We start from the raw sequence: 115343 nt of genomic DNA, 5'->3' as shown, positions 1-115343 counted from the left end.
ACTGATAAAGCTCAATTTCCCAACCCCATAGAAAAAGATCATTTTCGAGCGGTGAATATAAGAGGCTGAGAATCTGCAGTAAGATCATCCTCTTTAAAGTTTCCATAAAACCGAATATCCTTATATCCACATTCTTGAAGGAGTTCCACGATGGTTCCTTTTCGCAAAGGTAAAAGCCTTACTAAATTCTGAATCCTCTGCCCCCTTTTTTTCACAGTAAGAACAGTTCTGAAATCAATAAATCCTTCTGTCTCATCGAGGTCGTAAAACCGTTCAAACTTTATCTCCTCATTATCGATGGTTGGTAAAGCATTAATCTTCTGATTCAGAATGCGGTCATAATGAATAATCTGAACCATCAGTGAACCTCCGGGTTTCAAAACATTTTTTACCTGCTGCAAAAATTGCATAACCTGGTCCGCATCTTTTAAGTGAACGAGTGTATTCCCGAAAGAAACCACTGCATCAAATGAGTTGGGTTCAAATTTTTCAGAGATCCTTAATATATCCAACTGATTAAACCGTACATTCTCTGACAAACCGGCCTTCCCCCGGGCAGCAGAGATCATTTCAGGGTCCAGATCAACTCCCTCAACCACCGCACCTTGACCCGCCAGTTGCAATGCCAGATTTCCTGTCCCGCATCCTGCCTCCAGCATTCGTTTTCCGGAAATATCCCCTGCTTTGCTTTTAACAAAAGCAACATGCATGGGGGTTGGAGGAAAGATATAATCGTAATATGGTGCAATAGATTGATAAAAAGACATAAGCGGGTTTATTTCTAAGATAAGATTAGAACACCGGAAAAGATTTAATTTTAAAATTTCTCAGACACTGAATATTCATTTCTGTCCGGCCGGTTCCGGGAGACCAGTTCTGCCAGGAAGCCTGTAACAAAAAGCTGCGTACCCAAAATCATACAAACCAGTCCTATATAAAAAAACGGATTACTGGTAACCAAAGGAGCTACCACCCCATGAGCAACACAATACAACTTATGGGCTCCGAGCCAGATTGCAAGACCAAATCCAATAAAAAACATGAGTGTCCCTAACGCCCCAAAGAGATGCATTGGGCGGTTGCCAAATTTTGATATAAACATCACAGATAAGAGATCCAGAAATCCTTTCATAAATCTTTCAATTCCAAATTTAGTAACACCATACTTGCGCTCACGATGGTTCACAACCTTCTCTGTAATCTTATAAAAACCGGCACGTTTGGCCAAAATTGGAATGTAACGATGCATTTCGCCATACACCTCAATATTCTTCACAACTTCATTTCGATAAGCCTTAAGGCCGCAATTAAAATCATGAAGTTTAATTCCGGAGATTATTCGTGCCGTCCTGTTAAATAACTTACTTGGAAGCGTCTTATTCAAAGGATCATGGCGTTTCTTTTTCCATCCACTCACAAGATCATAACCATCCTTGCTAATCAGGGCATAAAGTTCGGGAATCTCATCAGGGCTGTCCTGCAAGTCCGCATCCATGGTAATCACCACATCTCCCTGTGCTGCCTCAAACCCCTTGTTTAATGCTGCAGACTTACCATAGTTTCTGCGAAAACGAAGTCCGATCAGAAAGTCAAACTCTCTCTTTAACTCTTTAACCACCTCCCAGGAATGATCTGTACTTCCATCATCAACAACAACAACTTCGAAATTCACCTCCATTTTTGAACATACACGCTCAATCCACCGGATAAGCTCCGGCAGTGATTCTTCTTCATTCAGAAAAGGGACAACAACTGATAACTCCATTACTCAATGTTTTTCATCGCATTAGAAAACGGGTCCTGCGGTCTTCGGCGCTGGAATATGGCAATGATCAGAGAGAAAAGCAAAGCCGTGAAACCGGCACCAAAAACACCTGATGTAATCATTAAAGCCGGATTGGCAACCAGAGAAAAGAGATCTTCCATTTGAGCAACCTCATTCTCTGACATTCCCATAGAAAGATAAGATTCCTGCATCTGGACAATCAGCTCATCGGTATAGCCAGGATTAATCACTTTCATATACAGAAACATCCAGGCGCCTAAAATGATACCTGCTAACATTCCCATTCGGGTCCCCAGCCAAACTCCCTGTCCGTATCCCAACAAACCGCCCAAATAATTCTGACGATAGCGAACCATGGAGATATGAATAAAGCCTATATAAACCAACCAGGTCAATACATTATTCAAAAAAGAGGTTTCAAGTCCGGTCACCTGTGTAAACCAGAAAACACCAGCAAGTGCAAGGCCCATAAAAGCCCCCTGATTCAAGATAAACCGGGCTTTATTCTTTTGTAACTCCCTGTCTGTCTTTTCTGTTGACAAATTATCCATCATTTATGTAACTTATTTCAAATTAATAGACGGCTAAAATACATAAATTGTCCCTGTTTACCGAGAAAAAAATGAGAATGCCTCATTGCTTTCTCCATTACATTCAAATTGCTTCGTGCTATGTCAGAAGTCAACCATTTAAAAGAAAAATTGAAAAAATTTTGTTTAAAAACAAATTGAAATCAAACACATTAGCTATAAACTACCCAAAAACCACAAATTTTTTTCACCCGGAAATTTGCCGGCAATGGTAAAATTTCTACTTTTGCACCCCGGGTAAGTCCTATACGACCAGCTCCTGCTGAACTCCCCCAGGGCCTGACGGCAGCAAGGGTAGGCGGTTGTAGCGGTGCGATATAGGTAGCTTACCCGCCCTGCCAATATAGCTCAGTTGGCCAGAGCAGCTGATTTGTAATCAGCCGGTCGGGGGTTCGAATCCCTCTATTGGCTCACCATTTTTGATCTTTGAAATTGCGGGTCTTGTGAAATTTATTACCGGGGAGATACCGAAGCGGTCAAACGGGGCAGACTGTAAATCTGTTGGCTCAGCCTTCGTAGGTTCGAATCCTGCTCTCCCCACAGCCTCCTCCTTAGCCTTGGCAAAGGAGGACAAAGCGCACCTTCACTTAAGCTACGGTGCACAATGCCAATATAGCTCAGTTGGCCAGAGCAGCTGATTTGTAATCAGCCGGTCGGGGGTTCGAATCCCTCTATTGGCTCTCACAAAAAATTATATCAACATTTCGTTTGCAGATAAGATAATTTATTTATCTTTGTCGTCCCAAACGCAAGGCATTACAAGGCCTGTAAACGTTCTTTTAAATTACCGGGGAGATACCGAAGCGGTCAAACGGGGCAGACTGTAAATCTGTTGGCTCAGCCTTCGTAGGTTCGAATCCTGCTCTCCCCACTTTTTGCGGGAATAGCTCAGTTGATAGAGCATCAGCCTTCCAAGCTGAGGGTCGCGGGTTTGAGTCCCGTTTCCCGCTCAATAAAAAAGCCTGATTGTAATGCGATCAGGTTTTTTTAGGTCTTATTTTTATGGTTCAGGTTTATTAAGACCTCTGTTATTTGAAAACACAAAACCTGTTCTGCCCCACTTTTGCGGGAATAGCTCAGTTGATAGAGCATCAGCCTTCCAAGCTGAGGGTCGCGGGTTTGAGTCCCGTTTCCCGCTCAAAATAACGCCTGCTTCTTTTTGAGTCAGGCGTTTTTTTATTTATAACCTGTCATTCATAATAATCTATGCTTATATTTGTTTGTTGCTGAACCAATAATCAAAGATGCTATGCTCGTAAAAATCTATCCGGAAAATCCCAATCCCCGTGAAATACAAAAGGTGGTTGAAGTATTGCGTAATGGTGGCATTGTTATCTACCCCACCGACACAGTCTATGGTCTGGGGTGCGACATAAATAATACAAAAGCACTGGAGAAAATTGCACGCATCAAAGGCATCAACCCCAAAAAAGATCACCTTTCATTCATTTGCAGTGATCTGAGCCATCTCTCGGACTATACAAAGCCCCTGGGAAGTGCCACATTTAAGCTTGTAAAAAAGAATCTGCCGGGGCCTTTTACCTTCATTTTACAGGCAAGCAATAGCGTTCCGAAATTTTTCAAAAGCAACAAAAAAACCATCGGCCTCAGAATCCCTGACAACCCCATTGCTATTGAGATTGTCAAAGAACTGGGCAATCCGATTCTCAGTACTTCCATCAAGGATGAGGATGAAATCCTGGAATATACAACAGATCCGGAACTGATTCATGAAAAATATCAGAACCTGGTGGATATTGTAATTGATGGGGGTTATGGCGGAAACGAAGCGTCTACTATTGTGGACTGTACCACAGAGGGTGAGTTTGAAATTGTAAGGCAGGGAAAAGGAGAGCTGGAGCTGTAAAAAGGTAAAATCCGGTTACCCCCTAGACTTCTGAATAACTTTTTTTCATCTTAACATACCCCTCAATAGCATTCAGGTTTTTAAAATTATCCTCCATCAGATCCACATCATCAGTCTGTACTCCAAAGTTTTCTTCCAAAAAAGAGATCAGACTCAACAAACCCATTGAGTCAAAAATTCCCTCCTCAAAAAGCATTGTATCATCTTTTATTTTTGCAGGATCGGTAAAAGATGTTTCTGCAATAAAGTTTTTAACTGATTCCTTCATTTGTTTCAATTTTATCTATTAGTTTAACTTATTTCACATTCCGGGGTGCATGTTCGATCACTTCAACAATTCTGCGCGCAAAAAGCGGATAAATCCGTTTTGCAAACGAATAGGATGGATGAGAATCCCTTTCGCCAGCAGCATTTTCAGGAGCCAGATAAATTCCCCCCTCTGTTTCCAGAGTTCTGAAGTCCCAGATAAAAATGTTGTCATCCGGCTGATCCCACTCTTCAATCACCCACAATGAGAACTCTGTTGCTGCCCTGGCTGACTCCGGAGTGGTTGCAGCTTCGACAAGAGCTGGAGGCGTCCAAAGCAGAAATTTTGTATCAGGATATTTATACATCTCCTTTTTTAAAGCTTCATATTGTAATTTGTAATTCTCCACTGACTTAACATCCGAATTCACATCAGGCTGAATATCAAATACAATATCACTTGCAGGAAAACAATGCTTGAAGATGACAACATCATAATCGGCGGTAAGTGTTTTTAATGTGGGCTCCTCCATAAAATAATCCTGATGCCCGTTTTTCACCCATATATTATAATAGTCATATGGATAATTATTCCAGCCATATGGATCGCGTTTTGGAAAATTCATTTCACGAATCTGATAATTGGTTCCATTTTGTTTATTATACTTATCAAACCACCGCGGGATTCCTGTCTCAAAACCTATTTTCCGTTTAACTCTCGCCCAAAGGCTGTTTTCCACCCGCCAAATAACTCCACCTGTGCTGTGATGCAAAAAAACAACTTTGGCATTTTTTGCTTTATCAGAGTTATCCACTTTAGATCTACCACAACCGGAAAACCCAACTCCTGCCACTAATAATAAAGAAAAGACAAACAATAATATTCTCATAACAACAAAATTAACTTTGAAAACAATTAATGTTTTTGAAATATAAGTAGAAAGCCAACCGTTGTCGATTGTATTTTGACAGAAGCGCTATACTTTTATTTGAGTGGCATAAATTTATGTTTTTTCAGCCTGAATTTTAAGTCATACTTTTTAACGTCGCAAGACTAAAACTGATTCTCAAAAATTCTCCCAATCTTCCAAAATACCCAAACCCTGCATTTTATTTGACCAGCGCAAATATTTCCTTGATTATTTTCTTGCATTATACCGTAACTTTGGTTGAAATTGAGGTCATAAAAAAATTACTATCTGATAAAATTCCAGAAAATGATAAACGGATTGATAAGAACATTGATTGTAAGCCTGGTTGTAGTACTTTTTTCTTCATGCTATTCCCTGAAAAAATCCATCTACCTGGACGGAGACCTGCCACGGAAATTAAATGATATTGATGGAACTTTTTTGCAGAATCCGCCCGAATACAAAGTTGAAGTTAATGATCTGCTTTACATACGTGTAACCAGTCTTGATGAACAAACATCGGCTTTCCTGAATAATGAATCAGGCTATACCAACATGCCGGAATCAGCATCAGCAACAAGTCTTTTAGGATACCGGGTGGACATGGACGGATCAATTGAATACCCGTTTATTGGGAAAATATTTGTTGCAGGCCTCACGTTGGAAGAAATACGAGACAAACTCACCCTTGCTGTCAGCCGATATCTGGAGCAAAGCAATGTCATCGTGAAACAATTGAACGACAACATTACTGTTATTGGAGAAGTTAATATGCCCGGAAGATTCCCACTCAACAGTGAAAAAATTAACATCATAGAAGCACTCAGTCTGGCAGGAGACCTTACAGACTTTGGAAACAGGAAAAAAGTACGCCTTATTCGTCATCGGAATGAAATTCCTCAAATGTTTATCATAGACATCACAGACGAGCGAACCATCTACTCCCAATATTTCTGGTTGCAACCAGGCGACATCATTTATGTGGAACCCAGACCTTACAAGGCACTTAGTCTGAACACCACTTTTGTTACAGCAGGAGTTTCCATGATTACAGCCACCTTTGCCATACTTACTTATCTGAACTCGCGGGAAGAAAACTAAAGATTTGAAGAATGACCAATTACAACGAAGATACCGAAAGAGAAAACAATCTGAATATTCTAAAGTTATTGAAGCAAATGCTGAAGTATTGGTACTTCTTTCCAATATTTCTGACGCTTACAGTAGCAGGAGTAATTTTATACAATAAAACCACCACCCCACAATACCAAATAAGTACAAGATTATTGGTATCCGAAGGTAGTGAAACTCAATCATCCATGACAGGCGGTGGAGAAAATGCACTTCCGGGAATTAACCTGGGCAGTCAAAGCAACATTGAGAATCAGCTCATCATCCTTACCTCCCGACGACAAATTGAGAAAGTGCTAAAACAACTTGATTTTACCATCTCCTATTTTAAAGATGATTTGTTTCGAACCAATGAAATTTATCAGGAAAGTCCGTTTACCGTCATTCCGGATACTTCCGAAGTTAAGTTGTCAAACCTCGATTTTTCGGTAGAATTTCATTCTAAAGACCAGTTCACACTTACTTTAATCCACGATAATCAATATTACTCTGATACCCATAAGTTTTTCGAAAAAATCAGCACTCCCAACTTTGTATTTACAATTGTTCCCAATGAGGAAATCATTTCACGAGGAGAGAGATATATAGGACGGAAATTCCTATTTAAAACCAGAACCATTAAAACACTGGCGGCGCATTATCAATCGAAAATCAGACTTGACAGAGTAACCCGTGAAAGTTCAATTATTGAGATTTCTATTACTGAGAACAATATCAAAAAAGGGAAAAACTTCCTTAACAAACTGGCTCAGAACTCAGTGAATTACACCCTTGACAAAAAGAATCAAATTGCCTCCAATACCATTGAATTCATTGAAAGGCAACTTGTAGGAGTCATGGACTCACTCGCTGCCGCAGAGTCTGTCCTCGAAGGATTCAGAAGTCGCAATGAGGTTATGGATGTGTCCTTTCAGGGACAAATGATTATTACCCAGTCCAACGAACTGGAAAATGAAAAGGCTTCGCTGGAAGCACGCCTGGATTACCTCACCTATCTTTTGAACAACATAGAAAACAACCTGGACATCAATGACATTGTTGCCCCTTCAGCAATGGGGGTTAACGATCCGGTATTAAATCAGCTTATTGGAGAATTGGCCTCTCTCAATGCGGAAAAGTCAAGTCTGCAATTTAACACCAATATAGAAAACCCGAATATTATCCGCATCAATCATCGTATTCAGACCCTAAGAAATTCATTGCTGCAAACCACACGTAGCATTATTGAAACAACGCAACTTTCTCTGAACGATCTGAACAGGAGGCTTTATCAGTTGAGTCAGGAAATAAGAAAACTGCCAAAAACCGAACAGACGCTCCTCAATATTGAGCGGAAGTTTCGGATGAATGATGAGATGTACACCTACCTGCTCGAGCGCAGGGCGGAAGCTCAGCTGGCAAAGTCAGCCAACCTTCCCGACCACGAAATTGTAGAGGAGGCCATAGCCCGGGGACAGGTTACCCCCGATAAAACGCGAAGTATCCTGATGATTGTTGTTTTCGGCCTTATGTTTCCGGCAGTTATTGTTTTCTTAAAAGTGTACAACAATGATAAGATTCAGGATGAGTCCGAAATATCCGAATTAACTAACTATCCCCTTATCGGAACTGTTCCTCTACATACAGACTCCCACAAAAGACCTGTGTTAGAGGCCAACTCACATTCCCCATTGGCCGAAGCCTTCCGAAACATCAGAACCTCCATTGGATTTTACGCTCTGGAACAACCCGAAAAAACAATCCTGGTAACCTCATCTGTTCCTTCAGAGGGAAAAACCGTATTTGCAGCCAACCTGGCAAATTCATTTGCTCAGTTAGGCAAAACAACCTTATTGATGGGGTTTGACCTGAGGATGCCAGCCATTAACGAAGAGATGTTCCCGGATTTAAAAACACCGGGACTGGTACATTATCTGCTTGGAGAAAAAGAGTGGGAAACACTAGTTCAACCATCCAGCACAGGAAACCTGAACATCATAACCTCCGGAGACATACCCCCAAACCCGACAGAGTTAATTGCCAATAAGAAAACCGATCAGCTATTTGCCAGCCTCAAAAAACATTTTGAGATTATAATCATTGACACTCCTCCGGTCGGTCTGGTCAGTGACGCCTATCTTTTAACCAAATATAGTGATCTGACATTACTTATTACCCGTCAGAATGTGACCCCGAAATCGGTCCTCAAAAGATGTTTGAATGATGAAAAGATGAAAAAACTGGAGCATGTGGGAGTTGTTTTGAACGGTGCCCAGTTTGAGAAGAAAGACTATTCGTATTATTACAATACGGAGAAAGAGATTAAGAAGAGGAAAAAGAGGAGAAAGAAAGTGACGCATAAAAAACCATAAAACCAAACTGCTCAATACCGGATACCTACGGACTCAAGTTCTTGTAGCCCTATTATCGTGGGGTATAAACCACCATTTACAAAGAATGCAAGAAATGATTAAGTGCCTTGAAATGTGCCTTTTCACTAAAATATTTCTGACCTGTTTCAAAGCCCCTTTGACCAATTAAATCAAGATCTATCTCGTTTCTTGCAATTTCTTTTAAGATTTCGGAATAACTTGAAACCAAATAACCATCAGCCAAAACAGCATTTTCCCTGTTTTTAAAATAATTAGAAATTTCCCCCCAAGAATTTGAAATTAATGGTCTGCCACTAGCGAGATACTCAGTGATTTTCTGGGGAAACCTTGCTTTATCTTGCAAAGTTTGCCTCATTGGAATTATTAGGCCAAGTGCATTGTTATACAAGGTTAACAATTGCTCATAAGGCAGATAAGAATAGACCCTTACATAAGGAAATTCAGCAAACCTATTTTTAATTTGCTCAATTTCTTTTGCTCCTCCTGACACTACAAAATAAAGTAAAAATGAATCAAATACCTTAGCCTCATTATATGCATCCAAAACGAAATAAATCACGTCCTTGTAGCCAACAGACCCACAGTACAGAATATATTTCTCAAAGTTTTTACTCTTCCTCCCGGAGCAATACTCAAAATCACACACCGGGGGCAACTTATATATTTTATTACTCTTTATCTGTTTAGAGACTTCTTCTTTCAAAAAATCACTAATCACTATTACTCCATCAAAAACTATAAAACCTATTTGCTCAAACAACTTATCATTAATAGTTTTACTCAAATAACCTTTTCGGTATTGCATTTGAGAACGTTTTTCAACATAATCAAGACAAAGTTTGGCTCTAAAAACGAATGAATATAACTTGTAAAAAATAATATCCGTGAAAGAATAAGAATAAACAATAATGGCATCAATTTTTCTTAGACCATAAACTTGAATTAATTTAAAGAAATCAAAAACAACAATAATCTTCCTCAAATATTTTCTTAGAGTATAACTATCAATATCGCAACCAATACTATTAACCACCTTTGCCTTTCCATAATTTTTAGAAATCCGCTTTCCTACATCCCTGTTAACAACAGTGACAGAATCTTCATAAGTTGTTATCATCTCAACAATTGACTTATATCTGTTTGTCTTTGCAGAAATAGAGTCCGGAAACCCTGATAATCCCAGAACACAAATATTTTTTTTATTCTTCATATAAAACATCCTCCCCCAACGCTTTCATAGAACCAGTTAGCCTGCTTTATCCATAAACCTCAAATTTACCCAAATATCAGGTTAACATAATATTATATCAGGTCTTTTCTATAAAAATTTGAAGAGTTTGCTTGCGATATTTACATTTATTCGGGGATAAGTTAGCAAAATCTTATGACCCCGATTAATTATGTTTAACATACAGGGTTGTGGGTGTTCGGTTTCCTGCCACAAGCCTTGGCTTTCTGAGATATTGACGATTAAGTATTTTAATTTAGTGGATTGCAATCGGCTATATTACTAGCATGCCCAACATTTGAAAGCTCTTAGTTTGAAGCTCTTTCGTCGGGCAAAATTTCGGGAATTCAATTTTTATCTTGGTTTTCATTTCCTTTACCCAGGTAGCTGTTTTTGTAATCTTGTTCTGTAAGGTTTTGAAATTGGCATTTGCCAATTCAGTGCCTTTAAAAAGTTCCTTTTGCATAGTATGCATTAAAACATAGGCGATAGAATGCAAGAACAACCGGAACTGACTGGCTTTAAAACTAGTACATGAGGCTCTGTCACACTTCAGGTACAGTTTATGTTCTTTAATCCTTAGTTCCGCAGCACCCCTGGCGCAATAACCTTTCTCTTATAATCCTTTGGCCTTGAACTGAGTCAGGTTTGTGACGATATAACGGATGTTGGTGCCAAGGGCAGATGCCTCCACTTTAACCACCATTTTTTTAGCCGATGCCCAGCTTTTAGCCTTGTACATAAATGAATGATAGCGTTTAACAGGCTTTCCGTATTGCTTAAATTCCCGCTCTGCGCTCTTTATGGTAACCTCGGCCAAAGACTTTAATTTTGAGTTTCCAGCAAGACCTGTTATGTAGCCCACTTTTTGGACAGCAGTATCGCTCCAATCCATAAGATCTTTTGATGCAAAATGACTGTCAACCCTAACAATTATTTGGGTTTTAGGCCATTGTTCCCTTATATGTAGTATCAACTTCTTAATAACAGAAGCAACATCGCTTTGTTTGGAGCGTCTGCCGGCTTTTAATATGGTGGAAATTAACTTACCAGAAAGCCCTTCGTAAATATGCAAGGGCATATAACAATGATCGTGATAGTAAGTGTTAAAGAGAGTCAGTTGCTGGTCTCCGTAAGTATTAGTGTTGGTATCATCGCAATCAAGTATGATAACTTCTGGTGCAGAGCTGTAGGTTCCTATAAAATGGGAGACTAAGGCTTCTCCGATCTTATACAAATCACGCCAATTAACACTATTCTCCAGTCGGCTCATAGTAGGTTGTGAACCTAAATCCATACCTGTTTGAGGAAGCCATCCAACACAGGTTTTTTAAATCTTATCTTGTCTCAGTTCATTGCTGTCGTTACAATCCTCATAACCGGCAGCGATTTGATAAGCTCGTTGACTAACCAATTCTTCTATGGAGTGGTCAATATAGCGCTGATCTCGATTGTCTGTAATACAGTTGCTTATACGTTCAGTCAAACCGATTTGCCTATTGACCTCATGTAATAAAAGAAGCCCACAGTCACTACTGATACGGTCACCGGTAAAACTTAGTTCCACGTTCTTATGTTCAACTGGAAAAAGTCTGAGAGTTTGTTCTTTGTTTTCGGAAAATTTCTGTATCATTGTATAAAGAGGTGTTGTTAGACACCCTGAAAATACTGATAATTCAGGACATTTTCAGGAACAACCCTCCTTTTTTTTTATAAATTATTCAGGTTAGGTTCATAATAACATAAAATTTTATTTTTATAGCCTATTTGAACTCGTAATTCTCTTGTACCCATTCAATGGCTAATGGTTTTATTAGAATAATTAAACACCAAAAATTACGAGAAATACATACACATTGATTGATACTAAACAGAAAATTTCATTAAGGCATTCCTGCTTAAGAAAACAAAATAATATTCAGGCGAGACACCCCTTAGCTTATACTATTTCTAAAATAAAATTTCCGCACTAGTATTATCAAGTAAAAATGGCACAAAGGATTTCGTATCTTGCCTATGCCATTTCCCAGCTGCACCAAGCCACACATTTACAAACAATTAACATCACTATTTTCGCAAAAGAAATCCTGCTCTATACGATGATTTCTTTTGAGAATCAATATTGTAAGGAAAAACTATTTTATCCTTTTAAAATTTTGTTTTTACTGATCAATACTAGCCGGCTCTGTTTCTAAAAGCTCTTCAAGACGGGCACAGAAAAACTCCGGCACCATACCTTTAAGACGAGCAAACAGGATCTCGTCTGACTCGATGTCCAAATTACTCAACATCTCCAGAATTTCTTTATTCACCTGATTATACTCCACAGGACGTATCTTTCCGATCATTATCTTTTTATGATAAGTAGGAAGTGTATTTTCGGAAGATGCCAGCAACTCTTCATAAAGTTTTTCTCCAGGTCGTAAACCGGTATATTTGATTTGAATATCCTCACCAAGCTTCAATCCGGCAAGTCTTATCATATTCTTGGCCAAATCATCAATCTTTACAGGTTTCCCCATGTCAAAAACATAGATCTCTCCTCCATTCCCCATAAAAGCAGCCTCGAGCAACAACTGGCAAGCTTCGGGAATGGTCATAAAGAACCGGGTGATATCCTTATGCGTAACAGTCAGCGGCCCTCCCTGGGCAATTTGTTTTTTAAACAGAGGAATTACCGAACCATTGGATCCTAAGACATTCCCAAAACGGGTGGTAATAAACTGTGTTTTCACCCCTTTCTGAACAGACAATGCCTGCACATACATTTCACAAACCCTCTTGGAGGCCCCCATCACATTTGTGGGATTTACTGCTTTATCGGTGGAAACCATCACAAATTTCTCTACTCCAAACTCCACAGCCATATCAGCAAGATTCTTTGTCCCTCCTATATTAACATAAATAGCCTCATAAGGTGCAGATTCCATCAAAGGAACATGCTTGTAAGCCGCAGCATTAAAGACAATATCTATATCCCAATTCTCAAAAACCTTCCTGATTCGGTTTTTATTGGTCACACTGCAAAGAATCAACTCAAAAGGGGCATCGCTGTAACTCAACAGCATTTCCTGTTGTAAGTCATATAAAGCAGATTCGGCCTGATCGAGAAGCAACAGTTGTTTAACGGGAAATTTCATCAACTGACGCACTATTTCTGACCCTATCGATCCTGCAGCTCCTGTTACCAGAATGGTTTTTCCCGTTAACCCCTCCATTATATTTCGCTGGCTGAGACGAATTTCCTCTCGTCCCAGAAGGTCTTCAATCTTGACATCCCTAATCTGCTCAGTGTTGGAAATGCCATTCAACCAATTGGATACGGTTGGCATTATCTTCAGCTTCCATTTATTCTGAAGACAGGCATCGGCAATTTGCTGTTTCTTTTCAACGCTGATTTCATTAACTGCAAGAATGATTACCTCAACCTTTGACAGCCTCCCTTTTCGACTGATGACATCACTCCATTTTACCACCGGCAATGATGACAAAGTGACATGATGTCTGCCGGAGTCTTCATCTACAAATCCTATAACATTGTACTCATTATTCTTATTGCTTTTGATGGCTTCCATGGTAATAAGCCCCAAATCGCCTGTACCATAGATGATGGTATTAATGTTCCCTTTTTGACTGGTGAAATAATTATAAGCTTCTTTAACCAGCATCCTAAATCCAAAAGAGAGAAATATAACCAACAGATAATGAATAATCAATACCAGCCGGGGAGTACCACCAAATAAAACCTCTTGCGGTCCCCAAAAGGTAACTGCAACCAACAAAACCGCCAATGAGGTTGTGGAGGCCAGAAACATATTCTTCAATTCATCAAGGTTAGTATGGCGAATTACTCCACGATGAGTTTTAAAAACCAGAAAGAAAATGGCGTAAGTAAGGGAAGTCCAAACAACAGTTCTTAGAAAATCCCACATGGAATACAATTCCAGGTTAATATTTACCCTTAAAACATAAGCCATTGCCAGCGAGCTGTTCACCAACAACATATCTATAACAAAAATCCACCATGGAGAAATAATTTTTCCTTCGAATATTCTTGTCACCAACCTTCTCATTGGAATAATTTTTGGGAATTGAAAGTCATACTTCTGCATAAACAACAACACATTAAACTTAGACTTTAAAAACTAAAAGCAAACATTATCAACTCTTCAGGAATCACAAGTTAAAACAGGGGGAGCAAGCATCGCAAGGGTGTTTTTATTATACCGTACATTTTATTGACGAATGGTTTATTTTAGGGACTTAATTCACAATTTATTGGAATTAATGAATCGCTATCATTTTTGCATCTTCCAAATAAAGTCTTGAAGAATTTTGGCCACCGAGTCAGCCCCGGCCCGATTAATATGAACATAGTCACCAAAAAACTGCTGAGAATCGAAGTAATTTGTGAGATTAATAAACGAGACATGAGACTCTCTGGAACGTACTTCTATCTGCTCCAGGTAATAAATCCTGTTGGTGGATGGAATCATTTCAAACAAACTCTTCTCCATTGGCATCCCAACAAGAATAAGATCAACATCCTTTCTGGCAGTTAATGCAACAATAGAATCCAGATAATTGAAATTCATTTTACTGATATTTTCCGGATAGGAAGCATGGAAAAACATCCTATCTAAAATATCTTGCCTGTTGTCTTCTCTTTCAGCAACTGTTCTTCGGTTAAATTCTATTTCATTATAGCCTCCAATATGAGGATAGACCCCCCCCTCTTTTTTGAAAGAATTAATAAGATAGGGGATGACTGGAAACACCCTGCTTCTAAGATATACCTCACTATATGCAAAATAATTAATCGGAATGTCTTCAAATAAATCCAGACTATTCTCTTCACGCAATAAAGCAATTCGAGAAAACATTTCCACGCAAGTCGATTTCTGCTCTGAAAAGGATTGATCCCAATAGGAAGAGGTTTCTATTAAAGAAAAAGATAAGACAATTCTCTTAACATTATTAGGATGGGACAATAAATCCCTTATTTTCACAAATGATACCAACGCCGGCTCACCAGCAAGGCCTACATTGCAGGAATTCTCAATAAAAGCCGGATTTATGCCGTTTGCAGCCAAAGAACTACCTGTCACCAAAGTCTCCACATAAGAAGGAATCTGAAATCCGTATTTATCGAAGAGAATCCGGTTCCCCTTATATGACAAGAAGGCCAGAACTCCCAGGATAAAAACAAACAACCCCAAACGTTTAACAAACCGTTTCATAAATCCCAATTTAAAAAAACGCACTTAATAGTATTTCCCCAAAAAACAATCAGCAAACAGCCCCACTACAACCCTCACCTACAAAACATTAATAAAGTGATGCAATTTTAATTAAACACCTCAAAACTCAGCATAAACAAAAACCAGTTGGTTCTTAGAAAAATAAACTACAATGAATACCCATAGAATATACCCCCCCCATCGATAGCCCCATTGCAAGCCATTGAACCAGGCCTTCAGCCTGATTCCTTTATCCTCAATCATCCATTCAAGGATAAGAACCAAAAGTGCCATTAATAAAGCAAATCCGGCCTCCCACCGTACCACATTAAATCCGTAATGTGTATTACCAATATCCTGTATCTTTGGCAAAAAACTCATAAAATGAAACGCATCACCTATGTTTTGGGCAAAGAAAAAAATCAGGGAGATGGAAAAAAAAAGATAAACCAGTCCGCGACTACCCCATTTATAGATAAAAGTAGGCACCGTCCTGCTCCATCTCATCCTCCTCCTTTTTGAAAAGAATTCATAAGTAAGGGCTACCCCCTGAAGAACGCCAAGCATTACGAATGTCCAATTAGCTCCATGCCATATACCTATAACCAGAAAACTACTGAAAACAGCATAAATTGCAGCTTTTTTGCCCCACTGTCTATGCTTAATAAGCAACCTGTTGTAAATAAAATCATTGCACCAGGAGGATAATGTTATATGCCACCGCCTCCAAAACTCACCAACAGTCTGAGCGAAAAATGGACGCCGAAAATTATCTGTAAGTTGTATGCCAAAAATTTTTGAAAATCCAAGTGCCATATCGGTATAACCAGAAAAATCGAAATAAATTTGCAATGGCTGAATAATAAATGTGATAATCAGAGGTATCCCCTGAAACACCTCAACATCCCCATAAACTTTATTAACAACAATCCCTAAAGTGTCTCCTACAACCAACTTTTTAAACATTCCCCACATGACTAACTGTCCTCCCTCCACGACTCTCTGATGATCGAATCTGAACCCGGAAAAATTTATTTGTGGCAGGAATTTCCTGTGCCGCTCAATTGGGCCGGCAATTATTTTAGGAAAATAAAGCATATAAAGAGCCAGATTCAAGAAGCACCTTTCAGGCTGATCTTTGGCTTTATAGACGAGATATAGATAACTAATCCCCTGGAATGTGTAATACGAAATGCCAAGCGGAAGGACAATTTTGCCCAACAATCCATAGTCACTCGTTTCAACCCCAACTATAAATAGAATATTCTCAACTATAAATGTTAAGTATTTGAATAAGATTAATCCTCCAATGTTAAAAACCTGACCAGCCAAAAAAGCATTCCTTCTTCTTTTTAGGTTCGTTTCTTTACTTATCCATAAAGCAACCCGATAATTAACAAACGAGAAAAGAATGGCATAAACCAAAAATGCCGGAGAAAAAAAGGCAATAAACAACAAGCTTGCAACGAGCAGTACAGTACTTCTAATTCTCAAAGGAGAAAAAAAGAAAATAAAAAATAATGCAGTAAAAAACAGCAAGAATTCCAGTGAAGCAAAAAACATAAAGACCCCTTTTATCTTAAAACCTGAAAAAAATAAATTATACTATGGGTAAAGAATTTTTCGTACTTCGTCAATTACATAATTCTGTTCCTCTTTACTCATGGAAGGGAAAATGGGCAAACTTACAGTTCCCTTCCAGATCTTCTCAGCTACAGGGAAATTCAACGGATCCAATTGGTAATTATCCCGGTAATAACTCAACCGATGCATGGGTTTATAATGAACCGAAGTTCCAATTCCGCGGTCGGCCATTCTTTGAATGAAATCGTTTCGGCTGATTAAGCTTTTTTCATTTAGCACCACAGGAAATAAGTGCCAGGCATGATCTCCCGGAGGAACTTTAGATACCGGAAGATCAACCATCTCCAAATCGGAAAGTTTCTCCAAATATCTCTCGGCCACAACCTGACGTTCATCCCTGAAACGATCGGCCTCTTCCAGTTGTGCCAGCCCGATAGCAGCATTCACATCCGGCATATTGTATTTAAATCCGGGTGCCACCACATCGTATTCCCAGGAAGGTTTATCAGAGGTAAAACGATCCCACACATCGCGATTAATTCCATGCAGCCGCATTATCTTGACACGATTATAAATCATCTCATCATTGGTTGTGAGCATCCCTCCCTCGCCGGTTGTGATGGTTTTATTGGCATAGAAACTAAAACAAGTTACATCCCCCCAACTTCCAACCATTCGTCCTCCAAGCTCTGCTGGAAAAGCATGGGCAGCATCTTCAAGGACTTTTATTCCCTCCTTACGGCAAATATCCATAATTCCTGTGCCGGATGTATTCAACATTTCTGCAGACTGCCCTCCATAATGAACCACAACAAGGTATTTCACATCCGGATGTTCCGAGATTGCTTTCTTAAGTATTTCGGGTGTTATCAAGGAGGTTCCATATTCCACATCCAGAAACACAGGGTCTGCTCCCATGTAGCGAACAATTTCAGCACTGGCAGTAAAAGTCATATCGGGCACAAATACCTTATCTCCCGACTGAACTCCCAAAGCCTCAATGCCAAGGTGCAGGGCCGCTGTGCAGCTATTTACGGCACACGCATATCGGGCATTCACTTTTTCGGCAAATTTATTTTCGAAACTGAGTGTTTTGCCGGCTGTAGTAAGCCACCCGCTTTCAAGCACTTCGGTAACGTACTTTAACTCATTGCCGGTACAGGTAACTTTTGAAAATGGAACTTTTCGCATAGAAACATAAATTACAATAAATTAAGGAATAAAACAGCCTACGTTTTTGAAGAAATAAGCAATAATCCTGCTGTTTTAAATAAAATTCGAACATCGGACCAAAATTTCTTATCCACAACATAATTCTCGTACAGATCAAGCTTTTGTGGAAGAATTATCTCCTCATATAATTTCTCAGGATTATCAGAGCCGGCCAATAACTCTTCCTCATTTCTGAACGTCAATGAGGCATTATCGGTAATCCCCGGTTTTACCTGAAGAACTTTAGCCCATCGACCGGGATACTTTTCCGTCCATTTTTTTACTTCAGGGCGAGGTCCTACAAAAGACATTTCTCCTTTCAATACATTTATAATTTGAGGTAATTCGTCAAATTTGAATTTCCTAAGAAATTTGCCCGTTTTAGTAACCCTCGAGGTATCTCCTGCATCAAACGTCCCTTTTTCAACTCCTGGAATAACTTCCATTGTCCGAAATTTAATAATTCTGAAAGGCTTCCCATATTGCCCAACTCTCTCTTGAAAGAAAAAAAATGGATATCCGGAATCTATCCAAACCGATAAAGCAAAAAACAAAAAAGGAATGAACAAGATTATCAGCAAAAAGATTGAAAACAATATATCAAACAACCTCTTCATATAATAATTAGATTAAAAACTATCTCGAAGTTTGACGGACCTTAAAAAAAACTTTTTTCCCGACCAAAATTCCGTAAAATCCTTTTAAGTATCCCAACCCATATGATAAATGCATCAAGAATAAAGAAACAAGAACGAAAAAAAAAGTATTCACATTATACCGAAACACACCTTGAATAGCCACTGAAATCAATAACAAAAAATAAATCCCTGTAAAAAACAAAAACAGATTGCAAACCAGGGTAGAAAGGATAGAAGAAACACTTCCCACAATTAAAAACAATACAAAGCCGGGAGGAATTAATTGCCTCCACGTTGGCAGAGATTTTAACTTTTTCACAACCAGGGGTTTAAATAAACCATACTGAAAAAACATCCGAAACAGCTTTCTCCAGGATTCCCTTGCAAAATACTTTATTTTCAGATCAGGCAGAAGTACTATTTTCATACCTGCTGCCCGCATTCTGCCATTAAACTCATCATCTTGATTTCTAACAAGTTCCTCGTCAAACAACCCAACTTTATCAAATACTCCTCTGGAAAAACAACCAAATGGGACAGTGTCAACTTCCCGGGGACTGGAAGCTCCAATGCGGAAGTAGGAATTTCCAACACCGGCAGGATGTCCCATGGCAAATGCAATTGCTTTCGATTTGGCCTTGCAGTTTGGAGGACAAGTTTCCACAACTCCCCCAGTATTATCTGCATCAAACTTATTTAGCCCTTCAATCAAACGAGTCAAATAATTTTTAGGATATTCAGCATGTGCATCCATTCGAACAATTACATCTCCCTTGGCATGCCCTAAAGCAATGTTCAGTCCAACCGGAGCAATTTTCTGAAAGTTTGGAAGTGTAATAATTCGATGAGTAGGATTGCGTTTTTTAAAATTATTGATGATACCCAAAGTAGCATCCTCACTCTGACCATCAATAATAATCACTTCAATTTTCTCAGAAGGATAATCCTGAGAAAAAATATTATTTAAAACCACTCCAATATAAACCTCTTCATTTCGAACAGGCATAATTATCGAAACAACAGGTGTGAGATCATTCATCCTTAAAATTTACAATATCTCATTAAGTATAAAAGTTATAAGTCTTGAAACTAAATATATTTTCAGCAGAAATCAGACAATTAAAATTCAATCCTATTCTAAAGTTTTTCAAAATTTTTAAACTTACCTGCTCCCGTACGATCTATTTGTGGAATCCGAGTAACAGTCACTGTCAATCCCGGTTCCAGATACTTTTCTACAGCTAGATTCAACGCTCTCTTCAAATCACGGGTTAATTCTTCTTCAGATACTATTTGAATATCAAAATCGTGATTGTTTTTCACCACAACTTTGTATTCTTTTATTCCGGGGTTATCATTTATTACTTTCTGGACTACATAATAAAAAGTAAGTCCCGGCACTTTTTTCCCAGATGGGAGCACCACAGAATCACTTAATCGCCCCCTCAGCTCTTTAATGTAGGTTCTTCCTCCCTCATGTAAAATGGAAGCCTCGTCGCCCACTTCATATCGGATAATGGGAGTACCCTCATTATGAAGAAGTGTGCATAACAACCGACCTGAATGTCGGTCAGGAAGAAGCTTCCCCTGCTCATCAACCACCTCAAGATAGACCAACTCATCTGAAACAAGCCACTTCCCACTTTCTCCAAATCCAATAACACAAACCTCTGATGCACCATATTCATTGAATACCGGAACACCAAAGCCGGTTTCAAGTAGGACTTTATCCCTCTCTGTACAAACTTCTGCTGTTACAATGCAACTTTTCAATGTGGGGCAAACCTCCCTTAAAATAATATCTTTCTGAATCAAGTACCTGGCAAAAGCCAAAAGCGAATTGGTATAACCATATAAATACCGAAATGAATGCCTTTTAAATTGATTCAGCCATTTTTGCAATGCATCATCATCCAAATTAAAAACATTAAACCTCTTTCGATGGGAAATTAAATCCTTAATCTTTTCTTTCCAAAATCTGGACCCATTGAGTGGAATTCCATAAAATCTTGCCTGAAAATCATTCAAAGATACCCCTGATCTTAAATAATGTTTAGCAACATTCAACCAAATAAGTGTATGCGTTAATCGGTCTTTTGCAAAAACAAATGGTTGTCCGGAAGAACCGGAAGTCTGAGAAATGAAAAGTTTACTCTTGCAAACAGAAGGAATTTTCTGACGATGGTTTCCCTGGAGGTCTTGTTTAGTAATTATAGGAAGATGTTCCCAATTGCCATCCCATCCCTTAGTGAGCTCTCTGTAAAAAGGATTATTCTTCATGTGAAAATCAACCAATTGCAGCCTTTTCTTTTCCTGCCAGGCAAAAAGATTATCCTTATTCAATACTGAATGATATTCCTGTCGAGCTTCATCAACTGGAAACCCCAGTAGTTTAAGAGTTTGAAAAAAATCCATCATATTTAATCTTCCCCTAACAAATCAATGGGTCTGACAAATTCTATATCCTGGTTTGAATTATGCAAATACTCAAGGGTATAAAGCAAATTTTTTTTGTTTTCCTTTTTATTTTCAAAACTGAACATCAAAGGGTGTGCACTCAGAGTATAAGTTGGAAAGTTTGTCTCAAGAATATGCCTGGTAACTTTTTCTCCAAATCCAGTATGATGGTTTTCCAAAAGCAAAATCCCTTTGTAATCGAAAATGCGCCCTGTTACATTGGATTTTGCAAAACCCAGTTTTTGAAAAGTATTATGATAGGAAACTCTAACCCATTTATATCCCTGAATTTTCAATAATTCAATTAAGTATTCATTGTCACCGGTTCTTGAAAAAGGAAACATACGTCTATCACCTAAACTAAAAGCACCTCTGCGTAGCCAGGTCATGGGACGATTGTGAGGGGGAACAAAACCAACAATCTCCTGTCTGTTCTCAATAGCTTTCTCCAATGCTATTTTACTTCTCTCCAGGCTCTTTGCAACCTGCTTTTTCTCAAAAAGTGGAATCCACTCGTGCCTCCATGAATGAGAAGCAACTTCATGCCCCCTTGCATGAATTTCTTTTACCAGTTCCGGGAAGGAATAGGGGAAAAGCCCTTCTTCAGCTGAAAAACCTGTTATAGCAAAACAACATTTCACATCAAACTGATCCAATATCTTTAGTATGTTCCTGAGATTTGCTATTTCATTCTCAAAATTCAAATAATTGAAGTTATAAGGTAAACTGGAATTTATTAAGCCAACAGGACCATCAAAATCCCAAATAAGTACCACTTTTTTTCTAAATATTTTCATCCGAGTCCCTAAGTGTATAATAAAAATAGCGTTGCTCCATTTCCTCTTTAATTCTAATATTTTCAGTGTGATATATAATGACAGTATCAGTACGATATTTTATTGCTACCGGCTTTAAAAAAGGAAAATGTAAGACGCGTTCATTATTTAAAAATTTAATACCATGCCAGCTCATTCCCTTGCCCATTTCAAGAATAAAAGAAATTATTTTTGTAATATGACGTGCTTCTGCCAATTTTAGATCTGTAATAAAGTATGTCCCGCCCATAAAGTAACCGGAAAAATAAGTCTCAGCCTCTTTCATCTTATAAAGTTTTATCCCGGGATAATAATCTTTAAAACCGAGATACCTCCATTGAAGAAAGTCTTTATCAACAAATACAGATGATGCTTCTGATAAATTATCATAACCAAAAACATTATTCATTTGCTCCACTGTAACATCCAGCTCTGCAAAAAAGGAAGCAGCATCTTTTTTTTGGAAAAGACTTAGAAATGGATTCCTGGTCCTATTAAGCAGATTAACATTAATCCCTTTCATTCTCAATGGCGTACCAAGATGATAAGGAATAAAGTATTTTTGAGGTCCAGGGATTCTGTTATAGCGATTTCTCAACATTGATTTTTCCGCTGAAGGACTTGGATTGCTTCCAATTGTAAGAATTTTTTGGGCATGAGCATTTTCATAAAGCCCGGCTGCAATGCCCTTTCCCCTGTAGTTTTTCCGAACCATCAAATCACACGCCCATTGTGCATCTATAATTTCATGACCTAACCGTACTTTACAGGGAATCACTCCCAACTGCCCAACCACTTCACCGTCCGACACCGCAAGTTTCAGCGATGGCATTTCAACACCTTCAACTCCTCGAAATTTCCAATAAATGTAATCGGAATTCCGCCTTTTTCTCCTTGGACCAAACATTAAAGAGGCGAATTTAAAATGTGCCTCCTCATACTTAGGAGAATAATTGACTATCTGAATCATACTTACAATAAATTCTATTTCAAACTCCCATTCACCAGTAACTCTGTCCACTGATGTCTTACCACATCCCAATCAAAAGATGATACTTTTTCCCGTGCATTGAGCGCAATTTCTTTTCCTATTTCTGGGTAGTCAATTAGCCGAATAATACTCCGGACCATAGCATCACCATCCCCGTTTTGAACCAGCAAGCAATCCACTTCATCTTGAAGAAGGTAAGGAATTCCCCCAACATTGGTGCTAACCACCGGCAATCCCAAGGCCATGGCTTCAATCACACTAACTGGGGTATTATCAACAGTTGTGGTATTCAAAAAAATATCGTAGTCAGCTGCAAGGGTATGCCATTTTTTTTTAGAAAGATATCCGGTAAAGGTAACATGATCCAGAATTCCTAATTCATTCGCGCGATCACGACAAAATCTCTGCGAGCCATCTTTATCCGGCCCCACCATACATAACCTGGCCCCTGGATAGTTATCCAACAAAACCTTCAGAATATCAATGGCAAGTACAGGATTATAAATATTATCAAAACTTCTCACCCATAACAACAAAGGAGAAAAAGAAGATCTCTCTTTAAAATCATAATCTCTCAAATTAATATTATTGGGAATATATTCTACATTAAAACCTGCATCTGAAAAGATATTGAATAAATAAAAAGACGGGGCAATATTAGCTTTACTATGCCCAAAGACCGCTCCAGCCATTCTTTTACTCTGTCTTATTTTTTCCGGTAAATTCCCTCCTCTCAAGACTGGATAATAATTTATCTTCAACAATCTACAAAGCAACGAACAGAAGTAAGAATAATAAAAAGCTTTTTTGCTATAGGTATCCATTATCACGAGGTCAATAACTGATCTGTACTTTAAAATGGAAAACAACATATCAACCAAGCGAAAAGCAATATTCCTTTTATCAGATGAATACCAAACCTGAAAGCCTTCCTCTTCCAGTTGCTTACCCAAGGTTTCAATTCCGGTAACAGAAAATCCATGTTTAGACAATTTGTTTCCCAGGTATAGAATATTTCTCATCCTTTCAACCCATTTTTACGATCCAGACCACTATACATAAAAGAAAAACCATATAATATTCCTGGAATGGCCAGTCTCATTGCTGCATGAAACATGGTTAACATACTGACCAAAAGGAAAGCTGCAAAAAATGCCCGTGATACAGCCCCAGTTAATTTATGGAAAAACAGGGCAGGCAGACCCAAAAAAGCTATTACAATAAAAATCAATCCTAAAATTCCATGTTCTGACAACAATCTTGAATATTCGGTATGTGCTGCAGCAGACCTACCATAATAAACAGCATGCCATTTTGCCGCCATTCCATATCCCACCCCAAAAATTGGATACTTCTGAAAAGCAAGAAAATCACCTTTCATAATATCACCTCTTCCGGTAAGATAATTTTTGTCATCGGCAGGTATTCCTGTTTGAAGCTCATTGGTACTAACCCCCATATAACGATAAAGCAGAAAATTATTGGTCAATTTATTGGTGTACCAAACAACTCCCAACATAAAGAATAATCCAACAATAACATAAGGCATCATTCGCCGGGTTTTAATCCTAAAAGATCTTTCATACATCAAAAGCACCATAATAGCAACAAATAAAGAAATAAAGGCCGCCATCATTCCTCCCCTTGACAAAGTAACAAGACCACGAATGAGCAGAAAGGTTATCATAATCCAATCAAGCCAAACATATAAACTAATCCTGATCCCTCTAATTCGGAATAAAAGAATTAGCAATAAGAACCAACCAAGGGCAGTGGAAACCTGGTTTGCCCCAAACCCACCTGCTGCATCAGGATTAGACTCAACACTGGTAAACTGAAGTCCACCCAAACCTGACTTTAAAGAAATCACTACAATCAAAGCAAAAGCAGGAAGAAAAGCAAAGCGTAAACCATTTATATAAGTACTTTTTTGAACACTTGCTTTATAGAAATACATTCCTGACAAAACCAAACTTAAGGGTCCAGTGAAATTAAAAACAATCATATCCCGAACTTCTTTTGGATCAGTATGTTTAGTCAAAAACAGAGCAGGAAGCAAAAGTAATAGTAAGAATAGAAATGTCCACGGAATTTTTTTTCGCTGATTGATTACCAGTCCAACTCCTATTATCATTAAACTAAAATACTTTCCGGCTTCCCACGCAATATTAGCCCCGGAAATCCGATATACAATTTCAAAACCAATCACATAAAGAGCATAAAACCCTGCTTTACAACCCGCATCTTTACTAATTACGATATCCAAAATAAAAACAAATGTAACTCCCAGATAAAAATACCCGGGAACAGAAGGGGCATAATTACCTGCTACACCTACGAGCACGTGAATAACTATAAAAAATGTATGAATTGATTTTCTATTAAGGTCCACCATAAGAATATTAAAATCTTTTCAGACAATACTCAACAAAAGAATTCCAATAACTATAATTCACTTCCTTTGAACAGATTGATTAAAGGTTTCCCGATTCTTTTCAATATCAGAAATCGGAGCAATAATGTCGCAATCAATTCTTTTGATATAATAATCATAAGAAAACTTTGGTGAAAGCTTATATGCTTGTCTGGAAATTTTCTTCAGATCATTTAATGACAATATTTCCATAATTTTATCGGCCAGTTCATTCGCGATTTTCTCATTATACCTAACCAGAAATCCATTTTCTCCATCCATAATGTATTGACTCAAACTTGAAACGTCTGACACCAAAGGGACACATCCATAATTAGCTGCTTCTGCAACAACCTTGGGAAAACCTTCTGAGGCTGATGGAAGTAAAAACAAATGACATTTTTTTAGCATTTCCCCAACTTCCTGCCTGGTCACAAAACCATGAAAAATCACAGAAACATCGAGATCTTTACTTTTTTCAATGAAAAGATCCTTTTCTGGACCATCACCTATTAGATGAATTTCTCCGATACGTGGATGAGGGCCGATTTTCTTAAATGCCTCAAGAATATGTCCGACTCCTTTAGCGCTCTGCAATCGTCCCACAAAACAAAAATTTATAAAACCATTGTAATCTTTTTGCTCAACAATTTCTCGTCCCAATTCAATTTCCGATTGCGTAAGACAAGGATTCTCAAACGTTACACAATGCTCTTGTTGCCCCGGCCAACTACCGTTAATAGTCACCCTTTGTCTGTTAAATCTTTTTAGCATCCAACGTTGTACACGATATCCAATAGGAGCATTTTTCTGAACCCAATTACCCGCATATTTAAACCAACCTGGCTTTCCTGAGAACCACTTTAACCAAGGTATCAAATAAACACCGATACCGGTTGGAGCCCTGAACTGATATACATCTGCCTCTTTTAGCGCTTTCCGTACAATTGCAAGATTCCCCGGAGCTTTTTTTAAAACTCCCAATTTGTCTAAAAAACTTACTCCTCCAGAAGGGGCTAGCGGAATAAAATGAACTTTTTCTTTCATTTCATAAGCTATAGAACTGGAAGGAGCATCTCCTTCATGCAATGGTGCACAATGGTAAACAATATCAAACAATGTGGTTAGATGATCTATCTCACGTAAGGTAGGTCCCCATCCTACCAATTCTCCTTCTGAAGACATATAATGTGCAGTATGGGAAATAATAAGTAGTTTCATAAAATCAATTGATCAAATATCTCAAGATATTTACTAACAATCCGGCTCCAATCATGAGCCAAAGCCCAATCTTTTGCATTCTTTGAAAACTCTTCCTTTCGGTCAAGGATCTCTTTCAAACTGTTAGCTATTTGCCCGGGGTTGTTTCCATCAACCAAAAATCCGTTAAATCCGTGCTTTATAGCATCATCAATCCCACAACCCGAAGCCCCAATTACAGGCAATCCAAAATAATTTGCCTCCAAAATTACAATCCCAAATCCTTCCACATCTCCATCCTGTTGATTCTCACTCAATATTAAGAAACAATCCGCTTTATCATAAGTATTTGCAACATCTTTACGAAGCGGCAACCGACCATGGAAAATTACTTTTGAACTTACACCCATTGATTCTGCCAATTCCTGAAATTCAGATTTTAGGGAAGGAAGTCCTGCCACATGATACTGAGTCCCTGGAAAATGCTTTAAAATCTCCGGCAGCGCTTTAATAACGCGATGCTGCCCTTTTCGATAAGTAACATTCCCAACCGTAAGCAATACCGGGTCTCCTTTCAAATCAGGCTCCTCATTTGTCAATTGTCCTTTAAGATCAGAAAACTCATGAATATCAATTCCGTTCTCGATAATTTTAAAAGGTTTCTTTCTCAATTTATCTGGAAGTAGCGAATGAGTAAAAGCAGATACCGGGACCAGAAAAGAGGCTTTAGATATACCATGCCATGTGAGAATGTTAAATAATTGATTCTTTAACCTTATTTCCGAACCATGTAAAACACATAATGAAGGAGTTTTTATAAAAAACAACTTCATCAAGCCACAAAGCCAAAGAGAAAATCGACCGCTAAATATAATCCCCTCATTTTCGCGGAAAAGAATATAATAAAAGAACATCCATATCCGGATAACCGGGGTTAAAACCCAAGATCTCTTAATCCTGGATACTTTCATAAGGTCAGGAAGTTGTCTGTCGAAAGTCTTAATTTCATCCATTTTTGCATAGTTCGAATCAGTCAAAACATGCACTTTGACCCCCCTTTTCGCAAGGTGAAGAGCCAAGGACCAGGCATGATTGCCTATTCCCCCAGGCCCAGGAGGAAATTCAGAAACAACCAAAAAAACCGACTTTATCATAAATGCTCAATTAATGCACCTTTTCTCAACATCCCAGATGCAATATTCCAACTTTTAATTATTTGAATCAGGAAAACAGGAAAAAGCAACAAAAACACCACAAGACTAAAAACACCAGAACCTGTTTTTCCTTTCAAATGATAAGGAAGTACAGAAAAAGGCATCGTTAGAGACAGAAATAAACGAGCTCTGGCATTTCCAAAATACTTTCGCACCAGATATAAAACGCTTGGTATAGGTCTGGGAGATAAAATATTTTTAGGCCGAAAAGCATCCCAACTTCCCATCTGACGCAATCCTCCTGAAGACACTTTCAAATGAATTCTCTGAGCCAACGGATTACTGATATTTACGATACCTGAGAGAAAGCAACGTAAACCAAACTCTCCATCGCCCATTCTTTGTTTTTCAAATTGACGATCAAATAATCCGACTTTCCGGAAAACATCACGATGAATCAGAACATTTCCTGTATCCAACTGGTCGCCCCGCCTGAAAAAAGAATAATTGCCAGGAACTTTCGCTCCAACAGTTGACATTGATACTCCAGAACTAATTTCTGCCTTGAAATAATGAACACATCTGAGGTGAGACTCAATCCAGTCAGGTTCTACTCTGCTGTCATCATCAAACAGTAGTAAGTAATCACTATCGCTCTCCTTAATACATCTGTTCCTCGCTTTCCAGAGTGCTTTTTCTTCCTGAATTATTAGTTTAAGATCGATAGAATCATTCTTTTGGTAAAAATCTCTGTCAACAGGCTCTGATTGATCACAAATCAACACATCAAAATTTTGATAAGTCTGTTGTGACAGATCAGTTAGAACATCCTTTAAATATTTGTAACGGTTTAGTGTTGGAATAATAACAGATACCTTTGGGCTTTCTTCCAGAATACCTCCTGAATTCTCCATAAAATTGTCATAAATCACCGGCCTGCTAAAAACATCAACTTTTCGAATATGCCTTGTTGCAAAAAATGCTTTAAATTCCTCAAAAGGATTACACAAGGAAAACAACCTGATTATCAACACAATAGTAGCCCAACTCTTATTAAAGAACTTCCTCAAGAATCGATAATTATCCTGAACAGAAGGGGATTCAGTCAACACCAATGCATAATCCTTACTTGAACAAATCACCCCTTTTTGCAATGCCACATAAGCTGCATCTCTGAGCGAAACAGAACGCGAACTATAATTCTCATCTAAACTTATCAACATTTGAGAGGAGTTATCCAATAGATCATAATTAACCCATACAGGATAATCACTCTCAACCTTCATGTTAAAATACCAGGCTGGGCGGATATATTTTATAAAAGGAAAGATATGCAAGGTCTTATTTTTCATAAAAATGTTCAAATTTTCTGATTTGTTCATCAATGGAAAAATTATTCTGAACCCGTTTCTGGGCAGCTAAAACCATTTTAGCTCTTGACTCTGAAGAGAGTCTGATAACGTCCAGAATTACTTCGGCCATAGCATTTACATCTCTGCGCTCAAAAACCCGCCCTGTAACTCCGTCCAACACATTCTCACTTAAACCTTCTGCATCGGAGACAATGCAAAAGCATCCGGCAGCCTGAGCCTCCAGCACAGCATTGCAGAAACCCTCCTGAATGCTTGGCTGCAAATAAATATCAGCTTCTCTCATTTCTTTGGCAACTTCTTCATGGTTAAGCTTTCCCTTAAAAATAACTTCTTCCTCAAGGCCTAGTTGATAAACTGCAAACTTTAAACGTTCCAACTCACTACCTGTGCCTGCAATTGAAAAAACAAAAGGAATATTAGAAGCTTTTAACTGACACATTGCCTGCAATGCATATTCATAGCCTTTCTTCCAATGAAGACGCCCAACTGATAAAATCCGAACTTTTCTTTCCTCACCATTATGAAAGCACTCTCTTTTTTGAAAAAAATTTTCAAAGGCAATTGCCGGAGTTATCTTCTGAATCATTTTCCAATCAGGAAATCTTGTCTCTCTTAACTTCCGCTCCAGATCATCAGAGATTACATGTACTTTATCCACATTTTCCCAAAGAAGATTAAAACAACCTGGATGTTTCAATGGGTATATAGAAATATCGAACCCACGAATACTCACCGCCATCTTTGCGTTCAAAGCTTTAGCAACATTTTCCCGCCCAATTCCCATCGTGGCAAAACCAAAATGTATCCAATCAAGATCAAATGGCAAAATGTGACCATTGATATAAATTGTTTTCAAAGCGTCCCAAGTTGAACCCCCAGATCTTTTTTGAAAAATAAATAAAGACACAAAGCGTCTGGGACAAGATAGTAGTAGCCAACCCAGAATAACAAAGACCAACAAAATTTGCAAAAATGGATTGGATAGCACCGGAAAAGCTTTAACAACTTTAGCCCTTTCAAAAGCTCTCCTTTCTCCGGATCCTGCAAATACCAATACTTTGTATCCTTTGGCAGTCAAGCCTCTGATTTTGGACCTAAAAAATGTTTCACTGTAACCCGGTACTTTGGAAAGAACAAGCCCTACAATCATTATTTCTAATTAATTCTTTTTCCCAGAAAAAACATCAAAATACATCTGGCGGTATGCTTCAATCTGATCCTCTAAAAGATGATTCTCTAAAATTGTCTTTTTCGCTGCTTCTACAATTAAATTAAGGTTGAAATCTTCTCTAACAAGCATGGTAAGTACATTAGCTATTGCAAGCGAATCTCTTACTGGAACCAGAAAGCCGTTCTCCCTGCTTTTAATCACTTCAGGCATACCTCCACAAGCCGTTGAAACTACAGGAACTCCCCGAGCCATAGCCTCCAATACTACATTGGCTATTCCTTCATTCAGACTGGGTAATAGAAAAACATCTGTTGTATCAAAATACTCAGGAATATTCTGGTATGAAACCTCTCCTGCAAAAACAACCTCCTCTGCAATTCCTAAATCATGAACCTGGAATAAATGTTCTTCATTACCATTTGTTCCTACAATAGTGTACTTAAATTTAATCCCCCGTTGTTTTAATACCGCACAAGCATCCAATGCAAAGTGATATCCCTTGATCCAATGAGCACGCCCTACTGATAGAATTTTTAATATCTTTTCAGGTTTTAAACTTCTTGGTTCTATATCTGTCTTTATCATTTTTGAGGGAACTGCACCTGGAATTCGATATATTTTATCTCCCAGATCTCCATATTTTGCCGCTTCCCTGACCAAATGAGTTGAAACCGAATGAAAGGCATCATAATAAGGAAATGTCTGACGATAGCGCTTGGCCAAAGATTGATTAGCCACAGGAGAGTAATGAATATGCGCACCCCTGAAACTACCTATAACTTTGACTCCAAACTTTTTCAAAAACAACCATTCATGTCCCTCTTTTATCCATTGAACATGGAAAATATCGGGTCGGTTGCTTAATACAATGAATCTCTTCGCGAGAGTTTCTATTGTTTTGCGAAAATGTTTTTCTGATTCTAATGTCAGCTTGGCCACAGTAAAAAAAGCAGAAGGGGACTGAAATACCAAAATCAGACCATACACTAATAGAAATAAACATGCCTCAAAAAGTGAACCCGGGAAGTAACGTATTTTCACATTATCTTTATAATTAACACTCCCCCTTTTTTTTCCGAAAAGTATAATGTCGGAATCAGTTTTTTCTGAAAGTCCGGTTATCAAATTTTCAATAAATGCTGAAGAGGGGATCTCCCCGGAAAAAATAGCAACCTTCATAAATACTTCTCAAAAATTAATCTGTTCAACCGAAACAAAATAAGTTAAACCAGAGTTTAAAGATGTCTTTTAGAGAACAAACTCAAAGTAAGCAACATACTGACAGGATGAGAGAAATAGAGGCTTTCCCCATTTTTAAAACGATCAAGAAAATCATTGGTGACAGAGACAGGAATAAAATCCGAATAAGTTTTATTCTTTAGCAACCATCTGTCAAGACTTTTTTTATTTTCCTTTCCAAGAAACTGATTCTCCCAGTTTCTTTGAACCAAATGCTTTCCTCTCAACTTTTCATTTAAGATTCTTTTCCCCTTTCTTATTATTCTCTTTGGCAAATATTTTATGTGGTGAAATTCCTGGTAAGTGAATAAATTTGCAGGATCATAAGTTTGCCAAGGAATTGCAGCCAATTCAGGGGAGGCTCTTTTAATGTACTCAATTTGAATTTGCCTCCCTGCCAGATATTTTTCCGGAACACGGCAAATAAAATCACACATTCGTTTATCATAATAAGGTAATGCAACAGGCCTTCTACTTGAAAACACACCCAAATTCACTGATGTCCAGCGGGGAGCCCAAAACAATGACTTAAATGCTCTGATTTTTGCATTAGCATTCTTTATATCAATTGTCCGCAGCAAATCTAGCAATCTGGCATCCAAATATTCTTCAAAATCACCATCTAAACCCCACACACGCCACAGGGAATCAGCTAGTTCCCGACCTCCTTTTTTTACTATCTTCTTCTTTAAGTGAATCAATTGCTCTGTTTCGGTTGCTGAATCACGGAGTTTCATATCATCAAACAAGACATCGCCCCAATGTCCAAGAAAAAACAGGTCTCCTAATTCTCCAATCTCATCAATCACTCCCATCTGGCGAGGGTGGGTAAATTCGGAGAAACAATCATTAATCTCAGCCAATTCTTCTATTCGGGACCATAAGTAACCTATCGGGATCTTTAGGTCTTTGAAAGAAAAACCACATTGGTTCGCAATCTTTCTTCCATACCCAGTTTCATCAAAACTATTTGAAAATTTATAACTATAGGAAGCAACATTCGGGTGTCTCAAGGAGGCTAATGCTGCTGCCTGAGAGCGACTATCAAGCCCCCCGGACAAAGGCAAAATAATACGCTTACCACTTGTTTGTTCATTTGTAATCTTTTCAAAAAGAAAAGTAAATTCTTCTATCGTCTCATTAAAAGAAATGTCTCTGGGGGCATAAAACCACTTAAAATAAGCTTCTCCGGGAACTACCTGCTGGTCACTATTAATACTATAGGAGGTAGCCGGAGGTAAGACCTTTATGTCTTTCCAATAAGTATCCCTTCCCAAAAAGAATCCGATAGCCGCAAAAGCGGTAATTGCTTCAAGATCCAATTCATGAGTACCTGGAACCTTATAATAGACTGGCTCAACCGGAATAACTGGATTATTTATCACTCATTAATAATTTTAAAACAATTAATTGAAGTTTTAATAAAGATTTTTAATTAATTCAATATTCGTATATACGCATAATTGATTTTCCCACATCTAAACCTGGTGTTTCAGACTTTCAAAATTTCTTTATATACTGCTTCATGTTCCTTTGCGACAACAGGTAAATGAAAAAAGTTTAACATTCGTTGATGCAAAGCAGTACCAATTTCCTGCAATTCAAACTTTTGCTTATTTGCCATTAAATCCATCAATTTAAACAAAGATTCCTCGGAAAATGGATTGAACAACAATTTTTCATCTCCCAAAACAAACCTTAATCCTGGCACATCAGAACCTATTGCAGGAATTCCAAATGCACAAGCTTCCATACAAGCAACACCTGAAGCTTCTGATAAACTTGGCTGAATATATAAATCGGCAATTCCAAGATATCTTTCCACTTCCATTGTTTTCCCTGTCAATGAAACATGATTCTCAAGTCCTAGTGTTATTATTAAAGACCTTATTGAATTGGCATATTGACTCGAATCATCTCCAACAACAAACAAGTGATACTTTTCCTTTCTATTTATTCTATAAAAAGCATTAATCAACAGTTCAATATTCTTAACCGGCACGAGATTCGCAATCGTCATAAAAACAAACTTGCCTGAAACTCCATAATGCTTCTTCAAGTCATTTTTATTTAGAAGTTCTTTCTTCTTTTCTATTTCGCTCACATTAGGACCAAGACCGACACATTTTGTATGTTTCATGGAAAGAGGGAAGTTAGAAAGCATCTCAGGATTTAATATAAAAGTAAACGAAGCCAATTGATTTCTGACGGTCCAATGCTTATTCCAGGTCATACTTTTTTTGGTATAAAGCCACGGAATCCTAGCAAATCTAGCTGAAAGTGCCTCAAACCAATCACTTTTCCAATCAAAAGAATGAATCAAATCAAATTCATTCTGAGAAAAAAACCTGATATTCTGAAACATTATTTTTAGCCCTTCCAAATAGTTTTCTCTTCTTGGAGCCGTTCTTCTAATAAAAACAGGATAGCCCAACTGTTTAATGACCTCAAAGAAACTACCTCTGGTATGCTCACAACATATTGCCGGAGAAAAAACATTATGATCCAATTCTTTAATCAGGTCAATCATGTGTTTTCCACTACCTGCAGTGTCAAAATTAGGTATTGTAAACAATATTTTAATTTTAGAATCTCTATTGTTCATCTGATGCAAAAATTTTGCCTTTGCAAACTACCTCAGATAGTTATTTCTAAAAATCCGAAAAGCACTTCTCAAATCATTAAAATTATTATTGAAAGACTTTTTCCAATTGCCCCTGAAATATCTAATTCGGGTTCCTACCCTACCATCCATAGCAAAAACTAGTAGAGATCCATCCCGACACATATCTAAGTGATGGACACCATGACTAAAAAAATGCTCATCCTTAAAAGGTTTAAGAAGAGCTTTTCCTTTCTTATATTTTATTCTTGAGGGCGATAGAAATTTAATAATTAAAGAATATACCTCAGAACCATACCCTTTTTTCTGACTTTGAACAGGAAACAAAATCGAATCATTGTATATTAAAGGCCTACCAGCAGGCCGCATCTTATCTCCAATTCCAAGTGGAGAACACGGATGCTCAGTAAACTCTCCTTGGGTTAACTCGGCAGAAAAAAAGCAGCGTAACCGATAAGAACGGTCAATGGCAAAAAGATAAACATTGCCATTCCACTCAAGCAAAGTCGCATCAAAGTATCGACCTTCAAGTAACTGCCTCTTTTTTTTCCATGCTAAAGGAAAATCTTCTGCTTCATATAACGTCACCGCATGAGACTTCTCAGCCTCCGGAATCATGTAAAGTCTATCTTTGTGACGAAAAACAAAAGGATAGGATAAGTGAAAACCTTTTTCCAATGCAATTCCTTCAAAATTCCAGGCTTGTAAGTCCGGAGAAGAAAAAACATCTATACGACCAAAGTTTTTAATTGCAGCTTCAACAAACAAAAAATAAACACCATTATTTTTCATTAAAAAAGGATCCGCAATGTAATCAACACCGCTCATTTTCTGAGCATCTTCATAGCTAATAGCAACCTGAGGATGAAGAGAAGTGAAGTCACCTTCGATCTTACCGACGGCAACCGACCACATCTGAGGGCCTACATGAAAAAAAAACATGGGATACCGAATATGAAATATCACAATTACCAATATCACCGTAAATAAAAGTACCACAGTCAAAAACACAATTAATTGATTAAGAATAAAAATCAGATATCCTGAAACATTTATTATCGCCCCTAAAATCTAACGCTTTCGAAAATTCCCCTTCCGATGAAGTTTTTTAAGAATAGGTCTAACTTCAGCTTTCAGTTCAAGAACTCCTTCAATTTTTAAAAGATAGCTTAAGAAAATAAAAACAAGCAGAAAAACCAAAGTATTAAAAACAACTTCAAGATAAATATTTGAGATACTAACAAATTTTACAACCATCAGTGGAATAAGAAATAACAGGCCGGGTTTAAATATAGGCAAAACAGTTTTCAACCACCCAAACTGAAACAATCGATGAACAATAACGACTCTTAACACAAAAACCAAAAATTTTAAACTCACCAAGGCATACAGATACTCCAATAACCCATATCTGATCCCAAAGAAAAGGGCAAGCAGAATACTAAAACGATCAAGAACGGTAATCAATGTCAACAATCGGATTTTTCCCACACCTTTTAAAAGAGAAGTTATAAGTGTGCTAAACGGAAGTATCGGTAGGAGTAACAACATAACTTTTAGAAATGGAACACTTTCTATCCATTTATCGGAATATAGGATAACAATAATATTTTCGGCAGACAAATACATAATCCCAAAAACCAAAAACATCGAAAAATTAAGAAGATAAAACATTTGAAAAAAAGACTCTTTAATTTTTCCTGGCTCATCCTGAATCTGAGCAAAAACGGGAAACATGGGACGGGTAACCGGTAGCAAGAAAGTATCCTGTGGCAACTCCCAAAAAGTCTTTGCTCTATTAAAAAGGCCCAACATATTGGCATTAAAAACCTTTCCTATAAAAAGATTATCAATCCGGCTCACCACATTATTAATAATACCCAAATTCATAAATCCCAATCCCTTGCGCCAAATCTCTTTAATCGACTTAAAATCAAATGCCCAAATAGGACGCCAAGGTGTGGCAAACCACAGAATGAACATATTAACCAGAGACGAAATGAGACTGTAGAAAACCAGACTCCAGACTCCATATCCTAAGAAAGCAAGCACCACTCCGGTAGTTCCTCCTAATACCGATGAAATAAACATGGATTTTGCAAAAACCTTATAATTCAATGTTTTTGTCAACAAAGCGGTACTAACTATTGTAGTTGACCCAAAAATAAACGTTAAAGTGGATACCCGAATTATTTGAATAAGTATTGGATTCTCATAAAAAGAAGCAATAAAGGGTGCCACAAACCACATTAATAAATAAACAACTATTCCCAGAACAACATTCAAAAAAAACACGGTACTAAATTGAACATCGCTCACTTCTTTTTTTTGAATTAATGCCTGCCCCAATCCAAAATCATAAAAAACAGCAGCAAAAGCAGTAAATACAGAAATCATAGCCAATAGACCAAAATCGGAGGGCTCCAGCAACCGTGCCAAGAAAATGGATATAATGAAAGTCACTCCTCTTTTTAAAAATTTTTCAACCAGGTTCCACTTGATTGCAATTCTTCCCTTTTCTCTTAGTCCCACAAAACAATAGCTTTAAGTTTTTAAGTCTCGAAAGATTTAATAATGATGAAAAAATAATTTAAGAAAATTGTAACCGATCTGAAAAGAGGAATAAGTATTTATCGATCCTGTGGTAAATAATTACCGTCTCAATTAATTGTAATAGAACACCTTATAGCCAAGTTATCACTATGGCTCAACTACAACTTTACAACTATCTGAAGATTGACCGTTATGAAGATTTATAATGTAGGCCCCCTCATTAAATCCAAAGAAGTTCAGTAAAAATTTCTTTTTCCCGACAAAACTAACTTCCTCTTCTTTTGTAAATACCTTAATTCCTTCGGCATCAAAAACAGTTGCCACAACTGCCCCTTCCTTTTCAACCTGATATTCAATAATAAAAAAATCTCTTGTAGGATTAGGGTATGCACTTAAGATTGTCAATCCCTTTCCTACTTCATTTCTTTGAACCTTATACTTCTTATTATCAGAAACAACAAAAAAACATCCAAACTCTATCCCTGTATGTGGTGTAGAATAGGATATATTACCTGATGGTTGAATCACTGTGGATATGTCCATCGGTATTGAAAATGGTTCACCGGTAAATGTTCCTTTCAGAATTGGCTCTGTCAAATTCTCGACATCATATAGCTTAAACTCTTCATTGAGTTGCAATAGTCCGCTTAAGTCAATATTTACAGACTTCTGTTGCTTCCAGTTAAAAACAACAATATGTGCCTTCCCCCTTTCATAAACATTGGGAATAACCGCAGTATGATTATTCAGTTCCGAAAAGTCAGAATATCTACTATTCATATCATAAGGAAACCGGCGTGTCCAATCCGAAAAGCTCAGGATCTGGTTGCTGTTTTCATCATAAAATACCTGTTCATTACCAAAATAATGGTTAAAATCCCATTCGTATCGTTCAACTGCTGAATCGTCCGGAAACAGCAAGGATACCAAAGCTTGTCTGTGCTTCGAAACAATCGTATTATTTTTAATTACAACATTAGAAAAACGTTGAATACTAAAAACTCTTTTCCCTCCAGCGATATAATTATCATTCACCACACAGGATTCACTATCCACATTATAGCCAAGAACCATTCCATTTCCAACACTATTGGGTGGTTGATAGGAATAATTTTTTATCATTTTAAGGCCTTTGGTTGGAACATTACCTCCCATCATATAGTTTCGCATTTCTCCGACTCCGCTCTCACTTGCCAGAATTCCTGCGTTAAAAATGATATTGTTTTCAAAAAGACAAGGATTCAATTGTTGTGCTCCTTCCGTATAGAATTGAATTCCGTGTCCATAGGTATTAAAAACAATATTATTTACAACTTCTTTTTCTCCGGTATTATTGGATAAATACATTCCATGACCAATACCCCTTTCAGGAGACTTATATCCAATATTAAAAATAATACAACCATTAATTTCTGCGTTAACTGCATTTGATGAGCCACCAACTCCTACACCATAAATATCATGGATGATGCAGTTAACCAATTTAACACCTTCAGCCCCAAGAGAAACTCCTGCTTCGGCATTAACCTCACCTCTGCCTGTATCCCGATTCCTTTCAGATTGGGTAATAATTAAATCCCGAAATATTGCATAACGTCCATTAATCGAAAGTGTACTATTTTCCGCTCCTGTTCCGATAATTCTTACCACATCATTTTCGAAAGGCATAACTACCACAGGGTTATCTTTTTCACCGTGAATCCAACTGGAAAAAGACCCATAATAATCTCCCTGATGAATTAATACTGTATCTCCCGGACCGGCATCCACATAATTCATATGCACCTCTAATGCACGTTGTAAACTCCTGGGAGCAAGACTACTTCCGCTCCCATCAAATGTTCCGTTAACAGAGACATGAAACGTCTTAGAATGAATAATTCCAGACATTAAAAATAAAAAAAAGAGAAACAGGGAAAACCTCTTTAACAAACACATAAATCTTAAAGATTAATTAACGACACAATATTCAATTAACCGGATATATTAATTTCACCGAATTGCGATAAAAACCATAGAATACTTTGACTATCAATTTCCACCAAAAAAAATTCAGAAAAACAGAAATAATTGTTTGAAAGAAATATTGAGTATGTCCATCACCTGACATCTCAATATATGTATTTTAAAAATGGACAACTAAGCAACGTCCAAAAGAAGAATTCCCTATATATAAATAAAGTGAATAATAAAACAATTCAGGAATCATCATCTTAACCTGCATTATTCACAAATAATCTATTCCGATGTCCAACTATCTGCAAAATCCAACCGTCCTCAATAAAATGGATTTGAAAATAATCCATTATTTCCTGCATCCATTTTATCTGCGGTTGATTGTATTTCTTGATATTTGAACATCTCACAACGATAATTCATGAATAAAGCAGGCTAAATTCAGATCAAAAAAAACAGTTGAACAATCATTTTTAATCCTCAATCGGAAAATTTTAAATGATTGTTCAACATGAAATTTACTCTATTACTTAATTAATTTTCCTAATTTTAAACGTATGTCTTGAAGAACCTTGTTCCAATAAGCCAACATAAAAGCCACTTTTTAATTGGACAAGATCAAACTCCAGGTTGTTATTTCCAATATATACAGACAATTCTTTATTAAAAACTTTTCTCCCTTGCATGTCGAAAACAGACAACATTGCATTCTCTGAAGATGTTGCATTGAAACTGATGGTTAAAAAATCCTGAACAGGGTTAGGATACACCTTTACCTCCTCTTCATGATTTGTTTCTGAAATATTTGTCGGAAGTGGTGAAGAAGAAACAGATTTTGCACTTTTCACCAGAAAAACTCCAAATTCTTTGCCGGTGTGCGGCGTTGAAAAGTCAATATTATCTCCTGAAGGTTGAATAATCTCGGTGAGATGCATCGGTATTTGAATAGAACCTCCCTTATATGTTCCCTGCAGTATAGGCTCAAAAATATTTTCAACATCATAAATACGGTATCCCTCGTTTACAGGAAGAATATCACTCAAATCTACTGAAATATAATCCAGGTTTTTCCAGTTATAGGCTACAATATGTGCTCTTCCCGATTCATAATCATTAGCAATTACTTTGACATGATTCTCCAAATCTCGAACCGACTGGTAACTACTATTAGTATCATAACCAAATTGATTCTTCCATTCTGAAAAAGTCAAATTATCATTGCTGTTTTCATTAAAGAAAACCTGAGTATCCCCAAAATACTTATTTTGGTTCCAATCATATTCATTAACAGGAAATTCATCTGGATAAAGCAATGACGTTAAAGCTTGATCTTCTTCTCCGATAATTACGTTATTACGTATTATTGCTTCACTAAACCTTTGAATACTGAAAACTCGCTTTCCTCTGGCAATATAATTCCCCTCTATAACACAAGATTCACTATCCGTATTATACCCCATAACCATACCATTACCAATACTTCCGGGAGGCTGATAAGAATAATTATTGATCATTTTCAAGTCCCGAGTAGGTACATTACCCCCCATCATATAATTTCTCATTTCTCCAATGCCATCCTCATTGGTCGCAATACCTGCATTAAAAATAATATTATCTTCAAATAAACTACCATTAAGTTCCTGGGCACCTTCTGTATAAAACTGAATTCCGTGTCCGTAAGTATTAAAAACAATATTTTTTCTAACAACTTTCTCTCCGGTATTATTGGATAAATACATGCCATGCCCTACACCTCGATACGGATCTTTATAACCGGCATTAAAAATAATACATCCATTTATCTCAGCATTAATAGCGTTGGATGAACCACCTGTTCCGACACCATAAATATCATAAATAATAGAATTTATCAACTTAACACCTTCTCCTCCAATAGATACACCTCCTTCGGCATTTACCTCACCGCTTCCGGTATAACGATTTCGTTCTGACTGAGTAACAATCAAGTCTCTGAAAACAGCATGAGCCCCTTGAATTGATAGTGTATTATTTTCTACTCCTGTACCAATAATTCTAACAATTTCATTATTATACGGCATAACAACAACAGGATTATTAGGCTCCCCTCTCAACCAACTGGTAAAGGAACCATAATAGTCCCCTCCATGAATAAATACTGTATCTCCCGGTCCTGCATCCACATAATTCATATGATCCTCAAAAGCCCTTTGTAAACTCCTTGGTGAATCAATGCTTCCTGAACCATCAAATGTCCCATCAGTTGTAACGTGGAAAACTTTTCCACCAACACTTTGAATCAACCCTATTAATACAACTACAACAATCCAACTTCTCTTTAATTTCATTTTTGTTAATTTTTTCACTCCCGAATTTCAGTTCAAGCCTTTTAAAACCTGAAATAATTCAAAGAATGGCCCTGTGAATAAATACTTTTATCACAGGCAATAACGAGTTAATCAACAAAATTGTTACACTCGTCAAAAAAATTAACAAAAACAATAGTCTTTTTTACATTTTTAAACAATTAATTTTTTTCACTGTAGCTCAGCAAAAATGGTAGTTTATGATACAGCTTCGCCTCCTCAGTCCCACACCAAACCGGCACTGATTTAAAAAAAAATATTTCCGGAGTGCTAAATCCGGAATGGTTGTAAATTACAACAAGCAACCTGCAATATCCACTCTTTTTACATCAAACGCATCTATACGTTCACCAATGAAAGCATTCTATAAACTAAATAAATTACCACGTAAAATCCCGCTTTCCCCCCATAAACACTAAGATCTAATCAGTTTATCAAAACATTCAAGGTCCTTTATCAGGTATTTTCAGAGCCACGTCAAAGAGCGCTTTACATTCTCCCAAAATTGCCTGAAGATTCCTATCTTGTAATGTTTTCCTAGAGCTGTATTTGTGTCAATAGAGAACGAATGACAAACCTGTTCACTACATTAAAAATACTGGGGTTTCCAATAAAGAAAGCATCCCAAATACTACAGTCCATTCCGGATGGAACTAATTTTCACAGTTGGCACACTCAAAAGAAATGGGAAGCATTTAAATTTCACTATGACAACAATGACGCCTACCGAAATTTTGTCGGCAAAAGACCATCAAAATGGGAAGAGATTCCAATACTTCGGAAAATAGATTTTTTTAATGCCCATATTTCATTAAAACCCGATAAGGTTAGGAATAAAAGATATTACAGACAATCCACGAGTGGTTCCACAGGTATTCCATTCACATTTTTCTCGGATTATCTTACCCACGCCCTAACCTGGGCTTTTATTGAACATGTTTACCGACAAGCAGATGCTTCATTGAGCGGATTTCAAGCAAGATTTTATGGCAGCTCCTCCACTCTTCCCGACAAACTAAAGGAAAACATGAAGGACTTACTGGCAGGAAGAGAGCGTTTTCAGGTAATCAATCTTTCAGGAGAGAACCTGGATGAATGGATTAAGAGAATGAAGAGCCGTAAATTCAGTTATTTATATGGTTATGCCTTTCCCCTGATCGTTTTCGCAAAGCATTTGAACGCCAGAGGGATATTACTCAGTGACATTGTTCCTTCTTTAGATAGTTGTATCATCACTTCTGAAATGTGCACCAACGAAGAGCAGGATCTTATGGAAAAAAGCTTTGGTGTCAAAGTATATAACGAATATGGCACATCGGAGTTTGGTATCATCGGTTTTGGAGAAACAGGAAAATGGAAAGTTTCTGAAGAGACGCTTCATGTTGAAATAGTAGATAACGAAGGATTCCCGGTGAAAGACGGAGAAATTGGCCGGGTGGTTTGCACTCAACTTTTCCAACAGGGAACACCTTTTGTCAAATATGAGGTAGGCGATTTGGCTGCTCTTAAAACCATTAATGGCAAACGTTACATCACACAGTTACAAGGAAGAAAAGAAGCAATGCTGAAACTTCCCTCAGGAAGAAAAATGCCGGGTGATACCTTGTTTCATTTTGTCATGGAAGAATTTAACAAAAAATTCCCAAATCTCATTTATCAGTTCCAGGCTATCCAAAAAGATGACTTTTCCATAGCAATGAAGTTAATTTCAGGTCATCCACTTTCGGAAATTCAAAAAGAAAGTCTGAAAAAGACCATTACCAGACATGCAAAAGAAGAGATTAACATAGATATCCAACGAGTTTCTGATATTCCCGGTGATGGAAGAACAAAACGACAGCGCTTTATCTCATGTGAGTAAGAGCTCAAAATAGAACTTCACTGTCCCTTTTTCAAACTTATTTTATGTGAAGCCTGATGATCAAACGATTGTCCGGAGATAATTTCCTTTTTTTAAGCCAAATGGAAATCGCACGGTTGATTGTTTTAATCCTTCTGTAAAGTATGGTTTTTCAGAACAATATCGAGTAATTTACCGTTAATAAAAAAAGAAATAATAAGATATTTATGCTGATTGCTTTTAGAAAGACGGAGTCTGAATGGATAAAGAATCTTGAGGAGTTTAACAGTAATGTTTTTTTGAATCCGGCATGGATAAACTCAGTTTCAAACGACACGCTGGAGCCGCTTTATCTCGACTTCACCAATTCTGAAGGAGAGACTGAAGCGAAGATATCCGGAATACGGGAAAGCAATCATAGCCTTGGTAAAAACCAGCTCTTTTTTTATGCAGGTTTCGCCAAAAAACGAGAATCTTCCACCTCCCCCAGAGAGTTATTGGATGCCCTGTACAAATACGCTTCAGACCATTACATCGACCGTGTGATTATGTCTTCCTATGATTATCCCTCTTTTCTGGCAAACCCGGGACATTCAGCTTATTGGACCACAAGCCGGTTTGAGTATAAAATCATGCTAAGGGAACACTCAGAAGAAGACCTTCATCACCAGCTAAAACGTCACCTAAAAAAGGCAGCCAAAGTTAACACTACGTTCCATGAGGCAACTAATCCAGACTTAGTTCCCCGATTGATGGAATTGCTCAGCAATGTAAAAAATGAAAGACTAAAAAAGTCACGAACGAACTATAATCCGTTCTACTTAAAACACATGTCCCGAAAGTCATTAGAAAAGCTTATCAACAGGGGTATTGCAAAAATTTTCACCATCCAGACCGGGGAAGTCATCCATTCCATTGAAATGACCCTCGAGTATAACAATCAGGCATATATGCTTTTAAAAGCTACTGACAATTTTGGATACAAAAAAGGATTGTCAACACTTTTGAATATTAAAGTAATTGATGAATACAAAAAGAAAGGATTCACCAGTTACAATCTGGGAGGAAGGCCTCAGGAAAAAGATGGTGACGGATTGGCTCTATATAAAACCCGCCTGGGAGCGAAAGTATACGTAACCTACGGGGCTACAACAAACTTTATTCAATATCCTCAAAAAGCTTTAAATCCTCTTTTAAACATTGGTCGCACCCTGCCAGACAACAAACTGACACACTTTCTAAAAAAGATGATATAGAAAAAAGGGTAAGTTTTCGACAAAATTGAAAACTTACCCTCTTTATTCATCCGTATAAAATTTATTAATTAAGGTCGGATGGAACTCGCATGAAAGAACTTATACATATTCTCTTGTGCCAATCATTGCCATGCTCGTTTCATCCGTATAAAATTAATTTTCAAGGTCGGATGGAACTCGCATGCACATGCAAGAACTTATACATATTCTTTTGAGGCAGTCATTGCCATGCTCGTTTCAATTAACTTAATAAATTCGATTTACCCAGACTCCTTTCATGAATTGTCGTCATGAAATAAGAAATCATTATTCTGCAGCACCCGGATACTCCTCAAAGAAGAATGGAGCATTCTCTCCGTTATCTTTAAGTCCCTCAGGATAAGTACCCTCTTCCAACATGGGCAGCGCCTCAATATCCTGAATTTGCTGAGCCGTTAATCCATCTCCATTGGTTATCGACCATACGGCATCCTGCAACAATTCTGAAATTTCTTCATATTGCGCAACCAAATCCTCTTCACTCTTCAAACCTCCTGCAGATTTAAGTTCTTCGTTTGGATTAAAATAGTGTTCACAATTAATTTTGCGCCATCCGATTCTGTTTAATAAGTTCCACATAACAGAGGATTGCGCAATTCCGGCCATGGTATATTGCACATCTGAAGATGAACCATGCCTCCCCTTGTTAATACAAAACAGATTTAGATAAATCGTGCGTGAGGAATGGGCTTTGAGTACAAACCATGTCCACTGCAACAGAATACCATGCTGGTAATCAGATTTGTTTACTTTAAAAACCAATCCCTTTGGGAAAAAGAGGGTTCTTGGAGTACCATGATTGTTGGAAATGGTCAGCTTAAGCTTAATCCATTGACCACCGTTTCCATAATCAGGAAATAAATTTCCAAAATTCCAACTTTTTAGCAAATCCTTATCCTCAACGGAAGCATAAACGCCATCATCCCCGTTAAGGTCAACACCACTGATATCACCATCCAGAGAGAGACCTTCCGGTAAGTCGAAAGAAGTCACAGCTATGTCACCGGATGCCTCTCCCATACCGGCAATTGAACCGGGCTCCTCTCCCGAATCCTTTTCACATGAGTAAAATGGCACCATAAGCAGGAATACCAGGAAATAAATTACACTTTTCTTCATGACCGTCGTTTTTATTAGTTCAAATAAATTTTTGTCGAGAAAAATCGGATTCAATCTGTTATCTATCAGATAATGACCTGAACCAAACTAAGAGCAAATCAACGACAGAAATAAAAATAAGTCAATAGCAATTTTATCGAAAAAAGATCTGAAAAATGAAGCCTGATATCAATAAAATACACCTCATACCCTCGTAAACAAAGGGACTCGCAGAATTCCTTCCCGACCAATTCAATTGATTTTCTGCAAATTCAAGTTTGACAAAATGAGGAAAAACAAAGACAAAAGAACCTTCAATCTGGATTAATTCCATATTAGAGTTCTGTTTTGCCTTAAATACTTAAGTCCCGTAGTTTGATAAAAAAATGAAAACTAATTAAGAAGAATAACAAATGCAGCACAAACAAATGGCTAAACAACTGATTATTTGAATATTGAAAAATACTCCATGCACGAATACCATGCAGTACTGTAAAGATATTAATAAAACTTCCGAATTAAAAACGGTTTTATCCATAGGTACTCAAACCCGATTTTATTTCCAGTTCTTTGGGAATTGTGTCACATCTTTAAGCTACTGAACTGGTTACTTCAGAAGTTAAGATAAAAGGATATAGTTTTGAGTGCATCATGACCATCATTCTCTCGATGCCATTTCTTGATGTCAAAACACGACCCTCGATGAAAAATAAAAAACAAATTGCAGCAGGTAATTGAACATTGTAATAAATTATTTATGAAACGAAGTTCGACGAAGTCAATTATTCAGGCCAGGTCAAAACAATAAAAAAGCGATGAGACCCCCATCGCTTTTTTGTTATTAGATTTTATCCTTAAATATTTTTCTGTGTCTTACTCATCAATGCTATAGTCCCAACAGTCATCAAGCAACATTACGTCTCCGGTCCATTTTCCATCCACGTAATATTCATTAACCCTGATCGCAATTGTATGAAGTTCATTAATGCTGTAATCTGAATCAAAAGAGAGAACCGCATTAAAGAAGCACTCAAATGATAAGGAAAAAAATCTGATGCTCTGAAAAGGAATACATTTCAGAAGTTTAGTTCAAATAGTGATGCAAACTCACGAAAACATCTTCTCCACCTTCTTCAACCCTGATGGAAGGGCAAATACCACTACCTTATCTCCGGGCTGAATACGCGTTTCTCCATTGGCAATAAAAACATCTTTTCCACGGGTTATCCCCCCCACATTCATATCCTTGGGTAAATCTATATTTTTTAGCGGCCCCCGGGTAATTTTTGAATTGGGCTGTGCCGTAAGTTCAAGAACCTCTGCATCGGTTGCTGTGAGGCACTTCACATGCGACACACTTGCCTTCATGGTATAACGATAGATGTAACTGGCAGCGATAAGCTTTTTATTAATGAGTGTACCAATTCCAATATTTTCGGCTAAATCGATGTAATCCATGTTTTCAACTTCAGCCACGGTTTTGCGGACTCCCATTTTTTTAGCCATCTGACAAGCCAGAATATTCACCTCGGAATTATCAGTAACCGCCACAAATGCATCCGTTTTGTGAATTCCTTCCTCTTTCAGCAGGTCAAGACTTCTCCCGTCACCACTAACAACTTGAGTATTTTCAAGGAAATCAGCAAGGCGCATGGTCTTTTCGCGATTCAGCTCAATTAACTTTATTTTGTAATGATGTTCCAGCTCTTTGGCCACTTTTTTTCCGATGCGACTCCCACCTAAAATCATCACATTGTGAATTTCGAATTGCTCTTTTCCGGCATCTGTCAATACCTGGGGTATCCCGGGACGAGTGGTAATTACGTAAGCCAGATCACCGTGTTTAAAACGATTATCACCTCTGGGAATAATTGTTTTCCCGTCGCGATAAATAGCCACCGTGTAGTAATCATTTACTTCATGCAATTCAGCAGCTTCAGAGAGGGTAAGATTTGCAATTGGTGCATTGTCGCGTATTTTGAGTGCAAGCAATAACAAACGACCATCAGAAAACTCAAACAACTGGCGGGTCCCAACCTGCTTGAGGGATGCAATAATCTCCTGAGAACCAAGATGTTCAGGATAAACCATTTCATCCACTCCCAACTGCTTAAAGTACTCTTTGTTTTCCGGAACCAGATACTCGTAATTATTGATCCGGGCAATGGTTGTTTTGGCTCCCAGTTTTTTGGCAAGCATCGCAGACAATATACTTACCTCTTCGTAAGGAGGCACTGCAATAAATAAATCAGCAGATTTAACTTTTGCCTCTACCAAATCACTGATTGATGTCACCGAACCCTTCACCGGCATTACATCCAGAATACGACTTAGACGTCTTAACTTGACCTCATCATCATCAAGCAAAATCACATCATGATCGGCATTGGAAAAAAGTCGTGCCAAATGTGTACCAACCTCTCCGGCTCCGGCAATCAGAATATTCATTCGTATAAAATTATTTGTCTGTTATTTCTTGTTGGATGCGCCGGTTCTTTCAAAACTCATCCTTTCTATGAAACGCATCCTATATTAATTCTACTTTGCTAAAGTAAAACTAAAAGACAAATATAAAAGATAAAAGGTGAAGTAAGGAAATATTACATGGATTGATTAGAAAAATAACGCCTGTTGTTCTTACTCTGCATTATATATTAAAAAGGTAAAGTGTAAACAGGTTTAAAGCCTGAGAGCAATAGCCCTGAGCTTTGAGGTATCCCTCCCCCTCTCATTATTGGTCGCGACGCGACCAATAATGAGAGGGGGAGGGAGTTGTTCCAATTTTCCTGGGGCGTTACCCCAGGCTGTTGCTCTCAGGCCGTTGGCCTGTTGAAGAAAAATCCTAAAATCCGTTTTTAGGATAAACAAACGCCCCATCTTGCGCAACAAAATGGAGTTCCATGGGTAAATGTTCAATTTCTTCTCTGAATCTTTTGATACACCATGGCGGGCATGATTTGGCAAATATCAATCGATCAGTCACTATTTGAGATAAAAATCCCGGAACATCTCCTTTTACATCCCCTGAAAAAACCACCCCCTCGAACTTCAACCCTTCAGAAAAGTTCAATCGATCGACATCAACCTCACCTAAAACAAGAAACCGACTGGTTCCCGAACACCAAATCATTGCTTCACCACTTGCATTCCAACATTCCGAAAGGAGTTTTCTATCCAGGTTAAAAGAATTTCTGGCAAAAAAACCGCTGCAGGCAAAATCTATATTCCGCCGGGAAACAGCGGTATCTGCAATAACCAAACCTTGCCCGGACGCAATGACACCAAAAACATTTTCTCTTTTGACATCAAAAACAACAAACCTGTCTGTTTTACTTTTTCTCCAATAATCCTGATGTAAAACAAGCATCAGAAACAACAACAGAAAAAGAGTCCCCTTTAACATTATTCTCATTCTCGTATGATACCAAAGCATCAAAAAAATCATCAAGGCATATAATATCCACATAGTAGCCGCATTTACCCACAACCCCTGCATATAAGACCAGGGTAATGAATCGAGCCACTCAACCACCTCAAGCATAAAACCCAACAAATCGTTCAAAACCCCGGCAATCATCAAAGAAAAAAAGCGAAATTCTGAGAACATCACCAAAAATTTGGAAAGGACCAGGATGGGAGCAACCAACGGCAGTATCAGAAAGTTTGATAACAAAAACCACGAAGGAAACGCCCTAAATGTAAATAAAGAGAGTGGCAATGTCCCGATTTGTGCAGCCAGGGAAACGGATGCCAAATCTCCTGCCCATCTGATAAAGATCTTTTGGCCGGAATAAAGCTTTGAAAACACCGGATAAAAGGTAACAATACCGGCCACAGCCAAATGTGACAACCAAAAGCCCATGTGAAACAGTGACATGGGATGAATCAGCAGGATTAAAAAGGCCGAAACACCCAAAAGGTTGTAAACATTACTACTCTTCTCGGAATAATTTCCTATCTGAATGACAGAAAGCATTACCACCGCCCGAAATACAGAGGGAGCACCTCCGGTAAGGACTGCATAAAAGATCAGTACCCCGATTACTATGATTACCCGGATAATGCTCCTCACCGGCAAAAACAAATTGAGCAACCAGTTGACCAAAAGAAATATTATCCCTGTATGAAGACCGGATACTGCCAGTACATGAACTGCCCCGGAGTGAATAAACCAGTTCTTTACTTCTTCGTCAAGCATGGAACGGACACCAAGAGTCAGTGCTGACAAAACCTGTAATTCCTCACCTTCAATTCCATGCCTGCGATAAATCTCAATTGTCTGATGACGTAAATGACGCATCTGTCCCCTCAAACCAGAGAGCGCCCCCTTCTGCTCGATAAAAAACCTTTCCTTCTCCACAAAGCCCCACCCGGAGATACCCTGACGAAAAAGATATTCCCCATAATCAAAAGCACCAGGGTTTGCAGGTTTCTCATGGCCCGCAATAAAAGCAGAAAACTTCACAATATCTCCCGGCCGGGCCATTGGCCGAAGCAAGGAGTCGGGAGGCTCCACAATCAATCGCCAGACCATCTTCGACTTTAATGAAAATGAGCTGTCCATGGAGAACTTAAATGGCTCCACGGTGTAATTATGATATCCCGACAAGGTCACATCAGCATCTAAAACCTTTGCTGTTCCAACAACATTAAAACCGCTTTTTATGCCAATCGGGCGATTAATCATGGCCAAAAAAAAGCCGGCTATAAACACCAACAAATAAAAAGATGCTCCCACGCGCCAACGATTTCGGTATCGTCCCCTGAACCGTAAAGAAAAAAGAAGAAAAAAAGAAAGTAATATAACAAGAAACAAGAGAGCCAGAATAAGCAACAGACTCTCATCCACAAATTGGGCAAACCAAATACCAGCTCCAAGCACAGAAGCAAAAAACAAAAAAGGGATTCGCCTTACAAGCTCCTTTAACTTCATAAAATCAGGTTTAGGGCACAACAAATTATCAACACTTCCCTTGAGAGAAATGAACAATTCTGTAATGCAAAAACCCGATAAAAGACTAATTAGTTTCTGTCCATAAAGTACCACTTGCGTCGTTACGCTTGCCCAAAAATCACTCATTTACTCAGGTAAACTCCGCATTTCCGTGAATGGCAAGCCTTGTAAACGAGACCTTCTGAACAGACACAGTACTTGTTAAATCTTTTCCCGACTTTATAGACGGGCTCTAATTATAAGAGGACAAGCTAATTGTTTTACAATTAAAAATCAACTCCGACACTTTTTTAATTAGTATCTGTCCATAAAGTCCCGTTTATTGCGTTACGCGATTAGCGGAAACTGCTCATTTACTCGAGTAAACTCCGCATTTCCGCTAATGCAAGCCTTGTAAACGGAACCTTCTGAACAGACACAGCGAACTTAAGAAACTTTGCTTAGTTTATAGACGGGCACTAATTAGAGAACTCCTTTAACTTTTTTTCCTGTAGCACTAACAACCATTTGATCCTTAAAAACAACTTCCGAGGGAATTTTATAAGAGGCAAGCCTTGAAGAACAAAACGCACGCACCTTTTCCTCGGAGATATCACTTTGTGCACCTCGAACCACTGTTGCCTTCAGAGCTTCTCCCAGCACGGGATGCTCCACTCCCTCCACGGTGCAATCAACCACTCCGGGCATATCTACAATGACCTCCTCAATTTCCTTAGGACTCACCCGCTTACCACCTACTTTTACAATCTCTTTTTTTCTGGCACTTAAATAGATAAATCCATCCTCATCCACCGTTCCCAGGTCACCGGTATGCAACCACCCATTGCGGATGGAAGCACCGGTAGCCTCTTCATCTTCAAAATAGCCCTTCATTATATTTTTTCCTGATGCGATAATTTCACCGGTTTCCCCGGGCGCCACCGGCTGGCCACTTTCATTCACTACCTTCAACTGCACCCCGGGAATTCCTTTTCCTATGGATCCGGCCTTTTGAGGAAGCATTGACGGAGGCAGGTAAGACAATCTGGCTGTGGCCTCTGTCTGTCCGTACATTACAAAAAACTTGATTTCCGGAAAAACCTGATTGAATTCCAGAATAAATGCTTTATGCAACTTTCCCCCTGCCTGCGTTACATAGCGCAAGTCGGGAAACTGACTCTCCTTAAAAGAATCTGATTTCCTTAAAAGAATCTGAAAATGACTGGGAACTCCTGCAAAACCGGTGCAGCGATATTTCTTTAATTCATTAAGGACACTGCCCAGGAACATAAAATTATTGTTTAACACAAGGGTGCCTCCCACCTTTAAATGAGTGTGCAGCAAAGACAAACCATAACAATAAAAAAATGGTAACACCACCAGCACCGTATCCTCAATCCCAAGCTTCAGATACCTTAAAATAGATGATGTATTTGCCATCAAATTTTCGTGGGTAAGCATTACCCCTTTAGGCACCGCAGTGGAACCTGAGGTAAAAATTATCTGTGCCAGAGAATCTGGTGCCATTGCCGGTCCGGTTTTATAACCTGCCTTTTGATGATTCCCGATCCATTCGAACGTCTCCTTCTCATCAGCATAAACCCCTTCCGGATTTAATCGTGCAGCAACCGAAGAATGAAGAAATGCATAAGGAGCTCCGGTCTTCTCCTTTACAAAGACAAAACCATCAGGCTCAACGGCAGGATTCACAGGCACACAAACACACCCCCCCTTCATTATGGCCAGATAAACCGTAACAAAAAAAACATTGTTAGGCGATAACAAGAGGATTGGCGTTCCGGGAGTAAAATTATCGTGAAACCATAATGAAAGCGTATAAACGTTCCGGGCAAGTTCACTGTAACTTAACTTTTCACGGGACGAAACAATTACATCCTTGTCCAGTCGCGCAGTTTTCCGAAAAAAATCATCAACAACATTCATCTTCAGTCTTCTTTATTCCCAAAAATCATAATCGTGTAAAGGCGCACTTCTGAGATAATCGGTAGTCTTCATTTTACGCTCAAAATTGGAATAATTGTTCAACACATCTTCTTTACTCATTCCTAATACAGGAGCAACCTCATCAGCAGAAAAACCGTTCTCCCAACCATACCATAATAAATCCATCTGTTCAAAAGGCATTTGATAGAAAAATTCTTCCTGGGTCTGCTCAGCAGTATAAGTATCCGTAGTTGGAACCCTTTCGATGATACCGGTGGGCACCCCTAAATGACGGGCCAATTGAAAAACCTGAGTCTTGTACAGATTTCCAATGGGCATAACATCTGCTCCACCATCTCCGAACTTTACAAAAAAGCCTTGCTTTACCTCATGCTTATTGGGAGTTCCAATAACCGCATAATTATTAGCTTCAGCGTGATAATAAAGCATGGACATACGACTTCTTTGTTTGAAGTTGGATGCCGCAACTATTTGCAAATAAGCCTTAGGTGTCAATCTTTTTGAGACCTCTTCACCATTAGAGAAGACAACCGTTACATAAAAAACGGGAGGCAGTTTTCGTTCCAGAATATCCCGTGGAATCACAATTTTCATTTTATCTGTTTCCGGATTGTATTCAGGTACGATGCTCTTAACAGCTTCATCACGACGCGCGTAACAACCAAACCCTTTCAATGCTTCGCTGATATTTTCTTCAACAGTGGCTGTATTAAAAGTATCCGCGAGTTCCAGAGCAAGATTCTTACTATCAGGACTTGAATCATGCTCAGGCAGCAAAACGCCCAAAACTTTCTCTGCACCAAAAGCCCTTACTGCAATAGCCAGGGTTACAGAAGAGTCAATTCCCCCGCTTATCCCTACCACTGCACCTCTTCTGCGAAACCGGTGAAAAACATCCTCTCTCAGTTTATTGCAAATACGATCCAGCAAAACCTCCGGTTCCTTAATTTTTAAAACATCTTTTGTAAACTTCTTTTTTTCAGGCATTTTTTTCATCAGTATACTATTTATCTAAGTTATCGGTCTTACGGAACTCGCATGTAAGGAATTTATACATTATATTTTGTCGCATCCCTTGCAATGTTCATTTCATACTTAATTATTGATTACACTTTGATCACACCCCGCACCTCTGCTTCTCTTATCTCTTCGGGAGAAAGCGGTTTAAACTCATCAACAAACTGTTTCCACAACAAATGCGTGGAAAGCACTGCAACAAAGGCCATCTGATCAACCTCTGAATAATTATTACTCTTTCTCAGCCTTGTCAACAACATCTCCACCGCTTTTTCATCAAAGATTCCGGCTGCCTTGCAGATATCGGCAGAAAGAAGTTCTGATACATATCCGGAAGTTCCCGACCTAAGAAAAGGAGTTGCCAACGGTGCCCTGTAAGCCTGCTTTGCCCGGTTAACCACATCATCAGGCAATCGATTTTTAAACTGATGTTTTAACAGGACTTTTTCTTTCAGGCCTCTCAGCTTAAAGTCATCGGGCAAAGAATGACAAAATTCCATAACACGATGATCCAAAAAAGGATAACGCCCCTCCACACTATTACTCATAGCCATACGATCGCCTTGTGAGGAGAGCAAATACCCGGACATAAAAATCTCTGATTCGATGAACTGAGCTTTGCCCAAATCGCTCTGTCTCTCAAGAACCGGAGTAAGAATTTGTTCCAAATGACCAATCATTTGCTGGTTGCCGGAAGAATTGTTTCGCATCATCTTCCTGATTTTCGAGGTGTTGTTCCACCTCAGAAGATGAGAATAAAGTACCGAGTCCGTATCCTGCAAACGATATCCGAAAAACATCTTAAGCGCATTGGGCCCCATCTTTCTCAATTGCGGCAGGTAGGGATAAAGGCGTCCAAGTAAAAGCGGGCGAATAACAGAATCGGGATTTCTGGCCCAGAATCGACGAATTTCCATCTCCTTAAAAATGTTATATCCTCCGAGCATCTCATCAGCACCTTCGCCTGTCATCACAACCTTTATATTGTTTTGCCGCACCAAACCGGAAAGCTGTTTCATTGGCAAGGGGGCTGTCCGCAACAAAGGCATTTCGGCATGCCAAACTGCTTCAGGAAAACCATTAACAATATCATCCTGACTGCAGTATGCCCGATGATGGCGGGTTTTCAACAACTCCACCATTTTGTCCTGGTAAGACCCTTCATCATATTCAGCATCCGAAAAACCGATGGAAAAAGTCTCCAACAATCCTTCCGGTACCTGGTTGCGTATCAGCAAAGCAATAACAGAAGAATCGAGCCCTCCACTTAAATAAGCTCCCACCGGAACATCTGCCCGCAACCGCAATGCCACCGAGTCATTAAGCAATGACTCCAGTTCCTCGCCGGCCTCATTCATTGTCCCCTTAAAGCTGTTCTCTGTTGAGGAAAATACAGGAGTCCAGTACCTTTTCAATTTTACATGTCCGTTTTCAAAAATCATAAAATGAGCAGGAGGAAGCTCATTCACTTTTTCGAAAGCTGTACGGGGTGACAAGGAAGTCCAGAATGTAAATACCTGTTGCAGAGAAAACTCATCCAGCTTTCGATGCAACCCCGGAAACTCAAAAAGCGCTTTAATTTCAGACCCAAAAACCAAATGTTCCCCACTGAAAGTATAAAAAAGAGGACGAATCCCAACCCTGTCACGAGCAAGAAACAACCGTTTCTCCAATGTATCCCAAACGGCAAAAGCAAACTGACCATTGAGTTTATTCAGACAATCTGTACCATACTCCCGAAACGCAAACAGCAAAACTTCAGTATCACTATTCGTCCTGAAGTTGCATCCCAACTTTTCCAATTCAATCCGTAATTCACGGTAGTTAAAGATTTCGCCGTTAAAGGCAATCCAATAACGCCCGGTATCGTCGCACAAAGGCTGCTGGCCTGAGGCCAAATCAATAATACTGAGACGTACACTTCCCATGCTCATCAGGGGAGACAGAAATACCCCAGACTCATCAGGGCCCCGATGCCTGATCCGGGACAGCATCTTATTCAAAACCGAATGACTGTACTTTTCTTCACCAATATTTCCAAAGAATCCTGCTATCCCACACATTTAACTTCTGATATTTGAATGATAGTTTAACCAAACCTGTGTTATCCATCGCTTCACGGCAAGTTAAGAGGAGCCGGTTTCTTTTTCCACCTCTATTTGTTTGGTGACCTGAATAATTACATGAAATGTATATAAATAGTGATGACAGAAATTAACCTCGCCCAAAAGGATAAGAAAATACCGTCAATGCAGTGAAATTCTGCATTGACGGTATTTAAAAAACAAAAGCCACCGGAATTTTCACTCCGATGGCTTTTGTCTAGTTGTTTTAATCCTGCTTATTTAGTGCCCGTCTATAAAGTCGGGAAAGTTTTTGGCTGGAGCCGTGTCTGTTCAGAAAGTGACAGTTACAAGGCTTGCGACCGCGTGCCGCCTAAAGCTTTAGCGGTGGCGCAAGTCCGAAAATACGGAGTTTACTTTTTCTAAATGAGTACTTTTCGGACAAGCGTAACGCAGTAAATGGTGCTTTATGGACAGACACTATTTGGGCAGCTTAATTCTGTAATTCACATTTACTTTACCTTTGCTGATGGCATTAAGTTTACTCTTAAGGAGGCGTTTTTTCAATGGTGCCAGATGATCCACAAAGAGAATCCCGTCGATGTGGTCATATTCGTGCTGAATCACCCGGGCAGCCCATCCTTCATATACCTCATCATGCTCATTAAAATCGGCATCCACATACTGAATACGAATTCTGGAGAGACGACCTACACTCTCATTGACTCCGGGCAAGCTCAAACAGCCCTCGTTATCTGAAACGGATGCTCCGTCACGTTCCACAATACGGGCATTAATGAATACTTTCTTGAAATCTGCCAATTCCGGCATCTCATCTGCCAAAGGAGTTGCATCAATCGTAAAAATCCTTTTAGACAAGCCAATCTGGGGGCCTGCAAGCCCAATACCATCGGCTTTATACATGGTCTCATACATGTCCTCAATCAACTGTTGGAGACCTTCTTTTTCTTCGGGCAAAAAATCTTCAGCTTCTTTCCTCAACACGGGGTGCCCGTAAACTACTACAGGATATATCATTTTATTCTTAGTTGTTGGTTTGTTTTGTTTTCAAAGGAAACCCTTTCCACTAAAAACATGATTAACCGTTAATATATTCATATAATTCTCTAATAATCAACAGGTAGCCTTTGTCTAAGTTTTGCATTCACTGCAACGCCAATGCTACCCATTTCTACAAAACAATCGTCCCCTGGACTGGAGTACCGTAACAAGGAAACATCGAACAACAATTACTACCTTCTCAAAATTGAAAAACATTTTATCATGACATAAATTCGGCTTTAGCGTAACACTCCTCTCACTTCTTATCTCTCAATTCTTTCCGCTCATCCCTCATTTCTCATCCCTCATTACTCACTCACCCATACCTTCCACCATTACGCTCCTCCATAAAAGTCTGAAGTATAATCGTTGCACTAATCTTATCCACCAACATTTTATTTTGACGTTTCTTTTTACTGAGGCCGGCATCTATCATGGTCTGGAAGGCCATTTTACTGGTATAACGCTCATCAACCATATGAACAGGGATGTGCGGATATTTGTTCTGCAACGAGCGCACAAACGGTCGGATTTGCTTCATGGATTCCGAATCCTCACCTGAATCTTTGGTGGCATGTCCGACCACAAAAGCCTCAACCTCCTCTTTGGCAAGATACTCTTCCAAAAAAGAGTAAATTTTGGCCGAAGGAATGGTATCCAGTCCGTTGGCAATAATCTGTAACGGATCTGTTACTGCCAGTCCGATTTTCTTTTTCCCGTAATCAAAAGCGAGGATTCTTCCCACAATTATTTATTTTTCAGGCACAAAATTAACAAAAAAAGCGGGAACCAACCGGCTCCCGCTTTCTAAATAAGATGTAAAACAAGTTGTTATTGCTCACGGGCAGCAGCCTGAGCAGCGGCCAGACGTGCGATGGGCACACGATAAGGCGAACAACTTACATAGTTCATACCAGTACGGTGGCAGAACTCAACAGAAGAAGGCTCACCTCCGTGCTCACCACAGATGCCTACTTTCAGTTCGCTCTTGGCACCACGACCACGCTTGGTTCCCATTTCCACCAACTGACCAACACCTTCCTGATCCAACACCTGGAAAGGATCATCCTTCAGGATACCCTTGTCAAGATAAATGGGCAGGAATTTACCGGCGTCATCACGAGAGTAACCAAAGGTCATCTGTGTGAGGTCATTGGTTCCAAAGGAGAAGAAGTCGGCTTCCTTAGCAATCAGGTCAGCTGTAAGAGCAGCGCGTGGAATCTCAATCATTGTACCTACCAGGTAGTCGATTTTATCACCATACTCCTCAAAAACTTTATTAGCAGTAGCATGGATAATATCCGCCTGCATCTTGAACTCTTTCAGCGTACCAATCAGGGGCACCATAATTTCGGGACGGGCATCTACACCTTTTTTCTTCAGGTTAAGAGCTGCCTCGATAATTGCACGGGCCTGCATTTCAGTAATTTCAGGATAAGTGATTCCCAAACGGCAACCACGGTGTCCCAACATAGGGTTAAATTCTTCCAGGTCGGCAACCGTGTTGCGAATTTGCTCAATGGGCACTCCCATTTCTTCAGCAAGAGATTTTTGAGTAGCCTGTTGATGAGGTACAAATTCGTGCAATGGTGGATCAAGCAGACGAACAGTCACACCATATCCGGCCATAGCCTCAAAAATTCCCTCGAAGTCTTCTCGCTGATAAGGCAGCAACTTGGCCAGTGCCTTCTTGCGCCCCTCAACAGTTGAAGAGAGAATCATCTCACGCATAGCTTTGATACGCTCGCCTTCGAAGAACATATGCTCGGTACGGCACAATCCGATACCCTTAGCACCGAAGTCACGGGCTACTTTTGCATCATTAGGAGAATCGGCGTTGGTACGAACACTCATTTTAGCGAATTTGTCCGACAACTCCATGATCAGAGCGAAATCTCCACTCATGTCGGGCTTACGAGTCTCCACTTTCCCTTCATAAACTTCACCGGTAGAACCGTTCAGGGAGATCCAGTCGCCTTCGTTATATACTTTACCATCAATAGTCATGGTACGGGCACGGTAATCAAGCTTAACGTTTCCTGCTCCAGACACACAACATTTACCCATTCCGCGGGCTACAACAGCAGCATGTGAAGTCATACCACCACGGGCAGTAAGAATTCCGCGGGCTACGTTCATCCCTTCAAGATCTTCGGGAGAAGTCTCGGTACGTACAAGAATCGCTTGTTCAAACTTAGCGGCTTCATCGGCAAAGAATACAACTTGTCCGGTAGCCGCACCGGGAGATGCGGGCAAACCTTTAGCCAAAACTTTAGCCGAACGAATTGCAGTTGAATCAAATACGGGGTGAAGTAATTCATCAAGTTTGCCAGGCTCCAGACGCAGCAAAGCAGTTTTCTCATCAATAAATTTGTCACGATACATATCCATGGCAATTTTCACCATAGCAGCACCGGTACGTTTTCCGTTACGGGTTTGCAGCAACCAAAGCTTACCTTCCTGAATGGTAAACTCAAGATCCTGCATATCCTTATAATGGTTCTCAAGTTTCTTTTGTACGTCGAACAACTCTTTATAAAGATCAGGCATAGTCTCCTCAAGAGAAGGAAATTTGCTGGCACGCTCCTCTTCAGAAATACCCTGAAGTTTGGCCCAACGACGGCTTCCTTCCAGAGTAATCTCCTGAGGTGTACGAATACCGGCTACCACATCTTCACCTTGTGCATTAATCAGGTACTCACCGTTGAAAATGTTCTCACCGGTAGCAGCGTCACGGGTAAATGCAACACCTGTAGCTGAAGAGTTACCCATGTTACCAAATACCATAGCCTGAACGTTAACAGCAGTACCCCATTCGTCAGGAATGCCATTCAATCGACGGTAATAAACAGCACGACTGTTGGTCCAGCTGTCAAACACAGCGGCTACAGCCCCCCAAAGTTGCTCATAAGCATCAACCGGGAAATCTTTACCGGTACGCTTCTTAACAGCTTCTTTAAATTTCTGAACCAGGCTTTTAAGATCCTCAACAGTGAATTCAGTATCCAGTTCGATACCTTTTTCTTCTTTCACTTTCTCCATGATCTCCTCAAAAGGATCTGAATCTTCTTTAGATTCAGGCTTCAAGCCCATCACTACGTCACCATACATCTGGATAAAACGACGGTAAGAGTCCCAGGCAAATCTTTCATTACCCGATTTCTTTGCCATTCCCTCCACAGCTTCGTCATTCAGACCAAGGTTCAGAATGGTATCCATCATACCGGGCATAGAAGCACGGGCACCTGAACGCACAGAAACCAACAAAGGATTCTCTTTGTCGCCAAACTTAGTTCCGGTTTGCTCTTCAACCTGGGCAATGGCTTTTTCAACTTCATCTTTCAGAAGAGAAACCACCTTATCATGTCCCAACTCATTGTACTCGGTACAAACATCAGTTGTGATGGTAAATCCCGGAGGCACCGGTACACCAATAAGGTTCATTTCAGCCAGGTTGGCTCCTTTACCACCAAGGAGCTCCTTCATGTCGGTTCTACCCTCGGCTTTTCCATTTCCAAATGTGTAAACACGCTTATCACTCATAATCGCTTCTTTTGTAATGTTTTATGATTAAAGCTTAATAATTTTTTATTTTTACGGCCTTAAAATTAATCAAATTTATATCGAAAATTCAATAATTTAATAGTTTAGATGCCCAACTTGTTAAATTCTTACAATAATAAATCATAAGTGTTCAGTTAACGAAAAGGGATTGCTTAACGATATCCGCAACGGCAAGGGTTTTCGCGAATTCACTAAAAAAAACCGGATTGTCCCCGATGGACAAATCCGGTTGCAAATATTCTTCCGGCGCCTTTAGCGCATGGGATATTTTTTAAAGTACTCCTTCGATTTCATTAAGAAATCCACATACTGTCCCCGCTTATATGCAAAAGGTTCGGTAATGCGACTGTGTGCCATTTTACCTTTGAAATCATCAATGGAATTGTACCCTTTTTCTTTCATCCAGTCACTCAACTCATTGAGCATCTTTCCTATTTGTTCAGATCCGTTGCGGTAGATGGTACTTACCACCTGAGCCACATCAGCACCAGCAAGCAGAGATGCAATCAAATCTTCTCCGTCCAGGATACCTGTATTGGCAGCAATACTGGCCTGAAGTCGTCCATGCAACAAACCGGCATATCTCAAAGACAGGCGATTATCCCCTTTATGGCTCAGATTATAGGGCATTTCAAACTCTTCATTCCAGATATTGATATCGGGTTGAAACAGTCTGTTAAACAACACAAATGCATCAGCTCCATCTTCACTAAGCCGGTTGATAAACTCCAGGGCATTGGTGTAAAAAGGACTCAATTTTACAGCCACAGGAATCTGCACTTTCTTTTTTACCCTTTTCAAAATATCAATCCGGGAATTTTCAACTTCCTGAGGCGTTTTATTCGCATCGGTAATGGTACTATAGAAATTCAGTTCCAGACCATCAACCCCGGTAGAGGCAAGCAACTCGGCATAATCCTCCCAGGTGGTATCATAAATACAATTAAGACTTGCAATTACCGGAATAGAAACCGATTCCTTGAGCTCTTTCACAGCCATCAGATGAGCTCTGGGTCCTGAGTGCTCAACCTTGGGAAAAAGATCAACCATTTCGGCATGCCGGTCATCATATTCATGAAGATCCTCATCCAACTCAGCAGCTTCAAGGTTTATTTGCTCCTCAAAAAGCGATTTATAAACGATGGCAGAAGCTCCGGCTTCTTCCAGCTTTTTAACCATTTCTTTATCGGTTACCAGGTTACTGGCCCCGACAATTAACGGATTTTTCAGGGGAATCCCCATGTAATGTGTAGATAGATCCATATTCTAAGGGTATGTTTTAGTGGTTTATAATTTCAACCTGAATAATTAACAATCTTTATCTCTTTTTTGTTGAAAAAGCCTCTACAAACTCATTATCAAAACCTGGTGGAATGTCTCATAATTTACCAAATTAAGATTCATTACACTGGCAAAATGTTAAGAAATAAAGTGACTTCAAGTTAATAAATTTCGGGTAACAAATCAAAAAAAGGCAGCCCCAAAACGGAGCTGCCTTCCAAAAAACTATGATAATACTTATTCGGCGTCGTATGCCATAGCAGCAAAGCGCTTGTAAGTACTGTATCTCCATTTAGCATTGGTTTCAGCAGCTTTGAAAAGCTCCTCTGCCTGCTCGGGGAATGATTTCATCAGAGCTGTGTAACGCACCTCTCCTTTGAGGAAGTCCTGGAATTTACTCCAGTCGGGCTCTTTAGAATCGAGCTGGAACGGATTTTTTCCTTCTGCTTCCAACATCGGATTGTAGCGATACAAGTGCCAGTAACCACTCTCCACAGCTTTCTTACCTTCGGCCTGAGATGCTCCCATACCAGCTTTCAAACCATGGTTGATACATGGAGAGTAAGCGATAATGATGGAAGGTCCCGGGTAGGCCTCAGCCTCTTTCAGAGCTTTGAAATACTGGTTCTGGTTGGCTCCCATAGATACCTGAGCAACATAAACGTAACCATAGGTAGTAGCCATCAGACCAAGATCTTTCTTACGGATAGCTTTTCCGGCAGCAGCAAATTTAGCCACAGCACCAACAGGAGTTGACTTGGAGGCCTGACCTCCTGTATTTGAATAAACCTCAGTATCCATTACCAGGATATTGATGTCACGACCGGAAGCAATAACATGATCCAAACCACCGTAACCGATGTCATAAGCCCATCCGTCACCACCAAATACCCACACTGATTTTTTAACCAGATAGTCTTTGAGTGCCAGGATCTCTTTGGCAACAGCGTGTTTCTCATTTTCCAGTGCCTTAAGAACAGCGTTGGAAACTTCACGGGTCTTTTCGCCATCCTCTTTAGCTTCAATCCAGGCTTCAAAAGCAGCTTTGGTCTCAGCAGCAACAGCCGACAAATTCTCATTCATCAGACGCTCAAGACGATCACGCATCTTATCCACACCAACAGCCATACCCATACCATACTCGGCATTGTCCTCAAACAGTGAGTTGGCCCAGGCTGGTCCCTGACCTTCAGAATTGGTACAGTAAGGCGTGGAAGGAGCTGATCCACCATAAATAGAAGAACATCCGGTAGCATTGGCAACCATCATACGGTCTCCGAACAACTGGGTAATCAACTTAATGTAAGGTGTTTCACCACAACCGGCACAAGCTCCGGAGAACTCAAACAAAGGCTTGGCAAACTGAGAAGCCTTCAGGTTGGTGGTTTTAGGCGTGATATTGTCCTTAATAGTAACTTTGTCAGTCACATAATCCCAACGCTCTACCTCTTCCATCTGAGTTTCAAGCGGCTTCATAATAAGCGATTTTTCCTTGGAAGGACACACATCGGCACAGTTTCCACAGCCGGTACAGTCGAGTACACTTACCTGAATGCGGAACTTCAGACCATCAAACCCTTTACCGTTGGCTTTCTTAGCCTCAGTACCTTCAGGAGCATTGGCCAACTCTTCCTCATCCAAAAGGAAAGGACGAATGGCTGCGTGCGGACACACATAAGCACACTGGTTACACTGAATACAATTGTCCATCTGCCACTCGGGAACTTCCACAGCGATACCACGCTTTTCGTAGGCGGCAGTACCTGCGGGGAAAGTACCATCTTCGCGACCTTTAAAGGCGCTCACCGGAAGATCATCACCTTTTTGAGCATTGATGGGGAATACAATCTTGCTGATGAACTCAGGAACATCTTTCTTAACTGCTTCGGGCTCAGCTGCAGCATTGGCCCAATCGGCAGGAACCTCAATCTGAGTTACATCGCCACCCTGTTCAACAGCCTTAAAGTTCATATTCACGATGTCTTCGCCTTTCTTGCCGAAAGACTTCACAATGAACTTCTTCATCTGTTCAACAGCCTGATCGTAAGGAATTACTTCAGCAATCTTAAAGAAAGCCGACTGCATAATGGTATTGGTACGGTTACCCAATCCAATTTCCTGTGCAATCTTGGTAGCATTGATGATATAGAATTTAATATCATTCTCGGCCATATACTTTTTCATATCGGCCGGGATACGACTCTTTGTCTCCTCTTCGTCCCAGATACTGTTCAAAAGGAAGGTTCCACCTTTTTTCAGCCCTTTGAGCATATCGTACTGACGAAGGTAAGCAGGTACGTGACAAGCAACAAAATCAGGAGTATTCACCAGGTAAGGTGAGCGAATGGGCTCATCACCAAAGCGTAGGTGAGAAATGGTAATACCACCTGATTTTTTAGAATCGTAGGCAAAATAAGCCTGTGCAAATTTATCTGTGTTTTCACCAATAATCTTGATGGAGTTCTTGTTGGCACCCACGGTACCATCAGATCCCAATCCATAAAACTTACCGGCAAAAGTTCCTTTAGGTGCAAGATTGATTTCCTCTTTCAACGGAAGAGACTTGAAAGTCACATCGTCAACAATACCTACGGTAAAATCATTCTTAGGCTCATTCATTTTCAGATTTTCATAAACTGAAACAATCTGAGCAGGAGTAGTATCTTTAGAAGACAATCCGTAGCGTCCGCCAACCACAATGGGGGCATTTTCTTTTCCGTAGAAGAGATCGCGGATATCAAGGTAAAGTGGGTTACCATTGGCACCTGGCTCTTTGGTACGATCCAGAACAGCAATTCGCTTGGTAGTTTTGGGAAATGCCTCAAAGAAGTACTTGGCTGAGAAAGGACGGTACAGGTGTACAGCAATCAAACCAACTTTTTCTCCATTGGCATTGAGGTAATCAACAGTTTCTTTAATGGTATCAGTAATTGATCCCATAGCAACCACAATGTGTTCTGCATCATCGGCACCATAATAATCGAAAGGACGATACTTACGACCGGTAATTTCAGAAATTTTATCCATGTAGTCGGCTACAATATCCGGAATCGCGTCGTAGAAAGAGTTGGAAGCCTCACGTGACTGGAAATAGATATCCGGGTTCTGAGCAGTACCACGGGTCACAGGATGTTCCGGATTCAGAGCATTGTCACGGAATTTCTGCAAAGCATCCCAATCCAGAAGTTTAGCCAGTTCGTCCTGATCAATGGCTTCAATCTTTTGAATTTCGTGTGAAGTACGGAAACCATCGAAAAAATGCATAAACGGAATACGGCTTTTGATGGATGCCAGGTGAGCAATACCTGCCAAATCCATAACTTCCTGCACACTTCCGGTGGCCAGCATGGCAAATCCTGTCTGACGAGTTGACATCACATCACTGTGATCGCCAAAGATTGACAATGCCTGAGCTGCCAAACTACGTGCACTCACATGAAATACTCCGGGCAGCAATTCACCCGAAATTTTGTACATGTTAGGAATCATCAGCAACAATCCCTGTGAAGCAGTAAATGTAGAGGTAAGTGCACCGGCCTGAAGTGAACCATGTACAGCACCAGCAGCACCTGCTTCAGACTGCATCTCTTCCACTTTCACAGTTTCTCCAAAGATGTTTTTCCGTCCGTTGGCTGCCCACTCATCCACGTTTTCAGCCATGTTGGATGACGGAGTGATGGGATAGATAGCTGCCACCTCACTAAACATATATGCTACGTGAGCTGCAGCGTAGTTCCCGTCACAGGTAATGAACTTCTTGTTTTTAACCATTTGTCTGTTCTCCTTATTGTTTTAAAAATCACTTATCTTTTGTAATCACCAATATTTATTCTAATCTGTTCTGCAGGGCAGGTAAAATTAATTCCGGGGCTAATCAATTTAAGGCTCTTAAAACAAAAAGCCAAATAACCAAAGCGGAATCTGATTACCATTTCCTACCTCCACCATATCACGGGCAAAATAGCCTTCCTTATCCTGGCTTTTTTTCTCAATGTTTCGGCCACCGATGTAAAATGGCTTATCCCCGTTAATTAAAAAATCAGCATCGGAACTGTAATTCACTTTGTTCAGATATCCCAGCTGATTGTAAAAAAAAGTTTTGTGCAACACATCCATCTCCACCTCGCTGGTTCGGGCAACAGAATAAACAAGGTTTGGATTTTGCATATAAACACAAGAGGGTTTTTTCAAAGGGTCGAAGGTATCTTCATACAGTAAATTAATCAACCTTCCCTGCCGCAGGTAATTCAGATAATTCATCACTGTAGCCCTGCTGGTCTCCACCTCATTGCTCAAGCGGCTGATATTGGGTTGAAAGGGGGCAGACTTCCCGGCTATATAGAGCAATTTACGTAGTTTGGGAAGATATTTCAATTCAATTTGCTGCAGATAACTGATGTCAATTTCAAGAACCAGATTGATGGTCTTCAACAGGTTTTCCAGATAATTTCGTTTCTCCAGGAAAAACGGATAATATCCATGATGAAGATAATCGGTAAAATAAGCCAGCGGCCTTACTTTTGCCACTATTTCTTCTGCAATTTGCTGATGATTGGCCAGCAACTCGTCTAATGAAACCGGTTGAAAATCATTGCCGGTTTTTAGATTCAGGTATTCCCGAAAAGTAAATCCCTGCAGATTATAGACCTTGGCACAACCATTCAATTCAGCATTCTCCTCATCCAGGCGCATCAAGGGCGAACCACTGAAGACAATCTTCAGATCCTCAAAGTGATCGTAACAATACCTCAGCTCTTCTGCCCAGCCGGGATATTTATAAACCTGATCCAGCAGAAGAATCTTACCACCTGTTTTCCGGAATTCATCCGCAAAAGCTACAACGCTGATTTCCGAAAAATAAAGATTGTTCAGATTCACATACAGGCACGACCTGGAGTTACCATAATAGGTTTTGGCATAATCCAGCAAGAAGGTCGTTTTACCCACACCTCTTGCACCCTGAACACCAATAAGACGATGATCCCAGTCGATGTAATCAAGCAAGTGACGATGTACGGGAACACTTAAATGCTCCAACAAATAACGGTGTGTTTTTATAAATGCCTGCATCAAAACAATTAGTATTTGTTGGCAAATTTAAACAATGGTTTCTTGATTTTGCAATATGCAGATTACATTTTTTGCGCTTGATTGTTATTTATATTTAGTAAAGATAAAAAAAGGAAAGGCAAATTAATGGGACATTAGACTGGCACTGAGGTTGAGACAAAAAAAGATGGTTATTAACGGTTTTTATTCATTTACAATTAAGCCAAAGATGCACAAATTCCGATGCTATTTTGAATCTTCCTTCAAATGAATTATCATTGTTTAACCAAACCAAAAAATGAAAAAGACTTCAAATTCACATCAAATATCCCCTCATGGTCAACCTTAACTGAAATTTCTTATGCTCATCTGATTCCATTCATCCCTTTAAATGAGCATAATTTTACATAAAATGAACACAAAGACTAAAAACATTCATTAACCCATAAACTTTAACCGATGAAAAATCCATCTCACAAAAGAAACACGCTCATTCTGGCTATCATTTTCATTATTTTAATAGCAGGTTTCATTTCATTAACGCTCTACGAAAATCAAAATTATCAGAAAAAGGAGTTGACTTTAAGTCCCTCTGACAGCATTTTATTTAATAATCATCAGCAATTAAAGGAAGAACTGTCTCAAACAGCACAAACAATGGCCTCTAACATAGCCTCTCCTACAGAAGTTGCTGCAGCCATCAAATATTCAAACTACCGGTTTTCGAATAAAATTCTTTTAAATACGGATATTTCCAAATATCACACTCCTAAAGAAAAAAGCCCTGGCTCTGGGAGGAATTGGTGCCGACCTAATGTACATCAGTAGTTTTGAACAGAAATCGGCGACCCTTCGTCCGCTAAATCAAATCAGGGAACTATCCAACGCACTCTACCTCTCTCAGTTCTTCGATTTTGAATCATTAAAAGATTTAGCTACAGCCTCTGCTTCTCCTGAAGAAGTGGATTCTCTATTAATGATGAGTACCGTGCAAATCAATGACATGGAACGAGAATTACTTACGCCACAGCGAGTAGAGACGGGACTTTTTATGGTTTTGGGGGCTTGGATTGAAGGAATGCATCTGCTTAATCACTATGCCCAGTCTCAAAACGATGAGACACTGATGATTCGTCTGGGAGATCAGCAAATATGTCTGATAATCCTTGAGGAATGGTTGAGAAAATTTGAACACAATGATGAAGTAAATGAGGTTTTGACAGCCTTGCAACCATTAAAACAACAGCTGATTTCCATCGAAATAAAAACTAAAAAAATAGGTAAACCCCAAAATACATATGATATGGAAGGCAATGAAACGACCTATCAGATTACCCAAACCACTCCGATCATCAATATGGTAAAAGTGAATTCCATCTTTGAAGAGGTAAAGCGTTTCCGAAAAAAGATTTTCAGATTGCAAGAATAAAAAAAGGCCGCTCATCAGCGACCTCTTTTTAATTTGATAATATCAACTTATAGACAGTCAGGAAACTCACCTATTAAAAGCAATTTACTACTGACTATTCTCTACAAACGATACACTAATTTCTAACCATCATTCATGGACACTAAAAACTCCTCGTTTGATTTGGTTTTCTGCATGCGATCTTTCAGGAATTCCATAGCCTCTATAGGATTCATGTCGGCCAGATAGTTGCGTAAAATCCAAATACGATTCATGGATTCCTTATCCATCAGCAACTCTTCTCGACGTGTACTGGAGGCATTGATATCCACAGAAGGATAAATACGCTTATTGGAGAGACGACGATCGAGTTGAAGCTCCATGTTACCGGTACCTTTAAACTCCTCAAAGATTACATCATCCATCTTAGAGCCTGTATCGGTAAGTGCGGTTGCAAGAATGGTCAGAGAACCACCACCCTCAATATTACGGGCCGCGCCAAAGAAACGCTTGGGACGATGCAATGCATTGGCATCCACACCACCTGAAAGAACCTTCCCGGATGCCGGTGAAACAGTATTATATGCACGTGCCAGGCGGGTAATCGAATCCAAAAGGATAACCACATCATGCCCGCACTCCACCAAACGCTTGGCCTTCTCAAGCACAATATTGGCCACTTTTACATGACGATCTGCAGGCTCATCAAAGGTTGATGAAATCACTTCAGCTTTCACACTCCGGGCCATGTCAGTAACTTCCTCAGGACGTTCATCGATAAGCAGAATCATCATGTAAACCTCAGGATGGTTGGAAGCAATTGCATTGGCCACATCTTTCAGCAAAACAGTTTTACCTGTTTTGGGCTGAGCCACAATCAAACCACGCTGCCCTTTACCAATAGGAGCAAACATATCAACCACACGACTTGATAAACTCTTGAAAGGTCCTTCGGTAAGATTAAATTTTTGATCGGGAAACACCGGTACCAGGTGATCAAACGGAACTCTGTCACGCACATAATCAGGCGTACGCCCATTAATGGCTTCCACCTTAATCAGGGGGAAATACTTTTCACCCTCCTTGGGCGGACGAATACTTCCCTCAACTGTATCACCGGTTTTCAGTCCAAATAATTTAATCTGCGACTGAGAGACATAAATATCATCGGGAGAGTTGAAATAGTTATAATCTGATGATCTCAAAAAACCGTAACCATCAGGCATAATCTCCAGAACACCGGAAGCAGAAACAATTCCTTCAAATTCGAAAGCCTTGTCATTAAAATTCTCCTGTTGATTTTGCTTATCCTGATGTTTGCGCGGATGTGCATGCGGCTGTTTGTCTCTTTGCTGCCATTTACCCTGCTGTTTTCGGGGTTGCTGCTGCTCGGGACGTGATTGGTCATTCCTGGGTTGCTGATTCTGCGCAGGAGCAGCATTCTGCTTACCCTGGTCACCCTTTTCCTGCTCAGCACCCTTGGTTACCTCATTTTTCTTATCAGTAAAACCGCCCTGCTGTGCTTTCTCTTTTTGAGCAGCCGGATGTTGTTTTTCCTTTGATTCTTCGGATTTTTCATTCCGGGGTTGCTGAGGCACCTTTTTAACCTCATCTTTTTTAGGCTGCTCCCTTTTGGGTTCTTCTCTTTTGGCTTCTGGCTGTTTTTGATCAGCATTATGACCTTCAGCTACTTTTTTAGGCGGACGTCCGCGTCTGGGACGCTTCTCATTCTTAGCAGCCTCGTCATTTTTTTTAGAACTTTCAGGTTTCTTTTTTCTTTCAGACTCCTGAATAGCCTGTTCATCAAGGATTCTGTAGATCAAATCCTGTTTTTTAAACGATTCTACACGTCTAATACCAAGATCTTTGGCTATTTGACGTAACTCAACAAGTTTCTTGTTGTTTAATTCGAGGATATCAAGCATATATATACTTATAACTTTAATATGTAATTTGGATTCTTTTTTATAATTCGAACTTTGTTTCCCAGATAATTTTAAAACTGCAACACAAAGATAAAGAGTGGATTAATTTCTTAAAGTAAAAACCGGAAGCAACGAACGAATGGTTGTCCGGGATGGCTTATTATTTTGCAAACATACATTTTTAATTTAAAATGTGCAAATGTTCTTTTTTTAATAAATTAATCAAAAAATGGCCTGTAACTAAACACCCAATAAAGATTTTTGTTAATATTACAATCCCTAAACAGTGAACCAGGTTTTATGAGACAACTGAAAATAACCAAACAAGTTACCAACCGGGAATCCCCTTCGCTTGACAAGTACCTTCATGAAATAGGGAAAGTTCAATTGATAACCGCCGAAGAAGAAGTCGCTTTGGCTAAAAAAATTCGACAGGGAGACGAAAAAGCACTTGGAGAACTGATCAATGCCAATCTACGCTTTGTAGTCTCCGTTGCCAAGCAATATCAAAATCAGGGACTGAGTCTTCCGGATCTCATCAATGAAGGGAATCTTGGATTAATCAAAGCCGCCCAGCGATTTGATGAAACCCGCGGATTCAAATTCATCTCTTATGCGGTTTGGTGGATTCGTCAATCCATTCTTCAGGCATTGGCCGAACAGGCACGTATTGTTCGTTTGCCACTTAACAAAATCGGAAGTGTCAACAAAGTCAACAATACCTTTGCCCGGCTGGAACAGGAGTTTCAGAGAGAGCCCACTCCCGAAGAGATTGGAGATATTCTGGAGATGGCTCCAAAAGATGTAAAAGAAGCCCTGAAAGTCTCAAATCGTCACATTTCCATGGATGCTCCGCTCAAGCCAGACGAGGAAAACACACTATACGATGTGTTGCTTGCCTCCGACTCGGTGAGTCCGGATGCAGAATTGCTGGATAATTCACTGAAAAAAGAGATTGAAAGGTCTCTCTCAACTTTATCTTCGCGCGAGGCAGACATCATCAAACTTTATTACGGGTTGAATGGAGAACCACCCTACTCTCTCGAAGAGATCGGAAAACTTTTTAATCTCACCAGAGAAAGAGTTCGGCAAATCAAGGAGAAAGCCATCAAGCGGCTTAAGCACACCTACAGAAGTCGCATTTTGAAGAATTTCATTAATGATGACTGATTTTGGGAGTTCGGAGTTTGGAGTTTTGGGTTGTTTTAAAAACAACAATTCCCTGCGAAACCTGAAGAATCATATAAAAATATACTTGTTAAGGCGTACCTTTGTACGTCTTTTACTTTTTACAAACACATCAAACAAGCTGGATAATGAAAAAAATGGTTGCCCCATCTCTGCTTGCGGCAGATTTTTCCAATCTCTCCAAAGACATTGAAATTGTCAATCAAAGTGAAGCAGACTGGTTTCACCTCGATATCATGGATGGTGTGTTTGTGCCAAATATCTCATTTGGCATTCCTGTTGTGGAAGCAGTTAAAAAACACGCTCAAAAGCCGCTGGATGTCCACCTGATGATTGTGCAGCCGGAAAAATACATTACTGCATTTCGGGATGCCGGGGCTGATTTGCTCAATGTGCACTATGAAGCGAGTCCTCATCTGCACCGCACCGTGCAGGAGATACATAATGCCGGAATGAAAGCAGGTGTGACAATCAATCCCCACACACCGGTGGCTTTACTTGAAGACATCATTGAAATGGTGGATCTGGTCCTGATTATGTCGGTAAACCCGGGATTCGGAGGCCAAAAATTCATCGAGCACACCTTTCATCGGGTGGAGCAACTCAGAAACCTCATCAACAAAAAGAACAGTAAAGCACTCATTGAAGTAGATGGAGGTGTATCCACTGACAATTCGGCACAGCTTTACGAGGCAGGAGCAGATGTATTGGTATCGGGAAGTTTTATCTTTAAATCGGATGACCCGGTCCAGACGATTTCTGAATTGAAGAAGTAATGTATTTCACTTGGGAAATCACAAAAAGGCACTATCTTTGCAGTTCTGAATTTACTACCAATACCAAAGGGGCTGACATGGAATTGACAGTGAGGTAAAGTGGTAAGTAAGCATGCCGAGCGTTGTGAAGCTGGCTCGTAAATCCCAGGGCTCAAACTTTTTAACTGGCGAAAACAATTACGCTCTTGCTGCGTAACCGAATAACAGTAGGTTATGCTTAATCCCGGTCCCAGGGACCGGGACGAGACATCTTCCGGATGCCGTCGTTTCGGGGCTATCCGATCAGAAGGTGCAGATAAACCGAAACTAGCCTGAGGCCCGCTCCGTGCCTGAGGCGAAATTTAGGAGATAAGGATTGGTTCGGGTGTCGCTACCCTCGCCTTTCCCGACAATCAAGAAGCGACTAAGCATGTAGAAAGCTTATGGCTTCCTTGTCTGGACCGGGGTTCGATTCCCCGCAGCTCCACCTTCGCTCTCCGAAGCTTTAGCGTAGGAGAGCTTCGCTCAATAAAGAGCATACTTATATATTTGTTACATTGATTAAAAAAACACGGAGAGCTACGGTGGACGCAGTCCACTAAGAAACACAATTCCGAAGCTTTAGCCTGGCAAAACCGTATCCTCCGGAGCTTTAGCGCAGGAGAAACCCAACGGCATACACCAATGCATTACATTTATATTCTGAAATGTGTCGATCATTCTTACTATACAGGATGTAGCCAAAACATTGTGGAAAGATTAAAAAAACATAATGCAGGTCAGGTCCACTATACAAGCAACAGACTTCCTGTAATGCTTATCTCATATTTAGCGTTTCCGGATAAATACAAGGCTTTTAATTTTGAAAAGTATTTAAAATCAGGCTCCGGAATTGCTTTTAGAAATAAGAGATTGGTTTAATTCTTTCCTCTTTCAATATTACCTCAAAACACTTTGCAATTTGTTTCCCATGTTTAATCCTCCCATTAATACAAACAAACAATGGATTAAACTTTATTGGGGGCAAAAAAAGAAAGAAACCCAAATAGGCCATACAATACGAACCAAAAACGCATCTGTCCAAACCAAGAGCTGACAAAAAACCAACTCACAGCATCTAATGCTTTGTGATCCATAAACTTGATCACCTCACCGAAGGCCATCACAACCATCGTTTCTGCGCTTTGAGGGATCAATACCTTCTGGCCAGGCAAAAACTCCAGAACTAACTCAACCGACTGGCAGTAATTCTTGCGGAGTGGAAGTATAGAAATATAGATCAGAAAAGTAATTTTTAATTTTCCTCTACCAAAACCCCCAAACCTCAAAAAAAATAAAAGTTTATACTTTATCCAAGAAAAAGGATTACAACCTAAAATTTAAAAAAATCTTGGTATTTTCAAAGGCTACATTATCCTTCAAAAGGCATTTTTAGCGGGAGAAAGCATGATTAGTTACCGGAAAGGCAAAGAAAAGATGAGGAAAACCTCACGAAAGGAAGAGAAATCATGCAGAAAGGAGAAGAAACCTCCGGAAAGGTCGGGTTCGGTAAAAAAAAAGCGGCAAAATCCTGCAGGTTTCATCTAACCTGAACAAGCCAGAACCAAATATTTTTTTTAATGAGAGTCTTGTTAATATCCACCACCGCATACCCCTCTTTCTCCCCTGAAAGGGAGAACCGCCAACCCGCAGCTTTAATGAACTCAATAATTTCGAATATTTCAATATCAATAGCATACGCGCGTAGGTTTCCCCTTAAAGGGGGTCAGGGGGTAGCGCGCAGGAAGCTAAAAAAACTTATAAACTTTTGCAACGCCTATTGGAAGCAACATTCAGAAAGCCATAAAAATATTTTGCCATAAAAAACACGAATATCAGGATTAAGCCCCCAACCTGATTTACATGGTTTTGGGAATAAATTCGATAATACAAATGATCCGATAAAAAAGCACCAATATTATTTTAATTGCATTTATCGTTTAAAATTATAGCTATATCTTTACTTTCACCAACAAATTCACTGAAATTGTAGATATAACTACATTAAAATGCAAGACAATATATACGAAAAATCGGGAGCTGAATTAATCAGTGAGGTCGGCCGGCGATATAGGGACTACCGAAAACGTATGGGATTAACACAAAAAGAAGTTTCTCATAAATCCGGGATCACCACGAAACTTGAAAATTCGGCAACCAGAAAAGTACGAGCCTCATTTCCAGGCAAAGGATAATTTGCTGTTTGAAGGGCTTCCTCTCCGGATAGTATTCCAACCCCGTACGCACCTCCCTGAAAATTGATGGCTCCTCCAAAAGAGGCATGCATTTCGGTTATATTTGCCAATTCTTCAATCTGATTAACACCTACACTCCTTTGCGTAACGCTATCAAGTTCCTGAAGACAGACAAAATCAGCATCCAACTCAGAAATAACACGTGCGATTCTCTCATAATTAATTTCTTCATCCATCCCACTGCAGTGATGAACGTTGTATGCCAATATTCGAACTGCCCCGGAATCCTTTCCAGATGCATGATCCTTCTCTTCTTTTCTGGTTTTTAATATTTCATGAACCGATGAATCCGAAGTTGCTATTCCAAAGCCGGAAGAAAAAATTAACAACAGTAAAACACTAATGAACAAGTAATTTATTCTCATCCGTATAAAATTTGTTTATTCAAGGGCTGCTGAAAACGCCAGCAGCCCGGTTTTAAATTTACCTTTATTGATCTCTCTATCGGACAACTACAAAATCATAAACGAATTAAAACCAAGTAACCGTCAAAAAAACGTTGACCAATTTTCAAATGCAATCAGACAAAGCTGTTTGTTATTAACTAAACATAACGACTCACGATTTCCTCCATACGATCAAAATTCTCTTCCATACTTTTGAGCAGTTTAATTTGAGCCCTTGCTCTGATCAGATTGTGCTTAACGCTGTCAGTCTTATAATATTTATCACCATCCAGGAAATCATCCATAAACCGGACCGCCTGTTCATAAGTAAGCAATTTTGCACCAAAAGCGAGAGTTTCTTTTTCTTCCCTGGTCAATATACCGTTTGTCTCCTGAAGAAAACCTTTAATAAAACCTTCAAATAGCTCCATATTAATCCCCACATTGTCCAGGTTGGGATCATCCTCCTTGCCCGTATTGGCACCATTACGAATGGCATCACCAATGTCATAACAAACATAACCGGGCATTACTGTATCCAGGTCAATCACACAAAGAACCTCATCATTCTCATCCAGCAGCACATTATTAAATTTTGTATCCTGATGAACAATGCGTTGTGGAATCTTCCCTTCCCGTCCCATCTGAATTATTTTCTTGTATTCGTCTGACCGTTCAAGTAAGAAATTCACGTCTTGTTGAACTTCCTCCAATCTTCCAACCGGATTTTCATTCACACGCTCGTTAAAATTTTTTATGCGCATCTCGGTGTCATGAAATCCGGGAATCACCGGGTAAAGTGGTTCTCCGGGCAAATCGGAAACCAGCTTTTGAAATTGCCCAAAGGCTCTACCTCCCGCCTCAGCCTGTTTAATATTGGTAAGTTGGTCGTAAGAATGCGCTCCTTCAATAAAAAGAAACATACGCCAGTAATTGCCCCCATCATCTTTATAAAACCCCTCTCCATTATTGGTCTTAACAGGGGTTAAAACGCGTCGGTCAATATCATGGGCACCCTGCGCTTCAAGTTTTTCCCGAATGTGACTGGTAACCCGCTCTATATTGCGGGTCAGTTCAGGGACATTCTTGAAAATATGATGATTAACAATTTGCAACAGATAGTTGGGTGAATCATTCTCACTTGTCCTGACTTTGTATGTTGTATTGATAAGACCGTTGCCAAATGGCTTGATGGTTGCAACCGTACCATCTATAGAAAACTGGTTGGATATTTGTTCTGGTGTCATAAAATTATTGTTTGGTAAAGTAAAAAAATACGGGGAGGTATTATTTGTTTATTACTCCTCTCCACTTCTGTTATTTATATAAAAAGTCACTAGTGTCCGGAGAAACTTGTTTTTTGAAAGGAGATTGCTTCGCTTTGCTCCGATAATAGTGAACCTGATTCAGGTATTGCCAGGCACCCCGTGTAAAATCAGGGATATCCACAGATTTACTTCTGTTATTGGCTGAACGGGCCGATAATTCCATAATGGCCGACCATTCGGCAGCATCATAGACATCCGTATCGGGTGGCAACCCGTTTTGAAGGCAATAGATAAGTCTCTGGTCCATCAGATAATCCATTCCGCCATTTTTGGTAATGGCATCATTTTCCGCATTTTCCTCAATCACGGGGGCCCACTCTTTTATCAGAGGATGTTCATATTCTTTGAGCAATAAAGCCATTGTTTCCTTTGACAGAAAGTCGGAACCGTTTTTATCCAGGGTGATTCCGGGTTCGGGCCATTGCTGTACCATCCCTCTTGTTCCGGATAGCATGTGGATTCGACTGTAGGGTCTGGGACTTACTATATTGTGTTGAAGCATAATGGTTTTGCCATTAGCTGTATGAATAAGGGAGGTATTGATGTCACCATTGGCATATTTTCGATTGGCAAAATCAGAGTCTGAACCAAAATTTCTTTGCGCATAATCGGTAAGGCCAAATTGGCCCGACGACATGGAAACCATATAATCCAGGCGATCGCCCCGATGTATATTCATGCTGTGACACACAGGCCCCAAACCATGGGTTGGATATAAATTACCGTTGTATTTTTCATGGTACTTGAGCCGCCACATATTCCAGTAGCCATTCTCTGTATTGAAAAGCAAATGGCGCAAATCATGAATATATGCCCCTTCACCATGTACCAGTTCTCCCAGCAATCCGTTTTGAGCCATGTTGAATGTAGCCAATTCAAATCGTCCATAGATGCAATTCTCAAGCTGAACGCAATGTCGGCGGGTTTGCTCGGCGGTTTCCACCAGTAACCACGATTCATCGACAGTGGTGGCAGCCGGCACTTCTACCGCAACATGCTTTCCACATTGCATGGCATAGACGGCAATAGGTGTATGCAGATCGTAATGAGTTGAAATATATATGAGATCCAGATCATCCCTTTCACAAACCTTCCTCCAGTCTTCTTCGCCTGAATATTCAGGCACTGGGGGGTGATTGTTGTTTTTTAAAATTATCCGGATGTTCTCCAGATTCTCAGGCACCACATCACAAAGAGCTCCAATTTCGGCTCCATCAATAAAGAAAAAACGCCGAATAGCTCTGGGGACCCGCATCCCCAGGCCGATAAAACCAATTCTTACCTTTTTCAGTGGTTCACACCTCATCTCCAATACATGTCTTGTATTTTCTGCTGTTCTCTCAACATTCATCCTTATGTGGGCCATTCTCTGTCTATACGCTTTTCCGCAACTTTGTGCTATTTCACTTTCCGAAAAAACCAGTCTTCAAATAAAAGTTGGGCTATTTTTCTGGTTTTGTAGTTCTACTTTTGGGGCTGAGGGTTGTGTAGAAGTTAATTTGTTTTGAAACAGAGGCTGTCCAAAAAGTCCAATATTGATGTCATTCTGAATGACTACCCCAAAAAAAGTTTGAGGAATAATGTGTAAATGACAGAATTGGCTTGTCCCTGAATGGGGCAAATTTGAATTACCCCGGGTCGATAACCCGGGGTAAAGCTGAACTAATGGGATCAGGTCCCCGAATGGGAGCCAATAATTACAACCTTAACTTTCAGATTATTGCAAAATCCTGTCATTGGTAGCTTGTCGAAAAATCTGTTCGTTTGAAAAACAGATGTTTCGTCTAAACTCAACATGACACTTTTTTGATGATTTGTACTTTTTAGACAACTCCCGCGATAATAAAAAAATTAATGATCGGTATTTTCTATTCGCCCCAAAAAAACATTCCCATTATTCACCTTCAGTATAATAAGTCACCTTATCCAGCTTATCCCACGCTCCTCTGGTAAAATCAGGAACCTGCACGGGCATTCCGTTGTTTTTCACAGATTCTTCGGAGAGATGCACAATGCTGGACCATTCGGCCGCATCGTAAACATCCTGATCAAGTGGTAAGCCGTTGCGAAGGCAATAAATCAGCCGGTAATCCATAATAAAGTCCATGCCACCGTGACCACCAACCTCGCGTGCTTTCTCACCCACTTCTTTAGTAATAGGATGTTCATATTCAGCCAGCATCTCTTCCATTTCTTCGTCTGAAAGAAAACTGTGAGCATTGGGCTCCAAAGCGATACCACGCTGTGGATACTTCAACACAAAACCTTTGGTTCCACTGAGCATATGAATGCGACTGTATGGACGCGGACTGGTCACATCGTGCTGCAACATGATGGTTTTGCCTTTAGCTGTTTTGATGATTGAGGTATTCATGTCGCCTTTGATATACTTCTGTTTGGCATATTCCGAATCTTCACCAAACTTATCTTTCGCATATTTTGTCATCCCAAACTGATTGCTCGATACCGATACCAGGTAGTTCATCTTGTCACCGCGATGCAGATTCATTGCATGTGCGATGGGACCAAAACCATGTGTAGGATGAAGATTGGCATCTCTTTCCTTAAAATGTTCCAAACGCCACATATTCCAATAACCATTTTCGTTGAAGTTAAGGGAGCGCAAATCATGAATATAAGCCCCTTCGGCATGGACAATTTCACCAAGAAGCCCCTGCTGAGCCATGTTGAGGGTTGCCATTTCAAAGAAGTCGTAGTTGCAATTTTCCAGCATCATACAATGACGACGGGTGCGTTCAGCCGTATTCACAAGTTTCCAGCATTCATCAATGGTAAGGGCCGCCGGAACTTCGGTAGCAACGTGCTTACCATGTTCCATTGCGTAAACAGCTATTGGGGTGTGCAGACTCCAGTTGGTGGTGACATAAACCAGGTCGATGTCATCGCGTTCACAAATCTCTTTCCAACCCTCCTCCGAAGTATATTCATCAGCTGCGGGCCTGCCGTTTTTAACAAGGGTCTCGTTGGCTCTCTTAACTTTTTCCGGCACCACATCGGCAATAGCCACCACTTTAGCGCCTTCAATATTGGTGTATCGGTAAACAGCACCCGAGCCCCGCATTCCCAGCCCAATAATGGCCATTCGAACAGTATCAATAGGTTCGGCACGAAGTTCCAGTACGTCTGTCTGACCGGCAGGCCGTTCAGGTGTTGTAAAAACTTCCTTTGGCGTAAATGTGGTGGATTGCTGTTCTCCTCCCGTCGGTTGGCATGCTGCTACGGCAGATACAACAACCGCCATTGCCACTAATCTGATCATCCTGTAAGCTTTCATTCTTTCTGTTTTATGATAAAAATTAAACATTAAATACTTATTCTAACCTGCTGAATTTATGGCAATTCCTCAAAGTTTATCTGCGGCCTTTTCCCGACTGGTTCACGAAAAAATTCTGAATCTATTTCCACTCCGGAATTAAAGAAACCACAATTTTTCATAAAGAACTTTCCTCCTTCGGCACCACCGGCATAATCCAGACGGGCTTTCTTCCGGGCTGTGGCATCAGCAGTAAAGACCGCTCCGGTAAGTCGATGCCAATTTTCTCCGATGTCAAACACCCATTGATTTGAATAATAAGCCTTTCGACTTATGAAACCAGTTTCTGTCCTAAAGTTTTCTAAAAATGAGTGTAATCCGGTAAGATAAGTATTGGTTTCGGGCCTTTCAAAGCTGGCAATCAATGACCACTGGTTTGATTCAGGATCAAAAAACCAGGCTGTGAATCGCGTCGAATTGCTTTCTGTGGGCTCACCTTTCAATAAAAAACCATAGGTAACACCGGCTTTCCACATAAATTTTTTATAACTCTGTCCCCCAGACCCTTCATTGCCAAATTTCCCGGCATGCACATCATCTCCTTTTTTCAAAAGTTTTATGCGCATGTGCTCCGGTATCTCATCCGGGTTGTCAGTATGGAAAGGACTCCATACGGAAAACAGAATACGACGTTCGACTTCCGAATTTACCTGTATTCCCATATAGCCCTGGCCAAAACCGTTGGCCATAAAATAGGAACCTTGAACATCCTCTCCTTCGGGAACAGTAATCTCATTATAGAAATAGCGAATCGGGGAAGCTTCCTTTGGAATATTGTATCTCAGATGGACTGAAGGGCCACGACGTCCCCAGTAAAAATCATCTTTAACATAGTCTAATTCCTTAAAATCGCCCGCAACTATAATATGACTAATATCCAGTTCAGCATTTTGGTTGCCCGGAGATGAAATAATATCCACCTCCTGATAACCGGCATCGTTAAGTTTAAATTCCCCAACAGGAAGATCAGTAAACTCCGCACTGGTCACCTTTATTTCGGTAGCCTGACCGCAGACTTCAACCGCAACAGACGAGGCCTCCCCCCTGGCTCTGGCACGTATTCCCAATGACAATGAATTTGCCGACCCGACACGAAAGTAAGTTCGAATCGTATCACCATGCCCGGACCAGTGTTCAATCCCATTGTCTGTTATATACTGATGGTTTTTAAATGGCTGATTAATAAACCAACTGTTGCCGGCTGTTGGAATGGCAACGCCACCTTCCAGGTTTACGTCCGTATTCCCGGAAAAAGATTTCTCACTTGAACATTGACTGGAGGAAACCAACAATGTAAGAATGCTCAACCCTATAAATCGTAACTTAAATCTAGTTTGCATATTCTTCAAAACGCTATACTGTTAATTGACAAATCATTAAAGTAACCATGCGTCCAGCTTACTGCTTTAACAAATGTTTTTCAACTTAAAATACATCTGTAAAGGAGTTTTTGAACCATGTTAATAAACAATCATGCTGAGTCAGGACATAAAATACATCTGGAAAACTCCGGAAATATTATTCAATCATTTCAGAAATTTAATCACCAAAAACAAGGATTCGGGTTCCATCAAAACCAACAGCTTCCACCCTCGTGGCCTCTCCTGGATAAGATACTCTGGTAAAGGAATTATCAGAATCTCCGGTTCCAACCATAGTAATATCAATCAGCTTTTCTCCAGAATAGGTTTCATACGCCACCACATTTTTCCAATCAGAACCATCAATCTTAAGTTGGTCTTCTAAAACCTGAACACCGGTTTTATAACTACCGGAGACGGACAACTTTTTTTGATAGGTTTTGTAACTGTTGACAGAAATGTATTTCAGCGTACTATTAAGTTCAGGTTTTGGATAACGACTAATGTAATTTATCGTTTCGTCGATCATGGAGCGAGTAATGGTTTTTCTTGCACTGGTATAATCATTAAAAACTTTATCTACCTCCTTCAACATTCCAATACTGGTAAAGAAGTCAGTGAGATCGTATTGAACGGCATCGCAAACATTCTTTACAAAATTCATTTGAAGTTGTCCTTGAGAAAGACTGCTTTCATCTGTGTTCCTTACAGCTTCAAAGACGTCGGCATAAAAATAAGGTCGATGCCATTCGTTTCCTTCACCAGCTACATGGAAGAACAGCTGCAACTGCCACATGGGCGCAAGGGCCACAAACACATCTCCGCTCCAAATGCCATCACCATTTGCCCCATAAGTGGCATCAGGCCCGGCTTGTAAGCCCCACTCCTGATTTTTTATGAATGCGTTTTGAAAATAAGCATTAAACCGGCCCCCATTTTCTCCTCCCACCACTTCGTGCTCAAGACGCATATTTTGAGGTGTAAAGCAAAATTGACTCCACAAGGAGAAAATATTATTCGTTACTTCCGTGGTTCCCACCCACATGAATCCGGGGTGAGTTTGATTAACATGTCCAAATTCATGAGCTACACCCCAATTATTGTTTTTTAGTTTTTGGGGATTGGCCACAGTCTCCATTGTATTGTCATGAAATGCAGCCCCCCAGCTGTCTTTATGCATATAACCATCCCATATAACACGGCCAAACATATGATTCTTGGGTAATCTGTCATATTTTCTCAGTCCCATCATCGTTTGCTGGGAACTGACAATACTGTCATAAATCATTGTCAAATCATGCAATTGACTATAACTGTAATTGCTGAGAGAATTAACACTGTAAGCCAACTGAACTCTTTCACCTTTAATATCCAATATTTCACTTACGGCATTATCAAGCAGTTTTTTCCCGTCCTCATTTGTATGACGGGAAATATCGAAATAGCCATTAACCTGACCGGAAGCAATATGGATTTTAACAGGATCAGCAGCTTGATAGTCTGAGGGATAGTAACTAACATAAGCATTTCCCTGCCCCTTCATAAGAAGAATATTTAAGCCTTTTCGCAAAGCATAAGTATAATCATCTCCTCCAGGGCCAAAGTCTCTAACTTTCAAGTTTATTTTCCGCCCCTTCGGATCTCCCACAAAAACAATAGCTTCCTCTCCTTCTTCAAAATACATACCTGTAGGATTTTCATATTGACTATACTGGCTATTTTTTAACTCTTCTGCCAGATTCCATACATCCTGAAAAGGTTCATATTTTTGAATCCGATACTCATCATCATACTTCTCACTGAGCAGGTAGGCTGCTATATTCTGAAGAAAAGGATTAGAAATCGCTGAAAGATCCTGCATAGAAAAACCCGGCTTCAGTTCCGAAAAAGTCTCATCAGTAAAGAAAGCCAAATCATTTTCCAACGAACTGAGGGACTTACTTTCATAACATTCAAATTCAGCCAGAGAAACATAATAATTGTCATCCTGGGAATAAGCATCACTTACGATAACTTTAATTTTTTGAGGCTCTATCACCGGAGAATCAAAAAACACAGTCAAAGGATTATTGTTTCTGGGAGCTTCCACATCAGCCATTTTCACATAATCAGCATTAGACTTTGTTGAAACCCATATTGATGCAGTTTTTATCACACCGTTTATCCCGGTTACCCGTGGATGAAGCACTATGTAATTGACTATAGCAACATCTTCAGGATTCAGTGTAAATTCAAAAGAGATATTGGTGTCATCCTGCAGTCCCTCCCAGGGAGAATGATAAATAGAACTTAAATCTCCATCTATTGAATTTTGAATATTAGCACCTGGTTGATATTTATCTGCAGGAGTAAGTGTAGCAGAGATAATGTTTAGCTTTTCATCTTTTTCAAAAGAGTTAGTTCCGACAGGATTATAGCCTTCGTCGGTGACCAGCGATTGAACTACAGCAATACTGTCCTGCATTTCACCTTCAAGGTGATTAAAATAAATATATCCTTTGCGATCTGACTTACTATCAAGTGCATCCACATCGAAAGAAAAAGAATATTCAAGAGGTTCAAGACTCACACTTTTAAGGTCGTCTGCTGTATTTATCCATGCTGCCTTTGGAACGGAGGCCACATCCACATTCGACAGCAACTGAACCTCAATACGTTGTGCCTTAAAATCGACATTCATCTGCTTATTGCTGAGGATGATTTCCGGCTCTACACCAAACTGAACCACCTCAATGGTATCTTTTAAATTTTTATGGGCAACAATTAAACTTGCAGTTCTGGATTGCAGCGATACATTGTCCAGAACAGAAACAGCAATAGCTTTGCGAACATTATCATAGCTAACATTTAACCAATCCACGGTATTCTCAAATGATAGATCATTCGCTTCAGTAGTTACACTTATCAGTCTGGAGGATGATTCAGCCGGAAATGCCACCTGAGCGTTTTCAATATCAATTTCCAACACATCAATATCTGCAGTCTGACTTTCATCGGTGCAGGAGTTTAATCCCAGTATTATAGCAACATGGAACAAAACAATAAAACAAAAATATTTTAACATATCGGTACGTTTGTAGTTAGAGGTATTTTTTGGGAGGGGTGAGAAAAATAATCCGGCACGGGAACTACGAAAAACCATTCCTGTGCCGGATTAACTGAGAACTCTTATTCTACAAACAATTCACCAAAGAATTGTAATTCAGATAAAGCAAAGAATGCACTTTCCTGTTCATTCATCATTCCTCCTGCACTTTCCATAACGGAGATGCGAACGTACCTGAAATTCTCTTCAGTGGAATAAACAAGTGAAGTATATGACTCCTCCGCCCCTTGAGGGAGTCCTCTGGTAATATCAGTCAGTTGATTCCAGTTTTGTCCGTCGCTACTGGTGTAAACGATAATATGTTTGGGAGCTCCATTGGCATTATTATGCCGGGTAACATATGCAAACTGCATAATGTTAATCTCTTCCTCAAGTTCAATGTCGATATAATGGCCGTAGGGAGAGAACACATCGATGCTCCATACCGAATGGAAATAAGTTTGAGTATCACCATCCACCAGATTTTCAATAGGTCCTTCATAGGGCTCATCAGCATTTGATGAAACCATGTCTGCATTAAGTGGAATCTCTGAAGGTACAGGAGGTGTATATGACACAGGTACCATAAAAGAACCTCTTTCCTCTTCAATCTCAAACTCAGGTTTTGAACAACCGGCAAGTTTCAACGGCAAAACATAATTTCCGAAAAGCAAAGAAGTTCTGTCAATGGTAACTTCTACTTCTCCCTCTTGCTCGCCTGGTAGAATGGTGGCCACATTTTCCATCGTATAAGCATCTGATGGGAGCAGGGCATAGTTCGCACCATAAGTCTGATTATATTGCTCAACGAGAGTTTCATCAATTTCCAAAGAACAATCCAACTCCCATTTATTATCCAGATCTGAGGGGATTGCGACCGAAAATGAAAAGGAAATCTGCGGTTCATCCTCTGCCATAAAAATAACATCCTCTCCCAATGACTCAGGAAAAAATACGGTGGGTGTCATAATTTTAGGTGCCAAAAAAGAATATCTTTTTTCTGAGTTAATAGAATCCTCTGAATTAATCAATTCCAACGGCAATACATATGTTCCGGATATCTCATCAAGTCCTATGATGACATCTGGTTTCAGGACAACTTCAATTTCCTGCCAGGGATACTCTTCAGTCAATGTCACCGCCTGCGTATCAAATTGATAAGCATTGTCGGGCAAAAGAACATAATCAGTATAATTCTCTTCGTTATATATTTGTAATACCGGTTCAGTCATTGTAGTGACCTGAACCGAACTTTCTGACTCTATTTCTGAACCGCCTTTATTGACAGTCAGCTGATACTTAGTATCTTCGCCAACATTATAGGCAATAATTGGGATTTCACCACTATCTTTAAAATAATTTATGGTGTCGTATTTGTCCAGAAATTGATCTCTGTAATCTTCACAGGCATTAAAAGCTACTCCTGCCATCAGAAAAAAAGTGAACAACTTTATTTTATTTTTCATCAGTATATTTTTTATGGTTATTGGCCTGATGGAAGTTCAAAAAACTTCCATCATTTTATCTTTAATTAAGGAAACGGTTAATCTCAAAAACGAACCATATCGGGTAAATTATTTTCACCCAAACCTTAATCTGAAAATATAATTACCAACCGTAATTTTGTACCAGTTCAGAATTTCTATCTATTTCGCGCTGCGAAAATGGATACAAGTAATGATTGGGTTGAAACACCCGTGTTTCAAAAATATTTCGCTGCCAAAAAGAGTCAGGAGTATCGGTAGTCGATTCTGCCTCTGCATCGATATTCATACCATACATAGGTCCTCCATCTGTTTCTTCTGCAATCATCCAGGTACGTGTATCAAAGTATCTGTGGTTTTCAAAAGCCAATTCTACGCGACGCTCTCTACGAACCAGATCTATTAGTTGCTCAGTAGATGCACCTGCATATGCGTCTGTTATAGGAGACATTCCTGCCCGATCGCGCAAATCAGCCCAAATGTTCATTGCCTCCGTCTCATAATCGGTCGGAATTGCAATTCCATTCTTTTTACATTCAAGAACTGCTTCAATGAAGTTCAGATATATCTCACCAAGTCGGAACGTTGGAAAAACAATATTTCCCCATTGGCCGGAATGAGATGGCAGAGAATGATCATAGAACCGGTGAAGGATATATCCTGATTTAGGATAATCGTGACTCTTATTTCCATTACCTCCTTTGGCAAAAGAAATCAATGTATGCCTGTCTCCATGCTTCCAATAGCTGTCACTCCAGAATACGGTCATGTAAAAACGGGGTTCCCGGTCTTTAAAAAGCACAGGCCACATATTCTCACTATCATCCGAGGCGGTATTGTAACCGGCATCAAATGCCGGATTCGTAAATTGTTCTTTGGAAAACTCATTTGCAGGATAACCGGAGGTGTTATCAACAATGGGGGTGCCATCACCCTGATAACCCGTTATCGGGTATCTTCCATTTTGCATTGCATAAGCATCAACTTGTTGCTGAGTAGGACCGACACCTCCATAAGCAGTTCCTGGGACTCCGGTGGGAACAGTATGAACCCCCATTATATAGCGACTTTTATAACCGGTTGACCAGATTATTTCACTATTCCAATGTTCATTTGTTATCCCCATCCAGTCTTCATAAGGATCTCCATTCCCTGCCCGATACAGTTCATAAGTTCCCAAATCAATCACAGCTTTAGCTGCATGAGCGGCTTCAGCCCATTTTTCTCCATTAAATGCAGGGAAAAGTCTTGCCCCATCAGGATTGGTTATCCCGGAATACAATTCATTGCCATTAAAAAGAGGCCTTGCACTATACAATTTTAAACGAGAAATGACCGCCAATGCTGCTCCCCTGGTTGCCAGTCCATAATCACTGCTTGATTGCCATTCTTCAGGTAATTTACCGGCCAGATCATCCATCTCGCTAACAACGTAATTGACACATTCGTCCCAGGTATTGCGAGGTCTTTCAAGCTGTTCGGTAGTAGCTGTAAAATCAAGTTCCTCATCTCCAACCAAAATAACGGGACCATAATTACGCATCATCAAAAAGTAGTAATAAGCTCTTGCAAAGCGAGTTTGAACCTTCCATTCCTGAATCTCCTCTTCCGAAACGAGTGGATCACTTGTGCGGTCAACATTTGCTAAAAACACATTACACTCCCGTATTCCTTTATAATAATGTTGCATTCTCTCATAAGGTACAGAGGTCGGATTCCAGGAGCCAAAGTTAATCCACCTAAAATCACGATTGTAAGTAACAGTTCCTTCGTCCGATGCTCCTAACCAGGGAGAAAAATTAAAATCATTGGCATCGTCAGGAAGAAAACTCATAGTGTTTCTCCAATATTCCCGCACAGTGGAACGGTTTTTCCATATCTTCTCAAAGGTCATAGCCTCATCTTCCTGACGATCTAAGAAATCCTCACATGCAGGAAGTAACCCTAAGAGTAAAACTCCTAAAAAAACACTTATCGTTTTATTTATCAATAGTTTCATATTCAAGATTGTTTTAGGTGTTAAAAATTAGTACTAAACCCAAGTGAGATTACCCGGTTTGGCGGATAGCCTGAACCATCGCCACCACCTTTTTCAGGATCCCATAAATCAAAAGAACTAAACGTATAAAGGTTATGTCCTTTCAAATAGATTCTTCCTGAAGACAAAAACGTTTTATCCAGGATTCTTTTGGGAAATGTATAACCAATTTCAACATTTTTCAGTCTGATAAAACTACCATCCCGTTGATTGAATGTAGAGTTTTGGGAATTATTAGAACTCCCCGGTCCCCCACCTATACTAAGACGTGGATATTTGGCATTTTCGTTTTCTTCAGCTGTATTAGATGTTTTCCATGATTCATAATAAAGTTCTTCATGGAAAGAAGATCTCTCAAGATTGTTACTGGAGAAAGGATGCATTGCTGCGCCTCCTACAAAGAATGAAGTTTGCCCAACTCCCTGAAAGAACACATTGACATCGATTGATTTCCATTGAAGGTTACCACCAATACCATATACAACTTTAGGTATGGAAGGATACCCGATGGCAATCCTGTCATAAGAGTCAACAACGCCATCACCATTAATATCCTGATACTGGATATCTCCAACCCTGTACTGCCCGAACATTTGCTTCGGACTGTTTTCTATTTGCTCCTCGCTTTCGAATAAGCCAAGTGCTACCAAACCAAATGGTTGTCCAATGTTTTTCCCGATTTGGTTTTGATATTTATATTCCCAGTCGGGTTCGTCATTATCCAACAATTTATTATTGGTATAAGTGAATGTTCCTTTTCCTGTCAGAATAACTTCACCAATCTCTTGACGATACTCTAGTGAAGCATCAATACCATTATTTTCCGCTTTACCAATATTGACAAAAGGAATATTCGATACTCCAACAATTGCAGGCAAACCAGCTCTTCGAATAAAAATGCCTGAACGTTTCTCATAAAAATAATCTACCTGAAGATCTAAAACATTCAACAATCCAAGCTCGATCCCGATATTGGTTTTATCAACTTCTTCCCAACTGACATTGGGGTTGGCAACATCGCCAATGCGGATACTTCCCCCACCTATATTTCCGGTTTCACCATAATTCCAGCTATTACCACCAACGATGGTTGGCTCATATATCCAACGTCGTCCACCACCAATATTGTCATTACCTACTTTTCCGTACGAAGCTTTAACTTTTAGTTTGTTTATCGTATTTTTTATACCGGCAAACCAACTTTCATTAGAGATTAGCCAACCGGCTGCCCCTGCAGGAAAAAAGCCAAAACGATGCCCGGGTGCAAAGTTCTCGGAACCGTTGTACCCCATATTAAATTCAGCGAAATAAGTATCATTATACCCGTAGGTTACGCGAGCTGCAATTCCCTGATGTTTATAGGGAAGAGAAGTTTCCTGATTGCCTGCATGTGTATTATTATAAATCTCATGATTGTAAAGAAACAATCCACCAATCCGGTGTACATCGTTAAACAAGCGGCTATAGTTGATTGATCCTTCAAGGTATGTGGTTCGGCTACCTGTACTGGATCTCTCATATCCAAGAGTTTCACTTCCTTCATATATCGGGTTACCAAAAATCAGGTTTCCGTCCTCATCTCTTCCCGTGGCATGAAATTGTTTTGGTTCTTTGTTTCTTACCTGAAGAGAAGAGGTATAAGCATCCCAGGAAAACTTAATTTCAGCATTAAGTCCAGGGGTAATACCTTTAAGATCTTGCTTTAATCCAATAAGGGACTGGGCAGAATTCCAGAATTGTTCCCTGTATCCGGAATGCACAAGCAGGTTCCATGGGTTATATCCTGAAGAGGTGGAGGGGGCAGAAATGGTTCCGTCAGAATATTCTTTAGGAAAAGCATTAGGAGATGTGGCAAACGTATATCCCCATATACCTCCCGTAGATTGACCTGGACCAAAAGATTGTTCATATATATTGGAAAGATTGACATTAAGATTAGTGGTCTTAGTCAATGAAAAATCCATATTTGCCCGAAAGTTGTACCGCTTATAATTAATAGATGAATTATAATCATACCTGTCCCCGGCATCTTTAAAAATGGAGCTTTCATTATAAAAAGATCCTGATACATAATATTTAGCAATATTACTTCCTCCGCTAACATTTACATTGACACGTTGGTTACTGGCAAAATCCCGATACAACTCATCAATCCAGTCCACACTCGGAAAAAGATCAGGATCACTTCCATTCCGGTACTTCTCAATATCCTCCTCCGAATAATAATTAGCACCACTTGCTTCATTATACATTGAAGCAAATTGAGCTGAATTTACCAGGTCAGGCATCACAGTAGGCGAAGTAATACCAGACTCTGCACGAAGATCTATTTTAGGCTTTCCTTCTGTTCCTCGTTTAGTGGTAATAAGAATAACCCCGTTGGCACCTCTCACTCCATAAACAGCTGAGGCTGATGCGTCTTTTAGAATTGAAAAAGACTTGATATCTTCAGTATCCACCAAATCCAGGTCACGCTCAATACCATCAACCAAAACCAAAGGATTATTATTACCTGTAAAACTGGAAATCCCCCGAATATAGAATTCGGCAGCACTATTTTTTCCGGGCTCACCTGAACGTGTTACCCCTACAATACCTGAAAGATTACCCACCAGAGCTGTTGAAACAGAAGCATTGGAAACAGATAATCCCTGTGGATCTATGGTTGAGATAGCTCCAACAACGCTTTCCCTTTTCTGCGCACCATAACCAACAACTACAACCTCTTCCAAACCAACAGCATCTTCTTCCATTGTAACATTAATCTCGGATCTTCCATTAATTTCTATTTCCTGGCTCTGCATGCCAATGAATGAAAAAACAAGAATCACATCTTCCTCCGGCACATTTAACGAGTAATTACCATTACTGTTGGTAATTGTTCCTATGGTGGTTCCCTTTACCGAAATACTGACTCCGGGAATGGGTAATCCCTCTTTATCAATCACCTTTCCTGTAACGGAAAACATATCATCCTGAATATCCGATCTTATTGACGGTAAGATTCTTTTAATGATAATCTGATTATTTTGAATAATATACTCTACATTCTCCCCGGCAAGGACCACAGCAAGTAACTCTTCAACAGAAACGTCCTTGACGTCAACATTAACTACCTTATCAATATTCAAATCACCAGACTTGTATAAGATATTATAATCGGAAACGTCTTTAATAATTTTAAACACTTCCCCCAGGGTTGCGTTTTTTTCATTAACAGTCAACTTAGCCGGCTGTGAAAACCCCTGTGATGCATTGACCACAAATAGATTAGCCACTAAAAACAAAAATATTAATCTCATAACCTTCGACGACTTAAGCCGTCTTTTTTTTGTTAGAAATAAGGGGTTAAATTGATTTTTCTCCATAACTTTGTTGTTAATTAGCAAATTAAAAAATGTCTCCTAAAGGAGATTTTATTTTTCCGGTGTATGCAGCAACATACACCGTTTTTTTTTTAGGGGAAGCCCAAGCCCCATCTCGCTGTTTCAGGCCGTCAGGTTTTTATTTTAAAGAGTAAATATGAATTAACTGATTCTGAATATCATATGAATACCGTATAGGCAATAAGATTTTTAAAGAATTCAATATCTCCTCCAGCGATTCATTGTTAAATTCCCCGTTAATTTTGATCTTACCTACCCCCTCATCTACAATAACTATCGTAACATTATGAAATCGCTCCAACTCTTTAGCAACAAAGCTTAGTGACTGATTGTAAAAGGCAATCCGATGATTCATCCATACCGGCTTATTCTTTGAATCAATAATTTTTCGCTCAGTCGTATTATCTTCTTTGTTGTATTTAACCTTTTCAAAAGGCTCGAGGATATAAGGTTGATGAATTTTATTTTTCTTTTCATCCAGGTGCGTTAGTGAAACAACACCCTCAACCAATAATGTTTCCTCATATCTCTCATTAGGATATGCTCTTACATTAAAAGAGGTACCCAATACATTCACTTCCGAAAATGAAGTTTTAACAATAAATTTTCTTTCAGTATCCTTTTTCACCTCAAAATAAGCTTCACCATTAAGTTGAACTTGCCTGCAATCCTTAGAGAATTTGACCGGAAATTTTAAAGTACTGGAAGGAGCAAGATAAATCCGTGAACTGTCAGATAGATAAAACTCTTTAATTTCACCGTTGGCAGCAGTAACAGTCTTCCACTCCTGGGTAGTATTAAAAATACCACTCAAATGGAGCACTCCGGAAAGACCAATTATTGCCAACAGTGATGCTGCAACTTTTAGTCCCTGAGTAAACCTTCTTCGCCTGACTATTCTCCGCTGAACTTCTTTTCTATTCTGATCCAACCAGACAGCACTTCTTTCTAATCCGGCCAGTTTTATGAATCCAAAATAACTTTTCCTGGCCGACTCCAGATTTTCAGGTGAATCTTTTAATTCTTTCTGTAGAACCTCCAATTCAGCATCATCAATGGAACCAACCAGAAACTTTCTTAGTAACCTTTTAAAATTAGCTTTCTTGCTCATGTTTCTATATTTGATATCCCTAAAACGAAAAAACAGCCTCCCACCCTAAACAAAAAGAGAGTTTTTTTTATTCTTTTTTACATTTTATTCTTAAAATCCTTATCCGACGTACGTATTCACCATATTTCATTCTTAAATATTTTTTACCTTTGCCTTATGTCAGACATCACAAAACGCATTTTTCAACACATAAGATGATTAATTGAAGCGCGCAGAAATCAAAAAACAACATGAGATTCAGTGAGGCAGACCCAATTATTACTAAATATTCCTTCACATCTTATATCAATTTTTACTTACTTTCGTTTCCTGTAAATGAGTAAAAGCAAAATGAGAGATATTATTAAAAAAGATAAAAAGAACAGCTTTGATGACATTTTCACATGGCTATTCGCAGAGCTATGTCACTTCTCCTTTACTTTTATTCATGACTTTAATCAATGTGAAGATATTGTCCAGGAGGTCTTTGTCAAATACTGGAACATTCATGAAAATTTCAATAGTGAAAAGGCAAGTAAAGCATGGCTTTATAAGACTGTCAAAAATGAGTGTATCGATTTTTTAAGGTCAAATAAAAACACCAACCAATTACGAATTGAAATCCTAGAGCTTATTTCCAATGAAACCCCTCCCGACTTCTCTGAGGAAGAATTACAGTATATAAAAAATCAATATTCCATGGCATTAGAAGAGTTATCTGAACAAACAGCCAAAATTTTTGTAATGAACCGTGAAGAATTCAAATCATATAAGGAAATTGCAAAAGAATTAGGCATTTCTATCAAATCAGTTGAATATCATATTTCAAGAGCTCTTTTAACGATGAGAAAACATCTGAAAGACTATATGGCTATTTTAATCGTTATCTGGAATTACTAGATTATCTCAGGCTCTCGGAAGCTTCAGGATAGGAGAACACCTGTTTTCGTTTACAGCTTATTCAAACCCGATGTCTATAGTTGAGCCACACTTAGTTAACAATCAGTAACCACTACGTAGGTCCTATTGTTAAAAGCCCGAAAACAAAAAAGCCGGCTCCAGACGAAACCAGCTTTAACACTAAATACATTACAATATTTTTTCCTATTTTTCCACGACTCCTATCACCTCTTGATTAATTTTACGAACCTTTTCCTCATCCACCTTCACCACTTCCCGGTCGTACGTCATAAGACCGTTCACTTCCATTTCCACATCAGTGGTTTGTGTATAAACAGCAGCGGAGAAGCCCGCTTTAACCAGTTTTTCCAATTTCTTTGCAAAACGAATATACTCTTCAGTCACTTCTTTAGAGGTCTTAAACTGTACATATCCCCAATTCCGGTCTTTGGCCCACAAATGACCTTTCACGGCCAGACCAATACCTCCGTATTCTCCAAGAACTGTGGCTCGCACAGCATCGTAAAGATAAAGCTCAGGCTCGGGATAGTTATGCAAATCAAGCATATCTCCCACCTGATAGTGATTACCTCCGCTGGCGGGATTAACCAGCCGGGTAGGGTCATAAGTTTTAGACCAGGCAGCAATCTCTTCGGTTTTAAACTGCCCCCATCGCTCATTGAATGGCACCCAGACCGCAATGCTTGGATAAGAATAGAGATAGTCTATAATGTCCTTCCATTCCTTCCTGAAAATTTCTTCTGATCGGGCTGTTCGCTGAAATTCCATGCCATCAAAGTAGCTTCTGTTCTGCCATTCGGGGCCAGAATCACCATTGGGCATATCCTGCCAGACCATAATACCCAGGCGATCGCAATGCGTGTACCAACGTGCAGGTTCCACTTTCACATGCTTACGAATCATATTAAACCCGAGGTCTCTTGTCTTTTGTATATCGTATTTAAGTGCATCATCTGAAGGAGCTGTGTACAATCCATCGGGCCACCAACCCTGATCTAATGGTCCAAAGTGAAATATATTCTTATTATTCAACTGCAAACGAACAATTCCCTGAGCGTCACGCTTCATGGAAATCTTCCGCATGGCAAAATAACTTTTCACTGTATCCATTATTTCACCATCCCTCATCAGCGTAATCTCCATGTCATAAAGAAAAGGAGAGTCCGGGCTCCAGAGTTTTGGATTCTCTAATTTTAACTCAAGAGGATGAGTGACAGAAGCACTGGCTACAGTTACTATTTCACCATCTGCTTTCACTGTGACACTTACCACATCACCATATTTGTTTCCAAAGACATCAGTCTCAATAGAAACACAGTTCATATCAATATCCGGAGTGGTACGAATACTACTAATGTAGGTTTTGGCAACTGGCTCTAACCAGACGGTCTGCCAAATTCCTGATACCGGAGTGTACCATATTCCCTCAGGGTTACTGACTTGCTTTCCTCTGGGCTGAGGTCCCTTGTCCGTAGGATCCCAAACTCTTACAACAAGTTCCTGATCCCCATCTTCCGATAAAAAAGGAGCAATGTCAAATGAAAAAGGAGTGTAACCTCCTTCATGAGTACCCACTTTTATATCATTTACCCAAATATCTGTTTTCCAATCTACCGCTCCAAAGTGAAGCAATACCTTCTTTTCAGTCCAGTTTGTTGGAACTTCAAACAACCTTTTATACCAGATCACATTCTCGCTTCCCACTCTTTTCTGAACTCCGCTCAAACTGGATTCTATAGCAAAAGGAACAAGGATTTGCCCGTCAAAACTGTAGGGCTGCGAATTCTTTACCGGTTCTATGGCATATTCCCACAGCCCGTTTAAGTTCTGCCATTCCGATCGCTCCATAATAGGACGAGGGTATTCGGGTAACACATTTTGGGGATCAATCTCTTTTCCCCATGAAGTTTTAATATTCTCCCCAGCCGGTTTCCATTGAGATTGGGAATTTATTCCCATAATCATCAAAACAGAAAATATCAGTAATGTTCTTCTTAACATATCTATAATCATTAAAATTTCAACTATTCTGATTTATCCCAAACAGGCATATCCAGATCACTGATTCCGGGTGTATCATTATGCACTTCGGGCCATCCGTCAATCCAATTCACTTTGTCCAACATCAACACACGCCCATCAGGATTTTGGGTATCCACCGCATGGTACAACAACCAATCATTCCCGGCATCATCGGTAATGATTTCGGAATTATGCCCTGTTCCCACAAAACGGTTATTTTTCTGAATCACCACCTCATGATGATTCTCCATCATAAGTTCACCATCCTTGTCGAGATATGGCCCAAATAAGTTATCTGAACGTCCAACCACAGTCGTATAAGTACTATTCAATCCTTCACAACAGGACCCCACAGAAGCAAACAGATAATAGGCTCCCTCCTTGCTGTGAATATAGGTTCCTTCATAAGCAGTGCCGGCAATTTGCTGTTTTTCAGCACCAGATTTCAGACTCAACCCATCCTTACTTAATTCTATTGCATAAATTCCCCGGAAACTTCCCCAGAAAAGGTAGTTGTGGCCATTCTCCTCAATATAAAACGGGTCTATAGAATTCTGAACATCAATCTCATTACTTCTGAAAAGCATACCCATATCGGTAAAAGGTCCCTCAGGACTATCGCTAACCGCCACTCCAATGCCACAGGTCCATTCACCACCCCAAACCGACATTGAATAATACAACACATACTGATTGTTGATAAAATTAATATCAGGGGCCCATAACCCTCCATTGGGTTCAAAGTCAGGCCGGGAATTCTCGGAAAAAGCAGTACCCACAAATTCCCAGTCAACAAGATTCCTGGATTTATGAATAGGAGTATTTCGTATATCTTCTGTTGCATAAAGATAAAATGTGCCATCTTCTGCCTGAATAATAGTAGGATCAGGAAGGCTGTAATTTACAACAGGATTACTGTAAACACTCCCTGTTTTATCAGCCTCTTTATCAGAACGTTGTTCTTCGTTGTTTTTATTACACGAGCAACCGGCAATGAGCATAGCACCAATCAATGCAGCTATATAAAATTTCTTCATTCCTCTGTTTTTTTTTTACTTTTTCATAAATTCTTCTGCAGAACCGGGTGTCAGCATCTCCCAAAGAGAGGCCACTGTCCAGCCGGGAGCAAAAATATCGTTATAAAAACCTTTCCCGTTCTTCCCATAATCCCAGTTGGTATGTTGCACTACCTCAGGATAATATCCGGTCTTTGCCACACCACACAAATGTCCTGGGTAAGGCAATAATTGTAACATTGACGAATTTATAACCTTCGCAAATTCACTAAACCGGGATTCCGAAGTTTCCCTGGCCAGATAATTTAAGACATCAGCAAACTCAAAAATAAAAACGTCAATGTGGTTGTTTTCGACGGAAACATTCCCCCAGCCACGGGACAATAACCCAAGATCGCCCAGCATCTGTCCCTGAGCAAACGGAACATCCCACAAATAATACCAGGAAAGAGCAAAATAGGAAGCATTTTTTGCCAGCGCAACATACCGGTCGTGTTCCTTTCCATTGGATGCCAGCGCAAGATAATACATAGCTGTGGCGGCATAAAGAGAAGCTTCTTTGTCTTCACAATTGGCATCCAATGTGGATGAAAAATAATCTGATCTGGAAATTAATTCAGTCTCCAGATAATTCCCCGATTTAATGGCACTTTTCAGGTATTCCTTTTTATTAAAATACCGGGATGCCATAACCAAAGGAACGGTCGCTGACGGAGTACTACCTCCGGTGACATCTACAACTTCGAAATTATCCTTAAACTTTCGGGGGAAACTGCCATCATCTTTCTGAAGCCTGAGGAAGTTTGCCAGTAATTTCTCCATCTGCTTTTCCCATTCCGGATGCTTTCTGCCCTGTTTCTTTTCGTAATCGAGATAACTGAGTATGGCATAAATCCCCTCTGACTGACGTCGGATACTAAAAACATCAGTCTCATAATCGCGGTCGTAATCAACAAATTCTCTAAAAAAACCGGAACCAGTAAAGCCATTTGCAAGATAGCTGTTAAAAATGGTCTGGGTAATCTTCGCAAGTTGCTCATCCCCCTGCTCGCCTGCGTATTGATGAGCAAAAAAGGCATTTAGCAATACACGGCCTACGAAACCAATCTCTGCATCTCCCTGATGTCCACAAACATCCGTTTTCAGATGAACTCCTGAAAAATAATTCAAATCATCGGTCTCTACATAACTTTCTACAAAAAAATTGGATAGTACTTCTTTAACTCTTTCCTCGGTATAATCAAGCTCTACCTCTTTTGGCAAAAAATGATCATAAGTGGAAGTCCATACCTTGGAAACAAAATCCGCATAGTCAGCAGCTGTTCCTCTGGAAACAATCCAACTAAGTTTCCTGGTTTCTCCTTTTCTCAGACGGGCAAAGGTAGTTACGGGAGGTGCCAGCGTTAACTTACGAATATAAGTTTTGGGAGCTTCCCGATAAGGAAAACCGAACGACAGCCATGTTTTTCCATCAATATTTTCAAAACCGGTAAAACCAAGATCGCTCTCTCCGGAAAGAATTACTTCCCCCTGATTTATTGCAGTATAAGCCGCTTTTCTTATTTCCTGGTTTCTTAAAATGGAATAATATTGACCTGTTTGTTCATCATAGACGCCCGTGAGGGGTGCACTCAGGCGATCTTCACGCACCAGCCAGCTATCACTTGTGTGGAAAGAAGGAGCTTCCTTAGGCGACCGCAAATTATGCCGATACCAAAAGCCCGGCATAAAAAACTTACAATTTTCATGTGTGGCACTTTCAGCCAGGATACGTTGCTTAAAATTAAAGAAAACATCCTCATGCGCAGTCAGTTCCACATCGTAAACAATGCCACTCGCTGTTGGTGTGATTTTCCCATTAATATCTAATGGAATTTTTGAATCTGACAACCACTTCATACTCTTTCCATCATCAGAGCTACTGGTTCTTAATTCATATCTGCTGGCAGGATTCCCTGGCGATTTCAACAACACCTCACCAGCAGTTTCTATTCTTTGGGCAACCATCCCCTCTATAAAAAACAGCGATAGCAGCATTCCGAATACCGATTTTATATTGAAACCTCTATTTCTCATCATCTTCCTAATTCTTATTTGATTTTTCACTATTTCTTGTCACTGAAAACGCACACGGCACCAGGTGTGAGATGCATCTTGCTTAGCATTCGCTATATTTTCAACAATTTCCTTTCCGGTTGCATCCCTATAAGTCAGTTGCATATTTACCCGAATATCACTTCCATCCACATGTTGTATCCAAGACAACGGAACTTTCAACTCCATAAAACAACCTGAGACACTCCTCTCTACACTTGTTTCAATTCCAGCTTCACCATCTGCATCAATCCATTCTCCATCCTTACCTTCTTGTATCTTCAACTCCCCCTCTGTTGATAAAAACAGACTAAATAACCCGGCATCAGGATCAGTGAGACAATAATTACCTCCATCAATGAAAATCCGGACACCGGAATCCTTCTGATTTTCAGAAAAAACATCAACCTCTGAATATTCTATTTTCACAGCAAAACAGACGGCCTTTTCCTCTCTCATGATATCAGCCTTCATATTGACACCTCCATTATGACCGATAAAAAGAGGAAAAATCCCTGTCCATTCTCCAGGATTTGCTTGTCCATCAACACTGACAAAGCCAATTTTAGCCGCTAATTCAGGGATGACATGACCAAGAATCGTCCAAACTTCACAATTCCGGTTGTGAAAACTAGTTGTAGAAGCAGCCAGTACGGTATTCTCATCCCACATTGAGAGTGAATTCCATTTGGCCTCTCTGTCAAGAGGCACATTGAATGGGCGGGATAGCATAGAAAAATCCCTGCCATTCTCATCTCCAATGGCCACTTCCATAGTCGATAGCTCCCAGTTTGGTCCCCTTCCATGCGTTGTCTGATATGACAACAAACACGGTCCATCAGGCAGCTTCAAAAGATAAGGAGCACCGGCATAGACATTCTCAGGTAACTGATCCTGATGTGCCGGATGACGAAAAGACGAATTTCCTGACACAGGTCTTTCCCATGGATTGGATGCATCAGAACTTACAATCCATGGTTTAAACTGACCGTCCACATTATCTTCTATGGCCAAAAGAATCTGATCTCCAGACAATACGGGCACCGGCATTCCATCCCTAAAGCCCTGACGAAAACAAACAGTTGCAGGATCTTCCGTCCAGGTTTTTCCGTTGTCAAAGGAGCGAAGCATCGATATTTCCTGCTCTTCAGAACTGGTATAAGGTGTCTCATTGGCAAAATAGACCTGCAATTCTCCAGATAGAAGCTGCAAAAAAGAAGGTTCCCAACAACCATCATGAAAAGTGTTACCTCCCTCATAGATTACCTCAGGATCCGTCCAGTTTTTTCCTTTATCCACACTTCTTTTGACGGCAATAGCAAAAGGAGCAAAGCCATCTTCGGCCGGCCGATAATTACATGCAGCAACAAGTTCTCCACTGGCTAGTTCAAGAAGCTCACCATTGGCTTTAATTACCAACACTTCTCCTGAGCCAGTGGTGACATAGTGCTTGTCAAAGAGAATCGAAGGGTCGCTCCAGGTTTCCCCCTTGTCGATACTTCTTTTTATTTCCACACTCCCTCCTGTTTCATACACAGCAATCACATCTCCATTGCTCAATCTCCGAACCCTGGGATACCCCACCCATCCGGACTCTCTTCCATCGCGTGGCGCTATACGTTGAAGTGTACTATAATCCCACGCTATACGAATACCATCCTGCGGTTCTGCACTTTTCCTTTCGAAATTCCCTACTGATAATTCCGGGTCCTTCGCCTCACAGGACAAGGGAAATAAAATCAACCCGAGCAAAAAATATAAGCCATTTCTTTTTATCATCACAATTATTTTAGATCCAATACTGGAGTAAGGTAATCATCTCCCACCACCATTACATCAACATCATTCTCCCTGCTTTTGAACTCCACAGAACCAATGTACATATTGCGCGGATGAATACTCTGATTGTCCTTGTGTGCATGAAATACAATTCTCAGATTTCCTGCTTTATCATAAAACATGGCACTGTGTCCTACTCCTACAAGATCACCGGGCTTTTGCAATATGGGATTGGAGTCATATTTAATCCAAGGACCAGTCGGCGATTCAGAAGTAGCAAACCCCACGCCATAGAACTGACTCTCATAACTATTGGCAGAATAACTCATATAATAAAGGTTTTTGTGGGACACAACAAAAGCTCCTTCATTAACCCTTGGCCAAACTTCTTCCCACTCCTGAGAAACATGAATACATGGCTTCATGGTTTCAGGTTTTATTTCCAGGAGATTCTCTTCAAGCTCTGCAACCCAGATGTTATTACCATCATTAAACCTCACAAAATATAACCAGGGCTTCCCTTCACGGTCAAAAAAAAGGGAATTGTCAATGCATTTTTCATCAATAATCATGGGTGTTTTATCCTTCTGTGTAAAAGGACCCAATGGATTGTCACTTGTTGCCACACAAATATGCTCATCAGCAGAAAAATACATATAAAATATTCCATCCACCTCATAAACTTCAGGGGCCCAGAACCAGCGTTCTCCCCATACATCATTTTTGTGCAGAGCCAGACCAGAAGGCAGCTCGGCAGGAACTCGCCAGTTCTTCAAATCATTTGAAATAAACACTGCAATTCCATTGTCAGAAAATGTTCCATAAGCATAATAGGTGTCTTCATAAAGCATGATAAATGGATCCCCCAAAGGAACTCTTACTGCTAACTTCTTTTCATTATCAGCATTTACATCTGACTCTTTTTCACAGGCACAACCCAAAAACAATGCATTAAGCAAAACAATCAAAAGAATTCTGTAATTGACCATTTTTAAAATTTTTAAAGGATAGACTCAGCAGGATGTCCAAAAAGTCAAATATTTCGATTCTATTGTCACTCTAAGGGTTATTAAAAACCTCTATTTCTGCGACATGCACAGCACAAAGAATGCCGGGAATAACAAATACAATAACTTTTCAGACAACCTCCTGAACATATTTCACTTTTTAATAATTTGGATTTTGTTCCAGATTATCATTGTTATTCACTTCGCTGGAAGGAACAGGCAAACAATTATGTCGTCCCAAAACGAAATTGTTAAAATCAGGATCACGCTGTGCAAGCTCGGTCACACCTTCCTGACTGGTCATCAAGCCCCAACGCCTGAGATCAGCCCACCGATGCCCTTCAAAATTCAATTCCAGGGCACGTTCTGTCTGAAGTCGTTTAAGGAAAGCCTCTTTGGATTGCGTTGCCGCCAGGTGATTCACTTCAAGTGCGGGCATATTCACTCGAGCTCTCACTTCATCGACCAATGCAACTGCATCAGTCAAATTTCCCGCTGGGATATTAGCCAGACATTCTGCATACATCAACAACACATCGGCGTATCGAATAAGGCGCACATTTACCGGACTGTGATAATCATCAAAATCCCGGTAATAATCGGTAGCATATTTACGGGTAAAAACCCTTCCTCTATAATTATCCTGATTCCAGACCTCCATTCCGCGCCCGTAAATCCTGTTATTCCCGGAAAAATCGTCAGACATTCCCTCATAAAAAAGACTCTCTCGCAGACGAATATCATACTCTCCCTCCAAATTTTGTTCATTTCTGTATTCAGCCACCAGCCAGGGACGAACTTCCCCGTCAGTCCAGCCTATTCCAGGAGGTGCAAAAAACTGACCGCGATTTAACCCAAGATTAGGATCGATGGCAAAGTCATCATCACCGGCAGGAGCTTTGTGAATGTCTGAAAACTGTATTTCGAAGACCGATTCCACATTGTTTTCATTGAAGTGAGTAAAATTGTCTTTGTAATTATCCACCAGGTCATAGTATTGTGCTCCGTCTCCGGTAACCAGCCATTCCAGATCCTGTGCTGCCAGCTCCCATTTGTGCTGTTGCATCAGGCATTTCGCTCTCAAAGCATAAGCAGCTCCTTTGGTAGCGCGGCCTTTATTGCTGTCATCCCACTGCGCAGGTAAAAAGTTGATAGCCTGTGCCAGATCGCTTTCGGCCTGTGCCCACACATCACTTACCGGGTGACCTTCAGGTGCATCTCCGGGTTTTGATAGTTCCAACATGATAGACAAACTGTTGTTTTCACTTCCCCAAAGAATCGCCAGATTATAATAATAAAGAGCTCTTAAAAAATAAGCCTGTCCCAGCAACTGATCTTTTTGCTGCTGGTCTGTAAATTCAATTCCGGGGACATAGTGCAGAACCTGGTTGGCCCTGAATATGGCCTCATAGCTGTCACGATAGGTCCATGCATTTCCTTCCCAGAAGTCATAGTTATTATAGACAAAACGTGTCCAATCGGCAAGTTCAACCCACGGGCTTGAACTAAAGCCTTCATCCGAAGCCAGATCAAAGCGAAACCAGATCCAGCGGGAATAGGTTCCAGGCTTATAAAACATATTATAGATGGCATTAACACCACTCTCTGCATCTGCTTCATTTTGCCAGAAGGATCGGACTTCAATATTGTTAGGGTTACTCACATCTATTGCATCCTCACAGGAGGAAAAAAGCAACCCGATGGAAAACAGATATATCAATAACTTTTTCATATGTCAATAATTTATTTTTCAATGGTCATACGAACCTCGCTACCATAGTCATTCCCCTGTGCGAAGAACGTCTGCTCATAGCTCGTTTCATATTTCTTTTTAAAATTTCAACTTGGCAGTTTCAGAATATACCAGCATCTGCCTCAAAAGGTCAGTTGGGCACCAATAGTAACAGATTTAGGATTAGGGAATGCCCCATAATCATAACCTCGCTCCCAGATATTGTCATTCCTGAATTCCGGATCCAGGCCGGTGTATTTTGTGAAAGTGATCAGATTCTGAGCATTGACAAACAATCGAAGATCGTCAATCGCGTTACCCAAAATACGGTCGGGGAAAGAGTAACCCAGTGCCATTTGCTTTACTCTGAGATAAGATCCATCTTCAATCCATCTTGACTGGTTGCCAATAGCATTTCGTCCATCCTGATATATGGGACGAGGATCAGCAGCGTTGGCATTATCGGGAGTCCAGGGATCATAATCGGAGCGGTAGTTTGAGTTATCGTCAAAGCGATCCATCCCGCTGCGGGGGCCGTTAAATACTTCCTGACCGAAAGCCCCGGCCATTTGTAACTGAAGGTCGATCCCTTTCCAGGCAACGGTGGCATTAACCCCAAGATGAAAATCAGGCCAGGGACTTCCCACATACTGACGATCAGAATCGTTTATCATCCCATCATTGTTGTAATCCTCGAAACGAATATCTCCCGGTTGCGCATTAGGTTGAATAAGATTTCCCTCGTGAGTATGAGCCATCACCTCTTCCATAGAGCGAAAAATACCATCCATTTTGATCAGGTACCATTGCCCGATAGGTTCGCCCACATGCGACTGGGTATTCCACTGAGTAAAATACTCGCGTCCATATCCCAGTTCAAGTATTTCATTTCTGACGGTGGATAAACTTGCATTGACAGAGTAGTTCCAGTCTCCCCTTATCTCACGCCATGTTCCGGAAAATTCAAATCCGGTATTTTGAAGTGTGGCTGCATTCACATTGGGATTTCCCCCGTTGTTACCAGTTGACATCAGTATTTGCATCCCTGTCAGCACATCCTGAGTCTCGGATTTGTAGTATTCAGCAGACACTTCCAAACGATTATTTAGTATGGTTGCATCAAATCCAATATTAAATTCATGAAGTTCTTCCCATTTCAAATCCTGGTTCACCAGCTTAACCTGTGTCTGCCCATTCTCAAGATGTTGATCAGTACCGAAAATCACCTGAGGGAAAGAGTTAATAAAGGCAACCCAATCCCAGGGGCCGATATTCGAGCTTCCCAGCACCCCATAGTTTGCCCTCAGCTTCAGGTCATCAACCCAGCTTATATCAAAAAAGCCCTCATTACTTATTCTCCAGGCACCTGCAATAGAAGGAAATATCCCATCGCGATAGGAAGGACCGAACTTGGAAGAAGCATCTCGACGAATGGTACCACTCAGAAGAAAACGTTCGTCGTAAGAATAGTTAAACCGTCCAAACAGGGAAAATAGTTTTTCCATATCCTTGTAACCTCCTGTTTTAGGATCTTTCTGAGCGGCATTCAACTGATTGAAATAAGTTCCGTCACTCAGTCTCAACAGGTCATTTTTAGTTCCCCAAAGTTGTTCATATGATATATCCATAAAACTGGAACCCACAACTACTCCAAGAGTATGATTCCCAAATTCATCATTGTACTCCAAGGTATTATCATACACTAGAGACCTAAAACTCGCTTTATTTTTATTCAGCGAGGAGGGATCCCAGGGCTGATTAAATGTCCAGTTGCCTTCTTTTCTCAAATATTTATGTTCGTCTGAACTGGTTTCAAAACCAAAGTTAAATTTGTATTTCAGTTTATCGAAAAAATCAAGCTCTGTAAAAACGTTCCCCCGTACACGCAGGTTTTGATTTGTTGTCTCGGTCAAAGCTTCTTTGGCCACAGGATTGGTACCAAAAGTAACATCCCTGGATCCGTCTCCATAACCATATCCACCCGGATTATCTTCATTATAAACCGGTATAGTAGGCAACATACGCCAGGCATCAATTATTGGATTGGTATCCAGCTCATCAATCTGATAATTACTGATAATAACATTTTCTCCAATCCGGAATGTTACATTCTCCCCGAAATCCCGGTGAGCTGAAGTATTGGCGCGTAAAGTGATTCTTTCACTCTCTGTTCCGATGGTTGTTCCGGAATTGCTTTGATAATTGGAGGAAATAAAATAATTGCTGGTTTCACTTCCTCCCGAAAAAGAAATATTATAGTCATCTACATGTCCTGTTTTGAAGGCTACATCCTGCCAGTCAGTATTGGCATCAAAATGATTAGCCAGATCATAACCGCCATTTTCAAATGCCAGATCATTAAGTTCGATCCATTGCTCACGATTGGTCAGATCGTAGCGAGGAAGCCATTGAAAACTTTTTTTTGCGGAAACATCAATCTTCATGGGGCCCTTCTTTCCACTCCTGGTAGTAATGATAATGACGCCATTGGCGGCACGTGATCCATAAATTGCCGCGGCAGAAGCATCTTTCAACACCTGAACCGATTCTATGTCATTAAAGTTAAAATCACGGTTGGCGCCCCCTTCCACAGCGATTCCGTCAATTACATAAAGTGGTTTACTTGACCCAAAGGACTTGGTTCCACGGATTTCAACCCATCCTTCAGCACCCGGTTTTCCTTCTGTACGACTGAATACTCCCGGAACAGTCCCCAACGCATCCCCCACACTGCCTGTGACTACAGCATTCTTCATCTGTTCAGGTTTAAATACAGACACCGCACCTGTCAGATCTGCTTTTCGCACAGTCTGATAACCAATGACTACAACTTCATCCAGTGATTTCAGACTCTCAGTCATTGTAACATTTAAGGATGGTTGACCCGAATAAGTCACCCTTTGCTGATCCATTCCTATAAAGGAAAAAATCAGTGTTTGTCCTTCTTCAACTTCAATGGAATAATTACCATCGGTATCGGTTATTGTTCCTTTCTGAGTTTCTCCGACAATAATATTGACTCCCGGTACAGGCTGTCCTGACTCATCCAGAACTTTACCCGTCAACATTCCTGTCTGAGCCAACAACCCCACAGGAATTAACAACAACATAAAAAACAAGATTTTTTTCATAATGAAAATGGTTAAATTTAAATATTGATCCTTTGAAATGCGGATTAGGGATTAGAAAAACAACAAAACAAAACAACAACATTTATTAACTTTTAAATACAACTATTTAATCAAAAAATATTACCTGATAGTCATTTTGATGGTATTTCGAGCACCAAAAAACTGCTGACCATTTTATGCTACTTACTGACCAGATTGTTGTATTGCTCTCGGAAAGAAATTGATTTATTTAGCATTTATTTACAAGACCACGTATCATGATATATTTTAAAATTCTTATTCTATTTATTTTGTCCCTGCTGGTATTTAAACCAACTGCATCAGGGAACAATTTTAAATTTGTTAATTACCAGGTAAATAACGGGCTTTCAGAAAACACCGTTCAATGTATCATTCAGGACGACCGGGGCTTTTTATGGTTTGGAACCAAGGATGGCCTTAACCGCTTTGATGGCAGTGAATTTAAAATCTATAAACATGAGCCAGGAAATACTCAATCATTAGGAAACAACTTTATCCGAAGTTTATTTCAAGACACGGACGGCCGAATCTGGGTAGGAACGGACAATCAATTATACATACTAAATCCCATTACCGAAGTATTTGAACCATTTACCCTGCAAACACGGGATGGGCAATTTATCAATTCGGCCGTCACCTCTATCGTGTCGGAAAACAAAAACAAAATATGGATAGGTACAATGACGCAGGGGGCTTTTTGTTACAACAAAACCACCGGTTTGTTGACACAATATACACAAGGCAAGAGTCCCCAGTCAATCGGATCCAATCTGGTATGGAACATTTATCGAGATAATGCAGGAACCATCTGGATCGGTACCAGATCCGGTCTAAGTGCTTTCAACAAAGAGACCTCCACCTTCGTTACCTATGGCTCCCGAGAAGAAAAAAGTCCGTTTGAGGATCCGGAAATCCTATCGATTTTTGAAGATTCCGATGGAGAGTTATGGCTGGGAACATGGTCTGGAGGACTGGTTCGGTTCAATCGTACCACTAACGAGTTCACCACCTGGTTCAATTCAAATGCTACCAAATACATCACCCATATAAGGGCCATATTCGAATACCAGAAAGATGAACTTTTAGTGGGCTCAGATGATGGTCTATACCTTTTTAATAAGAAAACGCTCCGCTTTACACGAGTAGATGACCCGGCAGACCCCTACAGCCTAAGTGACCAAAATGTCTATTCCATATACAAAGACCGGGAAGAAGGTATATGGGTCGGCACCTATTTTGGCGGAGTTGGTTACATTTCCACCAACAGCAAGATTATTGAACATTATTATCCCAAATCGCATAAAAACACCCTCTCAGGGAAAGCTGTCAGCCAATTTTGCGAAGATGAAAAAGGTAATTTATGGATTGCTACGGAAGATGGGGGTTTGAATTATTTCAACACTAAAACCCGCCAGTTTACCTCATATCTGCCAAAAACAGATCAAAACAGCATCAGTTACCACAACATTCATGCACTGATCATTGATGGAAACAATTTATGGATCGGGACTTTCTCCAGAGGTTTAGATGTAATGAATCTGGAAACAGGAACATTTAAAAACTATCAGTATCAGGAAAATGACAGCAATACCATTAACGACAATTGTATCTTTTCACTCTACAAATCCAAAGCCGGAGAAATTTATATTGGAACTCCTTTTGGTCTCAGTCGTTACAATAAAAGTTTAGATAATTTCACCCGTATTCCTGAAATAAACGGTTTTGTATATGACATGACAGAAGATCACCTGGGCAACTTCTGGATTGCATGCTACGGAGAAGGTGTCTTTAAACGAAAAGCCAATTCCGAAAAGTGGATCAATTATCTGCATGACCATAAAGACTCCACCTCTCTGTGCTTCAACAAAATTTCAGCTGTTTATCAGGACGAACAGCACCGGCTTTGGTTTTCCAGCGAGGGAGGTGGAATCTGCAAGTACAATTACGAAACTGATAACTTCCGAACCATTGATCAATCATCCGGCCTTCCCAACAATGTTGCTTATGGTGTAGTTGACGATATTCAGGGAAATATCTGGGTCAGTACAAACAAGGGAATCTCCAGAATAAATCCCACATTGGGAGAAGTGAAGAACTACACCCAGGAAGATGGATTGCAAAGCAATCAATTTAACTACAAATCAGTATTTAAGGCAAGTGATGGAAAATTTTATTTTGGAGGAATCAACGGCTTCAACACCTTCTACCCAGGACAACTCAAGGAGAATCAGTATATTCCTCCGGTCTGGATTACAGAGTTTAGTTTGCTTGACACTAACAATGCAACTGCCAGTGACTCTTCCCTAATCCCCGGACCATCAAAAAACAAAATTACACTGAAACACAATCAGGCATCTTTCAGAATCAACTTCGTGAATCTCAGTTTTCAGGCACGCTCCAAAAACCAAAACGCTTATATCCTTGAAAACCTGAATCAAAGATGGATCACAACCAGTAGACAAAACCAAGCTACTTATATCAATCTCCCTCCAGGAAACTACGCTTTTAAAGTTAAAGGCGCTAACAACGACGGACGCTGGAACCAAACCGGAGACTCCCTTAGTATAGAAATTCTACCCCCATTATGGAAAACAAATTATGCTTATGCGGGCTACCTTTTTCTCTCCTTTGGATTTATCTTTTTACTGGTCAAGAACTATCTTAGAATTACTCATGCCAAACAAGAAAAGAAAATTGAGGAATTCAAATTAAGAAAAGAAAAAGAGACCTATCTATCCAAAATCAATTTCTTCACCAATATTGCACACGAAATCCGGACTCCCATTAGTCTTATCAAAGCCCCTTTGGAGTGTATCAAAACTCCGGGTATTTCCCCACAGGAAACGGAGGAAAATATTCAGGTAATCGACAAAAATGCTGACAGACTGCTTAACCTGGTAAATCAGTTGCTGGACTTTCGCAAAATAGAGGAAGACAGTTACAACCCCGCATTTGAGCCAGTCACATTCAATTCCCTAATCCCTGAGCTTTGTTACAGATTCAAACCTGCGGCAATGCAGAAGAAGATTGTCATCACTCCGGTAATTCCGAAAGAGCCTTTTATCTGTAATGCTGATCGGGAAGCATTAACAAAAATCATCAGCAACCTCATGACCAATGCCCTCAAATATGCCCGGCAAAAAATTGAAATTTCACTTCGTCAGGTAGATGGCTGTTTTGAGATTTCAGTTTCCGACGATGGACCAGGCATCGATGACAAATACAGAGAACGAATTTTTGATCCCTTCTTCCAGATAGAGGGTACTAACAAAGATGATAAAAAATATGGAACCGGAATAGGACTGGCCTTCTCCCGGCAGCTGGCGGAGAAGCATAATGGAAGACTGTTCCTGGATAATAGCAATCTCTCAGGAGCACGATTTATTTTACGCATCAGCACACATCTACAAAGAACCTCATTAGAAAAAGAAGAAAATAAAATTCTTACACCACCAACCATTCAACCGGAGACTACTGCCCCAGAAATAACAAAAAGAGACCATGGCAGCAAACAAACTCTCCTGATTGTTGAAGACAACGAAGATCTTTGCAACTTTCTGGAAAGAAATCTTAAAGTGGAATATATGGTAAAAACTGCCAGCAATGGAAAAGAAGCAATCAACTTTCTCGAAAGAAATTCTGTAGACATCATTATAAGTGATATTGTTATGCCCGAAGTTGACGGAATGGAATTGGTCCGCAAAACAAGAGAAAATGAACAATTCAGTCACATCCCAATAATACTGCTCTCTGCCCGCAACAATGTGGAGTCCAAAATTGAAGGACTGGATGTGGGAGCCGACAGTTATATCGAAAAACCCTTCTCTTTTGAGTATCTGAAAGCACAAGTCAACAGCCTTCTGCGAAACAGAGAGCGGCTTTTGGAGAAATTTGCAAACTCACCCTTCATTCCCTACGGAAGTATTGCCAACAACAAGAAGGACGAAGAATTTCTGAACCGCCTCAACAAGGAGATCGAGAATAATATGACCAATCCGGATTACACCATTGAACAGCTTACCAACACTCTTTCCATGAGTAGATCAAACCTCCAGCGCAAGATAAAAGGTATCTCAGGCATGACACCCAATGATTACATACGTGTTTTCAAACTTAAAAAAGCGGCCCGACTCATTATTGAAGGGAAATATCGCATCAATGAGATTTGTTACCTGGCGGGATTTAACAATCCTTCCTACTTTTCGAAATGCTTTCAAAAGCAGTTTGGTAAACTCCCCAGTGAATTCATGAAGGAAGAACAACTTTAAATACTTTTTATTACCTTTGATTAAAACCATTAAATACTTGATATTATGGACATCATCAAAATCATTTTTGCCATCATTTTACCACCTGTGGCTGCTGCATTGCATGTTGGCATTACAAAGCATTTCTGGATTAATGTCCTGCTTACCATTCTGGGATTTTTACCGGGATTGATTCATGCTTTGTGGCTTATCTTAAAAAAATAATTGTATTACAATTCCAATTAGTTTTCTTTTTCATTTTGGAGGGAATGGTTGCTCGCAATCATTCCTTTTTTTTTGGGGGGGGCGAAGCCAAAACGGAATGGAAAAGTTCTCCATACTTCATGAAATGAATAATAAAGCAACTCCAACCATTACAATCTTTGAACAATAAACCCGATTAATAAAACGTTTTCAAAATACCTGAAGCCGGGAATAATAAAAACCCACACAAACACTTATTGATATGCACATTGGCTGCACATTTACAATGCTACTTTGTACAGAATCAAACACGCTGTTATGCAACTAAAAAACATCTGTTTCCTCACACTCCTGCTTTTTTCCATTGGTGCAAATGCCCAACTATTTGGTCCCAAACGGTCAAATCTTAATATGGAACTCTCGGACTGGAAAATATTTCCTGGCGATACTGTAACCATTACCTGGGATGTCACCATCAACCGCAAGCAACTGAAAGTTACCCTCAACGACAGCGTTGTTGATCGATCCGGAAGCCTGCAATTGGTTCCTGACACCACTGTATTTTACAGGTTGACTGCTGAAACTGCAAAAGGAAAACGGGTAAACAGAACAAAAAAGATTAAAGTATTGCCTCCCCTCATCAACCGGTTATCCATGAGCAACTCGACAAGATTTGGTCATCAGGATGAGGTAAGGTGGATGACCGAAAACGTTGAAAAAGTTACCTTCAACGGAGACGAGGTACCTCTTTCGGGAGATTCTGTAATCTCCATCATGCACGACCAGCCTGTGACCATCAGAGCCATCAATAAAAACGGCAGATTTGAAACCCGGACAGACACCATTCATGCATGGTACACTCATCGCTTCGACGCATCAGGATTACCCCCAAAGGACACCCTTATTGTATTCGGAGGAAAAGAAGTTAAACTTAACTGGGAACTCGATGATGCTTCCAACGCAAAACTCAACGGGAAAACGGTCAGTTTAAAAGGCTTCCAAACAGACACGATCCGAAAAGACACCACTTTTGTCCTTCAAAGCATCCTGCATGACGGCTCCGAATGGGAAAAATCCATTACTTTTCTGAAAAACACGGTCGGGGTTCAGCACCTTTCCATTTCCAACATATTTAATAAATCTGTACCATTCACATTTTACAATGAAGCCATCAGAAAGTACAATCCATACAAACTTCAATGGAATGTCTCTGGAGTAAATAGTGTAAAAATTAACGGGACGCACAGACCATCGTCCGGAATACTGGCTGACCAGGCCATGGAAGAAAAAGATTACACCATCAGCTGGAGTTATTACGATGCAATGGGAAGAATAAGGGAGGATAGCACCTCTATCTCCCTGGCACTGCAACAAAGGCCTCTGTTTAATGGAAATATCAGAACAGAAACCCTGCTCGAAAGCGATACCATATTCATGGAAATAATCTCTGTTAATTATGACAATTATCCACCCGAAACAGAACTGAAAGTTATTGCCATCGATGGTCAGGGCAATTTTGTTAAAGGACTGGCTGATGATAAGCAAATAAAAGAAGACAATCCATTCCACACGGTTATTGAAAAATATGAAGACAAAACTTACCCTGTTCGAAACTTCTCGGTAAAGGAGTATGAAATAGGAGAAACAGAGTATCGTCCTCAACACCTGATGATGGTGCTGGATTATTCGGGTTCCATGGAGTATTCTATGCCAGAACTGGAACCACTGATTCACAAACTCATCAAAGAAAAACACCCAATGGACACCATTCGGTTTGTAAAATTTGATGAGACCATCACGGCTGTATCACCTCCAAGCGCAAATCCGGATTCGCTGCTCAGTTATTTCAACCAAAAAGGCATGGAGGAGTTATCGGGATATACAGCATTGTATGCAGCCACCGACTCAGCCATGAATGCAATGCATACCAACAACCCCAATCAAAGAATAATTCTCTTTACCGACGGATACGAAAATGCTTCTTTCATCTACAAGAACCATCTAAACACCTCGGCTGTAGAAATTATCCGAAGGGCCAACGAAATATCACTCCCCATACACGTTGTCTCTCTCGGAGGATATGTGAACGAACAGGTACTGAAATATGTGGCCGATTACACAGGTGCCCACTACTATCAGATGAATGATGTGGAATCGGTATCTGAAGCTCTTAGAGAAATTTTTAAAACCAACCTCCATTATTACACCATTAATTATGAAACCTCCAACAACTATGAGAGGGAGAAAACCATCACCCTGGAGTACGACGGCAAAGCTACCGGCATTAACTACTCCACTAAAAATGCTGCCAAAAAACCCAATCTGAGAAAAATATCCCAACAGGACCTCCCTCCCCTGCCTGCTGATGTGGAACTATTACTTCAGAAAGAAAACCTGGTACCTCTTACCGGGCCCCAGAACATGATTAATTTCCGGTTCGACAAACACCACATCCGCGAGAAATACACGCACGACATCACACAATACTTGCAGGTGTTGCAGGAAGAACCCGAAACCAAAGCCATCATTATGGGGCATACCGATATGACAGGTGACCCGGAATATTGCATCACTTTGAGCCGCAAAAGAGCAGAGGCCGCAGCTCAAAAGTTGATTGATGCAGGCATCCGGTCCGATCGTCTGTTCATTCTGGGTATGGGACAAAAACACCCCTTGTGGCCCGACGACTCGGAACCCGCCAAAGCTGCAGAAAACAGAAGAGTGGAGATTTTATTTGTGGAGTAAGACGTTTTTATCCTCTCCATAAAAAGATTATTCAAATTGGCTATATTTGCCAAATACCTCAGGATTCAAGGCAGGTATAAAGAGCCTTGCCCAAAACACACCACCAAAAAAAAAGCAATCGCCTGAATTGAGATGATCCACAAATAAATGTCAATAATGAATAAACTGCCTTTCATTTTATTTATAAGTCTGCTGAGTTTTAGCTGTTCAAAACAACAAAGTGCCACTATTGGTGCAACAGGGTTGTTATCGCGTCTTATGCCTGAAAAAAGTGCTCAGGTAAAATTTGAGATCATCGAACAAACCGATGCAGACTTCTTTGAACTTGAAACTGTCAACGGCACGCTTAATGTAAGGGGAAACAACCAGATTTCATTGGCCACCGGACTTCGTTGGTATCTAAAATACTATTGCAATGCTCAGATATCGTGGGCAGGGAAAAACATTGAGTTACCGGAGCATCTACCAACAGTAAAACCTAAGGTTCGAAAGTCAACCGAGCAAACAAAACGCTTTTATTTCAACTATTGTACCTACTCTTATTCAATGGCCTGGTGGGATTGGGAGCGCTGGGAAAAAGAGATTGACTGGATGGCCTTAAATGGGATTAATATGCCATTAATGATTGTTGGCGAAGAGGCAGTGTGGCAAAATACATTACGACGTTTAAATTACTCTGAAGATGAAATAAAATCGTATTTGCCCGGACCGGCTTTTTTTGCATGGTTTTACATGAACAATCTAGAAGGATGGGGTGGCCCGCTTCCGGATAATTGGATTTCAGACCATATTGAATTGAGAAAAAAGATTCAAAAACGCATGTATGAGTATGGCATGACCCCTGTTTTTCAAGGATTCTATGGAATGGTTCCCGGTTCTTTTAACAAAAAGTTCCCCAATGCTGATATTCATAACCCGGGTCTGTGGTGTGGATTTAAGCGCCCGGCATTCATAGAGCCCACAGATTCGTTATTTAGAGATATAGCAGAAATTTATTATCTGGAGCAGGAAAAGCTTTTTGGAAAAGCAGAGTACTATGCAGGGGATCCGTTTCATGAAGGTGGAAATATTCAGGGTGTCGATTTAAAAGCTTCCGGAGACGCTATCTACCAGGCAATGAAAGAGGTAAATCCTCAGGCAAAATGGGTTTTGCAATCGTGGCAGGGAAACCCACATCGTGAAATGATTGACCATCTGCCTGAAGGCGACATCATTGTTGTTGATTTACATGCTGAAGACATCACAGAGACAGACAATCAAAAGTCCCCAATGAGTGCTTCCAGCCGATTTGGGAAACATGATTACATATGGAGTCTGACCCATAATTTTGGAGGCAATACCGGCATGTACGGAAAACTGGAAGAAATGGCTGAACGCGTATATAAAGCTCAAGTACTAAATATCAAATCTTCCATGATCGGGGTAGGAGCTACTCCGGAAGGAATTGAACAGAATCCGGTTGTTTATGAACTGCTGTTTGAATTACCATGGCATCAGGAAAAAGTAAATGTAGCAACCTGGGTAAAGCAATACGTTAAGGCCCGCTACGGCAAAACAAATCAGGAATTGGAAAACGCATGGGACATATTGCTAAATACGGTATATGCCTGTCCGGTAAAACAACAAGGAACCACCGAATCGGTATTATGTGCCCGTCCGGCAAAAGAAATAAAAAGCGTCTCTACCTGGGGAAGCGCTGAAATATACTATGATCCGGAACAACTCAAAAATGCATGGCATTTAATGATATCACAAATAGACAGTCTTGAATCCAAGGAAACTTTTCGTTATGATCTGGTGGATATAACCAGACAGGTTTTGGCTGATTTGGCCAATGAACTACACAAGGAGGTAATGGCCGCATTCCATGGAAAAGATTTAGAACTATTTGAGAAAAAAAGCAATGCCTTTTTAGAACTTATTTTAGATCAGGATAAACTACTGAGTGCTCAAAAAGAGTTTTTACTGGGAAGATGGATCGAGGCAGCCAGAAGCCATGGACATACACAGGAAGAAGAAGCGCTGTATGAGTGGAACTCCAGGGTTCAGATCACAACCTGGGGCCCACGGGAAGCAGCCAACGATGGACAGCTACACGAATATGCCCATAAAGAATGGGCCGGTTTATTGAGAGATTTCTATTATCCCCGTTGGAAAAAATACTTTGATTATTTAGAGAGAAACTTAAAAGGGGAAAAGACAGATGAGGTTGATTTCTACAAATGGGAAGAACAATGGACAAAAAAACAAAATTCTTTTTCATCCCACCCCGAAGGAGATTCGATGAGTGAGGTTTTGCGACTTGAAAAGAAATACAGCTGACGCACCATAAAAAGATTCTGGCTTGCTACCGTTTGTCCCATCTTCGACCTTTAGTCGTACCTGCGTCGTACATTCTTCGGGGCCTCTTCGACTGCTCTGCGACTGTTCTCCGACCTTATAAGAGTCGCAGAAAAGTCGAACAAAGACCGAAGAAGACTCGAACAAGACTCGAAAAAGGGCAACAGAATGCGACCGCTAATCGCTGAATATCAAACAGTTAAAAACACCCCTGTTTAACAAAATAATTTAAGTGGTGTCACCCCTGTCAGGGCTTAATCATTTATTCTATTACATTATCCTACCATGCTTGCCCGCCCCCCGGGCCTGACAACAAGCCATGAGCTAACTCCCCCCTACCCTTTGATTCATTCGCCATACCTTCCTCTCCCCTTCATTACAACTCATTACAAGAATGTTCTTTTCATTTTATCTAATAAAAAGTCAACCTAACTTGCACCCATCAATTGATTGAAAGCAGAAAAACGTTTAGTGAATTGCATGAAGCCAGAATTGTATCACAACAAACGCCCAGTGATATCGGAAGTAGTACCAAAATAATAGCGGTCACGAGAAGTGCTGTAAAGAATGTAAACGTAGTGTGGCATAAGGAAAAGGGTTTAATGAAAAAAGGGTTAAAACTTTTCAGTTCTAACCCTTTTCAAGTAGCGAGAGGCGGGCTTGAACCCCCGAACTTCCCGATTTTGATCGGGACGCTCTAATCAGCTGAGCCACCAATTAACGCTTCGATGTACATACGACTCTTTTGACGTTTTATTTG

Annotated in this window: 74 protein-coding genes, 6 tRNA genes, 2 other RNA genes and 1 pseudogene (1 of these 83 running past the window's edge); 24 read left to right on the top strand and 59 right to left on the bottom strand. The window is 39.9% G+C overall.

The genetic code is table 11. The features are described from left to right. Positions 1–31, top strand: the 3' end of a protein-coding gene (locus BY457_RS12960) for an NUDIX domain-containing protein (RefSeq protein WP_106153747.1). The gene continues 428 nt to the left of window position 1, outside the view; only the last 31 of its 459 coding nucleotides appear in the window; its start codon lies off the left edge, out of view; the stop codon is at positions 29–31. Positions 32–38: 7 nt separating this feature from the next. Here the strand turns inward: BY457_RS12960 and BY457_RS12955 are convergent, their stop codons facing one another. From BY457_RS12955 to BY457_RS12945, 3 genes are read right to left on the bottom strand one after another with little or no spacing between them, the layout of a single operon-like run. Next, a complete protein-coding gene (locus tag BY457_RS12955; RefSeq protein WP_106153746.1) occupies positions 39–767 on the bottom strand; it encodes a class I SAM-dependent methyltransferase in 729 nt (242 codons plus the stop codon). A 50-nt stretch (positions 768–817) separates the two neighbouring features. Further along, entirely contained in the window at positions 818–1765 is a 948-nt protein-coding gene (locus tag BY457_RS12950; protein WP_106153745.1) for a glycosyltransferase family 2 protein, read from the bottom strand. After that, on the bottom strand, positions 1765–2340 hold the full coding sequence (locus BY457_RS12945) for a DUF4199 domain-containing protein (protein WP_258176726.1): 576 nt from the start codon (positions 2338–2340) through the stop codon (positions 1765–1767). The genes BY457_RS12950 and BY457_RS12945 overlap by 1 nt, the downstream gene beginning before the upstream one ends. A gap of 271 nt (positions 2341–2611) precedes the next feature. On the opposite strand from BY457_RS12945, the gene ffs reads away from it, so the two are divergent. From ffs to BY457_RS12905, 8 genes are all read left to right on the top strand, one after another. Next, positions 2612–2705: signal recognition particle sRNA small type (ffs, locus tag BY457_RS12940), an RNA gene on the top strand. Positions 2706–2713: 8 nt separating this feature from the next. After that, positions 2714–2787, top strand: a tRNA-Thr gene (locus BY457_RS12935). Between the two features lie 47 nt (positions 2788–2834). After that, positions 2835–2916: transfer RNA gene (locus BY457_RS12930), tRNA-Tyr, on the top strand. A gap of 66 nt (positions 2917–2982) precedes the next feature. After that, positions 2983–3056: transfer RNA gene (locus BY457_RS12925), tRNA-Thr, on the top strand. Between the two features lie 109 nt (positions 3057–3165). Continuing rightward, positions 3166–3247 (top strand) — tRNA-Tyr (locus BY457_RS12920). Positions 3248–3253: 6 nt separating this feature from the next. After that, positions 3254–3326 (top strand) — tRNA-Gly (locus BY457_RS12915). Between the two features lie 115 nt (positions 3327–3441). Beyond that, a tRNA-Gly gene (locus tag BY457_RS12910) sits at positions 3442–3514 on the top strand. Between the two features lie 111 nt (positions 3515–3625). Then, entirely contained in the window at positions 3626–4243 is a 618-nt protein-coding gene (locus tag BY457_RS12905; protein ID WP_106153744.1) for an L-threonylcarbamoyladenylate synthase, read from the top strand. Positions 4244–4265: 22 nt separating this feature from the next. On the opposite strand, the gene BY457_RS12900 is transcribed toward BY457_RS12905, so the two are convergent. Further along, positions 4266–4511, bottom strand: a complete 246-nt coding sequence (locus BY457_RS12900) for an acyl carrier protein (RefSeq protein WP_106153743.1) — start codon at positions 4509–4511, stop codon at positions 4266–4268. A 28-nt stretch (positions 4512–4539) separates the two neighbouring features. Next, positions 4540–5379 (bottom strand): hypothetical protein, encoded by an 840-nt coding sequence (locus BY457_RS12895; protein WP_106153742.1) that lies wholly within the window; start codon positions 5377–5379, stop codon positions 4540–4542. A gap of 327 nt (positions 5380–5706) precedes the next feature. Between BY457_RS12895 and BY457_RS12890 the strand changes: the two genes are divergently transcribed. Both BY457_RS12890 and BY457_RS12885 read left to right on the top strand, forming a co-directional pair. Next, positions 5707–6501: a polysaccharide biosynthesis/export family protein gene (locus BY457_RS12890; protein ID WP_106153741.1), complete on the top strand. Its 795-nt coding sequence runs from the start codon at positions 5707–5709 to the stop codon at positions 6499–6501. An 11-nt stretch (positions 6502–6512) separates the two neighbouring features. Beyond that, positions 6513–8882 carry a GumC family protein gene (locus BY457_RS12885; protein WP_106153740.1) on the top strand — a complete coding sequence of 790 codons (2370 nt, stop codon included), beginning with the start codon at positions 6513–6515 and terminating at the stop codon, positions 8880–8882. A 76-nt stretch (positions 8883–8958) separates the two neighbouring features. On the opposite strand, the gene BY457_RS12880 is transcribed toward BY457_RS12885, so the two are convergent. The 24 genes and pseudogenes from BY457_RS12880 to BY457_RS12755 all read right to left on the bottom strand — a co-directional run bounded on the left by BY457_RS12880 (position 8959) and on the right by BY457_RS12755 (position 41077). Next, positions 8959–10113 carry a glycosyltransferase gene (locus BY457_RS12880; RefSeq protein WP_181256479.1) on the bottom strand — a complete coding sequence of 385 codons (1155 nt, stop codon included), beginning with the start codon at positions 10111–10113 and terminating at the stop codon, positions 8959–8961. Between the two features lie 292 nt (positions 10114–10405). Further along, positions 10406–11764: pseudogene (locus tag BY457_RS19240) on the bottom strand (IS1380 family transposase). Positions 11765–12293: 529 nt separating this feature from the next. Then, on the bottom strand, positions 12294–14204 hold the full coding sequence (locus BY457_RS12860) for a polysaccharide biosynthesis protein (protein ID WP_258176725.1): 1911 nt from the start codon (positions 14202–14204) through the stop codon (positions 12294–12296). Between the two features lie 225 nt (positions 14205–14429). Continuing rightward, complete coding sequence (locus tag BY457_RS12855; protein ID WP_106153734.1) at positions 14430–15371, bottom strand: hypothetical protein; 942 nt, start codon at positions 15369–15371, stop codon at positions 14430–14432. A 120-nt stretch (positions 15372–15491) separates the two neighbouring features. Next, a complete protein-coding gene (locus tag BY457_RS12850) occupies positions 15492–16934 on the bottom strand; it encodes an MBOAT family O-acyltransferase (protein ID WP_106153733.1) in 1443 nt (480 codons plus the stop codon). A gap of 42 nt (positions 16935–16976) precedes the next feature. After that, positions 16977–18146: a DegT/DnrJ/EryC1/StrS family aminotransferase gene (locus BY457_RS12845; protein ID WP_106153732.1), complete on the bottom strand. Its 1170-nt coding sequence runs from the start codon at positions 18144–18146 to the stop codon at positions 16977–16979. 38 nt (positions 18147–18184) lie between these two features. Beyond that, a complete protein-coding gene (locus BY457_RS12840; protein ID WP_106153731.1) occupies positions 18185–18784 on the bottom strand; it encodes a sugar transferase in 600 nt (199 codons plus the stop codon). 19 nt (positions 18785–18803) lie between these two features. Next, on the bottom strand, positions 18804–19844 hold the full coding sequence (locus BY457_RS12835) for a glycosyltransferase family 2 protein (protein ID WP_106153730.1): 1041 nt from the start codon (positions 19842–19844) through the stop codon (positions 18804–18806). 98 nt (positions 19845–19942) lie between these two features. After that, complete coding sequence (locus BY457_RS12830) at positions 19943–21223, bottom strand: phenylacetate--CoA ligase family protein (RefSeq protein WP_146130982.1); 1281 nt, start codon at positions 21221–21223, stop codon at positions 19943–19945. A 2-nt stretch (positions 21224–21225) separates the two neighbouring features. Then, positions 21226–22059, bottom strand: coding sequence for a polysaccharide deacetylase family protein (locus BY457_RS12825; RefSeq protein ID WP_106153728.1), 834 nt, complete (start codon positions 22057–22059; stop codon positions 21226–21228). Next, on the bottom strand, positions 22046–23047 hold the full coding sequence (locus BY457_RS12820) for a GNAT family N-acetyltransferase (RefSeq protein ID WP_106153727.1): 1002 nt from the start codon (positions 23045–23047) through the stop codon (positions 22046–22048). Before BY457_RS12820 ends, BY457_RS12825 begins: the two co-directional genes overlap by 14 nt. 14 nt (positions 23048–23061) lie before the next feature. After that, a complete protein-coding gene (locus tag BY457_RS12815; RefSeq protein WP_258176724.1) occupies positions 23062–24060 on the bottom strand; it encodes a glycosyltransferase family 4 protein in 999 nt (332 codons plus the stop codon). Between the two features lie 26 nt (positions 24061–24086). After that, a complete protein-coding gene (locus tag BY457_RS12810; RefSeq protein WP_219885168.1) occupies positions 24087–25277 on the bottom strand; it encodes an O-antigen ligase family protein in 1191 nt (396 codons plus the stop codon). A 243-nt stretch (positions 25278–25520) separates the two neighbouring features. Further along, complete coding sequence (locus BY457_RS12805) at positions 25521–26702, bottom strand: glycosyltransferase (protein ID WP_106153724.1); 1182 nt, start codon at positions 26700–26702, stop codon at positions 25521–25523. Then, the gene (locus BY457_RS12800; RefSeq protein ID WP_106153723.1) at positions 26699–27835 is read right to left on the bottom strand and encodes a glycosyltransferase family 4 protein; all 1137 of its coding nucleotides are present in this window, start codon (positions 27833–27835) and stop codon (positions 26699–26701) included. Before BY457_RS12800 ends, BY457_RS12805 begins: the two co-directional genes overlap by 4 nt. Next, the gene (locus BY457_RS12795) at positions 27832–29058 is read right to left on the bottom strand and encodes a glycosyltransferase family 2 protein (RefSeq protein WP_258176723.1); all 1227 of its coding nucleotides are present in this window, start codon (positions 29056–29058) and stop codon (positions 27832–27834) included. The genes BY457_RS12800 and BY457_RS12795 overlap by 4 nt, the downstream gene beginning before the upstream one ends. 118 nt (positions 29059–29176) lie before the next feature. Next, the gene (locus BY457_RS12790) at positions 29177–30196 is read right to left on the bottom strand and encodes a glycosyltransferase family 4 protein (RefSeq protein ID WP_181256476.1); all 1020 of its coding nucleotides are present in this window, start codon (positions 30194–30196) and stop codon (positions 29177–29179) included. Positions 30197–30367: 171 nt separating this feature from the next. Continuing rightward, complete coding sequence (locus BY457_RS12785; protein WP_106153721.1) at positions 30368–31558, bottom strand: glycosyltransferase family 4 protein; 1191 nt, start codon at positions 31556–31558, stop codon at positions 30368–30370. A gap of 56 nt (positions 31559–31614) precedes the next feature. Continuing rightward, positions 31615–33003, bottom strand: a complete 1389-nt coding sequence (locus BY457_RS12780) for an asparagine synthase-related protein (RefSeq protein WP_258176722.1) — start codon at positions 33001–33003, stop codon at positions 31615–31617. A 107-nt stretch (positions 33004–33110) separates the two neighbouring features. Then, a complete protein-coding gene (locus tag BY457_RS12775; protein WP_106153720.1) occupies positions 33111–34223 on the bottom strand; it encodes a glycosyltransferase family 4 protein in 1113 nt (370 codons plus the stop codon). A 27-nt stretch (positions 34224–34250) separates the two neighbouring features. Continuing rightward, on the bottom strand, positions 34251–35183 hold the full coding sequence (locus tag BY457_RS12770; RefSeq protein WP_146130981.1) for a glucosamine inositolphosphorylceramide transferase family protein: 933 nt from the start codon (positions 35181–35183) through the stop codon (positions 34251–34253). Between the two features lie 129 nt (positions 35184–35312). Then, complete coding sequence (locus tag BY457_RS12765) at positions 35313–36773, bottom strand: lipopolysaccharide biosynthesis protein (protein ID WP_106153718.1); 1461 nt, start codon at positions 36771–36773, stop codon at positions 35313–35315. 168 nt (positions 36774–36941) lie between these two features. Continuing rightward, positions 36942–38684, bottom strand: a complete 1743-nt coding sequence (locus BY457_RS12760) for a T9SS type A sorting domain-containing protein (RefSeq protein ID WP_181256475.1) — start codon at positions 38682–38684, stop codon at positions 36942–36944. 596 nt (positions 38685–39280) lie between these two features. Further along, complete coding sequence (locus BY457_RS12755; RefSeq protein WP_106153716.1) at positions 39281–41077, bottom strand: T9SS type A sorting domain-containing protein; 1797 nt, start codon at positions 41075–41077, stop codon at positions 39281–39283. A 586-nt stretch (positions 41078–41663) separates the two neighbouring features. On the opposite strand from BY457_RS12755, the gene BY457_RS12750 reads away from it, so the two are divergent. Together BY457_RS12750 and BY457_RS12745 are read left to right on the top strand one after the other, a co-directional pair. After that, positions 41664–42956 carry a phenylacetate--CoA ligase family protein gene (locus BY457_RS12750; RefSeq protein ID WP_106153715.1) on the top strand — a complete coding sequence of 431 codons (1293 nt, stop codon included), beginning with the start codon at positions 41664–41666 and terminating at the stop codon, positions 42954–42956. 206 nt (positions 42957–43162) lie between these two features. Then, positions 43163–44191 carry a GNAT family N-acetyltransferase gene (locus BY457_RS12745; RefSeq protein WP_106153714.1) on the top strand — a complete coding sequence of 343 codons (1029 nt, stop codon included), beginning with the start codon at positions 43163–43165 and terminating at the stop codon, positions 44189–44191. A gap of 306 nt (positions 44192–44497) precedes the next feature. On the opposite strand, the gene BY457_RS12740 is transcribed toward BY457_RS12745, so the two are convergent. The 12 genes from BY457_RS12740 to BY457_RS12680 all read right to left on the bottom strand — a co-directional run bounded on the left by BY457_RS12740 (position 44498) and on the right by BY457_RS12680 (position 66283). Beyond that, complete coding sequence (locus tag BY457_RS12740; protein ID WP_106153713.1) at positions 44498–45349, bottom strand: hypothetical protein; 852 nt, start codon at positions 45347–45349, stop codon at positions 44498–44500. 1086 nt (positions 45350–46435) lie between these two features. Further along, positions 46436–47776: a Trk system potassium transporter TrkA gene (gene trkA / locus BY457_RS12730; RefSeq protein ID WP_106153711.1), complete on the bottom strand. Its 1341-nt coding sequence runs from the start codon at positions 47774–47776 to the stop codon at positions 46436–46438. A 394-nt stretch (positions 47777–48170) separates the two neighbouring features. Then, the gene (locus BY457_RS12725) at positions 48171–50261 is read right to left on the bottom strand and encodes a ComEC/Rec2 family competence protein (protein WP_181256474.1); all 2091 of its coding nucleotides are present in this window, start codon (positions 50259–50261) and stop codon (positions 48171–48173) included. Between the two features lie 483 nt (positions 50262–50744). Continuing rightward, positions 50745–52205 carry a class I adenylate-forming enzyme family protein gene (locus tag BY457_RS12720; protein WP_106153709.1) on the bottom strand — a complete coding sequence of 487 codons (1461 nt, stop codon included), beginning with the start codon at positions 52203–52205 and terminating at the stop codon, positions 50745–50747. Positions 52206–52217: 12 nt separating this feature from the next. Beyond that, on the bottom strand, positions 52218–53222 hold the full coding sequence (gene nadE, locus BY457_RS12715; protein WP_258176721.1) for an NAD(+) synthase: 1005 nt from the start codon (positions 53220–53222) through the stop codon (positions 52218–52220). A 110-nt stretch (positions 53223–53332) separates the two neighbouring features. Then, entirely contained in the window at positions 53333–55306 is a 1974-nt protein-coding gene (gene asnB / locus BY457_RS12710; RefSeq protein WP_106153708.1) for an asparagine synthase (glutamine-hydrolyzing), read from the bottom strand. A gap of 480 nt (positions 55307–55786) precedes the next feature. Then, complete coding sequence (gene def, locus BY457_RS12705; protein ID WP_106153707.1) at positions 55787–56344, bottom strand: peptide deformylase; 558 nt, start codon at positions 56342–56344, stop codon at positions 55787–55789. A 340-nt stretch (positions 56345–56684) separates the two neighbouring features. After that, positions 56685–57113, bottom strand: coding sequence for a Holliday junction resolvase RuvX (ruvX, locus tag BY457_RS12700; protein ID WP_106153706.1), 429 nt, complete (start codon positions 57111–57113; stop codon positions 56685–56687). A gap of 86 nt (positions 57114–57199) precedes the next feature. Continuing rightward, positions 57200–59911 (bottom strand): pyruvate, phosphate dikinase, encoded by a 2712-nt coding sequence (gene ppdK / locus BY457_RS12695; protein ID WP_106153705.1) that lies wholly within the window; start codon positions 59909–59911, stop codon positions 57200–57202. Positions 59912–60184: 273 nt separating this feature from the next. Continuing rightward, a complete protein-coding gene (locus BY457_RS12690; RefSeq protein ID WP_106153704.1) occupies positions 60185–61195 on the bottom strand; it encodes a dihydroorotate dehydrogenase-like protein in 1011 nt (336 codons plus the stop codon). Positions 61196–61450: 255 nt separating this feature from the next. After that, complete coding sequence (gene nifJ / locus BY457_RS12685; RefSeq protein ID WP_106153703.1) at positions 61451–64984, bottom strand: pyruvate:ferredoxin (flavodoxin) oxidoreductase; 3534 nt, start codon at positions 64982–64984, stop codon at positions 61451–61453. 117 nt (positions 64985–65101) lie between these two features. Next, complete coding sequence (locus tag BY457_RS12680) at positions 65102–66283, bottom strand: ATP-binding protein (RefSeq protein ID WP_106153702.1); 1182 nt, start codon at positions 66281–66283, stop codon at positions 65102–65104. Positions 66284–66721: 438 nt separating this feature from the next. Between BY457_RS12680 and BY457_RS12675 the strand changes: the two genes are divergently transcribed. Further along, complete coding sequence (locus BY457_RS12675; RefSeq protein ID WP_106153701.1) at positions 66722–67090, top strand: hypothetical protein; 369 nt, start codon at positions 66722–66724, stop codon at positions 67088–67090. Beyond that, positions 67077–67691: a hypothetical protein gene (locus BY457_RS12670; protein WP_106153700.1), complete on the top strand. Its 615-nt coding sequence runs from the start codon at positions 67077–67079 to the stop codon at positions 67689–67691. Before BY457_RS12675 ends, BY457_RS12670 begins: the two co-directional genes overlap by 14 nt. Before the next feature lie 122 nt (positions 67692–67813). On the opposite strand, the gene rho is transcribed toward BY457_RS12670, so the two are convergent. Next, on the bottom strand, positions 67814–69595 hold the full coding sequence (gene rho, locus BY457_RS12665; RefSeq protein ID WP_181256473.1) for a transcription termination factor Rho: 1782 nt from the start codon (positions 69593–69595) through the stop codon (positions 67814–67816). 300 nt (positions 69596–69895) lie between these two features. On the opposite strand from rho, the gene BY457_RS12660 reads away from it, so the two are divergent. The 4 genes from BY457_RS12660 to BY457_RS12645 all read left to right on the top strand — a co-directional run bounded on the left by BY457_RS12660 (position 69896) and on the right by BY457_RS12645 (position 72459). Beyond that, the gene (locus tag BY457_RS12660; protein ID WP_106153698.1) at positions 69896–70765 is read left to right on the top strand and encodes a sigma-70 family RNA polymerase sigma factor; all 870 of its coding nucleotides are present in this window, start codon (positions 69896–69898) and stop codon (positions 70763–70765) included. 146 nt (positions 70766–70911) lie between these two features. Beyond that, a complete protein-coding gene (gene rpe / locus BY457_RS12655; RefSeq protein ID WP_106153697.1) occupies positions 70912–71559 on the top strand; it encodes a ribulose-phosphate 3-epimerase in 648 nt (215 codons plus the stop codon). 68 nt (positions 71560–71627) lie between these two features. Next, positions 71628–72028, top strand: a transfer-messenger RNA (tmRNA) gene (gene ssrA, locus BY457_RS12650). Positions 72029–72222: 194 nt separating this feature from the next. Then, on the top strand, positions 72223–72459 hold the full coding sequence (locus tag BY457_RS12645; protein WP_106153696.1) for a GIY-YIG nuclease family protein: 237 nt from the start codon (positions 72223–72225) through the stop codon (positions 72457–72459). Between the two features lie 1234 nt (positions 72460–73693). Here BY457_RS12645 and BY457_RS12630 read toward each other — a convergent pair. From BY457_RS12630 to BY457_RS12585, 10 genes are all read right to left on the bottom strand, one after another. Further along, entirely contained in the window at positions 73694–74197 is a 504-nt protein-coding gene (locus BY457_RS12630) for an endonuclease/exonuclease/phosphatase family protein (RefSeq protein ID WP_106153694.1), read from the bottom strand. Between the two features lie 179 nt (positions 74198–74376). Further along, the gene (locus BY457_RS12625) at positions 74377–75465 is read right to left on the bottom strand and encodes a phosphotransferase enzyme family protein (protein WP_106153693.1); all 1089 of its coding nucleotides are present in this window, start codon (positions 75463–75465) and stop codon (positions 74377–74379) included. Positions 75466–75535: 70 nt separating this feature from the next. Next, positions 75536–76912: a Gfo/Idh/MocA family protein gene (locus tag BY457_RS12620; protein ID WP_106153692.1), complete on the bottom strand. Its 1377-nt coding sequence runs from the start codon at positions 76910–76912 to the stop codon at positions 75536–75538. A 528-nt stretch (positions 76913–77440) separates the two neighbouring features. Further along, positions 77441–78841, bottom strand: a complete 1401-nt coding sequence (locus BY457_RS12615; protein WP_258176720.1) for a Gfo/Idh/MocA family protein — start codon at positions 78839–78841, stop codon at positions 77441–77443. Positions 78842–78897: 56 nt separating this feature from the next. After that, positions 78898–80220, bottom strand: coding sequence for a DUF3472 domain-containing protein (locus BY457_RS12610; protein ID WP_106153691.1), 1323 nt, complete (start codon positions 80218–80220; stop codon positions 78898–78900). A gap of 199 nt (positions 80221–80419) precedes the next feature. Continuing rightward, positions 80420–83305 carry a M60 family metallopeptidase gene (locus BY457_RS12605; protein ID WP_114436827.1) on the bottom strand — a complete coding sequence of 962 codons (2886 nt, stop codon included), beginning with the start codon at positions 83303–83305 and terminating at the stop codon, positions 80420–80422. Positions 83306–83409: 104 nt separating this feature from the next. Continuing rightward, positions 83410–84792 carry a BT_3987 domain-containing protein gene (locus BY457_RS12600; RefSeq protein WP_106153689.1) on the bottom strand — a complete coding sequence of 461 codons (1383 nt, stop codon included), beginning with the start codon at positions 84790–84792 and terminating at the stop codon, positions 83410–83412. Positions 84793–84934: 142 nt separating this feature from the next. Beyond that, complete coding sequence (locus tag BY457_RS12595) at positions 84935–86809, bottom strand: RagB/SusD family nutrient uptake outer membrane protein (RefSeq protein WP_106153688.1); 1875 nt, start codon at positions 86807–86809, stop codon at positions 84935–84937. A 20-nt stretch (positions 86810–86829) separates the two neighbouring features. After that, a complete protein-coding gene (locus tag BY457_RS12590; protein ID WP_106153687.1) occupies positions 86830–90150 on the bottom strand; it encodes a SusC/RagA family TonB-linked outer membrane protein in 3321 nt (1106 codons plus the stop codon). A 202-nt stretch (positions 90151–90352) separates the two neighbouring features. Beyond that, complete coding sequence (locus BY457_RS12585; RefSeq protein WP_106153686.1) at positions 90353–91345, bottom strand: FecR family protein; 993 nt, start codon at positions 91343–91345, stop codon at positions 90353–90355. Positions 91346–91675: 330 nt separating this feature from the next. Between BY457_RS12585 and BY457_RS12580 the strand changes: the two genes are divergently transcribed. Continuing rightward, positions 91676–92224, top strand: coding sequence for an RNA polymerase sigma-70 factor (locus BY457_RS12580; protein ID WP_181256472.1), 549 nt, complete (start codon positions 91676–91678; stop codon positions 92222–92224). A 204-nt stretch (positions 92225–92428) separates the two neighbouring features. On the opposite strand, the gene BY457_RS12575 is transcribed toward BY457_RS12580, so the two are convergent. The 7 genes from BY457_RS12575 to BY457_RS12545 all read right to left on the bottom strand — a co-directional run bounded on the left by BY457_RS12575 (position 92429) and on the right by BY457_RS12545 (position 105026). Next, positions 92429–94246, bottom strand: coding sequence for a glycoside hydrolase family 2 protein (locus BY457_RS12575; protein ID WP_106153781.1), 1818 nt, complete (start codon positions 94244–94246; stop codon positions 92429–92431). Positions 94247–94269: 23 nt separating this feature from the next. Next, complete coding sequence (locus tag BY457_RS12570; protein WP_106153684.1) at positions 94270–95304, bottom strand: family 43 glycosylhydrolase; 1035 nt, start codon at positions 95302–95304, stop codon at positions 94270–94272. 15 nt (positions 95305–95319) lie between these two features. Further along, the gene (locus BY457_RS12565) at positions 95320–97362 is read right to left on the bottom strand and encodes a hypothetical protein (protein WP_258176719.1); all 2043 of its coding nucleotides are present in this window, start codon (positions 97360–97362) and stop codon (positions 95320–95322) included. A 36-nt stretch (positions 97363–97398) separates the two neighbouring features. Beyond that, on the bottom strand, positions 97399–99156 hold the full coding sequence (locus BY457_RS12560; protein ID WP_106153683.1) for a sialidase family protein: 1758 nt from the start codon (positions 99154–99156) through the stop codon (positions 97399–97401). A 5-nt stretch (positions 99157–99161) separates the two neighbouring features. After that, positions 99162–100145, bottom strand: a complete 984-nt coding sequence (locus tag BY457_RS12555; RefSeq protein ID WP_106153682.1) for a glycoside hydrolase family 43 protein — start codon at positions 100143–100145, stop codon at positions 99162–99164. Positions 100146–100323: 178 nt separating this feature from the next. Further along, entirely contained in the window at positions 100324–101895 is a 1572-nt protein-coding gene (locus tag BY457_RS12550; RefSeq protein ID WP_106153681.1) for a RagB/SusD family nutrient uptake outer membrane protein, read from the bottom strand. Positions 101896–102038: 143 nt separating this feature from the next. Continuing rightward, complete coding sequence (locus tag BY457_RS12545) at positions 102039–105026, bottom strand: SusC/RagA family TonB-linked outer membrane protein (RefSeq protein ID WP_106153680.1); 2988 nt, start codon at positions 105024–105026, stop codon at positions 102039–102041. A gap of 257 nt (positions 105027–105283) precedes the next feature. Between BY457_RS12545 and BY457_RS12540 the strand changes: the two genes are divergently transcribed. The 4 genes from BY457_RS12540 (at position 105284) to BY457_RS12525 (ending at position 114565) form a co-directional block, all read left to right on the top strand. Then, positions 105284–109315, top strand: coding sequence for a hybrid sensor histidine kinase/response regulator transcription factor (locus BY457_RS12540; RefSeq protein ID WP_106153679.1), 4032 nt, complete (start codon positions 105284–105286; stop codon positions 109313–109315). A gap of 45 nt (positions 109316–109360) precedes the next feature. Then, positions 109361–109519, top strand: a complete 159-nt coding sequence (locus tag BY457_RS12535) for a YqaE/Pmp3 family membrane protein (RefSeq protein ID WP_106153678.1) — start codon at positions 109361–109363, stop codon at positions 109517–109519. A gap of 297 nt (positions 109520–109816) precedes the next feature. Next, positions 109817–112243: an OmpA family protein gene (locus tag BY457_RS12530; RefSeq protein ID WP_106153677.1), complete on the top strand. Its 2427-nt coding sequence runs from the start codon at positions 109817–109819 to the stop codon at positions 112241–112243. A 156-nt stretch (positions 112244–112399) separates the two neighbouring features. Next, a complete protein-coding gene (locus tag BY457_RS12525; protein ID WP_106153676.1) occupies positions 112400–114565 on the top strand; it encodes an alpha-N-acetylglucosaminidase in 2166 nt (721 codons plus the stop codon). Positions 114566–115343: the final 778 nt, after the last annotated feature.

This window comes from Marinilabilia salmonicolor, assembly GCF_003003035.1.
Taxonomy (GTDB): Bacteria; Bacteroidota; Bacteroidia; order Bacteroidales; family Marinilabiliaceae; genus Marinilabilia; species Marinilabilia salmonicolor_A.
The sequence above is the reverse complement of the archived record's forward strand: the minus strand, read 5'-3'. Positions and strand labels throughout refer to the sequence as shown.

What these genes read in the sequence shown, in the direction of transcription:
- BY457_RS12720 (WP_106153709.1), bottom strand. Translation starts at nt 52,205, where the DNA reads ATGAATGTTGTTGATGATTTTTTTCGGAAAACTGCGCGACTGGACAAG.
- BY457_RS12645 (WP_106153696.1), top strand. Translation starts at nt 72,223, where the DNA reads ATGCATTACATTTATATTCTGAAATGTGTCGATCATTCTTACTATACA.
- trkA (WP_106153711.1), bottom strand. Translation starts at nt 47,776, where the DNA reads ATGAATATTCTGATTGCCGGAGCCGGAGAGGTTGGTACACATTTGGCA.
- BY457_RS12615 (WP_258176720.1), bottom strand. Translation starts at nt 78,841, where the DNA reads ATGAAAGCTTACAGGATGATCAGATTAGTGGCAATGGCGGTTGTTGTA.
- ppdK (WP_106153705.1), bottom strand. Translation starts at nt 59,911, where the DNA reads ATGAGTGATAAGCGTGTTTACACATTTGGAAATGGAAAAGCCGAGGGT.
- BY457_RS12610 (WP_106153691.1), bottom strand. Translation starts at nt 80,220, where the DNA reads ATGCAAACTAGATTTAAGTTACGATTTATAGGGTTGAGCATTCTTACA.
- BY457_RS12550 (WP_106153681.1), bottom strand. Translation starts at nt 101,895, where the DNA reads ATGAAAAAGTTATTGATATATCTGTTTTCCATCGGGTTGCTTTTTTCC.
- BY457_RS12840 (WP_106153731.1), bottom strand. Translation starts at nt 18,784, where the DNA reads ATGAAGAGGTTGTTTGATATATTGTTTTCAATCTTTTTGCTGATAATC.
- BY457_RS12670 (WP_106153700.1), top strand. Translation starts at nt 67,077, where the DNA reads ATGTACATCAGTAGTTTTGAACAGAAATCGGCGACCCTTCGTCCGCTA.
- BY457_RS12570 (WP_106153684.1), bottom strand. Translation starts at nt 95,304, where the DNA reads ATGAAGAAATTTTATATAGCTGCATTGATTGGTGCTATGCTCATTGCC.
- rho (WP_181256473.1), bottom strand. Translation starts at nt 69,595, where the DNA reads ATGCTTGATATCCTCGAATTAAACAACAAGAAACTTGTTGAGTTACGT.
- BY457_RS12680 (WP_106153702.1), bottom strand. Translation starts at nt 66,283, where the DNA reads ATGCAGGCATTTATAAAAACACACCGTTATTTGTTGGAGCATTTAAGT.
- BY457_RS12770 (WP_146130981.1), bottom strand. Translation starts at nt 35,183, where the DNA reads ATGTTTTTTTTTCATGTAGGCCCTCAGATGTGGTCGGTTGCCGTCGGT.
- BY457_RS12660 (WP_106153698.1), top strand. Translation starts at nt 69,896, where the DNA reads ATGAGACAACTGAAAATAACCAAACAAGTTACCAACCGGGAATCCCCT.
- BY457_RS12590 (WP_106153687.1), bottom strand. Translation starts at nt 90,150, where the DNA reads ATGAGATTAATATTTTTGTTTTTAGTGGCTAATCTATTTGTGGTCAAT.
- BY457_RS12750 (WP_106153715.1), top strand. Translation starts at nt 41,664, where the DNA reads ATGACAAACCTGTTCACTACATTAAAAATACTGGGGTTTCCAATAAAG.
- BY457_RS12890 (WP_106153741.1), top strand. Translation starts at nt 5,707, where the DNA reads ATGATAAACGGATTGATAAGAACATTGATTGTAAGCCTGGTTGTAGTA.
- BY457_RS12630 (WP_106153694.1), bottom strand. Translation starts at nt 74,197, where the DNA reads ATGAGAATAAATTACTTGTTCATTAGTGTTTTACTGTTGTTAATTTTT.
- BY457_RS12745 (WP_106153714.1), top strand. Translation starts at nt 43,163, where the DNA reads ATGCTGATTGCTTTTAGAAAGACGGAGTCTGAATGGATAAAGAATCTT.
- BY457_RS12740 (WP_106153713.1), bottom strand. Translation starts at nt 45,349, where the DNA reads ATGAAGAAAAGTGTAATTTATTTCCTGGTATTCCTGCTTATGGTGCCA.
- BY457_RS12690 (WP_106153704.1), bottom strand. Translation starts at nt 61,195, where the DNA reads ATGGATCTATCTACACATTACATGGGGATTCCCCTGAAAAATCCGTTA.
- BY457_RS12785 (WP_106153721.1), bottom strand. Translation starts at nt 31,558, where the DNA reads ATGAAGGTTGCTATTTTTTCCGGGGAGATCCCCTCTTCAGCATTTATT.
- BY457_RS12595 (WP_106153688.1), bottom strand. Translation starts at nt 86,809, where the DNA reads ATGAAACTATTGATAAATAAAACGATAAGTGTTTTTTTAGGAGTTTTA.
- BY457_RS12885 (WP_106153740.1), top strand. Translation starts at nt 6,513, where the DNA reads ATGACCAATTACAACGAAGATACCGAAAGAGAAAACAATCTGAATATT.
- BY457_RS12895 (WP_106153742.1), bottom strand. Translation starts at nt 5,379, where the DNA reads ATGAGAATATTATTGTTTGTCTTTTCTTTATTATTAGTGGCAGGAGTT.
- BY457_RS12900 (WP_106153743.1), bottom strand. Translation starts at nt 4,511, where the DNA reads ATGAAGGAATCAGTTAAAAACTTTATTGCAGAAACATCTTTTACCGAT.
- BY457_RS12675 (WP_106153701.1), top strand. Translation starts at nt 66,722, where the DNA reads ATGAAAAATCCATCTCACAAAAGAAACACGCTCATTCTGGCTATCATT.
- BY457_RS12555 (WP_106153682.1), bottom strand. Translation starts at nt 100,145, where the DNA reads ATGGTCAATTACAGAATTCTTTTGATTGTTTTGCTTAATGCATTGTTT.
- BY457_RS12825 (WP_106153728.1), bottom strand. Translation starts at nt 22,059, where the DNA reads ATGAAAATATTTAGAAAAAAAGTGGTACTTATTTGGGATTTTGATGGT.
- BY457_RS12625 (WP_106153693.1), bottom strand. Translation starts at nt 75,465, where the DNA reads ATGACACCAGAACAAATATCCAACCAGTTTTCTATAGATGGTACGGTT.
- BY457_RS12845 (WP_106153732.1), bottom strand. Translation starts at nt 18,146, where the DNA reads ATGCGAAAAGTTCCATTTTCAAAAGTTACCTGTACCGGCAATGAGTTA.
- BY457_RS12540 (WP_106153679.1), top strand. Translation starts at nt 105,284, where the DNA reads ATGATATATTTTAAAATTCTTATTCTATTTATTTTGTCCCTGCTGGTA.
- BY457_RS12775 (WP_106153720.1), bottom strand. Translation starts at nt 34,223, where the DNA reads ATGAACAATAGAGATTCTAAAATTAAAATATTGTTTACAATACCTAAT.
- BY457_RS12950 (WP_106153745.1), bottom strand. Translation starts at nt 1,765, where the DNA reads ATGGAGTTATCAGTTGTTGTCCCTTTTCTGAATGAAGAAGAATCACTG.
- BY457_RS12565 (WP_258176719.1), bottom strand. Translation starts at nt 97,362, where the DNA reads ATGATGAGAAATAGAGGTTTCAATATAAAATCGGTATTCGGAATGCTG.
- BY457_RS12585 (WP_106153686.1), bottom strand. Translation starts at nt 91,345, where the DNA reads ATGAGCAAGAAAGCTAATTTTAAAAGGTTACTAAGAAAGTTTCTGGTT.
- BY457_RS12620 (WP_106153692.1), bottom strand. Translation starts at nt 76,912, where the DNA reads ATGGCCCACATAAGGATGAATGTTGAGAGAACAGCAGAAAATACAAGA.
- BY457_RS12755 (WP_106153716.1), bottom strand. Translation starts at nt 41,077, where the DNA reads ATGAAATTAAAGAGAAGTTGGATTGTTGTAGTTGTATTAATAGGGTTG.
- BY457_RS12800 (WP_106153723.1), bottom strand. Translation starts at nt 27,835, where the DNA reads ATGATAAAGTCGGTTTTTTTGGTTGTTTCTGAATTTCCTCCTGGGCCT.
- BY457_RS12580 (WP_181256472.1), top strand. Translation starts at nt 91,676, where the DNA reads ATGAGAGATATTATTAAAAAAGATAAAAAGAACAGCTTTGATGACATT.
- BY457_RS12855 (WP_106153734.1), bottom strand. Translation starts at nt 15,371, where the DNA reads ATGAAACGGTTTGTTAAACGTTTGGGGTTGTTTGTTTTTATCCTGGGA.
- nadE (WP_258176721.1), bottom strand. Translation starts at nt 53,222, where the DNA reads ATGAAAAAAATGCCTGAAAAAAAGAAGTTTACAAAAGATGTTTTAAAA.
- BY457_RS12820 (WP_106153727.1), bottom strand. Translation starts at nt 23,047, where the DNA reads ATGATTCAGATAGTCAATTATTCTCCTAAGTATGAGGAGGCACATTTT.
- BY457_RS12600 (WP_106153689.1), bottom strand. Translation starts at nt 84,792, where the DNA reads ATGAAAAATAAAATAAAGTTGTTCACTTTTTTTCTGATGGCAGGAGTA.
- BY457_RS12545 (WP_106153680.1), bottom strand. Translation starts at nt 105,026, where the DNA reads ATGAAAAAAATCTTGTTTTTTATGTTGTTGTTAATTCCTGTGGGGTTG.
- BY457_RS12605 (WP_114436827.1), bottom strand. Translation starts at nt 83,305, where the DNA reads ATGTTAAAATATTTTTGTTTTATTGTTTTGTTCCATGTTGCTATAATA.
- BY457_RS12805 (WP_106153724.1), bottom strand. Translation starts at nt 26,702, where the DNA reads ATGAAACTACTTATTATTTCCCATACTGCACATTATATGTCTTCAGAA.
- BY457_RS12880 (WP_181256479.1), bottom strand. Translation starts at nt 10,113, where the DNA reads ATGAAGAATAAAAAAAATATTTGTGTTCTGGGATTATCAGGGTTTCCG.
- BY457_RS12525 (WP_106153676.1), top strand. Translation starts at nt 112,400, where the DNA reads ATGAATAAACTGCCTTTCATTTTATTTATAAGTCTGCTGAGTTTTAGC.
- BY457_RS12955 (WP_106153746.1), bottom strand. Translation starts at nt 767, where the DNA reads ATGTCTTTTTATCAATCTATTGCACCATATTACGATTATATCTTTCCT.
- BY457_RS12535 (WP_106153678.1), top strand. Translation starts at nt 109,361, where the DNA reads ATGGACATCATCAAAATCATTTTTGCCATCATTTTACCACCTGTGGCT.
- BY457_RS12830 (WP_146130982.1), bottom strand. Translation starts at nt 21,223, where the DNA reads ATGATGGATTTTTTTCAAACTCTTAAACTACTGGGGTTTCCAGTTGAT.
- rpe (WP_106153697.1), top strand. Translation starts at nt 70,912, where the DNA reads ATGAAAAAAATGGTTGCCCCATCTCTGCTTGCGGCAGATTTTTCCAAT.
- BY457_RS12850 (WP_106153733.1), bottom strand. Translation starts at nt 16,934, where the DNA reads ATGTTTTTTGCTTCACTGGAATTCTTGCTGTTTTTTACTGCATTATTT.
- BY457_RS12560 (WP_106153683.1), bottom strand. Translation starts at nt 99,156, where the DNA reads ATGATAAAAAGAAATGGCTTATATTTTTTGCTCGGGTTGATTTTATTT.
- BY457_RS12905 (WP_106153744.1), top strand. Translation starts at nt 3,626, where the DNA reads ATGCTCGTAAAAATCTATCCGGAAAATCCCAATCCCCGTGAAATACAA.
- BY457_RS12725 (WP_181256474.1), bottom strand. Translation starts at nt 50,261, where the DNA reads ATGAAGTTAAAGGAGCTTGTAAGGCGAATCCCTTTTTTGTTTTTTGCT.
- asnB (WP_106153708.1), bottom strand. Translation starts at nt 55,306, where the DNA reads ATGTGTGGGATAGCAGGATTCTTTGGAAATATTGGTGAAGAAAAGTAC.
- nifJ (WP_106153703.1), bottom strand. Translation starts at nt 64,984, where the DNA reads ATGGTTAAAAACAAGAAGTTCATTACCTGTGACGGGAACTACGCTGCA.
- def (WP_106153707.1), bottom strand. Translation starts at nt 56,344, where the DNA reads ATGATATATCCTGTAGTAGTTTACGGGCACCCCGTGTTGAGGAAAGAA.
- BY457_RS12760 (WP_181256475.1), bottom strand. Translation starts at nt 38,684, where the DNA reads ATGTCTGGAATTATTCATTCTAAGACGTTTCATGTCTCTGTTAACGGA.
- BY457_RS12860 (WP_258176725.1), bottom strand. Translation starts at nt 14,204, where the DNA reads ATGAGAAGGTTGGTGACAAGAATATTCGAAGGAAAAATTATTTCTCCA.
- BY457_RS12530 (WP_106153677.1), top strand. Translation starts at nt 109,817, where the DNA reads ATGCAACTAAAAAACATCTGTTTCCTCACACTCCTGCTTTTTTCCATT.
- BY457_RS12795 (WP_258176723.1), bottom strand. Translation starts at nt 29,058, where the DNA reads ATGTTGATAAGTTTAGATGAGAATTATAGTTCGCGTTCTGTTTCGCTC.
- BY457_RS12575 (WP_106153781.1), bottom strand. Translation starts at nt 94,246, where the DNA reads ATGTTAAGAAGAACATTACTGATATTTTCTGTTTTGATGATTATGGGA.
- BY457_RS12835 (WP_106153730.1), bottom strand. Translation starts at nt 19,844, where the DNA reads ATGAATGATCTCACACCTGTTGTTTCGATAATTATGCCTGTTCGAAAT.
- BY457_RS12945 (WP_258176726.1), bottom strand. Translation starts at nt 2,340, where the DNA reads ATGATGGATAATTTGTCAACAGAAAAGACAGACAGGGAGTTACAAAAG.